The following is a 114977-nucleotide window of genomic DNA, read 5'->3' as shown; positions in this document are numbered from 1 at the left end:
CCGAGATTCCGATGCTGCACGAGGCTGGCCTCGTCGAAACGGTGGCCACCGAAGCAGGTGCGCCGAGCATCCGTCTAACGCCGGAAGGCAATGCCGTTTTGCGCGGCCTGGGCATCCGGTAAGAGCTAGCTTCTGTTTCACCGCTTCTGTTTCACCGCTTCTGTTTCATCGCATCTGTTTCACCGCCTCGACGTCTCTAGGCCTGCCATACGGCGTAACCCGCCTCGCGCAGTCCAATTGCCAGTTCGACTTCCATGTCGCGCGCGCCGTCGTAGGGCATTGGATTGAACACCTCATACAGTTCCGGCATGAGGCGCAGGCCGTAATCGCGCACGAAACGATTCGCCTGAATATCCGCCTTGTGGCGGTCAAAGCGCAGATCCGGATCCAACCCCGTCATACCGACATACACGCATGGCCGCTCGAACCGGTAGTCCGGGTTCGAACGGCGAAACCGCGCCTCGTTCCAGACCGTGTCCGACAAGGCGACGACATAGACGTAATAGTGGTGACTCGGTCGACGGCGGGGCATGCGATGCGGGCGGCAAATCAACGTTGAACCGGCTATATATCAGCTTTCCCCACGCCGTGGAGCAGTTACGCATTGCTTCATGCGTCAGCTATGCGCGGTCCCGTGCAACAGCATGCGGTATTCGGTGGGCGTGATGCCGACGGTCGCCTTGAACTGCCGCGTGAAAGCACTGTGATCGGTATAGCCGCACAAAGCGGCGACATCCGTGACCTTGTCGTGCGACACCAGCAGCGCGGTCGCCGCATCCAGCCGCGTTTTCAGCAGCACCTGACGCGGCGTGAGATGAAACACCTTGTGGAAATAGCGCTCGAGCTGCGCCACCGACATGTCCGCCATCGCCGCCAGCTGCTTCAGGTTGAGCGGCTGCACGTAATTGTCCTGAATGTACTGCACGACCGCAGCGAGCCGGCTGTACGCGGGATGGCTGCCCTCGTCCGCTTTCAGATCGCGCGAAATGCCCGCCAGCCCCACCACCCGCCCTGCCGGATCGCGCAGCGGCTGCTTGCACGTGAGACACCAGCCCGGTTGCCGCCCGGGGTACAGATGCAGCTCCAGTTGATCGACCATCTGGTTGCCGACATTGATGATCGCAATGTCCTGCGCCGTGTAGATGCGCCCGAAGCGGCGCGGGAATACATCCTCGGCGGTCTTGCCGAGCAGCGCCGTCTTGTCCTTGTAGCCGCAGCGCGAGGCCAACGTGCGGTTGACCAGCGCGTAGCGCGCCTCGGCGTCCTTGACGAAAAACACGACGTCAGGCATCGCGTCGAAGACCGGCTCCAGCAGCGTGAAATGCGAGAGCATGCCACTGAGGGTGGCGTCGGCTGCGTCGAGCGGGTGAGCCAGCGTGTTCATCTTGCGTGTCCCGTGCATCCGGTGCGGTAGTCTTGTGCGCTCGATTATAGGGCTGCGGCGTGCGGGGAAAAAATCCGGGGTTTGTGACGGGACCGGAAGCGCAGGCATGCAACTCAAGCCACAGCGGTCCGCGTTACGTCCTTCAACGCCTGGCTGGCAAGCCAACGCTGCCTCACTCCGTCGATGCCGGTTCGTGCTCACACGCAGCCATCAGCGTGCCGATCTGCGCCGGATGAAACGGCGGACGCGGCTGCGCGGTCTGCCAGCCGAAATACGTGCTGGCCGCCGTGCCGCAGATGCGTCCCTGGCACACGCCCATCCCACAGCGGGTGTGCAGCTTGGCGTCGCGCCATTCACGATAAACACGCACCTCGCCGATCGTCACGTCTTCGCAGCGGCATAGCAAGGCGTCGTCAGGCGGGAGCGCGCGGGCCGCGTCGCCTGGCGCGAACGTATCCTCCAGGCGCTGTGCGAAACGTTGCCAGCGCGAGCGTTGCGCGCGCAGTGCGCCCAGATCTGGCGTGGCGTCGCTCGCTACGTAACCCGCAATCTCGCCTTCGACGCGCGCCAGCTCCATCCCGCCGATGCCCGTGCACTCGCCCGCGGCAAGCACGCTCTTCACGGAGGTGCGCTGCATGTCGTCGACGCGCACCGCGCCGCGCTCATCGAGCGCACAGCCCAGCGCCTGCGCGAGCGTGACATTGGGCACGAGACCGTAGCCACACGCAATGCGATCGCAGGCGAGCGTGATCTCGCGCTTGCCGCGCAGGATCGTCACCTGTTCCACCCGACCCGCGCCACGCGCCTCGCGCACTACACTGCCAGTCAGGTAGCGCAGCCCTGCGAACCCGCGCGTCAACTGCGCGGCCTGCAGCAACTTCGAAGGCGTCGCCACCAGCGAAGCGGCGAATCTCGCCACCGCGGACGCCGAGGCTTGCTCGACCACCGCCACCACCTGGGCACCTGCGGCGCGAGCGGTCGCGAGCGAAGCAAGCAGCAACGGGCCGCTGCCCGCGATTACGACGCGCTCGCCGCGCACTGGCGTACCGCCTTTGATCAACGCCTGCAGCCCGCCGGCGCCGGTCACGCCGGGCAGCGTCCAGCCGGCGAACGGCAGCAAACGCTCGCGGGCGCCATTAGCCAGGATCAGTCGGCTATAGCTGATACACATGCCGCCCTGCTCAGCCGTTTCCAGCAACAACGCGCGTGGCGCCAAGGGCGCAACCACTCGCACCGAGGAGAAGACCGTCACATTCGGATGCCCCTCCAAGGCCGCCTGAACCTCACGCAGCGGCGCTTGTGGCGCGTGCCTGGGACCCTGCCGCCACACCTGTCCGCCGACCCGCGGGTTGTCGTCGAACACGGCAACCCGCGCGCCCGCCTGCGCCGCTGCGCGCGCCGCGTTCAACCCGGCTGGACCCGCGCCTACCACCACGACTTCATAGTGCTGATTCACGCTGGCCCCGTCGTCTGGATGATCTGGCCATCGCGACAGACCGTCTGACATGCGAGCGCATGCGGCCGGCCGTCTATGGTGACGCGGCATTCCTGGCAGATGCCCATCCCGCACAAGGCCGACCGCGGTTGACCGCCCACCGAGGTACGCGTGCCGCGCAGGCCCGCTATCGCGAGTGCAGCCACGACCAGCGTGCCGGCCTCGACCTCCACCGTGCGTGCGTCGATCGTCACGCGAACCCGCTCGCTGGTGTGACTAGGCATGACAGACTCCCTGCGCGAAACGTTGCGGCAAATATGGCTCCGCGGGAATCGCCGACGCATCTCCGGTGATCTGTGAAGCGAGCAGTTTCGCCGTCGCCAGAGAAGTGGTGACGCCGAGCCCTTCGTGACCCACTGCGAGCCACACGCCTGGCGTGGCCTCGCCCATGCGGCCGATCAACGGCAAGCCATCCGGCGTTGCCGCCCGAAAGCCGGTCCATGCGCGAATGCCGTTGAGCGTCGGCAAGGCCGGCAGATAGCGCGCAGCACGCTGCAGCATCTGCGCGAGCACGGGCATCTCGACGGCGGGATCGGTGGTATCGAACTGGCGCGATGAGCCGATCAGCAACTGACCAGTCGGCCTCGGCTGCGCATTAAAAGCCACAGAGGTACCCACCGCGTGATGGGCGCTTTTGATGTATCCGAGTTCGAGCAGTTGATGCTGAATCAGGCCCGGATAGCGGTCCGTGATCAGCAGATGACCCTTCTTCGGCTGGAGCGGCAGCGAAGGCACCAGCTTCTGCGCGCCGATCCCGTTCGCCACGATCACACGGGCGGCATGCCTGCGCTCGCCATTGGCGAGCGTCACGTAGTGGGCGGCGATGGCGGCGACTTCCGTTTCGAGCCGCAGATGGATATTCGCGGCGCCGGACGATTGCGTGAGCAACCATTCGGCGGCCGTCGGCGCGTACACGATGTTGTCGTGTTCGATCTGCAGACCGCCCGCCATGTCAGGTGCAAGCGCCGGTTCGCAGGCGCGCAACGCGGCGCTATCGAGCAACTGCGCGGCAATGCCTCGCGCCGCAAACGTATCGTGCATCGCGCGCGCGGCTTGCCACTCCTCGTCGTCGGCGGCCACCCATAGCGTGCCGCAGCGCGAGAACGCGTCGCGCTTGCGCAATTGCGGTGCAAGTTCGAGCCACAAATCGCGCGAATAAGCGCTCAGCGCAAACTCCGCGGGCGAGTCGTTCATCACGACGATGTGCCCCATGCCCGCGGCCGTCGCGCCACCGCCGATACCGTGGCTATCGAGCACCTCGACCTGCATGCCGCGCGCGGCCAGTTCCGCCGCGCAGGCCGCGCCGACAATCCCCGCGCCGACGATCACTGCATCTGCCGTCATGCCGCGCGCATTCCCCATGCAAACGGATCGCGCTCGTCGAAACACAGACGCCCTTCCGCCATGATGTGCGCGTGGCCGGTGATAGTCGGCACCACCGACATGCCATCGCCGCTCTTCTGGTAGGTCGCCTGGAACACGCTGCCGATAATGCTTTCCTGCCGCCACACCGCCCCTTCAGCGAGCTTGCCGTCGGCGGCGAGACACGCCACCTTCGCGCTGGTACCGGTGCCGCACGGCGAGCGGTCGTAGGCGTTGCCTGGACACAGCACGAAGCTGCGGCTGTCGATCCCTTCGCGCGAGCCGGGTGCAAAGAGTTCGATATGGTCGATCAGCGCGCCGTCCGCGCCAGTGATGTGCTGTGCGATCAGCGCATCGCGAATCGCCGAACTGAAGGTGGTCAACTCAGGAATATGACGCGCTTCGAGCGCGCGGCCATGCTCGGCAACGAGGAAAAACCAGTTACCGCCCCACGCGATATCGCCGGTCAACATGCCATAACCGGGCACCTCGACGCTCACGGCCTCGCGGTAACGGTAGGCCGGCACATTGCGCACGGCGACGCTACCGTCCGGATTGAGCGTGGCCTCGACGATGCCAACCGGCGTTTCGATCCGGTGCTGACCGGGCCCGATGCGCCCCATATGCGCCAGCGACACCACGAGTCCGATTGTGCCGTGTCCGCACATGCCGAGGTAGCCGACGTTGTTGAAGAAGATCACGCCGGCTGCACAATCGGCGGCGTCCGGCTCGCACAGCAGCGCGCCCACCACGACGTCCGAGCCGCGCGGCTCCGTGACGATGCCGGCGCGCCAGTCGTCAAAGCGGCTGCGAAATACGTCGAGCCGTTCGGCCAGCGTCCCGCTGCCGAGATCAGGGCCACCGGACACAACCAGGCGGGTCGGTTCACCGCCGGTGTGCGAATCAATCACGTTCAAGGTTTTCATGCCGCCATGTTAGAAACGGGCGCGCATCCCGTCTTGGCGTCATTATGCGTGGATTATGACGATTTCAGCATAGTCTCGGATGCCGCGAGCAAGGTGTCCATGGCGACCACGCCAGACTGCTGCGCGGCATGCGGCAAATCGCGTCCGCGCCTGTGTCCATATGCTGGGAAGCCGCTTCCTCCACGCTGCACTGCCACATGCGTCAGTGCATCCAAGGCAGCGTATTCCCTTGGCATTCGCGAACTCTGCAGCGCGATTCGCGCACACCGTCTATGCTGAAATCGTCATCCGACACGCGCGAATCACGCAAGACGGAAGCTTTTTCCCTGCTTACACTGCGGTCAACTCATCACACTCAGGAGAGAAGCCGTGGCACATATCTGGGAAGGCGTATTGCCCGCAGTCACCACCAAGTTCAACGCGGATTTCAGCATAGACCGTGCGTGGACGAAGAAGAACATCGAAGCGCAGATCGAGGCCGGTGTAGATGGAATTATCGTGTGCGGCTCGCTCGGCGAAGCCTCGACGCTTTCGCTCGACGAAAAGCTCGAGGTGCTCGATATCGCGGTGGACGCCGCGAGCGGCCGGGTGCCGGTGCTCCTGACGATCGCGGAAAACAGCACGCTCGATGGATGCCGCCAGGCCGAAGCGGGCGCGAAGCGCGGCGCGGCAGGCTATATGGTGTTGCCGGGGCTGCGCTATCTGTCGGACCGGCGCGAGACGCTGCATCATTTCCGTAGCGTCGCGAACGCCAGCGCGTTGCCGCTGATGGTCTACAACAACCCGCTCGCGTATGGCGTCGACATGACGCCGGAGATGTTTGCTGAGATTGCCGACGAGAAAAAGATTGTCGCGATCAAGGAGTCGTGTGGCGATGTGCGCCGGGTCACGGATCTGATCAACGCGGTGGGCGACCGCTACGCCATCCTGTGCGGCGTGGACAACCTCGCGATGGAAGCAATCCTGATGGGCGCACACGGCTGGGTGGCCGGTCTCGTATGCGCGTTTCCGCGTGAGACGGTGGCGATCTACAAGCTGATCAAGGCCGGACGCGTAGAAGAAGCGCGGGCGATTTACCGCTGGTTTGCGCCGCTGCTTGCGCTCGACGTGTCGCCGAAGCTGGTGCAGAACATCAAGCTCGCAGAAGCGATGGTCGGACTCGGCACGGAGCCGGTGCGGCCGCCGCGTCTGCCGCTGGTTGGCGACGAACGCAAGGCGGTGGAAGCCTTGATTCGTCACTCGCTCGAAACACGACCCGCTTTGCCGACGCTCTGAGCCACACCGGCTGCGCCGACTGCACCAACAGCACCGCCGAATCAGGCCGCCGCTTTCTCGATCTCCGCGTCGGCCTGGTGCAGACTCAGCAACCGGTAGCCACTCTTGTAGACCGGTTGCAGACGAAAGCCGTTTTCCTGATCGATTTCGAGCAGGAGACGCAGACGCGACACGTGGCTGTCGATGGTACGGGTGAACTCGCGGAATTCGCGCCCCCAGACCATCGCGAAGATGTGATCGCGCGACATCACGCGGCCAATGTTGGCAAAGAACAGCGACGCCAGACGATATTGCGTGCCCGACAACTGCACCGGCTCGCCACGCAACGTGACGAGCTGGCGATGCGCGTCGAAGTGATACGGCCCGGCGTCGAAGCTCGCCACACTGTGGCGGTCCGGGTAAGCACGCCGCAGCAGTGCGGCGACGCGCTCGCGGAACTCGGCCGGCCGTACCGGCAACGACACATAGTCGTCCGCACCGGCGGCGAAAGCGCGCACCGCGGCCTCCTCCGAGTTGTCGGTTGACGCGAATACGACCGGCATCCGGTCGCCGCCGACGGCCCGCACGGATTTCAGCACGTCGACGCCGGACAGGCGCACGCCGTGCCAGTCCAGCACAAGCATATCGACGGTGGAACGGGCGAGGGCCTTCGACATGGACAGGCCGTCGTCAAAAGTCACGCAGGTGTGGCTCGCCTGCACCAGAATCTTTTCGATGGTCTGGCGCTGCAAAGGGTCGCGCTGGAGGATGGCAATACGCATGGGGTGACTCTCAACTGATAGATCGGACGCGATTCTGTGAGTCGCAATGCCACCCGCCCATAGGAGCAGTCCTAATTTAGCCGCCGATCGGCGACGTCCGACAGACCAGTCTCGAGTTCCGACGTATGTGTTCTGCATTACGCGCGAGCGTCAGGCTGAGGGCTCTCACGAGGACGCCAGACGTCCCCCAGAACCGCTCCGCGCAAACCAACTTGTTCAATCTAATTAAGCACTTCCAGCGGCTTATGCCTTTCATCCTGTAAAATCGCCGGCTGGCCAAAGTTGTCATCGCGCCTGTCGTATCCCGGCAGGCGCGCGCGTGTCCCGTGCTCTACCCAGCGCCCCCACACTTCTCGCCCGACGAACGCCGCATTCCACGCACCCCGCGTGGCTTTCCATTAAAGAAACGACCGAGCAATGCAAGCAACAAATCTGGGTGGAGCACAACAGGCTGTCACCCCACGCACCCTTGGCCCGAGCGACTACAAAACGCTGGGCCTCGCCGCTCTAGGCGGCGCGCTGGAGTTCTACGACTTCATCATCTTCGTGTTCTTCGCCCCGGCGATCGGACAACTGTTCTTCCCCCACGCCATCCCTGACTGGCTGCGCCAGTTGCAGACCTTCGGCATCTTCGCCGCAGGCTACCTGGCCCGTCCGCTCGGCGGCATCATCATGGCGCACTTCGGCGACCTGCTCGGCCGCAAGCGCATGTTCACGCTGAGCGTGCTGCTGATGTCGGTGCCGACGCTGCTGATGGGTCTTTTGCCCACCTACGCCAGCATCGGCCTGCTAGCGCCTGTGCTGCTGCTGGTGCTGCGCGTGCTGCAAGGCGCCGCGGTGGGCGGCGAAGTGCCGGGTGCATGGGTGTTCGTGTCGGAACACGTGCCGCAGCAGCATGTGGGCTATGCCTGTGGCACGCTGACTGCAGGTTTGACAGCAGGCATTCTGCTCGGCTCGCTGGTCGCCTCAGGCGTGAACCGGCACTTTGCAGCAGCGGAGATCGCGGACTACGCATGGCGTATCCCGTTCCTGCTGGGCGGCGTGTTCGGCCTGTTCTCGGTGTACCTGCGCCGCTGGCTGCATGAGACGCCGGTGTTCGCCGAACTGAAGCAGCGCAAGTCGCTTGCCGCGGAAATCCCGCTGAAGGCGGTGCTGCGCGACCATGGTCGCGCGGTGATCGTGTCGATGCTGCTGACGTGGATGCTGTCGGCCGCGATCGTCGTCGTGATCCTGATGACGCCCACGCTGCTGCAAAAGCAGTTTCACATCGCGCCGGCCACCGCCCTGCTGGCCAACGGCGTGGCAACGCTGTCCCTGACGCTCGGCTGCGTGGTGGCGGGGTCGATTGCCGGGCGAATCGGCGCGGGACGCACGCTGTTTATCGGCGGCCTCGCGCTGGCGGCGTCGTACTACGTGATGTTCGCGCAGCTCGCTGTCGATCCGTCCAAACTGCTGCCGCTCTACGCTCTGACGGGGTTCCTCGTCGGCACGATTGGCGCCGTGCCGTTCGTGATGGTCAAGGCGTTTCCGGCCGCCGTGCGTTTCTCGGGCATCTCGTTCTCGTATAACGTCGCGTATGCGGTGTTCGGCGGCCTCACGCCGATCGTTGTCTCGCTGATGATGAAATCGAATCCGATGGCGCCGGCGCTTTATGTGGCTGCCGTGTGCATGCTCGGTGCGGTGACCACGTTCTTCATCAAGGATGCGCCTCAGGCCGCATCGTCGAGCCGCTAAGCCAGGCTCAGCGCGGCGCACTTCCCGGTGCGCCGTGCTACATCGACACTTCACACCACACCGAAACGTCGCGTGCCGCTGGGCGTTACGATGTATCTCATGAATACCACCACCGCCCCCTTCACCCGCGCTATCGGCCTGATTGTCGGTACGGTCAGCGTCGGGTTCGTCGTCACGCAGCTCGACGTGACTATCGTCAATATCGCGCTCGCGAAAATCAGCACCGACCTGCACGCGAGCGTCGCAGGCCTGCAGTGGATCGTCGACGCTTACGCGCTGGCTTTCTCGGTCCTGATGCTGTCGGCCGGCGTACTCGGCGACCGGCTCGGCGCGCGCCGCATGTATGCTGCCGGCATCGTGATCTTTGCGCTTGCGTCGCTCGCCTGCGGACTCGCGCTCAACGACGTCACTCTGGTCGCCGCACGTGCGACGCAGGGCATTGGCGCGGCCGCGATGCTGCCCAACTCGCTTGCGCTGCTGAATCAGGCCTGCGGGCACGATCCGAAGCTGCGCGCGCGAGCGGTCGGACTATGGACGGCCGCCGGCGCCGTCTCGATCGCGGCGGGCCCGGTGGTGGGCGGCCTCCTGATTGCAGCATTCGGCTGGCGCAGCATCTTTCTCGTCAACCTGCCGCTGTGCGCGGCGGGCCTTTTCGCGACCTTTGCATGGGTTCCGAAGCCGAACGCCAAGCCGGCGCAATCGTCGGCGCGGGCCTCCCAACCGGCGGCGGCGCCGCGCAGCATCGACCTGCCCGGCCAGCTGCTGGCAATCATCACGCTGACTGCCTTCACCGGCGCGGTCATCGAATTGCGTCCGCTCGGCCTCACCCATCCGCTCGTCGCCGGCGGCTTTATCCTGGCACTCATCGCGGGGATCGCATTCGTGACCATCGAATCGCGCCTTGCCGCACCCATGCTGCCGCTCTCGCTGTTCCGCAAGCGCAGCTTCACGGCTCCCGTCCTGTTCGGCATCTGCGTGAACCTGACCTACTACGGCATGGTGTTCGTTCTGAGCCTGTATCTGCAGCGTGTTCGTGGCTACACGCCGCTGCAGGCGGGGCTCGCGTTCCTGCCGCTGACCGGTGGCTTTCTGGTGTCGAATGTGGCCAGCGGCTGGGTGGTCGGCCATTACGGCGTGCGGGTACCGATGATCTGCGGCGCGCTGATCGCGGCGCTGGGGTATGCGTCGCTGCATTTCGTCGGGGCAACGACGCCGCTCATCGGGCTGCTGCTGCCGTTCCTACTGATTCCGTCCGGCATGGGCCTCGCGGTACCGGCCATGACCACCGCCATCCTCGCGTCGGTTGAGAAGCAGCGCGCCGGCACTGCTTCGGCGGTTCTGAATACCGCACGGCAAGCGGGCGGCGCAGTGGGTGTCGCGGCGTTCGGTGCACTGGTGAGTGGTGCAGGCGCCGCGCACATCGTATTCGGCATGCAGGTGGCCACCGCGATTTCTGCGGGTCTGCTGATCGCGGCGCTGGTGCTGGGGTGCCTAGTCCATCCGGAACCGCACGCGCAGGAACCGGATGACAAGAAGAAATCGCCCCTGCGCGCGGTACGCGGCGCTGGGCGCGGTTAGGCCGCCGGTCGTATCGCCTTCCCATAAGCGCACTCCGCCCACACCGCCTGCGTAGCGTGGGCGTTATGCTTCGTTCGCGCGGTAAGCGGGCTATCTGCCCACGGTCTACGTTATAGCGAAGCTTCCTGAATCTCCCCGGTCTCGATCGCGCGCGCAATCAGCCCTTCGCTCTCCACCTTGATGACCGCATCGGCAATCAGCTTCTCCGGTTCTTCAATTTCGGCCTTGATTGTGCTGATAAAGCCAGATGCGTCGAGAATTACCAGCGTTTTCGCCGAATCGGCCAGGCTGATGATCACGCGATGCGGCGTCGGCCCTTCGCCGAGGCTCGCGCAGAACTGCATGACTTTGCCGCCGATCGTTTGCTCAAAACTTTGAATCATTGTTAGCTCCTTGCAGACAAACTGATTCGAAGAGACTTGCCGGCCCACGCCATACCTACGCAATTCTGATGCCACGGTAGCCACTGCAGAGGCGCCAACCGCCCGCCCGCTCCACCACCAATCCACTCCGTGGCTCGGCCGGCGGCCCTTTAGTGGTTAGATCCGCCCCAAGCCGCCCCGCGGCGCGCGCGCACCATCGATACTGATGCGGCCCGCGCCCGTCACGAACAGCAGCAGGAAACCACCCGCAATGCCGATGTTCTTCCAGAAGTCGATAACCATGTCGTGCTGGATAGCCGCATCTGTGACATTCCAGAAATCGTGTCCAAGAATAGCAGTTGCCACCGTGTAGACCGCCAGGATGAGCGCAAGCGGACGAATCTTGAAGCCGACCACCAGCAACAGGCCGCCAAGCGACTCTACCGCCGTGGCGAGCGGAGCCGCGACCTGCACGAATGGCACCCCTTTAGAGTGAAGATAACCGACGAAGCCTGCATATCCCAGCAGTTTCATCACGCCGCCCCACAAGAACAAAACGGCCAGCGCTATACGAGCGATGAAGATTACGCCGGAATCGACGGGACGCGTCATGAGAGAGGGCTCCTGTGAATGAATAAGCAGAAGACCGGGCAGTAGGTTGTCAGTTCCCGGAAGTTGACTGTCAGAATATGTCCATTGACGCGCTTTTCCAAGCAAAAACGCGCCACGGCGGCCCCTTGCAAGGAGAATTCTTCCCTACCCGGAGCGCGCGATTGTGCTTTCAATTGCTCGCCGCGGCCGGCCGCTCTTGTTATAATTCTTTCACGATTTCGAACGAAATATAACGCACCCTTTGCGTCACGGGCCCGGGACTTCCATGCTGAAAACTGATCGCCTTCGCGCGCTCGCTGACGCGCTGGCCAGACAAAACGTGATGCGCCTGCGCGACGCGGCCGCGTTGCTCGGGGTGTCGGAAATGACGGTGCGCCGCGACGTGGCCGCGAGTCCCGGGCAGTTCACCTATCTCGGCGGCTACATCGTCAGCGCGACGGATGTGCCGAACACTGCCGGCTATTCGCTGGAGCAGGAGAAGGATCACTTCGCGCAAGCCAAGGCCGAGGCCTCGGCGTTCGCGGCCAAGCTCATCTCCGACAACGAAACGCTCTTCATCGATTGCGGCACCACGCTCACCACGCTGGCCCGGCTGATTCCGGCCGAGCGGCATGTCACCGTGGTCTGCTATTCGCTGAACGTCGCGGAAATCCTGCGACGCAAACCCAACGTGCGAATGATCTTGCTCGGCGGGGTCTACGTGCCGTCATCGGATTCGTTCGCCGGGGAAGAAAGCATCGAGATGCTGCGCCGGATGGGGATCAACAAGGCCTTCATTTCCGCGGGCGGCGTGGACCAGGCGCGTGGCGTCACGTGCTGGAATTTTCATGAAGTCGCGCTCAAGCAGGCGGCCATGGCGAGTGCCGTCGAACGGCACCTCGTGGTCGACACCAGCAAGTTCGGCGCAGTCAAAGCAGTCCGTTTCTCGCAGGTCGACGACTTCGATTCGATCATCACCGAGAAAGGCCAGGAGTTGCGGCGGCGCAAGTGACGCCGCATTGGTGACCTGATTTGCCGCACCTCATTTGCCACATCAAGGATACGTGGCCACCTCAATCAGATTGCCATCCGGATCGCGGCAATACATTGACGTCATCGGACCACGAGCGCCGGATCGCGCGGCTGGGCCGGCCTCAATCGCGATACCTTGCGCGACCCAATGCGCCTTGACCGCGTCCGGACTCGCCTGGGTCACGAAGCAGAGATCTGCACTGCCCGGCACTGGCGCGACGCCGGTGAACCATGCCACCGTGTCCGCATCTTTCGGCCGCAGATTGATCTTGTGTGCGCCGAAATGAACGGCGACCCGCACGCCGGTGCGCGAATCGAAGTCGATACGCTGCATGCCCAGCACGCGGACATACCATTCGGCACTAGCTTCCACATCCGCTACGTTCAGAACGATGTGGTCGATGCTGTCTATCGAGAAGCTCATGATCGTCGAGAGTGTTGTGTAGATCGCGTTGGGGACAGGTAGGACGTTTGCAGGCGCGATGCGCCAGCAACGCCAACCGCCTACCACCAAGGCAAAATACCACGCTCGGGCTATCCGCGCTGGCTGGCTCGCACTCCCCTCATTCGCCAGGCACTTGCGCTACGCCGCGGATGTCTTGCTGACGGAAGATATCATCAGGCCTCCGAAGCAAGCGGTAGCGACCTCCGCCACGCACGCCTCACGGACCCGTTCGATCACTGCAGACCAGCTCTCGTCCGCAGCGCGCCTAAACAGCCGCACCGTCTGCGGATACCACGGCGAATCGGTCCGCGCGTGCATCCAGCGCCAGTCGAGGCCCTGTCCGGGCAGCATGACCCAGCAAGGCTTGCCCATTGACGCAGCCAGGTGGGCAACGGACGTGTCGACGCAAATCACCAGATCGAGCTGCGCGATGATCGCCGCGGTGTCCGACAGATCTGTCGTCTCCGAGCCGAGATGCATTAGCGGCTGGGCGGCCGGAGGCGACTGGCCCTCCTCTTCCCCCTGGCCTTTTTGCAGACTCACGAACTGCATATCCGGCACGCTCCACAGCGGCGCCAAAGCAGCGAGGGACGGCAGCGAACGATTTGCATCGTTATGGTGTCGTGGATTGCCCTTCCACACCAGCCCGATTCTGCGCCCTGCGGGCAGCGTCGCCAGACGCGAGCGCCAGTGTTCGACGACAGACTCCGCAGGTCTCAGAGGGTTAACGGGCGGAATCGTATCCAAGGTCGTGCGCAGATGCAGCGGTGCACTCAGCAAGCTCGTCCAGCAATCGAAGCTGGAGGCCCGCTCGAGGCCGCCCCGGTGATCGAGTACCGCATCCACCCCGTCTACCGCCGCCAGCAAGCGGTGCAGCGGCGCCAGGCAGACGACGGTAATATGCGCGGCGCCCTGCGCCTTGAGCAGCGGCAGATAGCGGCCAAACTGCAGCATGTCGCCGAGACCATCCTCTTGCCAGACCAGCAGCGACTTGCCCGCAAGCGCATCGCCGCGCCACTGCGGGCATGGCAGCATCGCAAGCGTCTTGTGATGGATAAAATCGGACTTCGTATAGCGGAAGTCGTAAAGCTGCCATCCTTCTTCGAACTCGCCGGTACTGATCAGCAGCGTTGCAAGGGCGAATTTTGCGTCGGCATAGTCCGCGCGGATGGCGATGGCTTTCCGGTAAGCCGCCTCGGCCTCAGGCAAGCGGTTGAGTTCCTTCAGCACGTTGCCAAGGTTGTAGAGCGCCTCGATGACATCGGGGCGCAGCGCTAGTGCCTGCTGATAAGAGGCGGCAGCTTCCTGCCAGCGCTCCTGGGCCTGCAGCACGCTGCCCAGGTTGTTGTGAGCTTCGACGCCGGCCGGGTTGATGCGCAGTGCCTCGCGATACGCAATCTCAGCCTCGGCCACCCGCTCGAGTTTGTGCAGCACGATGCCCAGGTTGTAGTACGCCTCCGCGTAGTCAGGGCGGATCGCCAGCGCCTGCCGGTAGGACGCCTCGGCTTCCGGTAGCCGCTCGAGGTCCGCCAGCACGCTGCCGAGGTTGTTGTGCGCCTCGGTGTAATTCGGACGAATCGTAACTGCGAGCCGACAAGCCAGCTCCGCTTCAGGGAACCGTTTGAAAATTTTCAGTACGCTGCCGAGGTTATTGAGGGCCTCGACATACTGAGGACGCACCGTCAGCGCCTGCCGGTATGCCTGCTCCGCCTCGGAAAGGCGGTCGAGTTCTCTGAGCACATTGCCCAGATTGTTATGCGCCTCGGCACAGTCTGGCCGCACCGCCAGTGATTGCCGATAAGCGCCCTCCGCCTCGTGCAGACGGCGATGATCGTAGAGCACGATGCCCAGGTTGTAGTGCGCATCGGCGTACTCGAAGCGGACGGCGATGGCCTGCCGGTAGGCCGCTTCTGCGTCATGCAAACGCTTGAGGCTATACAGCACCGCGCCGAGATTGTTGTAGGCCTGAGCCTGGTCGGGCCGGATAGCCGCTACGCTACGGAACATCGCCTCCGCTTCCAGCAACCGGTTAAGGCCCTTAAGCAGGATGCCGAGGTTGTTGTACGGGTCGACGAAATCGGGTTTGACTGCGATCGCCTGGCGCCAATAATTTTCCGCGTCCGCAAACTGGTTCAGCCCGAGCGCGGAGACCGCTGCGACATTCAGCGTTTCCGCCAGCAACTGTTCGGCGACGCCTTCTCGTGAATCGAGCACGGGCTTGAGCAATGCGAGGGCTTCGGCAAACTTCCCTGCCGCGCAGAGCGAATGCGCCAACTGATGAGATTCCGTTTTCGCAGGCGCGAGCGTTGATGCCGATGTCATGGATGGTGAACGCTGATGTCAGCGGTTGTAAGCTCGGGGAAAGTTGTTCCCTGTCGGGTCCGGTGCCGATGCGCGGTTGAGGCGCTGCCGATACAACGGGAGCGCCCCAACAAGCAGGTTACGGCAGCTGAGGGTGGCGCGATGGGACGAAATGAGCGTGTTGGGGCACGCTATTCAGGGGATAGGCTCCCGTTCGACGGCTACTCGAAACTTATATCCCCCGAACCGGACCGATGAACAATTTTCGTGGCCGGCTTGCCACTGATCTGAACGTCGCCCGAACCTGCCACATCGACGATTGCCGCGTTTGATGCGTAGGCATGCAGGTCGCCCGATCCGCGCACGCTCGCGTGCAACGCTTCCGCATGCACGGCACGGACGTCAACATCTCCCGAGCCATGGATGGCGACGTTCACAGCATTCACTTGGCCCGAAGCCACGATCGAGCCGGACCCGGAGACGTTGAGGTTCAAGGAATCGCCATTGATGCCCGACGCATTCATCGATCCCGAGCCCGCCAGATTGACGGCTTCCAGCGAGGGAGTCGTAATCGCGACTTTGAGCGCCCTGATGAGCGTCACATGCTCCTTGAGCTCGATGGTCAGCACGTTATCGTGGATAGACGTGAGCAGCAGCGGCACCACGTCCGCCGGACCGGACACCGTGATCGACGGGCTTGCGCCAATCGACACAACCACGTCCGCTGGAGCACGCAAATCGATTCCTGAAAATTTACCGGCTTGCCGTGTTTCGGTCTTGTCGGCGGCCGACGCGGCGCTGGAGTCCGTAGACACCCGGATCACGCTGCCGGGGCTACCCTGGGCCACAGCAACACTCGCGAGCACGCTAAAGGCCGCCGCTGCGGCAAATCGAACAATGGACGCTTTCATTATCTTTTCGACTCCTTAACCCGGCTCGCGGCCGCTCAGGTTGCGGATGATGCGCCTGACCGGCGAGAGGCGTCAAACGCGCCCGTAAATCGAGTCCTTGCGGGTCATCAGCGCAGGCCAGCGATAACCGAGCACCGATTCACGCGGATAAGCATTCTCACAGACCCGGCCAAGCTGGTTACCGCCTAACAGGTAAACCGATTCGCTATCGGCACGCAGAAAAAATCCAACATGGCCTTTCCAGCTATCCGGCTCGTCGCGGTACAACACGGCAATACATCCTAAAGCCGGTTGTGCGAGCGGTTCGCCCCAATCGAGCCAGGAGCGGGCCAGCGCCGAACCCGTGCCGGCTATATCAAGCTGAGCTAAACACCAGTTCACGAACGAGGAGCACCAGGAGGCTTTGTCGTCGTAACCGCGAATATTCGTGTGCTCGTGGTATTCGGTAATGCGCGAATTACTCTGCCCTGCCGGATATTGGGCGACGCCGGTTTCCATGCGGGCAATAGCGAGCCACGGTGGGGCATTGCGTGAATCGAGGTCGTATTGAGGTTCGATCATTGTGTGCAGATCAGCCTGGGTGGATGCGTAACTGCCCCTCAGCCACTCAGTGCAGATCAGCCCGCACCTGCATTTCATACACCTCTTCAAGGCTCGGTGCCGGCTTGACCAGACTGTCGACGAAGCATTGCGCGTCCGGATCGCTGATGAAGCTGGCGGCTGAGCCGGCCGTCAGGATCGCGGCGCACTCCTGCGGCTTCGCGATCACGAAACCTTGCACATAGTCCACGCCGATTTCCTTGAGCGCCCGCAGCGTATTCGCATCCTCGACCCACTCGGCAATGCTGCGCATACCGAGGTTCCGAGCAAGGGCGACGATCGCCTCGACGATCGCCGTGTCGGCCGGATGCTCGCACATCGTGCGAATGAACTCGCCGTCAATCTTCAAGGCGTCGGCCGACAAATCCTTCAGATACTTGAACGAGGTGTAACCCGCACCGAAGTCGTCGAGCGCGATCTTGCCGCCCATATCATGGACGCGCGCAACGAACCGCTGCGTGTTCTCCAGATCGTGCAGCGCAACGCTCTCGGTGATTTCGAGGCACAGGTAACGGATGATGGGACGGTAGCGCGCAAACAACGCGAAGATGTCTTCCATGAACTGCTCGTCGTTGAGCGAGCCGCCGCTCAGGTTGACGCACACAAAACGCGTCTTCGGCAAAGCATGCCGGTTCGTCTCGATCCATTCGAGTACTGTGGCGAGCACCCACCTGTCGATGCCGGCAATGTTGCCGGACTCCTCCGCCGCCACGATCACCTTGCCGGCCGGCAGTATCGAGCCGTCCGGGGCACGCCAGCGAAGCAACACTTCGAAGTCGAGCGAATCGGTCGGTGCGGCGAGCGACATGATTGGTTGCATCACGAGGAACAGCCCACCTGGCAAGCGGTTTTGACCCAGCGTCTCGACCAGCATGAGTTCCTTGGCCCGTTCCTCGAACGCCGCCGCACCCTTGTGATAAGTGACGAGATGCCCATGCGCCACGCCTTTTGCCTCACGGCACGCGCCATCCGCGTGGGACAGCGCGTCCTGCACCCGCACGCCGTGCGAGCACTCCACGAGGCCAATCGACGCCTTCACCTGAAACGCGCAATTTCCGACCTGATACGGGGCAGCGCTGAGCAAGGTGACGAGTTCGCGGCATTGCGCGATCGCGTCCTCGATCAGGGTGTTGCTCATCACGCAGATGAATTCGTCGCCACCGATGCGCCCCACCGCGTATTCGGGCCGGAACAGCGTTCGGGCACGCGCTGAGACCTGCTTGAGCACCTCGTCGCCTGCACGGTGACCGAACAGATCGTTGACGAGCTTGAAGCGGTCCAGGTCGATATACGCGAGCGCCCACGGCGTGTGCTCCTCGCTTTGCTCAGCGATGGCCCGCTCCACACCGCGACGATTCAGCGAGCCGGTCAGGGGATCATGGTCGACCAGAAAATGCAGGCGTTCGATCGCTTTCGCGCGTTCCGTCACGTCCTGCAGCGACCCTTCGATCCAGCCACCCGAGTGTGTCGCCTTGAGCGAGTAACGCCGCTCGGCCGTGCCGCATTCGAGCGAACCACCGAGTTCGAGTTCACCCTCGCTGCCCTTCTGTGCAAGCGCCTGCAATGAGCCCCAAGCACCCGGCTCGAAGTAATCTTTCCAGAGACGTAGCTTGTATTCGGCCTTGCGCAGATCGAGCATCGAACGCAACGCCGGGTTGGCGCGCACGAAATGACCGTTCTCATTCAGCGTGAAGAGACCGATCGGCGTGACGTCATAGGTATTACGCAGTTCCGTCTGCATCCGGCGACGGCGCTCGCGCTCGGCGCGCATCTGCTCGGCAATCGCAAACGCGGCCAACATGCTCGACGACAGCGCCGCGACCACGGGATTGACGCCGCCGAACAATAGCTTGATACCGAACGCAGCACCCAGCACTTCGGAGAAGGTCGCAAACAGCACCACCGCCATCGACGCCACGTACCACAGCACGGTGCGTGAATGCGTCATCCACACCAGCCTCGCAAGCAGGAAGATCAGCACGCCCATGCCGAAGCTGCTCAGTGCCCAGAGCACCGGGATGAACTGTGCGTAGCGCAGCGTGGCGGCAGCAGCGAGCAGCAGGAGCCCGTTGTACTGCACGATTCGCAGCATCCAGCGAAAGCCCGCCACCTTCAGTTCGCGGCGGAACAACTGGCCGAACAATGCAACGGTGAGCAGATAATAGACGGCAAACGTCGCCTGACGCAGCCACTGGATGTGATCCGGCGAAATGATGCGGCCGATCCATTCCATGTCCCAGCCCATCGCATTCGCGCAGAGCCGCAGATTGCCGACGAGCCACGCCGCGAAAATCACATACGTCCACTCACGGTTAATGAGCGCAGTCACGAACACGAACACGGCCAGCGTCAGCAGGCCGCCGGCAATCAAAGCCGAGTTTTCCTGGAAGTCGAGCGCGGACCGGTCGAGCGCATGCGCGTCCCACGCAAGCGCACTCATATACGCGGGGCCCGAGAACGTCCCGCGGCACAGGATGGTCCCCTGGGTCGCCACAGACGCGTCGACGGCCAGCTCGAACCCCGCCTTGATCGGGCTGATCTTGCCGCTGGTCCGCCGGCGGTCGCCTTGCCCGAGTAACGCCAGGTTCGACGTGTTCCAGCAGGCGAGCGTTTGTGCGTGACGCGAGGGAAATTCAATCAGCGTAGGCTGCCCGGGACTGACGACGGGTACATCGAGCAGAAACCAGAAGGGCGTTTCGGCGAGCCTGGTGCCATAACGCCTGGTGGCAGGAGCCTGCAGTTGCCCTCTCAGCGCTTGCAGCGCCTCGGCCGGGGTAAGCGAAGCGGTCTTGTCAGGAACGACATGCAGGTTGACGACGAGCGAACCCTTCGACTCGAATTGTCGCGGCGCCCACAGCAATGCGACGACCGTCGCAGCCGCGATGAGTCCCGGCACGAGATAAACCGAGAATGCGAACAGTAGCCAGTCGATGAACGACCCCGCGCGCATGTACCTCGACCGCGAAAAGAACGTCGCCAATTCCATCCTTTGGAATTCCCCTAGTGCGGCAGCGCTTGTACTTAGGCAATGGCAGAGCTTAATAGCACTGCCATTGCCACACGCCATTAGTTGGCCTGCCGATTGGCTGGACTATTTTGTCTTACCTGCCATGAACCATTTGCGGAGCCTCCAAGCATCCTACCGTTTCTCGTGCAAAAGATAAATCTACCCGGGATAAATCGATGTCCGGATGGTGGGTTTGAAACACGAACTTAAACAGCGGATGCCTGACCTCCGCCCACCGCTCACGCGCCACAGCCACCGGTTTGGCCATCACCCGGTGCGGCAACCCGCCTACATGCGACATGGGCAGGAATTCATTCTGGCCAAAAACGTCGCGGAAAAGCATGGCTTCATACTCGCGATCCAACGGCGAACGCGCCGTAATGACCATCCAGTCGATCTGCTGTTGCTGGCAGTATGAAAACAATGCCTTGCATAGGCCGATCTTGACCATCCGCCCAATCGTCCCTCCGGCCACGCCCAGCCGCGTCGCTTCCGCCATGCGCGCGCCCTGCAGCCAGTCGGGCAACTGCACTGACTGCTCGACTGCCAGGGGTGCAAACTCGTTCGTTTGAATCCGCATGGTGCCGAGCGGTCCGCCATCCAGCTTCGACTGGGCCAGCAGCACAACCGTTCCGGGCTCGTAATCCCCCTTTTCAACGGTCATCTTGCTGGCAAATTCAGGCAAATGCCGGCTGTAAGCCATTTGCCGCATCACGACAGCCTTATGAAGGGACTCATCATCGGTGACTATACGAATGGTAAACGGCAATCTTTCCGTTTTCCTGAGCGGAATCGTGTCCGCGTTCTCCGGGTTGGCGGCGTGTCCGTTATCGAATTCGGAGACTAATACTGAAGGATTTATGCGATCCATTTATGTAACCCCACTTAGCTGATAAGAGAAAAGGAAACGTCGCACCGGGAAACGCATTTCAATCCGCGCTTCAGTACGACGAATCAAGCCTCTCACGAACTCAAATTTACGGGTGAGTCCTATCTAATATTTCTGGAAAGTTCGCTTTAGTGAGGACGCCAATCAATCACACCCTGGCATCAGACGGCCGGGGCCCGGCGCATCCGCCGAGGCGCATTGCCGATGCGCAAGCCAGATCGTTGCGCTTGCACTAAACTTGCGCCCTTTAACCATGCCGCGCCTTGCTAAATCGCGCTTTGCGACCTCATGAACTCTCAACCCGCAGAAACGCCCGACGAGCCCCGACCTCAGGCCTCCGCTGCACCGGCCGACGAGACGCTCGCTGCCGTTGCACACCGCAGCCTGCCGCGCAGCAAGCCATTTCAGCGCTTCTGGTGTACCCGGGTACTCTCTTCGCTCTCCTTCCAGATGCTGGCGGTCGCAATGGGCTGGCACATCTACGGACTCACGCATAGCGCGTTTGCCCTCGGCCTTCTCGGCCTGGCGCAATTTCTACCGATGTTCACGCTGACGCTCGTCGTGGGCCACGTCGCCGACCGCTACGATCGCCGGCGCATTGCTGCCGTCTGTCAAAGCGCCGAAGCCGTCGCTGCGTTGGTGTTTGCATTGGGCACCTTCAGTGGCTGGCTGAGCGCCCCCGTCATCTATGGGTTGGCCGCTTGCGTTGGCGCTGCGCGCGCCTTCGAATCGCCAGCCGTGTCCTCGTTACTGCCCGGCGTGGTGCCGCGCGTCCAGTTGCCTCAGGCCACCGCGTGGGCGACCTCGGCCGGCCAGACGGCACAGATCGTCGGTCCCGCGCTGGGCGGCCTGCTCTATGGCGTGGGCGCGGGTCCGGCGTATCTCGTGTGCGCGCTAACGTTTGCTTGTGCCGCCGCGCTCGTTTGGGGTATTCCATTACAGGCCCGGCCGGCCACCCGCGCACCTGTGACATTGGCATCGGTCTTCTCGGGGATCGCCTTCATCCGCAGCCAGCCGGTCATTCTGGGCGCGCTTTCGCTCGATCTGTTCGCGGTCCTGTTCGGCGGCGCGACTGCCCTGCTGCCGGTATTTGCCCGCGACATTCTGCACGCGGGGCCGTTGGCACTCGGCCTGTTGCGCTCCGCATCGGCGGTCGGCGCGCTCTCCGGCACGATCTGGCTAGCGCACTTTCCGCTGCGCAAACGGCCTGGCTTGGCCATGTTCGGCGGGGTCATCGCATTCGGCGCCGCGACGATCGTGTTCGGGCTCTCGCATCAGATCGTGATTTCACTGCTGGCGCTCGCGGTGCTCGGCGCGTCGGATGTGATCAGCGTCGTGGTGCGCCTCTCGCTCGTGCAACTCCGCACGCCTGACGAGATGCTTGGACGCGTGAGCGCGGTGAACGCGCTGTTCATCGGTTCGTCGAATCAGCTTGGCGAATTCGAGTCGGGTCTGACTGCCGGCTGGTGGGGGGCTCAACCTGCCGTGCTGGTGGGCGGCGTGGCGACAATCGCCGTTGCGTTGCTGTGGATGAAACTGTTCCCCGCGCTTAGGCAGGTCCGCTCGTTGGGTCACGAAGACGAGCACGTCGCAGCAGGTTCATAGAGATCTGCCAGGTGAATGTACCAGGAGTGCGTGTTGCACTGAGGCGACACTGAAGCACTGCTGAGCATGGCGCGAGGCGACCTGTCTCGCGCGTCAAACTTACCGGCTGCGCCCACCCCTGCGGACAAAACGACCGGTAGTCAGGCTCGTTTACCAACGGCCCGCTGTCGAATCGCACCATCCTGCGAATTTCCAGTCAAACGAGTAGCATTGGTCCCAGACTGACGTGAAAACGGAGGAGACATGCAGACGGCTCATCAACCTCACCATTTCCACCTCGAGTTACGCCACGCGACGGTACCCACGTACGTGACGAGCTACCTGTTCCCGATTCTGCTGCTCGCCTATGAGGCGTGGAGGGTTGGGCGCTGGATTTTCGACTACGGCATGAACTTCGCGAACTTCAGGTACATGGGCTATGAATTCCTGCTCATGCTGACGTTCGTCGGCTTGCAGATTCTGGTGGAAATCGTGTTCCTCGCGGGCGCGGGCATCACCAAACATCCGGACTTCGAACATCGGGTCTCGAACGTTCTGGTGGGTATCGGCTGCTCGTTCGTGGTGATCGGTTTCGATCTGGCTTTGCAATACGCGCTGTAATTGGGTGCGGCGGTCGGGTGCTGCTGCGATTGCCCACCGCCGTTATCTGCGGTACTCCTATGCGCTGATCGCGCGCCGTCTTCGAGGCGCGCGCAGGCCTGTCACACCCCTACCCCTTGCGCTGCAAGGCGAACAGGGTCCCGGCGAGCAGAATGAACGCGCCGATAATGACCTTCTGCCACGTACTCGGCACGCCCACCAGGATCAGCACATTGTTGATCAGGGTGACGAGCACCACCCCCAACAGCGTACCGACCACTGTGCCGGTGCCGCCCGTAATGCGCGCGCCGCCAAGAATCACCGCCGCGATCACATCGAGTTCGGATCCAACGAGGTCGAACGGATTCGCGAGGCGGTTATTGGAGACGTGCAGAATCCCCGCGATCCCAGCCAGCATGCCCGTGTAGCCGAACACAAACAGATGGATCGAGCGTAGGTTATAGCCGAGGCGCTCTGCAATCGCCAGGCTGCCGCCCATGGCGTACACGCCGCGCCCCATCATCGTCCGGTTCAGCAGCCACCATGTCACTACCGCAGCCACCACCAGCGCCAGTACCGAGACCGGCAACACAGCGCGCAAGCCATCGGAAGTCTGATAGAAAAACAGCGGGATGCGGCCGAAGCGATCCATGCTGTGCGGGATGTTCATAAAGAACGTCGTGCCGATGAAGGTCAGCAGGATGCCGCGATACAGATATTGCGTGCCGATCGTCACGATCAGCGAAGGCGCTTTCAGCCGGTACACCAGCACGCCGTTGATCAGACCGAGCACAATGCCGCCGAGCGCCCCCGTGATCAGGATCAACGCGAACGGCTCGTCGGGCCACCACGCGAACACGGCCTTCGTGATCGCATACATGGTCAGCGCGCCGATTGCCGTAAACGACACGTCGATGCCGCCCGAGGCCAGCACGACCAGCGTGCCAAGCGCAAACAGCGACACGGTAGTGGCCGAATGCAGCATGTCGAACAACGTCGCAAGCTGAAAGAAGCGCGGATTGATCGCGCCGACAATCAGGCACATCACGATGATCAGCCCGAACGTAAACCATTCGGGTTGACGCGCGAGTTTTGCCCGCCAGCCGAGCGGCTTCACCTCTGGTGCGACGTCGATGACAGTTGGCGTGGTCATGGTCTGGTTGATGCGCGGGTTCATGCGTGTAACGTCCTTTCAGCTTACTCTATGCGGCTTCCGACAGCAGCGCGTGGTACAGGTCAGCTTCTTTCAACTGGTCGGCCTGATATTCGTTCGCGACGCGCCCCTTCTTCATCATCAGGATACGGTCGCAGTTCTGCAGCAGTTCGGGCAGGTCGTCGCTGATCAGGATGATGCCGATGCCTCGCTGCGACAAGCGCTGCATGATCCGGTAGATGATGTCCTTGGAGCCGACGTCCACCCCAACTGTCGGACCATGCAGAATCAGCACACGCGGATCGATGGCGAGCCAACGGCCAATCAGCACGCGTTGCTGGTTGCCGCCCGAAAGCGACTGCACAGGTTTGTCGACGTCAGGCGTTGCGATCTGCAACTCCTTGACGGTGTCCACGGCGAGAGTCTGCGCGCGGGTCCGGTCAATCTGGCCGAAGCGGTCGCGCAAGCTCGAGATCATCGCGGTGATCACGTTGTCGCGAATCGATTTGTCGAGGAACAGCCCTTCGTTCAGGCGGTCTTCCGGCACATAGCCAATGCGGTGATTCTTCGCGTCCGAAGGCGTGTGCAAGACAATGCGTTTGCCGTCCAGCACGATCTCGCCATGCTGCGCGGGCGCCACGCCCGCTAGCGCGCGTGCCAGCTCATTGCGCCCCGAGTCGAGCAGGCCGGTTACGCCGAGAATCTCGCCACGATGCAACGCAAACGACACATCGGCGAACTGGCCGGTGCGCGTGAGACCGCTCACATCGAGCACTACCTCGGCGCCGTAGCCGCCTTCGCGATAGCGCTCGCTCGACAGATGCCGGCCTGTCATCAGTTCGCTGATCTGGGCCTTGGTGTAGTTCGTGATCGGTCCTTGCGCCATGGTCTGGCCGTCGCGCAACACGATCACTTCGCCGCCGATTGCGTAGCATTCGTCGAGCTTGTGGCTCACGAACAGCACTGTCACACCTTGCGCACGCAGATTGGTTAGCACTGCAATCAGGTTGTCGACTTCTTTCTGTGTCAGCGACGTGGTGGGCTCGTCCATGATGACGAACTTTGCCTCGCTCGCAATGGCGCGTGCAATCGCCACGAGCTGGCGGGTCGCGAGCGGTAATAGTTCAACCAGGGTCGACTGAAAATCTGCGTCGCCGGGCAGACCGACAGCCGCGAGCGCACGCTCCGCGGTTTTCGCCAGTGCACGTCGGTCGAAGGTACGTGTCAGGCGGCCGTTGTGCTCGGCCAGCTCCGAAGTTAACGCGACGTTTTCGGCCACGCTCATGTTCGGCAGTAAGGAGAGATCCTGGTACACCGTCTCGATCCCCGCCGCTAGTGATTCCAGCGCCGAGAGGCGCGAATGCGACACGCCTTCGATAATGAGCTCGCCTTCGTCGGGCGGCTGCGCGCCGGAGATGATCTTTATCAGCGTGCTCTTGCCGCAGCCGTTCTCGCCGAGCAGGTGATAAATCTGTCCTCGCTGGAACGACAGGCTCACGCCACGCAGCGCGTGCACACCGGTAAAGCGTTTGTGCACACCTACGACCTGCAGGAACGGTACGGAAGCAGCGTCTGAATTCATAGTCCATGCAATCTAAAAAGTGCCCCTAACCTGTCGCTTCGCGCCAGGCCCCCCCGAGGGGGTCAGGAAAACTTGGGGCGGCCCGGCGTTTTCCTGAAAGTGCCCCCAAGGGGGCACACCGTTACACGCGAATCGACTTAGAACGAGTAGTTCTTGTAGTTCGACTTGTCGACGTCGACCCAGCCCTGGCCGCGCACGATGATGCCCTTGCCCGGACCCTTGGTCACGGTCACCTTCGTGTAACCCGGAATGCCAAGGTTGTCACCGTTATGCACGGTCTGGCCGTGGATCAGCATCAACGCGATCTTGTTCATCGCAATGCCAGCGAGCTTCGGATCCCAGAACGAAATGCCGTTGACCGCGCCGCTTTCGAGGAACTTGCCCGCCTCACCCGGCAGACCCGTGCCGTACACGCAAATCTTGCCCTGCAGGCCCGCTTCTTCAACCGCCCGGCCAATGCCGATCACGTCCAGCGACGACGAACCCTGGAAGCCCTTCAGGTCCGGATGCTTGCGCAGTACTTCCTTCGCGACTTCATAAGCGCGCTCGCCGTCGTTATTGGTTTCGAGCTTCGGCTCGACCAGATCCATCTTCGGATACTTGGCCTTCGCGTTGCCGATCCCGCCATCGGCCCATTGCACCTGCGAGCGGCTGCCGAGCGAGCCCACCAGCACGGCCCATTTGCCTTCGTCGTGCATGCACGAGGCGAGGTGTTCGTTCAGGTTGGCGCCGTAGGCGGTGTTGTCGAATGCTTCGATGTCGACGTCGGTGTTCTTTTCGTTGTCGGCCTCATGCGTGACGACCTTGATACCGCGGTCCATCGCCTTCTTCAATGCCGGTTCGAGCGTTGGCGGATCGTAGGGGACGACGGCCAGCGCATCGACCTTCTTGGCGATCAGGTCTTCGATGATCTTCAGTTGCTGCGCGGCGTCGGCTTGACCGGGACCGGTCTGGTACGCCGTGACACCTGCGTTATCCTTAGCGAATTCCTTGACGCCTTCGTCCATGCGGTTGAACCAGTTGATGCCGGTCACCTTCACTACTGTGACGATCGTCACATTGTTCGCTGCCTGCGCTGCAGCGACCACGCCTACCGTGAGAACGCCTGCTGCCAGTGCGGCGCCCAATCGAGTCAGTTTCATGCCACGTCTCCTTTTTTCTTTCGATGTCGCCCTGCTTCACTGTCGCGGATATCCAGGGCCCCGATGTCCGCCGCGTACTAAACCTTGCTTACGTGCCGACGCTTACGCTAACGCCGCGCGGCAGAATCGGAGCGCGTGAATCGCGTGAACCCGAAGATCGCGCTCACCCGCTCGCCACCCGCAAAAGCCAGCGACAGCAGCAACAGAAAACCCCACGCGCAGTCGCCGAAGAATTGCGACACGCCCAGCAGATTAAAGAGGCTCGCCAGGAACTGCAGCACCGTGGCGGCGAAGAACACCGAGATGATGCGGCCACGGCCACCGGCGGGATTCACCCCGCCCATCACGGCAATCAGGATCGAGATCAGCAGATACGAGTTACCGTAGTCCCATTTCGCGCTCGACGTATGGGTCGCGCTGATCAGGCCGGCCAGCGAAGCCAGCACGCCACACATCGTGTAGGTCACGATCAGCATCCGCGCGCGGGGAATCCCCGCATAGAACGCGGCTTTCGGATTGGTGCCCATCAGATACAGGCGCAGACCAAACGGACTGCGCCTGAGCAGCCAGCCCAGCACGATGATCGCGGCGATAAAGATGATGAAAGAGATCGGAATCTGGAATGCCGTGCCGTTGCCGATGTCCGAAAGCTGATCGACGTACTCGACAGGGACCGATGCGCCGTTGCTCAACACCACGGCGATGCCGGTAAACAGCAACTGCGTACCCAGCGTACAGAGAATTGGCGTGAGCCGCAGTTTCGCGATCACGATACCGTTCAGCAAGCCACCGAGCAGTCCCATGGCAACGGTGATTGCACAGAAGAGCGCCGTATAGGCGACGGGCGAGGCATCGCTGCTGATGAGCTTCGGCAAGGTCAATGCGGCAACCATGCCCGACAGATTGGCGAGGCCGACGCCAGAGAGGTCGATACCGCCGTTGCCGGAGATCATCGAGAGCATGATGCCGAGTGCGAGCAGCCCGAGTTCGGGCAACTGGCTGCCCATCGACTGCAGATTGTCGATACCGACAAACTGCCCGTGCGACAGCGCTGTCGCAACCAGTACCACCAACACGTTGACGGCGAGCAAGAAATTCAGTTGCCTGTCGGCAAACAGTTTTCCAACAGCGAACGAGGACTTCATGGTGAAGAGAGACTCCTTCAAACTGCATGAAACTTCAGCGGGCCGCTGAGGTACGGTCCATGAGACCTCAGCGAGCAGCGAGTGCGCCTTCAGTGCGTCTTTACTGCGCAGACACCGGCTGGCCCGACTGATTCAATAGCTGGTTCACTTCGCTTAGCGTCGGCATGGACGGCGCCGTGCCAGCACGTGTCACGGAGATACCCGCCAGCGCACAGCCGAAGCGCATCGCCTCCACGGGGTCTGCGCCGCGTGCCAGCGCTGCGGCAAAGCCCCCCGTGAACCCATCGCCCGCGCCGGCCGTTTCCACGACGCGGCCGTACTGGAATGCAGGCACCAACACCGACTGCGTGGCCGAGTGAAGCAGCGCGCCGGCTTCGCCGAGCGTCACGATCACAGTGCCTACTCCTTTGGCAAGCAACACGTCAGCAGCCCGCCGCGCGTCGTCGGCGTTCTGGATCGGCACGCCCGTCAAGGTCGTGGCCTCGGTTTCGTTCGGCGTGATGTAGTCGCACAGCGGGAAAATATCGTCGTCGAGCGGCAATGCGGGCGCGGGATTGAACACCGTGGTCACCCCATGCTTGCGCGCGACTTCGAGACCGCGCCGCGCTGCCGCGAGCGGTTGTTCCAGTTGCGTGACGAATACCTGTGCCGCGGCGATATCCGCTTCGATCGCGTCGACGTCGCCCGCGTTCATCGTGCCCGCTGCGCCTGAAGCGACGATGATCGCGTTCCTGCCGTCGGTGTCGTCGACGAAGATATGTGCGGCGCCGGTCGAGACGCCGTCCACGGTTGTTGCTCGTGCGGTGATGCCTTCCGCGGCCCATGTCGAGCGCGCGATCGCGCCAAACGCGTCGTTACCGAGACGCGTGCAGAAGACCACTTGTGCGCCGGCCCGGGCCGCGGCCACGGCCTGATTCGAGCCCTTGCCGCCCGGGCCCATCGCGAAAGCCGAACCGGCAATGGTTTCGCCGATCAGGGGCATACGTTCAGCGCGGAAGGTCAGATCGGTTACGTAGATGCCGAGAATGACGACTCGCCCGCTCGTTTTGGACTGCGTACTCATTTTTGCTGCTCCCCTGCGCTTGGAGCGTCCGGCGCCAGCAACACGCCCTTCGTGAACACAAAGCAGCCGTAGCCGCGCCGCTCGCCGGTGGCGATCACGCAATACGCTTTCTTCGCGCGTTCATAAAACGCGAAGCGCTCGATGGACGCAAACGGCAGATCGCGCCCTTCGGCGGCATTCACTTCGGCCTGCGCCTCGCGTTGCACAGCAGGAATGGTATTCGGCTCGCCGACCACTTCCATGCGAAACGCCGCATGTTCCACAAAGGTATCGAGCGGCAGCACGGAAAGCACCGCGCGAACCGCGCGGGCGGCATCCGCGCCGTCAAAACGCAGCAGCTTGCCCAGCACCGTTGCACGCGCAACGGAGTCGCCGGGGAAATTCGCATCGCAAATCACTATTTCGTCGCCATGGCCCATCGCGCGCAGCGCATGCAGCACATCGGCGTTCAACAGCGGGTCCAGATTCTTCAGCACGGTGTCTCCTCCATGTTCGATCGGCCTGCTACCCGTCCAGCCTCAGACGGTCAGTCTCCGTAAGGTATCCAGATATTCTTCACTTGCACAGCCTGACGCAGCCAGGCCGGTCCCTCAGTCGAGCGGTCGAACCAGTCGTACTGGCGCCCATGATCGACAAAGGTACGCTTCAGATTGCCGACTGACGCGCGCTCGACGAGCGCCGAATCCGCCGCGCTGCCGAAGCACCAGAGCGCGTCGACGTCATCGTGTTTCGCGAGCGCAGGCAGCAATGCGGCGCGCTCGCCCGTGACGATGTTCAACACGCCGCCGGGCACATCCGAGGTTTCGACTACCTGATACAGATCCGTCGCCGTCAGCGGGCATGCCTCGCTCGGAAGCACCACCACGCGATTGCCCATCGCCAGCGCTGGTCCCACCAGCGAGACGAAGGCCAACAGCGGCGCTTCATCCGGGCACGCAATCCCGATCACGCCGAGTGGCTCGTTCATGGCCAGCGCAACACCGCGCAACGGCGGGGTATGCACCGCGCCGTCGAACTTGTCCGCCCACGCTGCGTAGGTAAAGAGCCGCGTCACGGCGGCTTCGACTTCCGCGTGTGCGGCGGTTTCGCCAACGCCAGTGCGCACCATCAGTTGCCGCGCGAATTCGTCGGCCCGTACTGTGAGGTTTTCCGCGAGGTAGTACAGAACCTGGGCACGATTGTGCGTGCTGGCCTGCGACCACTTCCCTGCACCGCGTGCCGCCTCAACGGCATTGCGAATGTCCTTGCGGTTGCCCTCGCCCACCTCGCCGACGAGCCCACCGTCTGCACCATAGACGGGCAGCGAATAGCCGCCATCGGGGCGCACCTGCTTGCCGCCAATAAAGAGCTTCGCTGTGCGATCGATCGGCGTCACGTTCATGCCGGTCACGCTCGACGACGCCTCAAACGAACCGGTCGCCGCAGCCCGCGCAGGACGCTCCGCGAGCTTAAGCCAGGCGCGCGGCTTCAGATATTCGTAAATGCCCTCGCGACCACCTTCGCGGCCATAACCCGACTCGCGATAGCCGCCAAAGCCGACCGCGGCATCGAACAGATTGGTCGCATTGACCCAGACCACGCCACATGCGAGACGCGGGGCGATATCGAGCGCACGGCCAATCGTTTCGCTCCAGACGCTCGCGGCGAGGCCATAGCGGGTGTTATTCGCAAGTGCGACCGCTTCGTCCGGTGTGCGGAAGCTCATCGTCACCAGCACGGGGCCGAAAATCTCTTCCTGGGCGAGCGTCGATGCCGGCGCGACACCGGTCACTAGCGTCGGCGGGTAATAGCAACCTTGCGCAGGCACGGCAGCATCCGGTGACTGCCACACTGCGCAGCCTTCGCGGCGGCCGGCTTCCACCAGCGACTGAATCCGCTCGAGCTGTACCGGATCGACAATCGCCCCGATATCGATGCTCTTGTCGAGCGAGGAGCCGACACGCAGGGTTTCCATGCGCCGCTTCAGCTTGTCGATGAACCGCGCTTCAATACCCTCTTGCACGAGTAGGCGCGAACCGGCGCAGCAGACCTGCCCCTGGTTGAACCAGATGGCGTCGACCACGCCTTCGACCGCGCCGTCCAGGTCGGCGTCGTCGAACACGATAAACGGCGACTTGCCACCCAGTTCGAGCGTCAATGATTTGCCCGAGCCTGCCGTAACCGAGCGGATTTGCCGGCCGACTTCGGTCGAGCCCGTGAAGGCGAGCTTGTCCACCTCGGGATGCTCAACGAGCGCCGCACCGGTGCGGCCATCGCCCGTCACGACGTTCAGCACACCCGCAGGCAGACCGGCGCGATGCGCCAGCTCGGCGAACAGCAAGGCGGTGAGCGGCGTGTATTCCGCGGGCTTCAGCACCACGCAGTTACCGGCTGCAATAGCCGGCGCGATCTTCCACGCGAGCATCAGCAACGGGAAATTCCACGGCACGATCTGGCCGACGACGCCCAGCGGCGCGAACTCGGCGAACTCGCTGTCCTGCAACTGCGCCCAACCCGCGTGATGCAGGAAGTGGCGCGCTACCAGCGGCACGTCGATGTCGCGCGTCTCGCGAATCGGCTTGCCGTTATCGAGCGCTTCGAGCACCGCGAAGAGGCGGCTATGCCGCTGCACCATACGCGCCAACGCGTACAGATGACGCGCGCGCCCTGCACCGCCCAGCGCGAGCCAGCCAGGCTGCGCCGCGCGAGCTGCGGCGACCGCCGCATCGATATCAGCCGCATCACCCTGGGCGACATGCGCGAGCAACTCGCCGGTAGCGGGCTCACGCGATTCGAAGCGCTCACCCGAGGCTGGCGCGCGCCATCCACCGCCGATGAAATGGCCGAAGCTGGCATCGTGCTGCGCGAGCCAGGCACGCGCGGGCTGATCGTCCTCGGGTGCGGGACCGTACTCCATTGAAGAAAAATATTCGGCTACGCTCATGGGATCGGTCTGCTCAGGCAACGGGATGACGATTGAAGGAGGAGTAACGGCCGCTGACGTGATGTTCGAGCTGGCGTTCGATGTCGGCGAGAAGGCTCGATGCACCGATGCGGAACAGCTCCGGCTCGAGCCACGCGCGTCCCAGCTCCTCTTTCATCAGGATCTGATAAGTCAGCACGGATTTCGCGCTGGACACGCCGCCGGCCGGTTTGAAGCCAATCAAAATGCCGGTGCGCTCGTAATAATCGCGGATCATCCGCACCATCACCAGCGAAACGTCGAGCGTCGCATTGACGCCTTCCTTGCCGGTTGACGTCTTGATGAAGTCGGCGCCCGCCATCATGCAAACCATCGACGCACGCGCCACGTTCGACAACGTGCGGATATCGCCGGTGGCGAGAATCGCTTTTAGATGCGCCGGGCCGCAGGCCGCGCGGAAATCGCGCACTTCGTTGTACAGCGCCTGCCAGTTACCCGTCAGTACGTGTTCGCGCGTGACGACGATATCGATCTCTTGCGCGCCGTCGGCCACCGACGCCTCGATCTCTTTCAGCTTCAGCGGATGTGGAATCAGGCCAGCCGGGAAACCGGTGGAAACCGCCGCCACCGGAATGCCGCTGCCTTGCAGCGCATCGACCGCAGCGGCGACAAAGCGGTGATACACGCACACGGCGCCGGTGGTAATGGTCTGCGGCGCAATGCCGAGCGCGCTGAGGATGTCAGCCCGCACCGGCTGCCGCGCTTTTGCGCACAGGCGCCGCACGCGGCCTTCAGTGTCGTCCCCATTCAGGGTAGTCAGGTCGATACAGGTGACGGCCTTCAATAGCCACGCCGCCTGTGCATCTTTCTTGACGGTGCGCCGTGTGCCGAGCGTGGCCGTACGCCGCTCGACTGCCGACTGGTTGACCCGCAGGCCGTCGAGCCAGGCGGCGTCGAACGGTATGCCGGGATTGCGTTCCGGATGAACGGCCAGGCCGCGCCGCAGCGCGATGACCGACGAAGACGAAGAAGGAGCTTCAGGCATTTGACGTCCGTGATTTTGTGCAGTGCACAGTAACGGCTGATGGTTTATTCGCAACCATCGTACATCGAATGATAGGATCGTAACAAGTGGCGTTACGATCATTTCCTTATATCGGGTTTGGGGAACTGGTGCTGGTGACGCTCAAACGTACCTGATTTCAGGCGAACGAGCCTGATTTGAGCCTTTTTGACAGACAAATGTGTTCTTGATATGCGGACGCCCCGTTTGGGGCGTGGCAAGGATGAGAGAACTTCAATGACCGGGCCAGACCACGCCGCCGTCAATCGGGAACGCTGCGTTACCCTGTTTAAGTCCTGCCTTATTGCTTGATGCCTTCCGCCTGGATGTGCAGCACCGTTTGCATCTTGAAGCCGTAGGTCTTGCCCAGGTCCACCCCGAAGTCCGACCGGTCAAAAGTCCCCGTCGATTCCGTGCCGCACACTTCGCGCTTGAGCATCGGGTTCTGAAAGCACTTGAACGACTCGATCTTCAGGTTCAGCGGTTTCGTCACACCGTGCAGCGTCAACTCGCCGATCACTTCGACCGGCACATCGCCCTGAAACTTCATCGACGTACCCTTATAGACAGCGGTCGGGAATTGAGTGGCATCGAAGAATTTCGGGCTCTTCAACTCTGTGTCCAGCGTATCGTTACCGATATCCACCGACGTCATGTCGATAGTCGCTTCCAGCGTGCCGGTCCTGGCTTCACGATCGATCGTCACCGCGCCGCTGCTCTTGTTGAACTTGCCGCGCCAGATCGAGACGCCGCCGAAGTGATCAGCCTCAAAGCTGGGATACGTGTGCGAGGGGTCCAGTTGATACGTGGTCTCCGCCGCCATGGCGCCGAACGACGTGCCTGTTGCGAGAGCGGCGATCGCCGCCGTCAAAAGTTGCTTGTTCATTGCGATTCCTCCTGGATGGTCTGGGGGGCTTTTGCTGGTTATTTTTTGACTTCGACAATGTGAAACCTGATCATCACTTCATCGGCGACGACCGAGGTGTCTTTCCATTCGCCGGTACCGATGTCGAACTGGCTACGCTTGATCGGCAACGCGCCGTCGAAAGTTTGCGTCGCCCCCTGCTGCGCTACGGTGACCGGCAACGTGACGTTTTCGGACTTGCCCTTGATGGTCAGCTTGCCGCTGACCTTGAACTGGTCGCCGCCGGCCGGTGCAATGGCGCTTGAGACGAATGTGGCGTTGGGAAACTGCGCCGCGTCGAACCAGTCTTTGCCACGCACCTGCTGGTTGTAGCTTTCGTCGCCGAGGTCGTAGCTTGCGGTGTCGATAGTCAGTTGCGCACTACCCGCCGCCGGCCTGGATGGATCGAAGATGAGTTGCGCCGTGAACTTCCTGAACGTGCCGTCGACGGCCACGTTCATCTGCTTCGAGGTGGCGGTCACCTTGCTTTTCGACGCATCCACCTGCGCGTGCGCAACGCCCAGGAAGAGCGATGTGGTTGCCGTAGCGACCAATATCAGTTGACGGAATCGGGGTTTCATATGTGCTTTGAGCCTTTTATTAAATAAGGATTACGAAGTTAACTAAAGAAATAAAGGCTTCCACCAAGACCTGTCACGGTGGCTCACCACTGCACCACTGCTCAGCCTACGGCTGCCGAGCTAACCGCGAGCCATTTAGAACAGGTGGCGAATACCCACCATCGCACCGGTTTGATCCACCCCTGCCAAAGGCGTCGAAGTAGGCGGGATCACGCCACCGTCAATCGAAAAATTTGCGTTGCGCTGATTGAACACATGCCCTGCCGTGACGTACACCGCAGTGGACTTGGAGAAGAAGTACATAGCGCGCGCTGCGATCACAGAGCCTCCCGAGTCGTTGCTGCTCACGGTGATATGGCCGAACTGTGCGTCAAGAGCAATATCCGGACGGGGGAAATAGGATCCACCGAGCCACCAGTAGTTGCTGGTCGCATCGAAAACGGTCGGCGTCTGCTCTCCGTGATTGATCCGGTGTTGGAATCCCGCGCCGAAAGTCGCGGTGCCGAACTTCACGTAGCCATCGATCAGGGCACGCGTATCGGTTTGCGAGCTAAGTGGCAGCGGCGAGCCAGTGCCGCCTCCACCGTAGTTGCGATCGAAGGCCGCCGCCACGCCCCATTTCCCAGAGTCATATTTCAGCATTGCAGACATCGCCTTGCAGGCCCGCCAATCGGTGGGCGATTGGCCAGCGCACCCTCCGGCCGGCGCACTATCCACCGCGTCGCGTCCAAAAGAATATGTTGCAGCCGCGGTGAGTCCGGATGACGTGAAGGTATAGGTGATCGAATTATCAACTCGCGGCTGGGTCAAGTAGGGGTCCAGATCGGCAGCGGCATAGATATTCGGAGCCAGCGTGTCGCCCGTTAGTGCCGCCCAAAAGATTTGCGAATATTGGCGCCCAAGGGTGACCGTCCCCCACTGACTCGCAAGCCCGACATAGGCCTGTCTGCCAAACAGACGGCCGCCTTGATTCAGCGAGCCCTGTGCTGGAGCAAAGCCCGACTCCAATACAAAAACCGCGCTCAGACCACCGCCCAGATCCTCTTTGCCACGTAGGCCCCACAGTGACGGTAGTGAGGCCGTGAGAGACGGCATGTGCACCGAACTGGATTTATGAGGACCGACGTTCGTCACGTATTCAACGCCGGTATCGATGATCCCATAGAGGGTGACAGCGCTCTGCGCATGCGATACGTCCGACGCACATGCCGCAAGCGCTGAGAGCGTCCACCAAAATAGCCGGTGCCACGAATGGTCACCTCTGGCCCGATTCAACCGTGCACTCATTTATTCGTCTCCAATGTTGTCGAAATCTCAAGGCGACGGCACCCCTGCGCCGTCGCGCATCGAGCTTGCAGCGTGGGCCGACCGAATATCGATTCGATTCAGCCGGTTCGGTCAGCGGCTGCTGACCGAACCCGATGCGCGGTTTATGGTGCTATGTCCTGTCACCTTCGCGGCGAGATCATCGACGGCCTGCGGGAGCCGATCGCCGCGCCACACGACATGCATGTCGGGCCGCACGAGAACGAGGTCCCGCTCATAGACGGCGCGAAGCCCCGGATCTGCAACCACGAGCACATCGAGCGGCGCGCCGAGCGCTTCGAACGCGGCGAGAAGCGGGCGCGCATCATGCCCACCCGCGATGTCGATCAACGTGTAGCGCTCCGACCGTAGCCGGTCCTGGATGGCGCTTCCGTCGGCGAGCCACATATGGGGAAGGCGGGCACCGGGCCACGTAGTGGGAAGATAGGCACGCAGATCGTGTTGCGGCCCTCCCGGTACATTGTCAATAATGGGCGAATCCACGTATCGATAGCCCAGTTCTGCGCCGATCATCTCGTTCGACTTGCGTTGCTCGACGTTCGCCACTTCCGCAAGGTGGGCGCGAGCAGTCGACCCCGCGGGCGTATCGTCTCCGATCTCCGGGCGCACCTCGGCCAACCAGGTGCGGTATCCAAGCGACGCGTAGCGCGATGCGCCGACCACCCGCTCGCCAACCTGGCGCCGCTCAGCTTCATAGGAGGGGAGCAACGCCGGGCCCCCCCAACCTTGCAGCGTGGCGGCCAACTTCCAGGCAAGATCGGTGGCGTCGCCAACGCCGGTGTTCATGCCGAGACCGCCCGTAGGAATCACGAGGTGCACCGCGTCGCCTGCGAGATACACCCTTCCCTCTCGATAGCGTTCGGCCAGTAGAAGGTTCTGTCGCCATTCCGCGCAATACAGCATCTCGTAGGGCAGCGCGACACCGATGATCCGCTCGAACATCCGCCGCATCTCGTCATCGCTCTCGACGGCGGAATGGACCGTCCAGTGCCGCGTCGAGTCCTGCATGATCATGAGAGTAGGAGGTCCGCCCGCCACCAGATAGTGCCGCCCCCGGCTCGGCCCGTTGCTTATCGGCAGCCGCTCGTAGAGTTGCTCGCAATAGAACAGGCCCTGTCTCAGCCGCGCAATGTCGCCCTCGCCCTCCAGACGAATGCCCAGTTGCTTACGTACACGGCTCGCTCCCCCGTCGCAGCCCACGAGGTAAGCGGCCTGCAACGTTCTTCTCACACCGTCGGCGTCATTGACCGCCACCCGAACACCATCGTCGTGCTCAGTGAATTCCAGAAACGTCGTACTGCGCATCACCGTGACCGTCGGCGATTGCTCGGCCACCTCCAGCAGAAGCGGTTCGAGTGTGTACTGAGAGATGAGCTGATAGGGTTCGAGTGGGAGGCTGCCGTCAAGGCTCTCATGCGTGAGCGCGCGAGTCTCCGCCACCGATGGATAGGGCAAGCGCAGGATCGGCGGCTCCGTCATGGAACGGATGATCTGGATGTCCATAGGGACGTCCTCGGGCATGCCGGCGGCCCGGATACGGTCCGCAAGTCCAAGCCGCCGAAAGATCTCCATGGTCCGCGCGTTGCAACGCTCCATTTTCGGCAGAAACTGGGGCTCCGCCTTTTGCTCGACAAGCACGCACGCAATGCCGCGTTTGCCAAGGTCGATCGCAAGCGTCAGCCCTACCGGTCCGGCTCCAACAATGATGACTTGAGTTTCCAAATCTGATCTCCGTTTTCCATCTGCTGCCTACCGGCCGCAGCTTCGTGGCTGCATCACAACTTGATTCCCCTTCAGCTGACTATTCAGGACTCCAGATTCAATCTGACCGGACAAATCGCAATATGACCACCAGGTCTCGATCCGAATCTTTCATCCCTGGCGCGATTTATTATTGAATCAGTCCCGCACGGAATCCGTCACTACAGTCAGGTTTTTATTATGTATTACTAATTAAATCAGATGATTGCATTCCAGTTTTTCGTAGCCACTAACCCCTCGTTCAATCGAGCTCATTCCTCGCTAAAGCATCGCCGAGCAAAACGGGCATTAGACACGAGAATCTGCGGCTGATACGAAAGACGCCCCGCTCCTTCTGGAAGGGAGTTATCCGAGTTCGCCCGGCTAGCATTTATTTGATTTTTCAACTATTATGTAGCTGTAGTATAGTTGATTTTTCAAATATACGTACCCATGTAAACCCTCGGGCCACTGACACCCATGAAGACACCCAAGCGACCGCAAGAACTCGAACTGGCAATTCCTTTCCTGTTGACACGTGCCGGAGGCAGGATGGGAAACGCGTTCGCGAAGGCACTGAAACCGTTTGGGCTAAACCTCAGCGAGTGGCGAGTCTGTGCCTCGCTGCTGTACGTTCCACACCAGACCTTGTCTGAACTATCGGTGCATGCGACGTCGGATATTTCCGCGCTGTCCAGAATCATTGACCGTCTTGCGAGCCAGGACCTGGTCAAACGCGAGAAGAGCACGACGGATGGACGATCGATCAGGATTGCCCTGACAAACAAAGGGGTGGAATTGGCGCTGCGCATCGTCCCTGTCGCGCAGCAACACGAGTCGGTGATCCTCACCGGTTTGACGGCAAGTGACGTTCAGGCACTCCGCACCATGCTGCTCAAGTTGTATGAGAACGCTGGTGCGCTTGACGACCTTGTTTGACTCCACCCTGCGGCAAACGGGCAGCTATCCCAAAACTCGGATATAATTGAGCGCGTACTCACTCATATACAGTAAGGAGAACGGCATCATGTCAAGTCAGAAGTGGTTCATCACGGGCGCGTCCGGCGGTCTGGGGCTCGCGCTCACAGAAAAAGTACTGGCCCAAGGGCATCCTGTGGTTGCTGCAGTGCGCCGTATCGAGGCAATGCAGTCGCTGCAGCAAGCTTATCCGGACCTGCTCAAGGTGGAGTCAGTCGACCTGACCGATCGCGAACAGGTACAGGCCGCCGCAGCGCGCCATCCCGATGCCGACGTCGTGGTCAACAACGCGGGCGGCGCCGTGATCGGCGCGATCGAAGAAATGAGCGAGGCTGAAATCGAGCAGCAGATTGCGCTGAATCTGCTGGCGCCAATTCACGTCACGCGTGCCTTCCTCGGTGCATTACGCGCAAAGAAACGCGGCACGTTCATCCATGTCAGCAGCGTCGGTGGACGTGCCGCCTTCCCGGGAGGGTCGCTGTACCACGCCGCGAAGTTCGGACTTGAAGGCTTTGCCGAAGCGGTGAGCCAGGAGGTTGCGGCGTTCGGTATCAAGACCATCATCATCGAACCGGGCTCCATCAAGACGGGCTTCGTGGCCAATATTCGCTGGACCGAGGAACTCGAGGACTACAAGGACAGCGCGGTCGGCAAGCTGCGCCGCTGGATCGAGGAAAACGGCGACGCAAACGCTTCAGGCGATCCCGTGAAAATGGCCGACGCCATCTATACGATCAGCCAGATGCCGGAACCGCCGCTGCGCACCGTCCTCGGTGGAGATGCCTATGCGGTGCTCGAAGCCGGCTATAGCCGGAGTCTTGCCGCGCTGCAGGCGCAAAAAGACATCGCCGGGTCCGTGATGTTCGAAGGTAAGGCCGGCTTCATGCCTGAGTGAGCAGTGCAGCACGACGAGCCTGGTTGACATAGTAGTCAACCAGGTGACGTGTCTCTCGCACGCCGGTACGGGCCGCGCGACCCCGGAGAAGGCGGAGATGAGCCCGACCATGTCAGGCGGTCTTTTTGTCGCCCAAATCAAGAATCCGAATCATCTCCTCGCGCATTAAAAACTTCTGCACCTTGCCTGTGACGGTCATTGGCATTTCATCGACAAAGCGAACATATTTGGGCACTTTGTAATGAGCGATCTGCCCTCGGCAAAAATCGCGGATGTCTTGCTCGCTGGCATACTCGCCCTGCCGAAGCACAATCCACGCACACAGCTCCTCCCCAGTTTTTTCGTCTGGTACGCCGAACACCTGAGCATTCTGAATCTTAGGGTGCCTGAATAAGTACTCCTCTATCTCGCGAGGATAAATGTTCTCGCCACCGCGAATCACCATGTCCTTGAGTCTGCCGACAATATTGCAATAGCCGTCGGCGTCAATCGTTGCGAGGTCGCCCGTGTGCATCCATCCGTCGACGATGCTTTCACGTGTCTTTTCCTCATCTTCCCAGTACCCCAGCATCACGGAGTATCCTTTTGTGCATAGCTCTCCAGTTGCACCAACGGGCACTGTATCGCCAAGGGAATCGACGATCTTCACTTCGAGGTGAGGTTGAATCCGCCCGACGGTGGTCGTGCGCTTATCGAGTGGGTCGGTGGTTGCGCTCTGAAACGATACCGGGCTGGTCTCCGTCATTCCATACGCAATGGTGACCTCCTGCATATGCATTTTGGCCACCACCTGCTTCATGGTCTCGATGGGGCACGGCGAGCCAGCCATGATGCCAGTGCGCAGACTGCTTAGATCAAACGCAGCAAATTGCGGATGCTCCAGCTCTGCGATAAACATCGTCGGAACTCCGTGAAGTGCCGTACAGCGCTCTTCCGCGATTGACGCGAGGGTCGCGCCGGCGTCGAATCCTTCGCCTGGGAAGACCATCTGCGCTCCGACTGATACGCACGCCAGGACGGCTAGAACCATTCCGAAGCAGTGGTAGAGCGGCACGGGAATGCAGAGCGAGTCGGCTTCGGATAGCTTCATCGCCATTGCCACAAACCGCCCGTTATTGACGATGTTTCGATGCGTCAGCGTAGCGCCCTTCGGACTGCCAGTGGTACCGCTCGTGAACTGAATATTGATCGGGTCATGAGCCGACAGCACGATAGTTGTTGGTTCTTCGTCACGCCGGATCGCCTCGCCCTTCTCCATCACGGCGGAGAATGGCATCACGCCCCGTATGGCCGGATCACCGACGGATATCACGGTACGGAGTTCCGGCAACCGCGCGCAACGCAGATCGCCGGCTCGCTGCGACGTCAGTTCTGGGGCAATGTCGAGCAGCATGGAAATGTACTGCGACGTTTTGAATTGCTCCGCCGTCACGAGCGCTTTGCAGCGCACCTTGCGCAAGGCATACTCGAACTCTGAAACCCGGTAGGCAGGGTTGATGTTGACTAAAACCGCACCGATGCGTGCTGTAGCGAACTGCGCGAGCAACCATTCAGATCGATTGGGCGACCAGATTCCGACACGATCACCCTTTGCTATGCCCAGGGACAAGAGACCTGCGGCAAGTCGATCGACCCGTTCGTCAAACTCCTTCCATGTCCAGCGCACACCCTGTTCGCGGAACACCACAGCTTGCCGGTCGGGAAAACGTTGCGCAGTATCTTTCAGAAGCTCGCCGATCGTCGATTCGCTCAATGGAACATCCGTCGCACCGCGGACGTATGCAACACCATCGGCAGGTGCGCTAGATGCAAGGGATCCGGGTAAGGTTTGCATACGTTTCCCGCTACTTGCCGTAAAAGACAAGATCACCAGGCTCCTCATCGCGGTCGAACGCTTCGGCTGTGTGGGCAAAGCCCCGCGTGGCGTCTTCCGTGTGGTACAGGCCCATGCAAACATCCAGCATTGCAATATCGGCACCCGCCACGCCGCCACTTGACCACGTCTTGAGCAGGGTGCGCGTAGCCGCATACGAAAGCGTGGGACCGTCCGAAAGTCGTGTCACCAGTTCGCTGGCGACCCGTTCGAGCTCACCGGGTTCTGCCACGTGTGTGGCAATCCCGAGTTCGCCGGCAAGGCTCCCCAGAAACGGTTCACCCAGCATGGCGAAGCGCGACGCGCGACCACGCCCCACGCGCTCAGCCAGTCGCTGCAGCGCACCTGCGATGGGCAGCATCGCGGTCGTTACCTCGACGCATCGAAAGACGGTATCCGTCGCCGCCACGATAAAGTCGCAACTCAGGGCAAGTTCAAGCCCGCCACCGAATGCCAGGCCCTGCACCACGGCCACCGTCGGAACACGCAAGGCCTCGATCGCCCGATACGACGTGTTGACTTCCGCTACGAACGTGCGGAACCAGTTCAGGTCCTTACCGGGCCATTCGCGAACCTCGCCGCCGAGACTAAAATGCGGTCCCTCTGCGCGCACGACGAGCACCCGGATATCGCTTTCACTCGCCTCGCGAACCGCCTCGCGCAGACATTGGGCAAAGCGCAGATCAAGCCGGTTGTAGGGCGGATTCGCCAGTACGATATTCCCGACCTTCCCTTCGCGCTCAAAACGTATGCTTTTCATTGGAAAACCTCATGTTGTCGGTCAAATACACAGGGCGCCACCGACGCCCTTCAAGGATCCGATACTCAGGATGACGATGCATTCAACGGAATGATGGGAAGCAGCAAATGTGAAGGGTGGTCGGCGTCGCGGTAAATCTTGTGAGTGACCGTATTGCTACTGCATACGTGATAAGGGATGTACTCGACGTCGGTCATCGCGCCCGTTCCCGTAGGCACGTCAAGACTGCAGATTTCGACGCAAATTCGGTGGCCGGCCTTGAACTGGTTGGCCGTCGCCAGCACCTGGATCTCATACTTGACGATCTCGCCGGGCGTAACCGGTTCGATCGAAGCCTTCGTCAGTTTGTAGAAGGGTTCTGCGGGCCTGGATCGATCAGGATCCGTTGCCCGGTACGACGCCTTCAACCAACCACGGGTCAGTTCGCGTTCCGGCAACGTCTGCGGAACCGTCCGTTCACCGGCGCGTGCGGTAACGACCGAGACGTCCGGCCCCACGTCCTTCAGCACGACGATCCAGTTCGTGTCCGGCTGATCAATCTCTGCGTAGAGCGTGAGCGAGATCGGACCCGCCACCAGCACGTCGTGGGGGAGTGGCTCAGTCATATAACGCAACCGCTCGACCTTGGTGGTCTTCTTGAGCGGCATTTGCGTAAAGACATCCGGCTCCCGATGCGCATTGCCGACCTCCGCCGAGGGTCGGGGTACGTCCATGGAAAGCTGCTCCCAACCACCGAGGTAATACTTGACCCATTGCGTTTCGGGCAGGGGCCAGTCGCTACCCGTGCGCCATTCGTTGGCCCCCATGACCCAGTAACGAACCGGGGGTTCATCCATGATGCCGGTGTCAATACCCTTGAGCCAGTAGTCGTACCAACGGATGACCTCGTCGTGGTACTGATGGAAAGGCCGTTCCAGATGGGCCGGCCCGGTAAAGATCAACTTGCGCGATTGCTTGACGTTTCCGAAGTAGTGCTGAGCACCCAGCCAATGCAATTTGTATGTGTACGCATAAGCACCGGACCCCGTATAGAACGGGACCTTGATCGACTTGAAGATTTCCTCGGCCCGCTCGACGGTCCCGTCTGGCTCCCAAGGGTTCGTCATGATGTGGTACATCACCCAGGTGCGCTGACCCTTCTGCGTCAGAATGTTGTAGAGGTTGATGTACATCTTGTAGTCGGGATTTTGCATGGCCGAGCGCCACAGCGCTTCCTGCTCATCCGGGAGCGGCCCTGGGACGCCGCGCGACTCGTGCACCGTGCTGAAGACGTCAAGCAAGTAGGGAAACGTATGAATGACGCCGCCCGGATTAAAATCCCGAAACCCGAACATGCCTCCATATGCGCTACAAGCGTCGTAAGGGAAGATCGCCTTGAGCGCGGGATGTCCTTGCGTGGCCGCGCGCCATTGCTCCCCCGCAAAACCCGAAATACCAACCATCCCGACTTTGCCGTCCGACCACGGCTGTTGAGTGATCCACTCGATCATGTCGTAATGATCGGTGTTCTCTTCGCCATAGTGCCCTTCCGACTTGGCCGAGCCCCGCGGCTGCGCAATAACGTGCACATAGCCATTGGCAATAAAGCGGCGCGTGTCACCGGCTTCTATCGGGCCAAACCACAACGGCGCATGCGCGGGTTGCGAAGGCAACACGTCGGCAATGTCTGGGCCCTGAAGATCCTTGTTGTGCAGAGCCGATGCATAGAGCACCGGATACTTCCCCTTCCCCTCCGGTCGATAGACATCGACCGCGAGACGAGTGCCGTCCCGCATCGTGACGATGAGGTCGCGTTCTTCAATCATGTCCCCTCCAAATTCGGTTGCCGTTTGGCGTTGCCCTGCGCCCATGCAGGTGTTCTCGCCATCACACAAACCATCTACGTTAGTAATACTAAATTATTGGTCGAGCACGTCTTTCTGAATTTGCCGTCGTAATCCGCTAGCAATCGACGCAATCGATCCGAATTCGCCCCGCAGCGCGGCTGAGGAGAACAATCATCAGACACGACGCTAGTGCGGGTACTGCAGCCGCAACAAACAGCGCGGTATTCGACCACTGCAGCTTGATCAGTTGTCCGGCCACGACAGGACCGATTATTGAACCCGCCCGGCCAATACCCAGACTCCAGCCAACCCCGGTGGCCCGCAGCGAGGTTGGATAGAGCGTCGCGGTCAACGCATTGACCGCTGGTTGCCCACCCACAATGCAGATTCCGCTTATCAGCACGACGGCATAGCGCAATCCCGTTGATAGGTCAGGAAGACCGACGGACGATACTGAAAATGTCGCCACCAGAAAGCTGAGCGCCAGGACACGATAGAAGCCGAAGCGGTCGATCAACGGGCCCATCAGCAGCGCACCCACAGTACCGCCGATCTGCAATGAGGTGCCGATGAGCACAGCCGTCGACACTGCGTGTCCGACTCGCAAGGAAAGCATCGGAAGCCAGTTCGACAGAAAGAAGAGATCGAGCAGGTTCGCGAAGTTGATACCCCATAGCAATAGCGTGGTGGTGCTGCGGCCATGACGAAACAGCTCGCCAACGGAGGCCTTCGCTTGCGACTGCCCGTGAACGACAAAGCGGGTTCCTGGCCCGAGCTGGACGTTCGGCGCGATTCGCCCAAGCCACTGGGCGACCCTTTCCGGGCTGCGCTGTTTGACCACCAGCAGTTGGAGCGATTCTGGCAGATACCTGGCCATCGGGAGGGCAATGACCAGCGGCAAGATACCCCCAACGAGGAACACCGACCTCCAGCCCAGCGACGGGAGCAAGGTTGCACAGAGAAGCCCTCCGGCAATGGCCCCACCCGTGAAGCCACACGAGACCCATGTCATCAGCGACGCCCGATGTTTCTGCGGACTGTACTCGCTGACCAGTGCGATAGCGTTACCCATCACGCCGCCGATGCCAAAACCGGTCAGGAAACGAATGACAAGAAATTCCGGCACGCTCTGAACCAGGGTGGTACCGAGCATGCATACCCCATAGAAAATGGTCGCTCCGATCAACACCGGCCGGCGCCCCACTCGATCGGCCATAGCACCGAGAACGATGGAGCCCGCGAGCATCCCCAGCAAGCCGGCACCGAAAATGGGGCCGAGCTCGGCTGGGTTGATGCCCCACGCGCGGACAATCGCGGGCGCGACAAAACCCATTGTCTGCACGTCGAACCCATCCATCACCACCGAGCAACCGATCATCACCATGATCCATTTCTGGAAGGTGCTCAGTGGCTGGCTATCGATCAACGCGCCAATGTTGACGATCGAAGCATGCGTCTCTTCCGCTAGCTGCGCAGTACAGGGGGTCAATTTTGCACCTCGCTCCGTTTGAGCACGTCCACTAGAACGGATAAGCAGGAAGGCTTTCGCGGCTCGTCACCCACTGCCATTCCGTGAACTGGTCCGCGTTGGTCAGCGTGCTGTAGTTATGTCCGTTGCCGGACAAACCCAGACCGCCCATTGGCCCAAACACCTCGTGCATGATCGTCTGATCATTGATGTGGACAATGCCGGCATGCAGTTGGTCCGCAATCCGCTGGGCGCGGCGCAAATTGGAAGAAGCCACTGCCGCGACCAGGCCGAAACGGTTCTGATTAGCCAACGAAACCGCTTCGTCATCGTTCTTGAACACAGTCACTGCGGCAACGGGACCGAAGATCTCTTCCTCAAACGCAGGCATTCCTGGCGCGACGTCGACCATGACTGTCGGTTTGAAAAACAGCCCGTCGCGGGACCCACCGGCGAGAATCTTCGCGCCCTTGCTTGCAGAGTCGGCTACGATGCGATCGACGTTTGCTGCCTGCCGTTCATTGATGATGGGGCCGAGATGAACATCGCCCTTGAACGGATCGCCAACCGATAGCGCCTCGGCTTTCCGGACGAGGCATTCAATGTAGGCGTCAGCAATGCTTTCATGAACGAGATGCCGCCCCACGGCCATGCAGACCTGGCCCTGATGCAAAAACGCCCCCCATGCCCCCGCACTCGCCGCGGCTTCGGCATCGACATCATCCAGCACGATGTACGGATTCTTGCCGCCAAGCTCGAGGTTTGCCCGCTTGAGCAGGCCGCCCGCTACGGCGCCAATCGCTTGCCCGACCCGCGTGGATCCCGTGAAGCTGATCATGTTGACAAGTGGGTCCCGGACCAGTGCGTCACCGGTTTCCGCGCCACCGGGAAGGACATGGAACAGCCCCTCGGGCAACCCCGCAACCTCGAATAGCCGCGCATACAGGACGCCGCCGCTGACCGGCGTTTGAGGGTCGGGCTTGAGTATCACTGCGTTGCCGGTGGCAAGCGCCGGTGCGATGGCTCGCGCCGCCAGGATGAACGGGGAATTCCACGGAGTAATGACCCCGACCACGCCCATTGGAATTCTGCGCGCTACGCTATGCCGCCCCTTCACGTCGCTGGTCGTGATCACCCCGGTTGGCTGGCTGGCTAACGCCGCGCCTTCCAGAATCTCACGTATCGCCAGCTTTACCTCCAGTTGTCCCTTCGGCCGTATCGAGCCGCTCTCCCTGACGATCTGAAGGGCGATCTCGTCTTTATGGACCTCTAACAAACGAACGACCTCGCGCAAAACATCGCCTCGCTGAGGCCCTGGCGTCGCGGCCCAGGCGCGTTGCGCATCTGTTGCGATCGCGGCGGCGGCTGACACGTCAGCAGCCGACGCGCAACCAATCGCCCCAATTTCCGCACCGGTCGCCTTCTCGGTCACCGGGATCGTACCCGCGCCTCCGGTTTTCCACCCGCCGCTATAGATCTTGTTGCGCCACACGTCTGCTGGCGCCAGTTCAATCGTGGACATCCGACTTCTCCTTTTCCTTGTATCAATCGAGACGGAACAAGCGTCGTGCGTTTTCCCGTCCAATCTTCACGCGATCGGTTTCGCTGATTGAGCATGTGTCGAACCACTGAGACGCCTCGTCATGCGTTTCAAACGGATAGTCGACCGAATACATGATTCGGTCACTGCCCATCTCCAGCATCGAGGACAGAAGCGTCTGCGTTCTGAAATTCCCACTGGTAGTGACGTAGACGTTCTCCCTGAGGTAGTCGCCCACGCTGCGCTTGCAGGGCAGTCCTCGTGGCGCTTTCTGGAGAATGTGGTCGACACGCCAAACGTTGAACGGAATCCCCTCGCCGAGGTGGCCGAGAATCATTTGCAACCCCGGATTGCGGTCGAAGAGACCTGACGTCATCAGTCTCAGTGCATGAATACTCGTCTCAACGGCGAACGCCCAGGTCGCCGCGGTCAGCCATGGAAAGCCGTCGTAGATCGGTTCACGAGACGGCAATGGATCCCGCGGATGCATATAGAAAGGCTTGCCGAGCGCCGCCGCGTTCGCCCAGAAATCGGTGTACTGCGGGGCGTCGTAGTACACGACATTTTCCACATCGCCCAGCTGGGAAAAGCCATTCACCATAAAGCCATGGAACCCGAGATCCTTCACGCTGCGCTCGAGTTCACGCGCCGCAGCTTCGGGGTCCTGCATCGGCAACGCGGCAAATCCACCCAAACGCAACGGATGGCGGGCAACATGTTCTGCGAGGACATCATTGGCCCGTCTCGCGACATCAATTGCCTGTTTGATGTCAGGGATACCCTGGATGCCGGGCGAGTTGAGCGACAAGATTGAGTACTCGGTTCCGCCCTGCTCCATCCGCTCGAGTCTCTGCTGCTCAATGTCCATCAGATTGGACTTCAGCATTTCCCAAACGGCGGCAGGCGCATAAATTTTGGACTGCTCGATAGTCAGGTCGATCGCAAAGTGTTCTTCAAGCGCAATCTTGTTTCTCATTGATCTGCTCCAGTTCAAGGCGTCGCAACCTCATCTGCGAAAGGAAGACGAGGGGCATCACATGGGTTCATTGTGGACAGCCGATATTTGATTTTTCAAATATATGTGACTGACTATACTTGATTTTTCAAGTAAACGTGCTCCACGTAAACCCTCACCCCCTCGACCAAAGCGCAGAGGAATCAAGCTGTGGCAGGATAGGCGTCGCGCCGGACGCGTCCGTTGCCCGAACCTTCTCTATCTCTTGCGGAGTCGCAGCACCATGATCGACGAAGCTCACGTCGTGAGCACCCTCGCAGCCCGCGCGATCGTGCCGGACGCCAGCCAGCGCCATGCGATTGCCGCGCTACTGGACCTGCTCGGCACAACGGCGCAGCGCAAACCGCCCGGCGCCGCGCGAGCGGCACAGGGTGTCTACTGCTACGGTTTGCCGGGACGCGGCAAGAGCCTCGTGGTCGATACCGTCTTCGAACTGGCCGAGTGCGCGAAGCGACGCATCCATTTCCACGAGTTCCTGCGCGAGATGAACGGGCGCCTCGTCAACGAACCGCGCGGCGACGACAGGCTCGGCTCGGTGTCGCGGCAATGGCTCGACGGCATCGCGTTGCTGTGCTTCGACGAATTCCATGTCCACGATATTGCCGATGCGTTTCTGATCGGCCGCTTCCTCGATGTCGCGCTGGAACTCGGCACGCGCATCGCGCTCACATCGAACTACGCGCCGCGAGGCTTGCTGCCGAATCAGGAATATCACGAGCGTTTCGAGCCGACGATCGAGCGGATCGAGCAGCATCTCACGGTGGTTCATTTCGACGGCGCGCGCGACTATCGTTTTAGCGCCGAACCGGCGCAACGTCCCCACTTTTTCGCGCCGCTCGACGCGGTGACGCACGAGCAACTGCTGCGCATCTTCCTGTTATATGAAGGCGAAGACGCGTTATATCCGCAGACGCTGTCTGCGGCCGGACGGCCGCTCAACGCGCAGGCCGCAGGCGCGTCACTGCTGTGGGCGAGTTTCGAGGAGCTGTGCGTCGCAAGCCGCTCGCACCTCGACTATCTGGACCTCGCCGAGCGCTGGCAGGGATTGGTCATCGACCAGTTGGACACGCACTGGCTCGCAAAGCCGCATACGCTGCAGCGCTTCGTGTGGCTGGTCGACATTTTCTATGACCGTAAGCGGGCGTTGTTCATTTGCTCCGATAAGCCCATCGCCGCGGCGCTCAACGGTCTCGAAGGCGCCCACGATCTGTCGCGCACGCTGAGCCGGCTGGCCGAAATGCAATCGCGTGCGTATCCGAATCCGCTCGACCGCGTAGTGGACTCGTCTGAGGCAACGGAATGCCCACCGTAACATCGAAATACGCGCGCCACACTGCGCAAACTCTTTTGCGCCCCAATTGCGCCCTTTTCCCGGGCCTCATGGAACCGGCCCCACGGTATCGAAACATCAGCAATTTCGACCGATTCGCCAATCGAATGCGGCAAAATCTTTGCAGCATTCGGGCGTCGTGCTAGTCTGAGGTTGACAGCCCGACCGGAGCGCAGAATGCAGACCTGCAAATCATGTTCGGACCTTCATGGCCGCCCTGCTTCAACCCAGTTGTGTGAAATGGCGCTGCTCGGCGTAGGCGAACTGTGCGGTGTTCCCGCAGTTGAGCATTACCGTTGCGTCGCCTGCGGCTCGTCGTTTTCGCGCGTTCTGATCGGCGCGAGTTGCGATTGCATCTGGCGATTTCTGGATTGCCGGGGTGCAAGCGAAAACCGTTCTGATTCGTCGGCGACCCCGGCATAGGGGTTCCAGCCGCAGGAAGCGGGCGGAGCCGTCTGGAAAAATTCGCCCTTCACCAGGCAAGCACCGCGGTACTTCGTCCAGCTCGCCCCATTCTCTACGGGGCTGATTTGCGTCGGACTCCTCATAAAGTTCCGTACACCCTGCACGCCCGCCTTAAACAGCTGCCAACCCGCTTGTGATCGAGTACGGGCGGTATGGTAAGTTACGTCGATTTCATCCTTCCGCAGTCACGGCATTTCTCGCCTAAACGGCAACTGTAAGCTCATGACCAGATTGAACTTCGATACCGTCGTGCTCGGCGCGGGCATTGTAGGCGTGTGCGTTGCCGTGCATCTGCAAAAGCGCGGACGCCAGGTCGCGCTAGTGGACCGCAAGCTGCCCGGCAACGAGACTTCGTTCGGCAATGCCGGACTGATCCAGCGCGAAGGCGTTTATCCCTATGCGTTGCCACGCGACCTCGGCACCCTGCTTCGCTACGCGCGCAACCGGTCGCCGGAAGTTCGCTACCATGCCAATGCGATGCTCGAGGCAGCACCGTTCCTGTGGCAATACTGGCGCAATTCTCATCCGGCAAAACACGCGGCAATTGCGAAGTCGTACTCGACACTGATCGAACTGTGCATCAGCGAGCACCGCACGCTCGCTGCGAATGCTGGCGCGAGCGCGCTGCTGCGGCCGATCGGCTGGATCAAGGTGTTTCGCACCGACGCGGCACGCGACGCGGAAATCCGGCTCGCTGAACTGTGGCACCGCGAATATGGCGTCGCGTTCGAATCGCTCGACACCGCCGGCCTGCACCGCGCGGAACCCAGTCTCGCCAAAACCTTGTCCGGCGGCTTGCACTATCCGCAATCCGACTCCGTGAGCGATCCGAACGCGCTCGTCACCGCCTACGCAAAGTATTTCGAAGCGCTGGGTGGTCGGTTTTTCATCGGCGATGCGGACTCGCTTCGCGAGGGTTGGGAAGTCGATACGCAGGCCGGAACAACGATCACGGCTGCATCGGCGGTGGTTGCGTTGGGACCGTGGTCGAGCCGCGTGAGTTCGCGGCTCGGTTACCGTCTGCCGCTCGCCGTCAAACGCGGGTACCACATGCACTATGCATCCCACGCGGCGGCCCGCCTGAATCATCCGATCCTGGACGCCGAGAAGGGCTATGTGCTGGCTCCCATGGCACGCGGCATCCGCCTGACGACGGGCGCGGAAATCGCCCATATCGGTGCACCCAGGACGCCCACGCAACTCGCTGCGGTCGAGCCGGTCGCGCGCACGCTGTTTCCGTTGGGAAATCGTCTCGACGAGCAAGCCTGGATGGGCGCGCGCCCCTGCACAGCCGACATGATGCCTATCATCGGGCCAGCGAAAAATCATTCGGGACTGTGGTTCGCGTTTGGCCATGCACATCACGGGTTGACGCTAGGCCCCGTAACCGGCCGCCTGATCGCCGAGATGATGACCGGTGAGGAGACCGTAGTGGACCCGCGGCCGTTCAGGGTTGAACGGTTCTGATAACACCTCCAGGTCATCGCGAAGCCGTCAGCGGCCCAGCGCCGAAAGGGCTTTGCTTCACGCTTCAGGCAGAGTCGATCTGATCGTGCACTGCTCCGTGTGGCACGGTCTGCGCGAGCGGGTCTCCGAACTGCAGAGCAGCAAGCTGCGCGTAAAGCGGCGAACTCAGAAGGAGCTCGGCGTGACGCCCCTGCGCGACGATGCGCCCTTGCTCCAGCACGACAATGCGGTCGGCTTGCTGCACGGTCGCGAGGCGGTGCGCAATCACCAGCGTGGTGCGGTTCTGTGCGGCATTGTCGAGCGCCGTTTGGACCAGCCGTTCGCTGGCGGCATCGAGCGCGCTGGTGGCCTCGTCGAGCAGCAGGATGGGCGGATTCTTCAGGATCGCGCGGGCGATGGCGATGCGCTGACGCTGTCCGCCGGACAGCCGCACGCCGCGCTCGCCGAGAAACGTGTCATAACCTTGCGGCAAGGCTTCGATAAAGCCCGCCGCAGCTGCCATTGCCGCAGCCTGCTGAACTTGCGCGAACGTCGCGTCGGGCGCGCCATAGCGGATATTGTCGAACACGCTGCCCGAAAAGATCACCGACTCCTGCAGCACGACGCCGATCTTCCGGCGCAAGTCGACGAGCGACACGTCCCGCGTGGGGACGCCGTTAATCAGAATGCTGCCGTCCTGTGGGTCGTAAAAGCGCAGCAGCAATTGGAACAACGTGGTCTTGCCCGCGCCGGAGGGTCCCACCAACGCGACATGCTCGCCCGCCCGAACATGCAGCGAGAGACCGGCAAGCGCGGCGATGCCGGGGCGGGACGGGTACGAGAAACTCACGTCGTCGAAGCGGATGCCGTCTCCGCGCGCCGGCAGCGCGACCGTGGTGCCGGCCTGCACGACTGGCGAGCGCGCCGCCAGCAGTTGCAGCAAACGCTCGGTCGCACCGGCGGCCCGCTGCAGATCGCCCCACACCTCAGCAACCGCGCCCACGGCGCCGGCGGTGAACACCGCGTAGAGAATGAACTGGGACAATTGGCCAGCCGTCATGCGCCCGGCCAGCACCGCCTGCGCTCCAAGCCACAGCACGAACACCACAGCCGAGAAGACCAGCACGATCACCACTGCGGTCAGCCACGCGCGCGCCCGGATACGCGTGAGCGCGGTCTCGAAGGCAGATTCCACCGCGCCGGCAAAGCGCCGCGCCTCGAAAGGCTCCTGCGTGAACGACTGTACGGTCGGCATGGCATTGAGCACCTCGCCCGCCAGCGCGCTCGCGTTCGCCACCTTGTCCTGGCTGGCGCGCGAGAGGCGCCGCACGCGCCGTCCGAAGATGACGATGGGCAGCACCACCACAACCAGCGTAGCAATGATGTAGCCGGATAGCACAGGGCTCGTCACCACCAGCATCGCCACGCCGCCGGTCAGCAGGAAGAAGTTGCGCAACCCCATGGACAGGCTGGTGCCCACCACCGCCTGGATCAAGGTGGTGTCGGTCGTCAGGCGCGACAGGACCTCTCCGGTCTGGGTGGTCTCGAAGAATTGCGGGCTCATCTCCAGCACGCGGTCGTAGACCGCGCGCCGCAAGTCGGCCGTGACCCGCTCGCCGAGCCACGATACCAGGTAGAAGCGCAGCGCCGTGGCGGCGGCCAGTACCAGAGAAACGGCGAAAAGCGCGAGGAAATAGCGATCGATGTGTGTCCGGTCGCCGCTGGCAAAGCCGCGGTCGATCAGGTATTTGAACGCGACCGGCAACACCAGCGTGGCACCCGCCGACGTCGTCAGCGCGAGGAACGCGAGCGCCCAGCGGCCGGCATACGGGCGCAGGAAGGGAAACAGCCCAAACAGAGGCGCGATACGCGGCGCAGGTGAAGCGGGGTCTGGCATTGGGATTCCCGGGCGGCTCGAAGATTACCCCGATTGTGCCAGTCTTGCGGATTCGCAGGCGCCCCGTACGAAAGCTTGGGCATGCTTGCCGCGACTGCGCATCTGGATCAAGATCAGGTCGACTCATCTGGAATCCACCATTCCCATGACAGATCATCCCGACCCGGATCCCGACGCCGATCCCGACAAACTGAAAGGACCCGGCGGCATGACGTTGCGCCAGATCCACGAACAGGTGCAGAAAAGCGTCCAGCGCGATCGCGCTGAGCTGGCAGCCCACCATGCGTCCGCTCCGCCGCAGGGCCGGTGGCAGCGTTGGGTGCGCTATGTGTGGGGCCGCAGCGGCCGTCGTTAGCGGAACGGTCCGCTCGCGCTTGAGGCACGCGCTTGGGGCTCGCGGATTAACGTCTCTGCCAGCTCAGTCGGCCGCAGCCGCTTGAACGAGCGCCACGACGCCATCAAGGGCTTTCATCAGGTCAGCAGGCGCCCCATGCCGCGCCTGCAGGTAGCTCGTCGCGGTGTACGAGAACCAGACGTGGCCGTCGTCGTCCTGCCACACCAGCACCTTGAGCGGCAGATCGAGCGCCGCAGTCGGCACGGCTTGCATCAGCGGCGTCCCGGCGCGCGGATTGCCGAACACGAGCAACTGCGACGGATTCATCGCAAGGCCCGCACTCTGCGCGTCCGCCGCGAAATTGATGCGGGCGAACAGGAGAATGTGCTTCGCCTCGATCAGCGATGCGAGTCTGTCGGCGGCTTCGTCTACCGAGCGATGCGTGGGCAAGGTGACGATGCCGTTATCGGCTGCTTGAGTGGACATGGCTCCTCCTGATCCTGAGATAGGTGCACCGCAGGCGAGTATGAACGCGGCAGACAGGGTTTGCTAGTGCGCTTGCAGGTACCGCTCGGCATCATCGCATGCTTGAGCTTTTGCGGTTCGATCTGCGCTGCGTCCATGCCGCTCAGTTGCTCCCGCCGAAGCTCCGTCAATAAAACGGGCGCACTTCGACCGGCGCCCTGCAGGCGACGGCGGCCTTGCGCCCCCATGTCAGCGCCTCGTCCAGGTCAGCGGCTTCCAGCACCCAGAAACCACCCACGTGCTCCTTGGTCTCCAGATACGGCCCGTCGGTGATGCGCACCTCACCATCGGGCTGCGCCCGCAGCGACCTCGCGCTGCTTGCCGGGCGCAGGCCGCCAACGAAAATCCTGACACCAGCAGCTTTCATCTCGTCGTTGAGTGCATCGATATCACGGGACATCGCATCGTCCTCTGCGACGGCTGGGTCGTAGTCGTCAGGATGGTGAATAGCAACCAAATACTGAGTCATAAGTTCTCCTGCAATGGTTTTCTAGCGGGCCGATTGCCTGCCTTCTCTATGTCGACGAACGGCCCGACTGGAATTCGACCAATCGTCCAAAAAAAATTTTCCGGCCGCTGCTGCGCCCGCTTATCGGCTGGCTGCATTTCCAGACGATTTATGATCAGTTAGTGGCACAGCAGCCGGACATGTTCGAGTAAGGCCGGGGCATATCGCTGCGCGATACGCCTTTCTGCAGGAGAGTTTATCCAGCTTGCCCACACAACGCTGGCTCGCGTAGAGCCGGTCACACGTCGGCCGGCATGACTGCAGGTCACCGATCCGAAGTCAGCCAAGCGTCTGAACAATCCCACCGCAAGCGAATGTTGCATAAATCCAACCATTTCATCTACGACGCCCACATAAGGCTACAAACAGAAAAAGTGAAGGACTATCCTTCCAGCCATAGTCGCAGAGATCCAGTGTGGAATGGAATGAGCCGCTTACATAATTAGTCATCCAAAGGAGACTCACCAGATGAAGGGAATCCTGATTTCCAGTGCAGCAGGTGCACTCTTCGCTGGTGCAGCGTCGTCGACATTCGCACAAAGCTCGGTAACGCTGTATGGCCTCGTTGATACGGCAATCCGGTATCAGACGAATGCTGCTCCAGATGGCAAAGACCTGATCGGCATGACGGTTGGCCCGGAAACCAACAGCCGTTGGGGTTTGAAGGGCAGCGAAGACCTGGGTGGCGGCCTGTCCGCGGTCTTCCACCTTGAAAACCAGTTCACGGCCTTCGACGGAAAATTGAGTTCGCCAAACGAGTTGTTCGGTCGACAGGCGTATGTTGGTCTATCGAGCAACAAGTTCGGCACGCTCACTTTCGGTCGCCAATACGCGCCGCTCTACGACACCATGGGTGATGTGTTTGACCCGTTGACGGTGGGAGACTACTGGCAAGACAGTTGGGTATGGAACGGCATAGGCCCGTATCTTGAAGTCAACAACTCGGTCAAGTACACCATAACGTTTAATGGTCTGACCATCGATGCACTCTACGGCTTTGGCAACCAGGCTGGCGCAATGGGCCTCGGCAGCACGTATGGCGTGGAACTAACGTATGTGCTCGGCCCCGCATCGCTCGATGCAGGCTTCCAGCAAACCTCTGTGTCTACCGCGGACGGCAGCCTGGTCAACGGCGCAAAGATCAATATGGTGCACGTGAGCGGTGCATACCAGATAACGCCTGCGATACGCCTGTTGGCCGGCTGGTTGCACGCGCAAGATCAGACTGGCACGACCGACGTTGACATGCAGCAAGCTGGCGCACCGACACTGCCGGGCAGCAGCCCGAACCGCATTGACGATACGCTTTACATTGGCGCCAACTGGCAGGCAACACGCCCCCTGCTGTTCACGTTCGCCGGCTACTATGGTCACACCCGCAATGCCGAAATGCTCGACGGCACGCTCGGCAACGGTATTAACTACTCCGCTACCGTTCTGGCCGAATACTCGTTCACAAAGCGCACGGAGGTGTACTGCACCGTGGACTTCGCGCGCGGCAACGGCGCGTTTGCCGCCGACTACCCGGGTACAACCAACCCGGCGACCGGCGCTGTTGACAACATTGGCCGGACCAACAACGTTGGTGCTGCAATCGGCTTGCGCAAAACCTTCTGATCCTCCCGATGTCGAGTTCACGCTGCTCGCAGCGCCGGGCACATCGGCCCGCGCCCGCGTCGCCGACGAACTGGGCAACACAATCGCGCTGGCATTCGTGCATAGAGGATGACGCCGAGCGAACAAACGCGACTCGACAATTCATCAGCACGCCGTAATATGCCCTCGCAGACTGCAGCGCATTCGGCCTCTTCAGGTTAGCAGCAATACCGCCTTGACCAGTGCCCACAATCGCTTTCCGACCGCGAGCTGTAACTGATCGTGTGAATAACGCGTTACGCGAGCCAGGAGCGGAATACCGTCCATATCAAGGCGCACCAGAACGTGCGCCGGATTCGGGGCGGCGGCGATTTCTCTAACCGTCGCCGCCAATACGTTGAGAACGCTGCTTTGCTGCTCGTTGCCGAGGACAAGGCTGACGTCGCGTGCCCTGACGACGATGCGCATCGGCTTGCCCGCCAGGAGCGCCGGGTGCGTCACCCGGAGGGACGACCGGCTTCCACGCAGATTGAGCTGCAAAAGCCCGTAGTCGGGATCATGGCCCGCGACCGTACCTTCGATCACGACCGATGCGTCGTCGGCCATCGCGAGTGGCAAGTCGAGTCTTGCCAGCGTATCGGCAATAGGTCCGCTAGCGCGCGCCTGGCCGTTTTCCAGCAGCACCAGATGATCGGCCAGGCGCGCGACCTCCTCGAGCGCGTGACTGACATACAGAACGGGGATGTCGAGTTCATCGTGAAGGCGCTCAAGATAAGGCAGGATCTCCAGCTTGCGTTTCTGGTCGAGCGACGCGAGAGGCTCGTCGAGGATGAGCAGGCGCGGACTCGTAAGCAACGCGCGTGCAATGGCCACACGCTGTCGCTCGCCACCGGGAAGCGCCGCTGGCATGCGCTGCAACAAATGAGTATTGCCGAGCAGCTCTGCGACTTGCGCGAGGTCGACTCTGCGCGCGCCAGGCGCGATGCGTTTCAACCCATAGCGCAGATTGCCCGTGACTCTCAGGTGCGGGAACAGACTGGCTTCCTGAAAGACATAGCCCAGCGGCCTCTTGTGAGTCCAAACGAGCGAAGCTTCACAGACCCTCCGGGATTCAGATTGAGAAAACAATCATTCGCGCGTCTCAACCGGTGCCGACATTTTTGCCGGCACCAAGCCATCTGCACTGGCTCGCGTAGATCGTCGCACAGGTGGCATGGTTTTGATAGCGAGAGACTGATCGACAGAGCGCCGCGATCGGACGATGCGGCGCTCCCCGGCGCTTAGAACTTGTGACGCAGACCAATGCGGGTGGCGAACTGGTTGGTCGCGCCCGTACCGGAATTGCCGATAAAGCTGGAACTCGAACCGATCTCCGCCTGCACCGGCACGTTGCGCCCAGCGATTGTGTTGCTGCCCAATGCCTTTTGATAGATCGCGAGCACGTAGACGTCAGTGCGCTTCGACAGCGCATAATCGACCATGCCATTGACCTGGTGCCACTTGCCCTCGAAGTTGTCGTCTAGCTTGGAGAACGTGTAGCCAAGGCCCGCGCTCCAAGCCGGCGTGAACTGATACTTGCCGCCGATTTCATAGTTGTTCAGCTTCGACGTCGCGCCGGTGATGGGTTCGAACTCCGTGTGCGTCCAGTTCGCCCAGACGAGGCCAGCGGCAATCGTGTATCGCGCACCGACGCCAAACGTTTCGAGGTCGCGCAATCCGCCCGTATTCACGTTCGCCATACTGACGCTGAACGCCGGCGTCGCACCATTTGGGAAGCGGATATTAGTGTACGCAGCGCCGATACCGACCGGACCTTGCGCGTAGTTTGCGCCAAAACTGTACGTGCTCGACGAGCCCTGCGTCGTGACGCCGCCCGTGGTCGTAGTCGGCGATCCGGCGAACGCACCCGCCTGATTCGAAAAGGCGTACATGCCACCGAACGTAAGGCCGGCAAAATTGGCGCTACTGAACTTCACCGCGTTGTTGATGCGACTCGACGTCAATTGATCCACATCGTTGATGTGAAAGGCGTAGTTGCCCGCTGCGGTCTGGCTACCCATCGTGTAGTTGCCACCGATATAGTCGGTCGAGAACGAATACTGCCGACCGAACGTCACCGAACCGACACCGTCTTGCGCGAGGCCAACGTAAGCTTGACGGCCGAACAGCGCGCCACCCTGGCCGAGCGTACCGTCGCCGCTGCTAAAACCGCTTTCCAGCACGAAGATTGCCTTCAGGCCACCACCGAGGTCCTCGGAACCGCGCATGCCCCATCGGCTGCCTTGCGTGACGCCGTCTCCGTATTTCACGAGATGATCATGTCCGGAGGGCGTCGCAGCATTCGTTACGTAGGTGATACCCGCGTCAATCAGGCCGTACAGCGTAACGCTGCTTTGCGCGTGCGCCGTTGCGCCAAAGCTGCCGAGCACCGCAGCCGCGAGAATCGTCTTTTTCATTAGTCATCCTGATTTTATGTGACCATCTTTGTCGCACCAGATAGAGGCGACGAGGCCTAGTTGAAATTTGCGCAAGAGATGCAGACATGGCTCCGCCCGGTGCTGAATCACACCTCGATTTCGAGCGGCGTCACGTTGTTGTCCAGCGAAGGGTCGTCTGCGCAGACAAATCTGCGAAGTTGAACCGTAAAACTGATAATGCATAGATCCGGCGACTCACGCACAGCGTAGTGTTCGTGAGACCAGCCGAGGTTTCAGCTCCGATGCCGGAGCGACGAAATTCCCCCGACTTTCGTGGCATTGCTTGATGCATGAAATCGTGACCAGAGAGGCGAGCGATCGCGGCCTCGTCGTATCGAGCGAAACATATCGACTTGTAACGGGTTAGTAAACTACATTTCTGGATGCTGTCGTGTTTTTGACACAGAGAAAGCGGTATGCGCTCCGTGCAGCCCTTACTCTGCCGCCGCCGCACGTTCTATCGCGGCAATATCGATCTTCTTCATGGTCATCATCGACTCCATCGCACGCCTTCCGGCATCACGATCCGACCCGCCGACGAGTTCGAGCAACCGCCTGGGCGTGATCTGCCACGAAAAGCCCCAGCGGTCCTTGCACCAGCCGCATGGTGCTTCAGCTCCGCCATTGCCGGTAATGGCTCCCCAATATCGGTCGGTCTCTTCCTGGCTATCAGTCAGGACCATGAAACTTACTGCCTCATTCGCCTTGAAGTTGGGGCCGCCGTTCAGTCCTACGAAGGGCCGGCCTAGCACAGTGAACTCAAGCGTCAATTCCGGGTCATGCCCGACCCCTGGCTTAGGGGAAGGATGGCCTGTACCCACATGGCTATCGGGAAAGGTAGCGGCGTAAAATTCCGCCGCCTCACGCGCTCTGCCTTCATCGAACCACAGGCATGTTACAAGCTCGGTCATTGCAATCTCCTTTGAGAAACACGCACCTTCAACTGGCTTCAAGAGAAGCATCCGGACATTCACCATCGTGCCAGGTGACACTGGTGCTGACCACATTCTGCCCGTCGAGTTCCAGATGCGCAAAGGTACGAATCCCGCGCGTCGAACAAATCTGCCTCTCCGTACGCCAATCTGGCTAGGCGCCCACTGTAGTTTCGCAGAACGTAACACTGAGGCGGCTACGTTCGAACATGAACCGACAATTGCTGCAATCGATGGATTTTGTGTGGCGGGAGGCCTGGAGTTGGCGCTAGCCTGTGACATCCGTATCGCAACGCGCGCCGCGCGCTTCGCCTTACCAGAAGTAAGGTGGGGAATTCTGCCAGGGGGTGGGGGCACGCAGCGACTCGGCAAAATCGTAGGCCTTGGTGTTGCGATGAGAATGATCATGACCGGAGATGAGATAGGTGCCGATTTCGCTTTGAGATGCGGGCTGATCACAGATCTGGTCGAAAAGCAGGAGCTCGAATACATTGCGCTCATAATCGCAAACCGGATTGTCAAGACTGGTCCCCTGGCAGTAGTCGCAGCCCGGCAAGCGCTTCTTGCCAGTTTCGAACTCCCCATGTCACAAGGTCTGGCCAAAGAGGCGGAACTGCAACGCAATTTACTCCTTACCGACGATGCGGCCGAAGGGGTCGCCGCTTTTTCTGCAAGGCGTCAGCCAGAATATAGCGGCCGTTAATCACGGCTCCCTTTCAAGCGGCACGCCCCCAAACGCCTGGCGCTGCGCAAGCGAAACAAAGGTCTGGGCATCGCGGGCGGCTTGAACCACCGCCGCCATGCCGAAGAACTCATGCGTCGCCCCTTGATAATTACGGTGCTCGACGGCGACACCGGCATGGTGCAATTTCTCGGCGAGCTTTTCGCCCTCAGAGCGTAACGGATCGATGCCTGCGGTGACCACCACCGTAGGCGGCAATCTCGAGAGATTCGCGCTGACCACGTCGATCAACCGGTTGCTCAGATCGCCCTCGTCATTGATCACGTTCTGGACGAACCACAGCATCATTTTCTTGTTCAAGGGCCTTGCGTTGCGATTCTCTTCATAGGAGATCGAGACGATGTTGTTACTCGCGACGGGATAGATCAGCGCCTGATGCAGTGGCGCCTGCAGCCCGGCATCGCGCGCATGGATCGCCACGTTGATGGCGAGGTTTGCGCCGGCGCTCTCGCCCATCACCGCAATCCTGCGCGGGTCGCCGCCGAGGCTCGCGGCAAATTCGACAATCCAGCGCCAGGCCGCGAAGGCATCCTCGTGGGCTGCGGGTATCTTGTGTTCAGGCGCTTGCCGATAATGAGCAGACACCACAATCGCATTGCTCTGCGCCGCCATCGAGCGCGGCGTTGCATCGTAGACGTCCAGATCGGCAATCACCCAGCCGCCACCATGAAAATATAGGATCAGCGGAAACGGCCCCTCGCCGGCAGGCCTGTAGACGCGTGCCGGATTGCTGCCGGCTGCGCCCGGCATCTGGATGTCCTCGCTCTGCACCACCTCCACTTCCAGCGGCAGGCGGGCAGCATGGCCGGCCTGCGTCATCAGCGCCTTGACGGCGTCAGCCGGCGTCGGCTGCTGGCGCGCTTCGGCAACGGTGCATTCTTCGATGGGCTTCGGGTTCAGGCTCTTGAGCGTGTCCAGCACCGCCTTCATGTCGGCGTCGGCGTGCGCGGTCGGATCGAGTCCAATCATGCCTTTGAGAGTATCGGCGATGGTCATGCCACAGCTCCGGGTAAAACATGAATCAGGAATCGGGACCCATACGGGCCCCGTTGAAACGCCGGGATTAATGACCCTTCGTATCGCTGCTGGCGTCGGCGCCCGGCGTGTTGGTCGTATCGTTCATCGGCTTGGTCGTGGACTTGTGGGTATGCTTTTTCATGGTGTGCGTCTTCGTACTCGACGACGTACCGCTGGCGGCGCTCATCGCCGCATCGTTGCCGCCGGCTGCCGCCCCCGGCGCTGATCCCCCGCCGCCGCTCCCACCCGCGCCGCCCCCGCCCGCGCCGCCCCCAGCCGCACCCGCCCCGGCGCCACCGGCGCCTGCACCGCCAGCGCCACCCGCACCGCCCGCCGCTAATGCGATGCTCGAGCCCAACAACAACGCCGAAATCACAACCGCCTTTTGCATTTTCATGACTGACTCCTTAGTGAAACTCAGGTCTTGAGCGGCTGCGCGTCGAAATGCGCGCAGACCTGACGAGATTCAGCAAGCGCCGTGCCGTTGGCAAAGCGCTGATCGAAGCAGAGAACATGCACGCCGCATGTCGTGCAGGGCTATGCGTAAAAACTGCTACGCATTCACGGTGTCCTTCACAGCGTGTTGCCACGAAAGCGTCATAAGGTGAGGACGAGAATCGTGAGTACGCATCGAACCACTTGTGCCGATGACGAGCGGTGCGGAGGTCGACTTCAGGTCCCAGCCTCAAGCGGCCTGCGCTGCGCGGCGACTGACGCGATGCGATGCGATGCGACCACTGTGAGGCAAGGCAGCGCGCACGTCTCGCCCGCGTCGCCGGAGCCGTTCCTCTCGCGCGTCGCTCGCCAAAAGGAACAGGCACGCCGCTTGCTGAAATCCATCGGTTTTGACTTGTGTCCACCGCTCCCACTCACGCGCCACCGCCGACCTTTCTTCAACTATGCCGACGCCGCTCAACGTTTTACTGGTCGCCTCAGAGGCGGCCCCTCTCGCCAAAACTGGCGGACTGGCTGACATGGTCAGCGCATACGGAGCCGCCCTATGCGACGCCGGTGTAGCCGCCTCGATTTTGATGCCCGCGTATCCCGCGGCCCTCGAACGCGTACTCGGGGCAACCCGCGTGGCAAGACTCTCGGGACTGCCAGGCGGTGACGGCGTGATCATCCGGGCTCGCATGCCCGACACGGGGCTCTCCATCCTGCTCTTGCAGATGGATCATCTGTACGCTCGCGAAGGGATCTACCAGGACCGGCACGGCCGTGACTACGTGGACAATCTCGTGCGCTTTGCGTCGCTGGCCGCCGCGGCGGCGCGGATTGCACGCGGTGTGCGCGGCATCAGGCGGCCGGACATCGTTCACGCGCACGACTGGCACGCGGGGCTCACGCCGCTCTATATGAAGCTTGGCGGCGTGCAGGCACGCAGCGTCTTCACCATCCACAATCTGGCGTTTCAGGGTAACTATCCGCTCGCTGCCGGCGCCTGGATCGGCGTGCCACCGGAGTTGCTGGCGCCGGCGCTCAGCGACGAGCGCAGCATTGAGTTCTACGATTCGCTCAGCCTGATCAAGGCCGGGATCGTGCACGCCGAACGCGTGACGACCGTGAGCGAACGTTACGCAAAGGAAATTCTCACGCCTCGCTTCGGCCATCGCATGGAAGGGGTTTTGAACGCAGAGGAGCACAAGCTCTGCGGCATCACCAACGGCATCGACATGCAAAGGTGGGACCCGTCCACCGATCCGCTAATCGCCATTAATTACTCGGCGGACAACGTAACCGGAAAATATGCCTGCAAACGGGCGCTACAACAGGCGTTTGGCCTGGCGCGCGAACCGTTCGTGCCGCTCGTCGCCATCGGTAGCCGGCTGACCGAACAGAAACTCGCGGAAGTGGTGGCCGAGGCTATCCCGGCCATGCTGGCGAGGCACGAGCGGCTTCAGTTCGCCATCCTGGGCCAAGGTAACGCGCGAATCGAAGCCCGCATGCGAGAACTGGCGGCAAGGTGGCCCGGGCGTGTAGGTACCTGCATCGGTTACGACGAAACGCTCGCTCACATGCTGCACGCCGGGGCGGACATGCTGCTGCATGCTAGCCGCTTTGAGCCCTGCGGGCTCACGCAGCTGTATGCGATGCGCTTCGGTACGATTCCTGTTGCGTCGCGCGTGGGCGGCCTCGCCGACACGATCTGCGACTACGCGCTCGAACTCGGCAAGTCGGGCGCGGCGACCGGTTTCCTGTTTGAAGGCGAGACGGTCGAGGACGTGGCCGGCGGCGTCGCCCGTGCGGTCGAGGCGTTCAGGAATCCGTCGTTGTGGCGCGTACTGCAACGCAATGCAATGACCCGCGATTCGGGCTGGGGCGCGGCCGTCGAACGCTACGTCGATCTGTATTGCGAATTGACGGATGGCCGCCCCGTGGCACCGCGCCAGCAACCGGCCACGATTCCGGCCATCGCTGCTCGCCTTGGCTCACCAAGGCCCGCGAGCGCCGACGGTTCGCAGGCGGTCGCCCAGTAGCGCGGAGCCTAGGGAGTCGCGTCGGAAGGCGGCGCGGGCAGGATCTCGTCCTGCAACTCCGGTCGTACGGTGAAGATCGGCTCGACCATCCATTCGTTGAGCCACTCGCGCATTTCGCTCCAATGCGCCTCGAGGCTGAACTCGTTGGCGATCTGGCCGCTCTCGTCGTCCCGCAGGTAGGCGAACACCACCCGCTGACCATTCCAATAGGCGACAGCGCGGTCCGTGAGGTCGGCGGTTGTCCCGAAGGCGATGTCCCGCAAAATCATAGCTAGTCGGGTTTCGAACTGTTCGCGGGTCATGATGATTGTCTCCATGGGATAACCACCCGCAGCATGGACGGTGCCTGAGAATCTTCTTTGGCTCCGACCTGGCGATATTTTTTCGTCGACTCGCTTTTGTTGAAGTTGCTTTGATTTATCAGCTATCTATCTTCGACATGACGGCCGTAGCCGGATCATACCGGTAGCCCTTCTGGGCAAGTTGCAGGCTCATCGTCGCGCCAATCAGTTTTTGCTGCGCATCCCGGGATATCAATTCGTGGTCCGGCTTAAGCCGTTCGAGCTCCGATGCGAGCCTGCGGACAAGCGCTACTTCTCCGGTGCTGCGTGCATCGATGAACAATAGCCGCTCGCCTGCCTGGCCAAGTCGTTGTTTAAGGTCCCTGGCATGCGCGACCCACTGTTCGGCATTGGTGCGCAGATCATTGAGGACCTTTTCGTGGGCTTTGGCCTGAGCCGATAGCTGGCGCTGCAACGCGGCCACTTCCTCTGCACTCTCCGGCTCGTTCGCGCGAGCGCCTGGATGCTGGCCGCGCTGAGCTTCCTGTGCGGCCGCATCGGCCACCTCTGCAAGACGCTGCGCCAACTGGGCTGCATATCGTTCCGCCGTATCGGCCCGCTCCTTCGCAGCGAAAGCGTCCTGCGACACCTGGGCCAGTTCGGCGCTCGCGGCCGCTTTCGCCTCGGTGAGGGTGCCGACCTGCTCGAGGGTTGCCTCAAGCTCCTTCGTGATGCGTTGCAGTTCGTTGAACTGTGCGGATCCTTCGTCGAGCCGCGTCGCGGCTGTCTGGCGCTCTGCCGCCAGTGCCGTGCGGGCTTCGTCCAGTTCGGCCTCCAAGGCGGCAAGCCGCGTGAGGCTGTCGTTTGCCTGGGTCTCGGCGGCTTGCGCGCGCGAGTTGGCCGCGCTCGCTTCCTGCGACCACTTTTCGACTTCTGCCGACTTTGCCTGGGAGGTGTCGCTCAACGCAGCGATCTGCTGCCGCGAGTCATCGCGCTCCTGGGTGAGTCGCGCGATCTCATCGTTCTTGCTTGAGAGAGTCGTGGCTAACGCTTCCCGCTCCCTGCGCTCTTCTTCAAGCGATGTCTTCGTGGTTTCCAGATTGGCGTTTTCCACCGAAGCGCGCTGCAGGAGTTCCTCTATACGCGCCTCGGCCGCTTGCGCGCGCGAGGTGGCTGCGCTCGACTCCTGCGACCATCTTTCCGCCTCTTCCGATTTCGCCCGGCCGGCGTCGCTCAGCGCTGCGATCTGCTGCAGCCCTTCGTCACGCTCCTGGGTGAGACGCGTTATCTCATCGGACATGCCTGAGACAGCCACCGCCAACGCTTCACGCGCGCTGCGCTCTTCCCCAAGCGACGCCTTCGTGGCTTCCAGATTGGCATCTGCCGTCGACGCACGCTGCAGCAGTTCCTCGACCCGTGCCTCGGCTGCTTGCGCGCGCGATGTGACCGCGCTCGCCTCCTGCGACCACTTGTCGACTTCTTCCGACTTGGCCTGGGAGGCGGCGCTTAAAGTCGCGACTTCCTGCTGTGCGCCATCGAGATCCTGAGCGAGCCGTGCTATCTCGTCATTTTTACTCGCGACAACCGAGGTCAATTCGTCACGCGCCCTGCGCTCTTCTTCGAGCGACGCCTTCGTGGCTTCCAGATTGGCATCTGCTGTCGACACACGCTGCAGCAGTTCCTCTACACGTGCCTCGGCCGCCTGCGCACGCGATGCGGCCGCGTTTGATTCCTGCGACCACTTTTCGACTTCTTCCGACTTCGCCTGACACGCAGCGCTCAGACTTGCGACCTCTTGCCGTGCGCCATCGAGATCCTGGCTAAGCCGCGCGATCTCGTCGTTTTTGCTCGCGACAACCGTGGTCAATTCGTCACGCGCCCTGCGTTCTTCTTGGAGCGACGCCTGCGCAGCGGCGCTCGAAGTCGCCATCTCTTGCCGCGCGCCATCAAGGTCCTGGCTGACTCGCGCTATCTCGTCGTTCTTGCCCGATACAACCGCTACCAACTCTTCGCGCGCCTTGCGTTCGTCTTCAAGCCACGCCGTTGTAGCTTCCAGACTGGCGTCCGTCTCCGCCGCCCGCTGCACCAGCTCTTCTACACGCGCCTCGGCTACTTCGGCGCGCAGGGTGACTTCGCCTGCCTCCAGCGACCACTTTTCGACTTCCTCCGACTTCACCTGGCACGCGGCGCTCAAGGTTGCGGCTTCCTGCCGCGAGTCATCGCGCTCCTGGGTCAGCCGCGCGATCTCATCGCTCTTACCGGAGACAACCGCGACCAACTCGTCACGCGCTCTGCGTTCTTCGGCAAGCGATGCCTGCGTGGCCTCCAGATCGGCATCTGCCACCGATACCCGCTGTACGAGCTCCTCTACGCGTGTTTCGGCCACGTCCGCGCGACCGGTCGCCGTCGCGAGTTCGGTTCCGAGGCGCGTGGCAGCATTTTCCGAGGCGTTTAGCGCATCCGTCAGGGCAGCGAGTCGCTGGCGCCCCGCTTCGATTTCGTCGGTGAACCGTTGAAACTCGGCAAGCGCCTCGTCCCGTTCCGCAAGCGTGGCTTCGGCATGCTGGCTCATCGCCGCGAGGCGCTGACTGAACGCCTTCTCGGCTTCGTCCTGGGAGCTTGTCCAGATCCGGCCCGCGGCGCTCATGATTGTTTCGGCAAGACCCTCCGGCAACCCGGCCGGGACCTGCAAGTCCGGCGTTCTGGGCTGGCGCGCCTCGCGCCAGCGTTCCAGCGCCGCCACAATCGCCACCAGCGAACCGCCGCGAGCCTCGGACCAGATCGTCACGGGGGAAACGCGTTTGCCTTCTTCGACCATGCGATCGGCGATGGCGGCGACCAGCTCGTCGGTGATTAACTCTGCGTCTTTGGACATAAGCGCCTCAAAAATCAGTGTGGCCTGGCGGAAGATAAAGTCCCCGATACCTTACTACGTCCAGCGAAGTCCCCGTTGAAAGGAAAATGATGGGTGCCGCCACGTGGACGTTATGTGGACCGCCGGACTAGTCGTCTGCTTCCCCGCTTCGCTCAGAACGTCTGCCAATTATCCCCTTCGCCCGCGGCCACGGAAATCGATTCGCTCGAGCTTTTGATGCCTCGCACGATGCTCGTCAACTGCTCTTTCATGGCGGCAAGCGCATACATAAGGCTGGCATTATCGCCGGCCTTTAATGGCACCGTGACACGTAAATTGCCGGCGGCGATCGCGCTTGCCATGGCTGCGGCTTCGCGCGGCTCGCCGCCTAGCTGCCTCGCAAACCCACGGGCGATGAACAACGCCACGGCCAGCGCGACGACCGCTGCCGCAACGATCAAGCCGACCACCAGCGCAATCGCAGCGTGATAGTCCTCGTCGGCCACCTTCCCTTCTTGCGCCGCGCCTTGCTCATTGATGGCGACGATCTTGTCGATGTCTTTCGCGACGGCATCCCGGATCGTCCCGGACTGACCCGTCAGGATGCTCATGGCTTGCTGCGGATTGCCCGCCTTCGCCGCTGCCCGGACCTGCTGATCAAGATCCATGTACTGAGGCATCAGGACCTGGATGTCCGCAAAAGCCGTCTTCTCCTCCGGCTCGGAGACGAGCTTTTCGTATTCCGCACTTGCGCTTTGGAATGCCTCGATGCGCGGCCCCATTCTCGCATCCACCGCCTGTGCCTCGGCGACCTTGTCGGTGGAGGCCATCCGGAATTCGGAGAGGCGGATCTGGTTCAGCGCGTTTTGCATCCGAAGGCTGCTGCTGAGGCTGGCCGACCACTTATCGCGGAGCGCTGCTACATGAGCGTTTTCGGCGCTGACCTCGTAGAGCGAAAACACACCCAGGCCAACCAGCAGGAGAATGACGACCGCAAAGCCTGAAACCAGCTGGGTCACCACTCTCATGTTCTTAAGAAACGGCACGATGATTTCCTTGTTTGCTGTGACGGACTGAAACGGCTGCCGGCCCGGCCAGCCCGTGCTTGCCGCTGACCGCCGCCAGGTGCGCGTTCGGGCGCAACGACAACGCAGCATCGGCGCGGTAGCCGGCGAGCCAGTTCCAGCGTCACCATGGAATTAGATAATCTACCTAGGTGTTTACGACTGTTTTAAGGAAATATTTAGATTGGCTGGTTTGCTCGACGCTCCGCGTCAGCAAACATCTCGCGCAACCGTTGCCGCTCGTCTCCGGTCAGATGCGAAACCGCGACCGGCATCGCGAGCACCAGTTGCAGCGTCAGGTCGCCGTGCAAGCCCTTGCGGTCCGCGAGTCCATGTCCGCGCAGACGGATCGTACTGCCCGGTTGCGCGTTAGCCGGAATCGCTATCTGCAACGCGCGGCCCAGGATCTGCGCTTCGAAGCCGCCGCCAAGCGTTGCCGTCACGAAATCAACCTGAATTTCACAAGCGAGATTCAACCCGTGGCGGCGAAAATCCGAGCCGCACACAATCGCGACCGAGAAGATCGCGTCACCCGCCGGACCACCATTCAACCCGGGATGGCCGCCGCCTTCGACGACCAGGCGCTGTCCGTCCCACGCACTCGCAGGGACCTTCACGGTCTCTGATATCCGGTAGGTCCCGACACCTGTGCCGAGGCACGTTGGGCATCCGTCACCGGCCAGCGGGCGCCCCGTTCCCGCGCAGGCATTGCAGCGCTCGCCAGAGACCGACTGGCCGCTGCCATAGCAGCGCGCGCACTCCGAAGCTCTTGCCTGACATTGGCGACACGGCCCGTTCACTGCGTAGCACGCTTCGACCTCGCCGCCATGAATGGCGGCTTCCAGCGGCACGAAAAGTTCGACCAGGCAGTTCGCGCCACGCATCGGCAGCCCATTGCGGTGCTCGCGCGAAGGGGCCTCCTTGTCGCGGTCCTCGGTCCATGCCGTCGCCGGGCTGGACACCGGCGCTTTACGCTTGCCGGTCAGAATCTCGAACGCTTCCTGAATGCGCTTGAACACTGGCTCGACGGTTTTTTCGCGCCCCCTGTTGCGGTCCGGGTGGTACTTCGCCCGCAACCGTCGGTATGCGCGTTTGACGTCTGCCGGAGACGCAGTGCCCGGCAATTCCAGTCGTTTGTAGTATTCGTCGAGGCTCACCCGTTTCCCCGTTTTATTTCCGAGGCCGCAAGTCTATCAAGAAGGCGGCGAATGGACTTTCGCCGCGCGTTTCCATAAAGCCCAATTATTGAGTTTTAAAGATTTTTTATTTTCTGTCGATATACCGCCTGATAGACCGGTCGTCCCGCAGATGACCACAAGACATCCACCGAAAATAACAAAGCACCGCGCCATGACCACCATTTCGTCATTGAATGCAGGCCTTATTTCAACGCTGACGCCGTCGTCGAGTACAGCAAACAACCTTGCTTCGACCGTCGCCTCATCGGCAGATGCAGGCATTGGGTCGACCATTGTCACGATTCCTTCGCCGATCGCCGAATCGCCCATCGTGTACACGCCGGAAGGAATACTGGCAGGCGCGGAACCGACCATCACCTGGGCTCAAAGCAATACCGATGCAGTTTCCAAGGTAATGGCGGGCAATTACATGTCCGGTACGATGTCCGGGCAGTTCTACGACTTGGGAAGCGTCCTGCTCGATCGCTTCAAAACCACCGGCAGCAATTTCTCGCAGTCCGTAACGGCTGCGACGGCAAGCGGAGCCGCCGCGACCGGACTGGGGGCTGAAGGTGCACAAGGTGATATCAAACTCACCGTTCAGACCGCGAGCGGCGTGAAGGTGGATATTGAACTGGACAGCAATGATGGCACGCTGGCCGTCAGCGTGAACAGCAGCGGCGCCCTGAGCGATACCGAGCGCACTGCGCTGGCCAAGCTGGCGGACGGATTTCAGCAAGCCATCAACGGCCTGAGTGCTTCTCCGCCCGAACTCGACTTGAGCGGTCTTACGCAGTACGACACATCGGTGCTGTCGTCCGTGAATCTGCAGTTCAATGTGACCGGTGATGGATCAAATAACGTATCAGCCAACATCGCACTGAATAGTTCAACGAGGAGCGTGAAGTTCACAGACTCGGACGGCACGATCAACCTCAGCGTCGATACGAGCGATTCCGCCATCCTGGGCTCGGGCGCGCAACAGAACCAGGCTATCGCAAGCTATCTGGCACAGTTCGACCACGCGAACTCGGAAGGCCACGGAAACAGCGCGCTGATGTCCATGTTCAAAGACGCGTTCACGCAGATGAACAGCAACAATGGGACGTCGTCGCAACAGCTTCCCGGCACGGCCTACATGCCATGGCTCGCGCAGGCAGACCACGCTATGTTGACGGGTCTGGACGATTTCACCGCCTCGATTACCGATAACACGGTGTCATCCAATCCATTGCTGCCGGACCAAACGGATAGTTTTTCCTATCAGGTTTCTCAAAGCACCCAAACCGAAGGCAATTCGCTGGAAGGCTCGATTAGGCAAACCCAGCAATCGCTTTTGAAAGCGACTTATCACCAGTCGCTATCCGGCGGCCCCGTGACACTCACCCCGTCGTTAGCATCCCAGAACTACGACTACGTGCAGGTGAGCGACGCCGAAAACAGCACAGTCAACCTCGAAACGGACCACGGCAAATTACTTCAGGCGACGCTGGGCCAGTCGTCGAGCGAATCCACTGAGGTATCCGAATACGTGAAGGGCGTCTTGGTATCGGATGTCACGACGCCAGACAATACGTCCCAATCGAAAGATCTGCTTTCGTTGCTAAAACCCTTGATTGACGATCAACAGGCCAAACAGGACAGCATCACCTGGCAACAGGCGCTTTCGAGCGTTCACGGGATGATCTTGCCAGGATAGGCCACCACAACGGCATATGCCTTAATAAGCACCTACCGCAGTCCGCAGCACGGAAAACGTCGCCCAAAATACCGCCGTGGCGTTTTCGCCACATTCGTAGTTATCCAAACAAAATTGCTCCGGTCGAAGCCGCTCTGCGTATGCCTCCGCAGAGCGGCAATGGGATTGCGGCATTCGACGCGGGTGTCTATACGTTGACCCCGGCTACCGGTAACCAGCACGTCGTCGTGGCGGTCGGCCTCAAGCACCGCTTCTGGTACTGGGTTGCACTGCAGGGCTAGATACGGTGCCTGCGCCGTCGACGCACATCCCGTCTGGCGCCGTGCGGATTCCTGTGCCAATTTGCGGCGTAATGAGGCATAATGCGGTTCTCTCAGGTTCTGGCGCGACCCTCGGAAAAGCAGCCAGAATCTTCAGCCGACCCTAACCGGTCGGCTTTTTTTTGCATAGAGCGCGAATCATCCGCGGATATAAGCGTTGAAGAATGGTCGCTCTTCTATCAGCGATTTGCAGCGCGCCGATCCTCGACAGGCTTTCGGCCATTTTGGGCAATTAATCGTGAATGGCCCAAAGCGGACGCGTCCGTCCCAACGTCGTAATTGCCGTCAGCCTGGACGTTGTCGAAATCATGCAGAGCAGTAGTCTTCCACGGTGCTGACGGAGCAAACGGATTTCACGAGTGTTAGCGTGAAGCGCGTAACAGCAACGTGCATCGCCGATTACAAATTCCATTCATAGCGGCGCATATCAAGGTACTTGTCGGCAGAGTCATGCGGCCAATGGCTGTTTAAATCTGGCGTACGGGGCCATCGCGCCGACTGATGGTTTCTTCACGCGGGTTTGGTTCGATGACGCACAGATCACACCATGGCAAACCAATAACGTTGAGATTCAGGCGCAGCGCAGCATGCCACGTTTTACTTAAATAACACGACATCAGCCGATCTGTTGGATTTGAAAACATTGAGGCCTGCTTATAAAGGCATCAAACATTTCTGGTTCGCATTCACATATGGACCGGTTTGATCGTCTTATATTTTAACAGCCTATTAAAGGTGATCAAATGAAAGCCGAGTTGCGCCGCGTTCTTTCCGAAGCCGCGTCCCTTGACGTGCCGGTCGAAACCTTGAGCGACACGGACGACCTTTACGCCGCTGGATTGTCTTCCCTAGGCACGGTCCGTGTGATGCTGGCCATTGAAGACGCTTTGGACATCGAAGTACCTGGCGAGTTGATCACGTTTGAACTGTTTCAATCTATCGATTCGCTCGCGAGCGCGCTTGCACCGCTCGTATCGGAGACGTCGGTGGTTCGCCGGGAGTACGTGGCTGCGCGGCGATAACCATGACACGCAATCCAACAATCAGGCCAGTCACCTTTGGGTGCTGTTATGGGTGGCTGCACCTGCCGGCAGGCCGCAACGCCACGACGGGCGTCGTGCTGTGCAGCCCGTTCGGCTACGACGCGCTATGCGCCCATCGCGGCTGGCGCGACTTTGCCATTGCGTTGACGGCGTTCTGCGGGATTCCGGCTCTTCGCTTCGACTATCCGGGTGCCGGAGATTCGGCCGGCAATGAGGAAGACCCGCAGCGCTTTCGCGCATGGATCGATAGTGTCAAGGCTGCGGCGCAGTATCTGCGTGCTACGACCGGCGTGACACGCCTGATTTTGTGCGGGCTGCGTTTAGGCGCAACGTTGGCAGTCCTCGCGGCCGAAGAACTGGACGGCGTCGATACTCTGGTTTTGATGGTGCCCGTAATCAATGGCAAGCGTTATATACGCGAACTGAGCATGCAGCATCAAAGCTGGCTCAAGTCCCCACTCGGTAGCGAAAGCGCCGAACCGTACGACTACGAGCGCGCCGTGGGCGTGTTCGGATTTCAGCTGTACGCCGACACGCTCGAGCAACTCGCTGCGGTCGACCTCGCCCACCACGCGCGGGCCTCCGCGCCCCGTGTGTTAGTGCATGACATTTGCGACAGCGTATCCCTGAGCCGGCTGGTCGAGCGTTACCGCGGTCACGGTGCGAGAGCAGACGTTCAAATTTTTCCTGAGTACGACAAGTTCCTGGCCGAACCTCGGCTTAGCGTCCCCCCCCCGGCGAGCATTCGAGAGTGTGCTCGAATGGCTCGGCTTCCAGTCCGGCACGGTGGCGACACCGGCTGTTGAGATACTTGCTCCGGCCGCCGACGCACGGATCGATTTTGCGGTGGGTCGTGAAACGCCTGTTGTCTTCGGAGCCGGGCGCTATGTCGGCATATTTTGCCAGCCGCGCTGCGCGCTCGAGTCCGCTCCCGCTGTGCTGCTCGTCAATGCGGGGGCCGTTCATCGCATCGGCGACGGACGGCTGGCCGTACTGATGGCGCGACGTCTTGCGGGGCAAGGAATCGCCTCGTTACGCATGGATCTTGGCGGCCTCGGCGATAGTCTTCATCACGAAGACGCGCCGACGCTCGAAGCCGTGTACGCCCTACATTCGGTCACCGACGCGACAGCGGGAGTGGAATGGCTGTTGGCGGCCGGACACCAGCAGGTCGTCATGTTCGGCGTATGCACGGGCGCGTACGTCAGCCTTCACACAGCGTTAGCGCATCCTCGCGTGGTGGGCTGCATGTCGGTTAACTTGCCGTTTTTCTTATGGGGCGCTCCGCAAACGAAGCCCGGCACTCTCCACTTCGAATCGAACCGGGCGTACTGGCGGGCGATCCGCAGCCCCGATAAATGGCTCCGGTTGCTGACCGGGCGCGCGGATGGGCTAGCGAAAGCCACGGAGCTTGCACGCCGCTGGAACGTGCGCCTGACTTCGCTCGCCATGAGTCCGTTCGAAGGCCGGTTCGGCCTCAATACTTCGACTGGTGAGAGCCGCCATCTCATCATGGACCTCGAACGCAAGGGCGTGCAAACGTCGCTGGTGTACGGTTCGCTCGATGCGGGGCGCGACGAACTGGAAATCCATTTTGGGCCGAGCGGTCGCCAACTCGAAAGACTGACGAACCTTACGGTAGAGATCCTCAAGGGAGTGGATCACGCGTTGTTCTCGCACACAGCGCGTAACGCCGTGATGGCTCATTTCGAAGAATTTCTGCGCGAGAGGGTTCTCGATGCCGGCACGCCGGTAGCCAGGCCAGTGGCGTGGACTGAAGCTGATGAATGTTCGCCGTAAGGGGTTGTAATCCGAAGCAAGATCGGCGGTTCACGATCGGCCGTATGGGGGCTTCCTGCTCAGAAGCAATCTTGGATCCATATTAATCGGTAACCTAAAAATGATCGACACTACTGAGGTGTGCTTAGCACAAGGGACGACGGCGGGCGCGCTCCTGGAAATAGAGCAGTCGATATGCCCATCCACCGAAATTGACTCGATTTCGGACGCTGCTCTTCGCGCGACTTTCGGAGCCGGACTCGCATGGATCAAAACGTTCATCATGCAACCGCATCCTGATTTGGGGCGCAAGGGGCCGGTTTGCCCGTTTGCGCAGCCCGCCCACGAAGCAAGGGCAATGTACTTCTGCGCATTGGATGCCGGCGAGATGAGCTTCGATGTATTCATCGACGTCATGATGCGCGTGACGTCCTCCTTTAACAGGGTTGCCCGGAACATGTCGGGGCGCTCAGATCTGCTATCGCTATGCATCTTTCCAAGAAATCTTCGGGCGGAGTTGTACTACAAGTACATAGACTGCGCGCACTCGATGTTGAAGCCGTTCTATATGAACGCTGGATTGATGCTTGGCGAATTCCATCCGCTAAGCGCCGTTCGCGGTGCTCACTCGGAAACCATTTGCCCTATGCGATCAGACGTGCCGATTTTTGTCATTCGGTCGATCGCGTTGCACGACATTTTGTTCATTGACCGTCCATCAGGCGCGCTTGGCATGCGCATCCACGAACTCGAATGCTATATGCGCGCCGTGGGCAATCTGTTGCCGCTTGGCGAGGCGACTCGCATAAAGGATCGCATCGAAGAACTCAAGTCCCAATTGCTTGGGAATGAAGATTTCGCTGCGCGGCAAGCGTCCTCGGCGAGGGCTCTAGGGCTGTCAATTGCTCCTTCCGCAGGCGCCACGTCGTAAGTGTTCAAAAATCACGGCGTTGCGCCGCACGCAAGTGACGTGCAACCGCGGAGCGGTGCCTACGCTAAAAATGGTCAAAGCTTGTGTGCTACGGAGTCGGTCAGATGTTGCAATCCTACTTCTTCGATTCTGCTACGAATCAGCCGGACAGCCCTGCGTTATGGGTCGATGACCGTCTTTACAGCTACAGCGAAATAGAAACTCGGGCACGTCGCGTGTCTGCGGGACTGGCAGCGGTCGCACGGAGTGGCGACGCGGCCCGATGTTTGCTATTTGGACATCGCAGCGTCGCCGCCTATGTTGGTGTGCTGGGAATTCTCGACGCCGGTATGGCCTATGTGCCACTCAGCCCAAAGATGCCGGCTACGCGGATTGCATCCATCATCGAGCGGTCCGGTGCGCCGTTGATGCTGGTCGATCGGCGTTGCGCCGGGTCGCTCGATGAAGTGCTTTCCTTGCTCGACGAACGCCCGCAAATTTTCCTGCTCGACGAGGACGCGGACGAATCGCATCTGCCCTCCGCTGCCCCCGCTCTTTCGCCGCTGCCAGGCGCGCCGTATGTGCAGCATCAGGGCGCCGTGCACGACGTCGCTTACATACTCTTTACGTCGGGCTCGACGGGAGCGCCGAAGGGTGTGCCGATCACGCATGCGAATGCCGATGCGTATGTGAAGGGCCAATTGCAACTGGTCGATAAAGTGCGCGATGCACGTTATGTGCAGCTATGCGAGCTGAGCTTCGATCCGTCCGTGCACGACATGTTTGTCTGCTGGGGGAACGGCGGCTGTCTGTACGTGCCTGAAACCGTCGATCCCGTCTATAACGCGAGCTTCATCCAGACGCACCAGATTACACATTGGAATAGCGTGCCTTCAGTAGCTGGCTTCATGCAGCAAATGCGCAAGCTCACACCGGGTGCATTCCCAAGTGTTCGACTGTCGTTGTTCGGCGGCGAGCCGTTGCCTCGCTCGCTGGCGCTGACGTGGATGCGGGCCACGCCGAACGGCCGGCTGCTGCACATGTACGGGCCGACTGAAGCTACCATCGCCAGCACGTGCTTCGAGGTCACCACCGAATTCCTCGACGACCCGCAGCACACGGTCATCCCTCTGGGCCAGGCGCTCCCAGGGGTGGAACTGCTGATCGTGGATGCCGAGCTCGAACCGGTCGCCACGGAGCAGACGGGCGAGTTGCTGATTGGTGGCCCACAGCTTGCCGACGGCTATCTGTCGACTGACGAACCCGGCAATAGAAGGTTCATTGCGAAGACTTATCCGGGTCTGAGTGCGCATCGCTGGTATCGATCCAGCGACGCCGCGCGCGCAACGACGCGACACGGAATCGTGTTTCAGGGACGTCTCGATACGCAGGTAAAGATTCGCGGCAACCGGCTCGAGCTAGAAGAAGTCGAACATGTCGTGCTAGCGGCCAGCCATGCTGCGCTGTGCGCGGTTGTCCCATGGCCGCTCGACGAAGTCGGGCGAGCCACCGGCCTCGTCGCCTTCGTGACAAACCCCCAGGTTGAGATCGCGTTTGTTTTGCGGGCGTGCCGGCAGCGCTTGCCGGTCTACGCGGTGCCGCAAAGGATCGTGGTCATCGATGCATTCCCGCTTACAGTGAATGGCAAAATCGACAGAAAGGCACTCGCCGGACAGTGTGCACGCGGCGATGTCGCCGCATGAGGTTATGCACTGGACTCAGTCGGATGATGACCGGCTATAGGAGGCCATGTTGGTGAAGACAGCGAGGTCGCCGAGCGCCTCGAACTATACCGGGAGATTTGGCGAGATCGCGGACTGGGCCACGCCTGGTTGGCCGGCGCTACGTGCGTTCGAGCCACACCCGTCGTGGCGGCCGACGCAGCTCTAATTGCCTTGCGCGTAAGCCGAACCCTAAGCGCGCGATCCTGAAAACAGCGGCTGCTCAGTGCCCGGTGTCCTTGCGCTTCGCCGACGCCGAGGTGGCCGGCTTCCTTCCCGGCCGGGCACGCGGACTCTGTCCTGACGCGTTGAACTGGCTTGGACTGCATCCGAAACGCGATCTGAACCAACGCGTGAACGCGCTCGGCTCCGAGAATCCGAGCAAGCCCGAGATTTCCGCAAATGGCCGTTCGCGCCGCTCCAGATAGCGCAGCACCAGTTCGCCGCGCACCGCATCCAGTATCGAGGAGAACGTCGTGTCCTCTTCGGCGAGATGTCGATGCATCGTGCGACGGCTCATGCCCATCTGCCGCGAAATCGTGTCAATCGAACTACGGCCTGAAGGCAGGAGCAGAAAGACCAGCTTGTGCACCTCGTCGGCCAGCGGGAGATCGCCAGCATTAACCACGTCGCCCAGATAGCGGTGCACATATCGCACCATGACCGGGTCTGCCGACGGCAGCGGTAGCTCGAGATCTTTGACGTCGCAGACGATACCCGTGAACGCTTGGCCGAACCCGACGTTCGGTCCGAATACGCGCGTATGGACCGTGCGTTCGGCGGGCGCCCCGTGCGTGAAGCAAACCGCTTTCGGATGCCACTCGTCGCCGAGAAAAAAGCGCAGCAAGCGGAACATGACCGCGAGCGCGAGCTCCGCGCCCTGGCGCACAGGCACGCCCTCGCCTGCCAGCAGTTCCTCGCGAATGATCGCAACATTCGCCTCTTCCTCGATGCTGATGAACAGCGCCTCGTTCTGCAGATGGCTGTAGCGCGCCGCGGCGTTCAGCGCGTGGCGCAGTGTCGGCTCGTCGCGCACCGCCAGGGCGAGCGGACCCAGATTCGATGCCCGGCGTGTCTCGGCCATGCGCAATCCGAATGCCTCAACTCCGCTCCTCTGAGCCGACAGTTCGAGCAGCCGCGCCACTTTTTCGGCCGGAATCCTGAGGTCGACCTCGCTCAGGCTGTCCGCCGGCAGCCCGACTTCCGCAAGCATGCGATAGGGGTCGAGCCCCGACGCGCGCGCAATGTCCGCGTAATGGGTCAGGCTTGCGCTGCGAACGAGTTTTGGCATCAGGGTCTTCCCGCGTTGTCCCCATATGGTAAGAACCTGACCCGCAAAGTCAAGCGTCGATCAGGACCGGCACCTGGAATCGGTTCAACACCTGCACGACTGTTGCACAGCAGCGCGATGCAGGCCTCCCCATTAAATGCGAAGGATTTTCTTCTTATGAACACGAACGGCACCACGGCCACCCCGATCTGCGATGCGCTGCGCGCGAGCGGCAACTGGAACCCGAACTGGGATCCGTTCGCGAAACTCGATCCCGCCTGGACGGAGCAATTCATGGCAGTGGGAATGGGAATGGCGCCGATGATCTCAGGCGTGCTCGACGCGAAGACGATCGAGTTCATCGCAATCGCCGTCGACGCGTCGTGCACACATCTGTACGCGCCCGGCGTGCGGCGGCACATCGGCAAGGCGCTCGAGTTGGGCGCGACGAAGGAAGAAATCACCGCCGTTCTGCAGTGCGTATCCGTGCTCGGGATACATACGATGAGCCTTGCGGCCCCGATCCTGATCGAAGAGGCGGCAGCGTACGAAAGCCGGGTAGAAGCCACTCCAACGATATCGCGGTGAGCATGGACGCGCAGATCCAGAAGGCCGTCGACTGCTACAACGCCGGCGCCACTGTGCTCCACGTACATGTGCGCGAGGAAGATGGTAAGGGCGCGAAGCGCCTGTCGAAGTTCAATGAAACGTTGGCCCGGTTGCGCGAAGCGGTGCCCGACATGGTGCTGCAAGTGGGCGGCTCGATCTCGTTTGCGCCGGAGAGCGAAGGCGAAGCGGCCGAGTGGCTCAATGACGACACGCGGCACATGCTGGCCGGTCTCACGCCCGCGCCTGACCAGGTGACCATCGCCATCAACACCAACCAGATGAACGTCACCGAGCTGCTCACGCCCGAGGACTGCGGCAATACCTCGATGGGCCACCCCGCTTACTTCCAGGCCTACAAGGAAATGTGGATCCCCTCGGGGCCGGCCTTCGTCGAAGAGCACCTCAAACGGCTGCAGGCCGCCGGCATCCAGCCTCACTTCATGCTCGGCGACGTCGGCCAGCTCGAGAGCGTAGAAAGACTGATCCGGCGCGGCCAATACACCGGTCCGCTGGTGCTGAACTGGGTCGCCATCGGGGGCGGGGCCGACGGCCCCAATCCGCGCAACCTGATGGAGTTCATCAATCGCTGCCCGCAAAACGCGGTGCTGACCGTCGAAAGCCTGATGCGCCACGTGCTGCCGCTCAACACGATGGCCATCGCGATGGGCCTGCATGTGCGGGTCGGTATCGAGGACAACCTGTGGGGTAGACCCGGCGAGCGCATGACATCTGTGCAGCAGGTCGAACAGGTGGTTCGCATTGCTCGCGAACTGCACCGGGACGTCGCGAGCGGCGAGGATGCGCGCCGCATCTACAGGATCGGCGAGCGCTACGGCAGCGCCGACGAGACCTTGAGCGCACTGGGCTACGCGCCGAACCGCAGGCCCGGCCAACGCGGCTTCCGGATCGCGGCCTGAATACGCGGGGCTGCAGACGCACCCGCCTCGCAGCCCCGATCCACAACCGTCGTGGAAGAGCACGACAAAACATTACTCGAGCGGAGCGGATCCATGGCGACATGCATGGTCTGGAAGAAGTACCCCGGCGCGATATTGGCGACGCTGCTGCTTACCCATATCCTCGCGCACATCGACCGCAACATCCCGCTCGGCTTCTCGTCGAGCCTGATCGCCGACCTCGGGCTTTCCAACACCCAGTACGGGCTTTTGGTGGGGGCCGTCTGGGTCCTCAGCTATGCGGTGATGGCCGTTGTCACCGGCACGTTCGCGGACCGTTTCAGCCGTACTCGGGTCATCGCGGCAGGATTGCTCGTCTGGAGCGTCTGCACGGCCGCGTCCGGCTCCGCCCACAGCTTCGGGCAACTGGTCGCCGCCCGCTTCCTCGTGGCGACCGGCGAAGCAGCGCTGGTCCCGGCAGCGGTCGGGATCCTCGCCGAGGTCTTTTCGGCGCGTCGCCGCGGCACGGCGCTCGGACTGTTCTTCATCGGCATTCCGCTCGGAGTCGGCTTCAGCTTCCTGCTGGCCGGAACCTTAGGCGCGGCCTACGGCCGGCGCACGACGTTCCATTCGCTCGGGGCAATCGGCGCCGTCATGGCGGTGTGCCTCGCGCTCCTCAAGGACGACCGCACGCAAGATGCCGCCGCTGCGCGCGGCGCGCCCTTCACCGAGCAACTGCGCGAAGTCCTGCGCGTGGTGCGCGGCAACCCTGCTCTGCAGTTGGCGATCGCCGGGTTCGTCCTCGCGCATCTGGTATTTGTCGGCCTCTCGTTCGCCCAGCTTTGGCTCGCGCGCGAACGCGGACTCGATCCGGCCGGAATCACGCGCGTCATCGGCGGTGTGCAGATCGTCTTCGGCACGCTCGGTGCCCTCCTCGGCGCGGCCGGCGACGGCCCGGGAGTTTCTCGACCGGATGCGATCTGTCGCATCACCGGCGTGTCTGATTCTTGATGTGCGGTTGCCGGATATCGATGGGCTAGAGTTACAAGACGCACTGAAAGCGGCGTTGCCTATCGTTTTCCTCACCGGTAACGGCAACATTGCTATGACAGCCCGTGCGATGAAGGCGGGTGCTACCGATTTTCTAACCAAGCCGGTGAGCGATATCGATCTGCTTCATGCGGTTTGCGCCGCGCTGGAGCGCGCCACGCAAACACACGCCGTCCGCTGCGAGCTTGACGCGATCCACCTCTGTGTCGAAAGACTAACCCCGCGTGAGCGCGAAGTCATGATGCTCGTTGTGAGGGGGCTTTTAAACAAGCAGGTGGCCGAAGAACTAGGCACGGCCGAAAAGACTATCAAGGCCCATCGCGCGAGAGTAATGGCGAAGATGGAGGTTACGTCGCTGGCACAGCTAGTTCGACTTGCGGACAGGGCCGGATTCGGTGGTGCCGCTGAACTATATGCTTCGCGCTGAGGCTTTACGTCCAATTGTTAAACCGTCCGAAACAGCGGATCGCTTATGCGCCTCGGGGGCCGCACGTCAGGACGAAGGAAAAGGTCCCGACATCATCGCCCATTGCCCGTCGTCCACTACCGGCCCGCAAGCGGCCGCTCGAAAGGATTGGTTGGTGGATGAAAACGGCCGGACAGTGTCTCTTACCGTCCGGCGGAACCGCGGCTCAAACTCCGGTCTGTTCTGCCATCTCGAGCGCGTCGTAGACTTCGATGCCGAGGTATCGGACTGTGCTCTCAAGTTTGGTCTGGCCAAGCAGCAGCTGTACGGCCCTGAGGTTTTCTGTCCGGCGATAAATCAGCGATGCTTTGGTCCGACGCATCGTGTGCGTGCAGTACGCCGTGTCGTCGAGTCCAATTGACCGTATCCAGCGATGCACGAGCCGCGCATACTGACGCGTCGATAGATGGGGCGACGCGTGAATCCGGACCGGAAACAGGAAGTCTGAGGGTGAGAGCCCCGCTGCCTTGATCCAAACCTCCACGCTTTCGCGGGTTTGCTCGGTGATCTCGAACTGCACCGGCCGCTGCGTCTTCTGCTGCATGTCAGTCGCCCGCGGCGCCACGCTGGACCCAAGGCAGACGTCGCGCACCCTCGTCAGACCGCATGCCCTTAGCTTGCTGTAGATCGCCAGATTAAACATCGCAAGATCACGCGTTCTCGCTCCGAGCTGCAGGCGGATCCGGATTGCCCAGATTTCCCCGAGCTTCAGCGGCGGCTTCTGCCCGGTCAACTTGTCCCTGTTCCACGGTACGCGCGGCACGCCGGTGGTAATAGTCGTTTCCATGACGATCTCCTTTCAAGGGAAGGGAGACTCAGTCTGCGCCAACCGCAGGGGGCGATACCCGGACCCACAACGGCCCGTCGCCTCACCGGACAGCGGACATTCGCACGGGCGTTTTTTGCCAGCTAGCTCGTTAAAGAGCAGTGGTATCGAACTTCCGTCAGCGAAACACCGCCAACGGAGATGACCTTGCTTGAATCATCGTGAGCGAACCCTATTCGATCATAGAACGCTCTGGCATGATGATTCTCTGACAGCACCCAAAGCGCGACAAACGAGTACCCGGCACTACGCAGCAATTGACCTGCTGAATTGCTTAAGCGCTTGCCAATGCCTCTGCCCCAGAACTCAGGCAATACGTAGAGCGCTTCAATTTCGGCCCATGCACTTTCTTTATCCGCATCCCTACAGGCACCGAAGGCAATCCAGCCCGCAATCGCTTCGTTCGCGTATGCCACCAACACTCGGGGCTTGCCCGCGCGAAGTGATTTCTGCCACATGCTCGAACGCCCCTCGACGGAAAGTTCGCTCAGGAACTTTTCCGGCACGATTCCTTTATAGGCCGATTGCCAGGAGATCACATGGACTGTTGCGATCGCCTCGGCATCTTCGACAGTAGCTTCACGTATTTCTACGGGCATCACCCCAGCTCCAGTTCATTGTTTGAATGCAACGATGTTATCGAAAAATGTCGCCTGACGCCCGGCCTGGGCGTCCTCAGCAAAGGTCCATAACTGGCCGCGTGCTGCCCGATGCGGTCGGCATACGTCGGTCGCATTATTCCTTGACCACCGTCGGCGGCCGTGCGTCAACGGCCACATCTCAAGAGCGAAGTGACGACTTTATTTCGCGTTCGGCAAACCCATACTGAGTATGGCTCGCCCCACTATCGGGGCGCACGGAGTCCCGAGTTGACGACTTATAGTCGCAACGTTGATATCTTTAATGCGTTCTACGCTGGTCGCCTTTCAGCCCTATCGTGGGTATCGGCCAGCGAATAGAACGAGTCGTTAGACACCTGAGCCCGCATCGGCTATTCCGCGCGCGGGCTCAGAAGCGTGGGCGCGCTGGCCACACTGCGTACCCCCAGATGACTTCCGCCCCGGCGACGAATACGAAAGCGGCCAACGCTACAAAGAAAATCATCGCACACCAAAACGCGACCGGATGCTCTCGTCGACGAAATACTACGATGGGGGCCGTCCTACCGATAGGAACTTCGCCCACACGCCACGCGTGTATGCAAGCAAAAAATAGGAGTCCACACATGCTGAGCAAAATGACGATCCCGTTCAACATTTGAACGCGAATTGCCGCGCGCTTAAGGGCAACCGCCAGGGCGAATGCACCAAAACAGATAATCGAGAGCGCTATGCCGCAGCATCGAAACGTCCTGCTTTCAGTCCTTGCGGGAGTCGGTCTCATGGCGGACATTTTTATTCTTGCAAGTAGAGGGGGTCGACGGCAAGGGGGCCTACCGGTGTCGATTGTTGCCGATCTTGCCCGTGCGGTCGGATGTCTCTGTCTGGCCGACTTCTGTCGGTCCCGATTCCCTTCGTAGGGCGCGGGTATCCTATTCGACAACCGTAACTCGGGGCCAGCGGTCGAGGTATCTTTTCTGCTCGAGCCGCCTACGGTATGTATCGATGCTGACGCGCGTCGGGTTACGTCGCACGACCATCGAAAAAAGGTCGTCGAGCCCATAAGGTGCGTAGATATCAATTGTCCCGTCGTCGAGAAGAGTTAATCCTACCGCCGTCGCGTACTCCGGCCATGATGCGATCGCATCGACCAATGAGGTCAAGGACGGCACCGAGTAGCCGAATACATTCTCAAACCAGAGATGAACAGCGGCCTGATTGGTGACTTCCCATGGAATCCCGGGACATCTTGCAGCAAGCCGCCTTTGAATTTCCGCGTCGCGAGTCGAAGACAGATCAGACGCGTCGAAATAGGCAACATCGACGTCAGGTAGGTACGTTGGAATCTCGTATCCGTGGAGTGAGTCCCAGACCAGATTACGGATCGCTCCTGCGCCGATACACCATGATTCCAGCCGCATTTCGCGTACCGCCGACAATGCAGACATACACCAGGATGAGCGCCTTGCTATTTCGATCAGGCTTTTGTGGAAATTCATCGTGGGTTTCCTGCCCGAAACTCACTGCTGGGGCGACTGAGGAAACTGAGGAATTGCTTGATCAAAGCAAACCCATCGTTGCGCACTAACGGTATATATGTCTAGCATTGGTTTAAAGTCAGAGGTGTCGTCTAGCGAGGGAAATCGGATAGAAGTGACTTGTGGATAAGCTGAGCTTTGCGTGAACAAGGGGGTTCCACAGTCAGGGCAAAAACTACGGGTTGTGAGGCCACCGCTGCTTGCAGGAACTGCATATGTTTTCGGCTCACCACTGATCTCAAGGTCGGCAGTCTTGACAACGATGCCTGACGCGAAAGGAGCGCCACTTGAGATCTGACAGTCTCTGCAATGGCAGTTGATCATGGCTACGGGCTCCCGCACACATGCATAGCGAACCGATCCGCATGCGCACCCGCCTGAAAAAGGAATATTCATATTGCGCTCGTCAATCGATAGCTAGATTAACCGCGAGTCTACAACATACGCGATGACTGACCGCCCTGACGTAACGAATTGCCTACGCTTGATCATTGCAGCCCCGAAGTTGATCGAATGTTGCTTTTTGGCCAAGCGCCCCCTGATTCGATATGCATCCGCGTCCCCTTATCGGACGTAAAGACCAAATAGACAAAACTGGTTTCGACGCACCAACAGCGACGATTGATTGATATCGGGAAGCACTCGCAGCGCGAGGTCTGGTACGTCCGAATCCTAATCGGTGTCAACGATTCGCGCTGCGTTGTCGAACGTCCATTCATGGCGGCACTCGCCCAACCCAAGCGGAGGCCTCTGGCAATTGGCGGTTTACGTCGGTGTCGCCGAAGCCGCGAAGCTGCTGCAGCCACGGGCCGAGCGACTCAGCGGATTGAAGCTGCCAGCAGCACCTCGCGACAAGCCGCGATCTTACGTGCCCAGTCGTCAATCATTGCAGCGAAGCGCTCGCCTTCGAAATCTTCGAGCACCTGCTCGCCCGCAGCGTTCAGCGCGGTGAGCTCGTAGCTCACCCATACTTCGGTGCGCGCCTCGTCGAGTGCGACACAACGCACCTCGACAAGACTGGTGCGCGAGGCTGGCGTGCAACGCAAATAGCGCGATCGGTGTGCCTTGCGGTCAAAGTCAACCAGGGTCCAGATGGTCAGCTCATCACCCTGACCGGTGGTGAACACCATACCGGATTCTGTGCGGCCGTCGCGGGGGTAGACATAGGCTGGCTTCCAGCTGTCAACCCACAGCTCCTCGCCGGCAGGCGTGAAGAACATGAAGGCCTGGTCGAGCGCGGCGTCGACCATGATCCGGTGGCTGGCGTGCAGTCGGCGCGGCATGGGTGAATCCTCCGTTGGTCATATGATGAGGTGGCCAAGCTGCCATAGCCCGAGTCCAGCCAGCAGCGCGGCCGAGCACAGGTTGACGGCGCGTTGCCAACGTTCGTCGAAACGGTCGCGCAACCAGCCCACACCGGTAGACAGGATCAACCACCACAGCGCCGAGCCCACCAATACGCCGACCACCATCACCCAGGGTGACGCCGAAGGGGCGCGGCCTGCCAGCGCACCGAACACCGCCATGAACGACAGAATGGTCGTCGGGTTCGACATCGTCAGCACGAAGGTGCCGGCCACGAAGCGCAGTAGCGTACTGGCCGGCGGGGCGCGATCCGCGCTGCGCACCGCCGGCTTTGTGGCGATGCGCCAGGCCAGCCATAGCAGGAAGCCGCCGCCGAACAAGCCCAGCCACAGCCTCAGGCTCAGCAACCACGCGATCAGTCCGCTGACGCCAAACGCACCGATGGCGCCGTAAACTGCGTCGGCGAATGCCGCCCCCAGTCCAGTGGCTAGCCCCGCCGGGCGGCCATGGTCCAGCGTGCGCTGGATGGCCAGCAATCCAATCTGCCCGACAGGCGCAGCGATCGACAGCCCGATCAGTAGCGATTGGCCGAACAGCACGGGTATGGGTGATGGCAAGATGGAATCCATGCCGAGAATTATCCAACGGCGTAGAAGGGTTGCACAGAATGAAACACCAAGCGAAAATCGATTTGATCTTCGATTTTTCAGGTGAAAGCCCGTCATGACCGAAGCACTGCAACTTGACGCCAAAGCCTGGGCGTTGCTCATGGCGCTGCAGGAGGATGGCCGCGCGCAGCTGAAGACCCTGGCCCTTGCCGCCGGGTTGTCGGTGCCTGCCACGGTGGAACGGCTCAAGCGCCTGAAGGACTCCGGCGTGGTGCGCTCTATGGGCGCCGAACTAGATCCGGTGCAGGCCGGCTACCCCGTGCGCGCCATTGTCGGGATCACCGTGCAGCAGCCCGGCAAAAATGCCTTTCTCGACAAGCTGCGCCGCGCACCTGAGGTGCTGGAATGCCATCACGTGGCCGGCGCCGATTCCTACATCGTGACCGTGGTGTCCCCCAGCCTCGAACAACTGGAGCGTTTTCTCGCCTCCATTAACAGCTACGGCGAGACGCGCACCTCGATCGTCTTCTCCACCCCCATTCCGCGTCGCGGCATGGTGGCGCCGGGCTCGTCACGCTGAGCATCCACCTGTCTTTCGACCCTTGCGAGCCGCCATCGAGGTGCGCGCAACGCGAATGGGTCAACCAGCACTGCGGATCGGATAGCCGAATTGCAACGCTGTCGGTGGCGGATAGGGTGCCCCATGGCTGCACGTCACCAACGGCAGCATCTGACCGGCTTGGGAAGTCCGCCGCCTCGCGGTGGACGCCAAGCGGACCCGTTACGGCCCTTCAGGTCTGCGGAGAGCGGACGCTCAGCAGTCGAAAACCACAGCTTCATTTTAGGGGGACCGCCGGCTATCTTCATGGCCTCGAACTTTTTTGGCATCAGTCAGTGACTTCCCGCGCTACGACCTCGATCAATTCAAAATGCAGAGTGACCAGTTTGAAACGATTATGCAGGTCTTCATGCGGCATGCAGCGAATATGGACCTCCCGGAACTCCTCTGCACTGGAGAACGTCTCACCGCGCCAGACCTCCTCCGGAATGTCGCCGAATTCGATTGTATAGACCTTGGTCGCTTTGATGATGCAGCGAAGCCTCTGCTTTAAATCGTAGACCTCGATGATGTCACCCGGTGCGTAACTGCCGTCGCCGTATTCGCCGTACGGTTTGTAATACTCCGCGACCGTATCGGCGGTGACGGTCTTTCGACCATCCATGACGGCGCGCGGCAAACTGTCGTCGTTTTCGTCAGCGCCCCAAAAGGTCAATCTCTTTCTTCTGTTCATCCGCATCCTTGCTTCTCAAATCGTTCTGCATGGACTCAGCGCGCAGTCGCATTACGCGGTTCGTGACACAAGCTGGCGACGCGCCCTTGCCGCTGGAAACCCATTGCCTCATATATTTCCCCGGCGTGGTAGCTCTCATCTGCAACGATGACAAGCTGGTCCGAACGTCCGGCGGTCCGCCTGATAATCTCGCTCACCAAGGTCTTGCAGACATTTCGGTTTCGATGCTGTGGCCCGGTGATAACTGACTGGAAGCGCCCAATGCCGTCAAGGAAGAACAAACCGAGGCTTCCGACCTGCTCGTCATTGATAAAAGCTCCCCACCAGTTTCCCAGACCGCGTTCGATTAGACGCTTGTAAGCCGTCTGTTGATGCGCCATGTAGCGCTGTGAGGTGATGTCCGTCGGATCGGCCATGTCGGCGAGATGCATTCGAGACCAATCGTCCCAATCCTGCTGCACGACAAACGGACGCACGTTGACCAATGAGTTTGTCGCAACCGGACGAATATCATCAGGATTGGCAGCCAACACCCGACACACAGTCGCGTCATAGCCTCGTTCGATGAATGCGTCGACGGTTACGACGCTGTCGGCACTCTCTGGCCACGTAAACGTGCGGTGCGCGATGAGCGGCGGTGTCCCGACGAGTTGCGTAAAGTCATGCTCCAGCCGCTCCCGATCACTTTCCGCGGGTCGCCGCTGCAGGACGAGCATGTTACCGAAAAAGTATTCGGGTGCGTCGGGTGTGCGGACAACGATATAGTCGCCCCACGACTCGACCATGCCGGTTTCTTTGTGCAGCAGTAAATCAGTAGCGAGACCGAGGTTATCGGGAAAATGGCACATTTCAGTATGGCTAACAATGAGCGGAAGTCGGTCTTTTGCTTTTACGCGTGCTGCCGCGCAACGGCAGATGAGGATCGGCGAACGGTGCGACCAGCAGGCCAGCAGCCTCGAAGGCCCGCAAGGCATTAAGCGGGGCAACACCTGTTCCATCCGAAAGAGTTTATCTAACGCGATTTCGCAATTTATCTGGTTTGATGGACCGCTACAAGATAGATATCCTGCTATTTGCATCGCTGATTCAATCTCCCGCTCACTTTCCGGCCCGCAACCTGCATGCTCGGTTATACCGGCGGCACCTACAAGTTAATCGGCGAGAATCCGCCGTAACCGGCCGGACGACTTCATGCGAAGGAGGGCTCCATGCTTAAACATATTGCAACTGACCTGCTTGACATCGCCTATGACGAACAGGGCGATGCCGACGGATGGCCGGTGGTCCTGCTACACGGTTTCCCTTACGACATCCACGCATACGAGGAAGTGGCGCCACGCCTGACATCGCAGGGCGCCCGCGTCATCACCCCCTATCTTCGGGGATACGGGCCAACGCGCTTCCTTGCGCCCACGACAGTTCGCTCGGGCCAGCAGGCGGCGCTTGCGGCGGACCTGTTAGCGCTGCTCGATGTACTTCAGATTGGCCAGGCCACGCTCGGCGGATACGACTGGGGCGGCCGGGCGGCATGCATCGTGGCAGCGCTCTACCCGTCGAGAGCGCGGGGACTGGTTTCGGTCAACGGCTACAACATCCAGAATATAGCCACCGCCTTGCAGCCAGCCGACCCCGAAAAAGAATACCGAATGTGGTACCAGTACTACCTTCACGGCGAGCGCGGCCGGGCTGGACTAACTGAAAACCGGCGCGAGTTCTGTCGTCTCTTATGGTCGCTGTGGTCGCCGACCTGGCGCGTCGACGACGACATCTACGCGCGCTCGGCAGTGGCGTTCGACAATCCCGATTTCGTCGACGTGGTCGTCCATTCTTACCGGCACCGTTTCGGACTGGTCGACGGCGATCCCCGGTTTGACGATATCGAGCGCCGCTTGTCCGCCATGCCGTCGATCACGGTGCCCACGATCACGCTCGAAGGGGACGCCGATGGCGTCTCGCCACCCGGGGGAAGACAGGCAAACTCACAGCGCTTCACCGGACGCCATCAGAACCGCGTCGTGCCGAACGCCGGCCATAATCTTCCGCAGGAGGCACCCGAAGCGTTCGCTGACGCGGTCCTCGACATCAACGCGTGGGCCGCTTGACGCTCTTGCGCATAAGGCGATTGACACGACTCCGTTATTCGGCCCAGCTAAGACGCATTCCGATAAAAGTCGTCACAGCGCAGACACCACACGTGGAGGATCACTAAATGAATACTGCTCCGCAGGCCCCGTTGATTCTGATAACGGGTGGAGCCCGTAGCGTAGGCGCGGCGACTGCGCGGCTTGCTGCCGCACAAGGTTACGATGTAGCGATAAGCTTCGTCTCCAACGAGTCTGCCGCCCTTGCGGTGGCGGCTGATGTGGAAGCTGTCGGGCGCCGGGCTTTACCCGTGCGCGCAGACAGCGCAGATCCAAAGCAGGTCGCTCAGCTATTCGCCGCGATCGACCGGGAGTTCGGCCGGATCGATGTGCTGGTGAATAACGCCGCGATAATTGCGCAGCAGTCTCGGCTAGAGGATCTCGAATTCGAACGGATGCAGCGTATTTTCGCGGTCAACTCGATCGGCCCTATCCTCTGTGCACAGCAGGCAGTGAAGCGCATGTCGCGTCGTTACAATGGTCGAGGCGGCGCCGTGATCAACATCTCATCGGCATCAGCCCGGCTCGGCAGTCCAAACGAATATGTCGACTATGCTGCCTCGAAAGGTGCCGTTGAGACATTCACTACCGGCTTCGCCAAGGAAGTCGCGCGGGATGGGATACGCGTCAACTGCATTCGCCCTGGGCACATCTACACCGACATGCATGCCAGCGGCGGAGAGCCTGGACGGGTGGATCGCGTCAAAGATTCGATCCCAATGGGAAGAGGCGGTCAACCTGAAGAGGTTGCGCGGGCGATCCTATGGCTAGCAAGCGCCGAGGCTTCCTTCATCACAGGCACGTTCCTCGATGTCACTGGCGGCAAGTGAGCAACAGGGGGAGGCGACGGAGGCGGTGCTCCGCGGGCGAAGATTCAGAAAATCAACGGGCAAGCTATCCGAAAACCCGAGTCCACGCCGCCCGAATGCGACGCGCGCGGTTTTCGAAGAGATATGAGGCAATCAGCGTCAGGAGACCTGAAACAGCACCCGTCACGATGTGTTCGACATAAGGAATGCGGTAGTGACTCGCGTGCGCATAGGCGTCGCCTACCGTCGTCAGGAAGCCGACGACAAGCGCATTGCCGTATCGATTCGAGTAGAGTTTAGCCGCAGGCGTGAAGGTCAAAAGTACGGCGAGGAGTCCGGTGAGCAGGCCGGTATGGAATGCAATCGTCCAGTGGGCAAGGCTCATGACATTGCCCCAGCTCCCCGGCATGCAGGTCATGCACGCGCTGGTCGGCTGCCAGAAACGCTGGATAAACAGCTTGGCGCGACGTTTTCCACTCGGTTGACATGATGTATTCCCATCAATGGCGTTGTCACGGCCGACGCCACCATACGCTTCGTTGAAGCGTTTCCACGCACTTTAGCCAGATTGTCGTCCCGGTCATGGATGCGTCAAATTTGCACGCCGTTGAGGCCGGGCAAGCACGCTTACATGGTCGAATACTACACCGCGATTGGACGGCCGCCGTTTTGACGGTCACTCAGTCGAGCGTGAAATACTGATAATTGGGTTGCCGCAATGCTTTCACGTCATCGGCAGTGACTTTCCCGTCGAAATTATTTCCGAAGTGCGTCTGGACGTAATTGACCACTTCGGCAACCTGCGCATCGTCCAGAAAGCCACCAAATCCGGGCATGTCTTTTTGTCCATAAAGCACCATAGAAATCGGGTAGGCTGCGCCGGCCAGTCGTGGATCGTTTGCCAGCGGTGGGTAAGTACCGGCACCGGTTGCGCCCTTCGCGCTCGACATGTGACAGCCTTGGCAGATGGACATGTAGAGGTGTTGGCCATCGCGCTCAGGAAACGAATTGGCGCCGACCAGGTCAGCCGGGTCAGCGAGTGCGGCATTGCTGACGAGTAGCGTCAGCAGTACAACCGCGAACGTTTGATGGATTCGACTCATGGCTCAAATCCCTCCTCAGTCAAGAACAGGCGAACGTTCATCTCAGCTGCCGGCGATTACGCGTTGGTGCAGCCGTCCTATCGCGCTCAGCGACGACAGGATCGCTCCCTCCTGCCAGGCATTCACGAACGAACAGTGTTCGCCCGCCAGGACCGTACGGCCGTCGATCGCACAAAGATCCTTGTAGTACTGTTGGCGCGTATCGTCTTTCCACATCCCATAGCAGCCAAGCGTCCATGGGACGCGGTGCCAGGCTACCGAAATGCCATTGTCGAATTCCGTGCTCATTTGCGGGTGCAACTGCGTACCATATTCGAGCACGCGCTGCAGCCGCTCGGACGGTGAAAGCGAGGTGAACTCAACAGCGCTGATACCGAACATGTACGCGCCAAGTATCACGCCTTTGCCTGGTTTCTGATAGTCGGTACTCGGATAGGATACCTGACCGATTGGTAAATCCGTGTAGCTGATGCCTCCGTAGATTGCCTCGTCTTCCTCCCAGAAGCGGCGCTTGAACTGCAACCCTGCCTTGATTGCCGGAGCATACGGAACCGCGTTGATTGCAGCTTGCAGGGTGCTCGAAAAATTGTTCCTGATCTGGCTCAGAATCGACAGCGGAACCGTACATACGCACCAGTCGGCGTTAGCCTGACGGGCTTCGCCACCGTGTTGGGCATCCACGTACGTGACCGTGACGCCCGAATCGTTCTGCGCAATATCCGTGACCTTGGCGTTGAACTGGATCAATGACCCTACCTCGCGAGCGAAGCCTTGCGCAATCATGTCCATGCCCCCGACCGGCTGAAAGAGCGTCGGCGCAAATTCGTAGGTCAACGGGAAGCTCAGGTGCTGCCAGAGCCCGGACTTCAAAATGTCGGCCCGCGAGATGGGTGTGGACGGGGTCGGCGCACCATCGGGGCCGCCGCCGCGGTCCTTGTCGTAGCCGCGCATCCCACTGGCGGTGGCGGACGTATAGGCGTATTTGTCATCAAGCGCCCCCCATCTCCTCAGCGCCTCAAGCAGGATATCCCGCTCGTCCTTTGCCACCTCCTGGTCGAGCTTGCCTTGGTCTGTGGCCTTCGCGAGCAACTCGGAGACATAGCCGTTGAAATCGGACATGATGTAGCGGAATCGCTGCGGCTTGCCCCCGAAGGCCTTGCTGTTGTGGAGATACGCATTGGCATTCATTTCAACGAAAGCTTCAAGCTTGACGCCAAGCAGCTTGCAATAGTGAAGCAGCGCGCGATGATGGTACGGAATTCGCCATGGCCCCGGGTTGATGTACAACCCTTTTTCAAAGTCACAATGCTGCGTCAAGCCACCAAGCTCCGTGTAGGTATCGCCGCCCCTTAACGACCACGAACGGCCACCGGCACGATCCCGGTACTCGAGCACCTGGACCTTGTAACCGGCTTTGCGTAACTCAAGGGCCGCTGTCATGCCTGCCAGGCCCGCGCCAAGAATAAGCACTGAGGTACCCTTTGGCGCGCCTTCAAGGTTGACCGGACCCTGAAAGTCGGACTCAGCGGCATAACCGAGACTGCTCATCGCCTGATACATGACAGCAGCGCTGGTTGTCCTGCCGATCATCGCCAGTAGCTCGCGGCGACTGATGGAACTGGAACGGATGTCACCCATATTTGATTCCTCGCGACTTACCGACACCTTCCTGGCTTCGATTGCGCCGTGGAACCCGTCGTGAACGGGCACAGTGCTATACAACATAGTCCAATTTATCGCCGTTCCGAAATCGAGCCAGCTTTTTTCTGTGTTCGACTATGCCTTGCGTGGGGAGGCCCCAGCGCGCGGGTGTATTCTGCGGTCGTATGCTCGCCAATTCGCCAATTCGCCGACGTCGGCGCTCATTGTCTGGAGAAGCTATGAACATTAGCGCACACAAGCCTGACACCTCCACCTGCCAACTGGTGCAAGCTGGCCCACAGTTCGAGGGGAAGCAAGGGCTGACCTATGCTGTAGGGATCTCAGCTGAAAGTGTGGGATCGAAGTTTGTGCATCTTCAGCTTGCAACAATTCCGCCGGGTGCCCGTGCCAAAGCGCATCTCCATGCGGAACATGAGACGGCCATCTATCAGCTGAGCGGCGTATCTGGGTGCTGGTATGGCCAACGATTGGAGCACCATGCCGTGGTTCGGGCCGGAGATTTCTTCTACATCCCCGCCGGGGTGCCGCATATTCCGTACAACGCGAGCGCGGATGAGCCTTGCGTCGCGGTGATCGCGCGAACGGATCCCAACGAACAGGAAAGCGTCACGATGCGGCCGGATCTTGATGCCTTACCTGACTGGTCGAGCGTTATGCCTTCACCGCTCTAATTGCGCTGAGTGCAACGGAGCCGTTGCACCATGACGCGTCGCCGTATCATCGCTGAGCAGAGCAGGCGAGCATCTGGAACCGCACGTGTCGCTATCAGCTCACGATCAGATTGCCGATTGCAGCTTCTCTCCGAGAAACACTCCGATGCCCTCAAGAGCCTCTCCCGAGGCCTTCAACGTTCCGATCCTGCCAGCGAATCCGTGTGGCATCCCCATCCAGACATCTACCCGTGCATCGACACCTGCAGCGATGGCGCGCCGGACATATTCACGCGAATCATCCAGTAGCACTTCATCGTCTCCCACGTGAACGCGAACGGGAGGCAAACCGGTCAACGGTGCATGGAGCGGCGAAGCGTGGGGATGTTTGGGATCGGCGCCACGCAAATAGAAATGCACAAGCTCAGACACTTGCGCGCGCGTGAAAAGCGGATCGGCGTCCGCGCGTGTCTCGTATGTCGCGCTCGAGAGCGTCAGGTCGGTAACGGGCGACAATGCAACCACTCCGACGAGAGTCGCCTGCGCAGAGACGTCCTTGCCAGTGATGCGCGATGCGAGAACCAGGGCGAGGTTACCGCCGGCCGAGTCCCCGGTTATAACAATCCGGGCAATGTTCCTTTCATCGAGTCCGAGATAGCAGGCCAGCACATCATCAACGGCTGCAGGGAACGGATGCTCGGGAGCCAGCCGATAGTCCGGAACAAACGCCCTCATTCCGCTTCTCGCCGCGATATGCGCGACCAGGTGGCGGAATGCGTTGGCGGAGCCGAAGTTAAACCATCCTCCATGCAGATGGATGATCGCCTCGTCCGGCCGACCGTGTGCAGGAATCACCCAGATCCCTGGGATGCCGCCCACTGTGTCGTGTTCGAACGTCACATTGTCATGCGGCAAAACGCCTTCCATCATGGCATCGAAAGCCCCGCGCGCTTCGATCCCTAACTTCATACCTTTGGTGGAACTGGCGCCGGCTCGCATCATCTCGATGATCTTCCCATCTTCAGGATCGAGTGGATGCGTCACGACAAAAGCGTTCGATACGCCGTTAGGCGGTGAATTTTCCATTGTTAGCTCCTTTATCGTGACTGCAGAGGCGAGACACCGGCGGGCACCAAATGTCCCACGACCGAACCCAGCCACGGATAATAGATTGGCAGCGAGGGTGCGCATATGTCCTGAATTGCAAAGCAACTTTGCGCGTTGTAGAACGCCGACCATTCAACAAGAGCCTGGTCCCTATGCTTGTAAGCGGTCTCTGCATCCGCGATGCATGGAACATCTGCCGCCCACTACCTGCCGCGACGCGGTGACGCATCTATGCGCTATGCCAATACGCTAAGTTAGACAATCAGCATCTTCTGGCAAGGAGCACTGTATATATGAAGTATGAAGGCGCGATGCAAATGCGCATCAGGAAGCGGCTCGAGCAAGTGATAGAGATGGCCGAGCTGCTCGGCTTGCTGGTCATCGGCATCGGAACCGCGCTGGCAATGGGACATCTGATCTGGACGATGGCCGAGTCCGACGGGGTCACATTAACCGACCTGCTACTTATGTTTCTGTACCTGGAAGTGTTTGCTATGGTCGGACAATACCTGAAGGCGGGGCAATTACCGGTGCGCTTTCCCCTTTACATTGCGATCGTCTCGATCGCGCGGGACGTGATCCTGCGCGCCGGTGCGAATACCGAACTGCATCTTGTCGCGTCGGCCGGCGCCATCGTGCTAATAGCGGTAGGCGTGCTGCTGATTCGCTACGGACAGTCCAGATATCCGGACGGTCCTGAAGTACGGCGTGACGAGGGTGCAGGTTGAGCGTCTGGAGCTGGAAGGGTTAGGCCTCGGGTTGATGGCAAACCACTTCGATGTTGTGCCCGTCCGGATCAATGACAAAGGCTGCATAGTAGTTCGCGTGGTAGTGCGGGCGCGGACCAGGCGCACCATTGTCTTTACCACCCGCCTCCAGAGCCGCGCGATAGAAAGCATCGACTTGCTGGCGATTCTCGGCCGTGAACGCCAGGTGGAGATGCGCCGGCTTCTCCCCGGTTTGATACAGGCACAATGAAGCCTTACCCGGGGGGCTAAGCTCGACACCGTACGTCGGCGACCCCTCTGCGACAACCGCTACGCCGATCGGTTCGAGTGCCTTGAGGAAGAATGCTTTGCTCGCTGCATAGTCGCTGACACCGAATTTGACGTGGTCGAACATGAGTTCTCCTGAAGTGTGTGGGCCTGCACGTGGCCCAACGTGAGTTAGAGATCACCGCGATGTTGCCACACGTCGCCACAAGTAGCCATCGGTGACAGTCGGGGTATGACATCCGTGCAGAGCAAGCGTTGCTCGGGCACGCAGACGTGGCCATCACCACGATCTATTCACGTCGCCAACCGCGTGAAGCCATCCAGACTCCATGCTTCGGAACTCACGCCTTGATGGACGAAGAACAGGCCATCGGGGTCGTACCGCTGCTTGACCGATCTGAGGCGGTCGTAATGCTTCCCCCAGTACGCATGTTGCCAATCGGATTGGGAAAAGCTGCTTTCGGCCAGGTAAGCACCGGCATCCGGCACCATGCCTCTTAAGACGTCAGCCGCTTGCCGAATCTTCAGCGAAGCCTGCCGGGCATGCTCGAGATCGGGGCCGTTCCCAGGCATGCCCATGAAGGCGGGAGCGCCCTCGCCTGCGATAATCGCGAGCGCAAAGGCGTCAAGCACGGCCGGGTTCATCGCCGTGTCCGCTGCCCGCTGACGTGCGTCAACTGATCCTCCTGCAAGTCCTTTGTTGAAGTGCAAACTGACCGACCAGTGACGCGTGGCTTCGAAAAGCGTATCCGCGAGTCGCGCTTGCGCGGGCTGAGTCAGCAGCGACACAGGCAACCACGCGGATTCGTAGCCATAGAGAAATTGGCCCGCCTCTCCTTGATTAGCAGACCAGAACACATCATTGGCACTGGCACCGGGCCTGTTGTCGACCATCATCGCGCCGGGCACGTGCTGCATCATAAAGGCGGGATCCCACAACCGCTGCGCCGGAGCCGCCAGGATCTGCGGCGCGGCCGACAATGAACATCCTGAGGAGGGACTGGCTACCCAGTCGAAGAATGGCTGCCACACGCCCGCAGCCTGATCGCGGCTCAGGCCCTGAAACAGCATCGAGATTCGCAAGGTCCCATCGGGGCGCAGCGACACCGTTTCACCCCAATGTTCGTTCAGCAGACTCTCTGCGTAGAACGCAATGAATCTTGCGATCAGCTGCCGGAACGCTTCCGGCGAATGCGCGTTGACGTTCGCCATGACCGCACCGAAGTATTCCGGCAAGGGATGGGTTTCGAGCGTCACGCTCGTGACCGCACCAAAGCTTCCACCGCCCCCACCTTTAAGTGCCCAGAACAGGTCCGGTTCGCGGTAAGCATTGACGACCCGAACGGCGCCATCGGCCGTCACCACTTCCGCCTGCAGCAGCGATCCTGCGGCGTTCCCGTATCGTTTCGAGAAGCTTCCAAAGCCACCGCCCAGGACGAGTCCGGCGACGCCGACCGTCGCGCAGCCGCCGCCCTGGACGTACCGGCCGGCGCGCGTGGTCACCGCATCGTAGACATGCATCCAGATCGCACCTGCACCGACGGTGACTGCCGGCCGAGCCGATTGCCGGTCTTCGCCGCTCTGCGGAATGAATCCATCATGCATTTCGATCCCATGCATGCGCCTCGTCCAGATCAACAACGAGTCCGGGGCGTTGGACGTTCCCTGGTAGCTATGTCCCCCGCCTTTGATCACGAGTCGCAGATTACGCTCGCGAGCGAAATTGACCGCCTCCGAAATATCCCGTGAATCGATGGCCGCGACCGCATATACGCTCGGCATGGACATCCAGGCGTCTAGCCAGCCCGATGTCTGCGTTAGCGCCGCTTCATCTCCCAGGTAATACGGGTTCTTGAGTTCGCGAAGCACGGCTTGGCAAGCCGTGCTGTCGGGCGTCGGTCGGCAGACTGAGAGCGGCGCGGACAATCGGCTCAGCCGGCCGCCAACCCGATCATTGAGCGCCGCCCAGTCGCTCTCCGTCGGCCAGTCCGAATCCGACGGGCGGCGGCGCCGCATCGTCCTACCCCCAGCCGGGGAACTGTTCGTCGCGCACGACGACAGTGCGGGAATGACTGCGCTCGCCGCGGCACTCGCCGCAAACTTCAGTAGATCCCTTCGACTGAATGCACTCATGGGGGCTTGTCTCCACGACACAGTCATTCGAGGCGCTTCCGACCGCATGAGGCTGACGCACACATGCGGCCGGTCCCGGCCTCACCTCTCGCCCTGGTGTTATGCCGCCGGTACGGCCGCCCCCACCTGCTGGTACACCGCCGTCTCGAAGCCAATTAGCGTCTCGACGACAGGCATGTCGAAGAAAGGCAGGATTTGCGTCATCAGCACCGCGCCGACGCCCCTGGAACGATCGAGCCAGTAGAACGAATTGAAGATGCCGGCCCAGTCGGCAGTGCCGCTGCTGCGCATGCCCGGCAGGTCGGCGAGCGTGAGGCAGAAGCCCAGCCCCCAGCTCTGCGGTGCCGGTGATGGGGGCACCAGGTTCGACAGTTCGGGCACCGTGGGCGTCATCGCCTCGGGAAGCTTGATCGGCGCGAGGTGGTCCTGCAGCGCCATCCGCACGGTGGCCGGTTCGAGGATGCCGGCTCCATCGTTGAGCCATGCCTGCAGGAAGCGGCCGTAGTCCTGCACCGTGCCGTAGGACCCGTGGCCGGCAGCGTCCCACTCGGAGGTCGGCGGTAAATCGATCCCCGAAGGCGTGAGCGTGCCGTCAGCCTGGCGCTGCATCACGCGCAACAGCCGGCCACGCTGCTCGGCACTGGGCACGAAGGTCGAGTCGTTCATTCCGAGCGGCCCGTACACATGCTGCTTTAGGTAGCTGCCCAAACTCTGAACCGATAGTTTCTCGACAATGAGCCCGAGCCAGTCGGTGTTGGTGCCGTACTCCCAGGCCGTGCCGGGATCATTGACGAGTGGTATCGAGAGACTGCGCTTCAGTCCGGTGAGAGGATGCGGCTCACCCGTGAGCTCGTGGTAGCGTTTTAAGTTCTCGTTGAGGAAGAAGTAGCCGAGGCCGGCCGAGTGCGTCATCAGTTGGCGCACCGTGGCCTTGCTGGCAGGAGGGCGTAGGCGTGGCTTGTCGCCGTCGAAGCCGTCCAGCACTTGCAACTGACCGAACTCCGGCAAAATCGATTCGACCGTGGCATCGAGGCTCAACACCCCTTTCTCCACGAACTGCAGTGCCGCCGTAGTGGCAATGGCCTTCGTCATTGAGGCGTTGCGGAACATCGCGTGTTGGCCGGCTTCGCCGGCGGCGTGATGGAACAGCTGGCCGCTACGGTCAACGACCACGGCCGCAATGCCGTGAATGGCGCCCTTCGAAACTGCATCGTCCAGCAGTGCCTTGATGGCCGAACCGTCAAAACTCATGCTTGCCTCCTGCGTTCGTAATTGGAAGTCCGTACGCGGCATTGCCCGTGGTACGGGTCGTGCCATTTTGCCCCAATCCGCGAAACGCTGTGCGCTCGGACGCGGCATCGTCACAAGACGTGTTAAGGCACGGCGTTTGTTGCGCTGTAGAATCCGAGTCAATACTCGCTTTTTATCAGGTCGCATCGTGACGACGAACAGGCGTCAATCATTAAAGCCGCGCAAGATTCCCCAGCAGTCCCGCGCCGAACAGACCGTGGCTACAATTCTGGAGGCAGCGGCGCGTGTGCTCGAAAGCAAAGGACTGGACGGCCTGAATACCAATCTCGTCGCGCAGCGCGCGGGTGTCAGCGTTGGCACCCTGTATCAGTACTTCCCCGGCAAGGATGCGATCATCGTTGCCCTCAGCAAGCGTGAGCATGCCGTGTTCCTCGTAGAGGCTAAAGGTGCGCTCGGCCAGCCAACCGGTCAGCGGGCATTGAATTACCTGATTGCCGTCTCAGTCCACCAGCAACTGCGCCGTCCCGTGCTTGCGCGCGCGCTCGACTTCGAGGAAAACCGCCCCGCTATCGCCAAGGAGCTGGCGAAAGACAACGCCGCGTTTGGCGAATTGATCCGGCAAATTCTGGACCATGACGATATTCCGCAGCAGCCGAGCACTGAGGTAGCCACCGACGACCTCCTCGCCATTCTGCGTGCCATGGTCGACGCGGCGGGAGAGCGCGGCGAAGTGGACCGCGCAGCGTTGGAATCCCGTGTCGGCCGTGCGCTACTCGGATACCTGGGGATCGTGGATCGTCAGCCCGAAAAGTCACGGGTCAGGAAATAGGCGACGCTCCGAGCCGCGTCACGCCCGCTTCGCGGGTCGTCCGGTCGTTACCGCGCATCCTGACGCCAGGATATCGGGCACCGTTCTGCGCGGCCTCATAAATGCGAGCAATTGTTCATATCGGTGTCGCCGCAGACCCGCGAAAGCCCCGTCTGTGCTGGCCCTCACGCTCCAGGCAAAGTCCCTGTCCAATGCGAGTTTAAAAATCGAGCAATTACTCGCAAAATAATCTCTGTGGGAGGTCACTCGGGCCGTACAGCCACACAGGGCGCGGATCAGTGACCGCTCTCACTACAGCACATTCCAACCTCTCTGCGAGATCGATCATGAACCTTCATAAAGAAGCGAAGCTGAACCACCTGAGCTTCCCCACTACCAAGGTAGCCGAGACGGCTGCATTTTTCGAAAAATACCTCGGCTGCGAGATCGTCGCCGTAGGGCAGAGCTGTCTGCTCAAACGGAACGGTTTTGACATCGTTCTGGACCACGTCGCTGAGGAAGTGCCGGTTTGGCCCACAAACTTCCACTTCGGCCTGGAGGTAGACAGCCTCGATGACGTCCATACCCTCTACAAGGAATTCCTGGAAGGTGGCGTCCGCATGGAAACGGAGGTCTTCAACAACTCGCGTGGATCGCGGTTCTTTTGCCGCTCGCCGGGTGGCGTGATGATTGAGGTCAACACTCGCGCGGATATGCAGAAGCAGGATCAATGGCAAAAGCTGTTCTAAAAGAGTTTTCTCTCATGAATGATCAGGAGACGCCTCGGCAACGATCCGGTTGAACCCGGAAAGCCAAGGTATCCAGGCCAAAACGCAGTTCTTGTGGAGCTGCCGTAAGCGTTAACGTTAACCAACGCGCCAATGAGCGCCGCCTGCAAGCGCAAGGCCAGCGGCTTAACTTCGCGCCCGCTTGATAGCGCTGGTAGCCAGCTCCCTCGCGAGGTCCGAATACAACTCGGCCCACTTGCCGAGCAGAGTGGCGTCATCAGTCAGGAAAAGCGGGTGTGTCGCCCATGTGCTGACGTTCGGGCCTTCCCAGGCCACCTCGAAGATGCGCAAATCCTCATCTTCGCTGACGCCGCTATCGATCAGCTCGCGGAACGAGGCGAGGTTGTAGAGACATACATTGTCGGGCGCGATGCCATGGATCGCAGCCAGCGCGTCCGTCGCTTCCTTGCGCGCGGCGTCGCGGTTGGCGGCCATGAGAAACACAATACTTTTGTCCTGCGCGTGGCCGGACATCAGTCGATACAGCGAGGTCTTGCAGCGATGGCTCAGTTGCGTGCCCATAGTTACCCCCTCTTCTGAAGACGCGTTGTCGTCACGCTGGATAGCCTGCACACCGCTTGTCGGCGTGTTTGATCGCCGCTTTCGGTCGCGCCAGCAATCGCTACACCAGCCCGCGTCTATTGCTACGATCAATCTATCTCGCTTTCGGACACTTTTCTACCCCGGGCTGCCCCTTACAGGAGGATCGTCACATGCGGAAGTTGCTATCACGCTCTTCGGATGTATGCCGGATTTCCTCAACCTTTGCACTGGTCCGAACCCACCCCAAGTCTGATTAACCACTCACGGACGGTGTTCCCGATAACATCAGGATGATCTTCCTGCAGATAATGAATGCCGGCGCCTAACTCTACAACTTCGCAATCCTGAATGTTCTTCACAAAAATTTCGGCGACGGATGGGGAGACCAGAGCGCCCGGATTCGCTGTGAAAAGCAGCTTCGGATACGACGACTGTGCCAGCTCACGATGCGCTTCCTGCAGGATCGAGTACACATCCGCCGGTTCTCCGGCTATCGGCAATTCATTCGGGAAACGCCAGGTGGGTCGACGCGACTCCGGAGTCGGAAAAGGTGCTCTGTACACCGACATTTCTTCCTCGGTCAGTTTTCGCACGGTTGCCGCGGGAAGAACCTGCTCCACGAATGCATTGTCTTCAAGTATCAGCTTTTCACCCACTCCGGGCGTCCTGAACTTCTGGAAGATTTCGCGGGCATCCACGTGAAAATCATTCCAGGTTGGCATCGGCCACGTGAACTCCATAAACGCAAGCCCGCGGATAAACTCGGGCCTGCGCGCCGCGAGGTGAAAGGCCAACGCCGTTCCCCAGTCCTGCGCGACGACGAACGCCGACGAGATTCCAGCGTTAGCAAGAAACGCATCGAGGTATCGCACATGATCGGCGAACCGATACTCGATATCCGGTTTTCCCGATTGGCCGAAGCCAATCAGATCCGGTGCGATGCAATGCGCCACGGGCGCAACCAGCGGGATAATGTTCCGCCATATGTACGACGAAGTTGGGTTGCCGTGCAGAAAAAGCACGACCGGTGCCTCGGGATCGCCCGCTTCCCGATAGGCCATCGTCGAACCCAGCACATTCACATGAGCCAATTCGACATCAAAAAGCGCAGTCATCTTTGCTCCTTGAAGATAGTTTGGAAAACGATGTTCTTGAAGCGGTCCAGTGCGGCCGGCCCGCGTTCAACCTTCATCCGAAGAATGGCGCCTTCCCATGAGGCGAGGAGGAATTCGGCGAGATCCAGCGGATCGAACGCCGAATCCATTTCGCCGGCGTTTTGAGCCTCGGCGATGCATGCGGCGAAGGGAGCGCGCCACTCCTGGAATATGGCCTCGAGCCGCTCGCGCAAGAGATCGCTTTGCGAGGCGGTCTCGAGACTGAAGTCGCCGATCAGACAACCGCGATTCCACTTGTCGTCGGCCAGGACGCCGCTAATGATGTCCAGATACCGCTTCAATCGCTGCCGGGGCGTCAGCGACGTATCGTCCAGAGCCTCTTTGACCAAGCCCTTGGTGTGAGCAAAATAACGGTCGAGCACCTCTTCCGCAAACGCCTCCTTGGAGCGGAAGTGATTGGTGAAGGAGCCGTGCGGAGCGCCTGCGGCCGCGCAGATGTCGCGCACACTCGCCCCCTCGTACCCCGTCTGGAGCATGACCTTGAGGCCGGCGTTAAGGATGTCTTCGCGAAACGATGGTTTGCTCATGGCGGGAATACACTCGTGCGTATCTGTCTAAAATACAGTCGTGCGTATTCCGCTGTCAAGCGCTATTTTGAAGGGCCGTGATGAGCCGCCGGATGTGCAGCAACAGCCAAAACGTAGCTTTGACCGTTGCTGAATCAGAGGCCCGCGTAGCGGCTGCGCTGCATACCTTCTGCGAGGGAATCAAGAGGCCCGTTTCGCTGCCCTCTGCCGATCCGGTTAGAGGCGAACCACGTCGATGATGGCGTCGGCAAATGCCTTCGGCGCTTCCTGTGGCAAGTTGTGTCCAATGCCGCCGTCGATGTTGCGGTGCTGATACTTGCCGGTGAACTTCTTCGCGTAGGCTGCCGGCTCCGGGTGCGGTGCGCCGTTGGAATCGCCCTCCATCGTGATGGCCGGCACGGAGATAGCCGGCGCTGTCGCCAGACGCGCTTCAAGCGAGTCGTATTGCGGCTCGCCCTGGGCCAGCCCAAGTCGCCAGCGGTAGTTGTGAATCACCACCGCGACATGATCAGGATTGTTGAACGACTCGGCCGAGCGGTCGTAGGTCGCATCGTCGAAATTCCACTTGGGCGACGCGAGACGCCAGATCAGCTTGTTGAAGTCGTGGCGGTTCGCTTGATAACCCTCGTAGCCACGCTCCGTTGCGAAATAGAATTGATACCACCACTGCAGTTCAGCCTTCGGCGGCAGCGGTGCCTTGCCGGCTGCCTGACTTCCGATCAGATAGCCGCTCACCGACACAATCGCCTTGACCCGTTGCGGCCACAGCGCCGCAACGATATCGACCGTGCGCGCGCCCCAATCGAAGCCGCCAAGGATCGCCTGGTCGATCTTCAATGCATCCATCAATGCAATGACGTCGACTGCGACAACAGACTGCTGCCCGTTGCGAGGCGTATCTGCGGACAGAAAACGCGTCGACCCATAGCCGCGCAGATACGGGACGATGACCCGGTAGCCGGCGGCTGTCAGGATCGGCGTCACTTCAGCAAAGCTATAGATATCGTATGGCCAGCCGTGCAGCAGGATGACCACGGGTCCGTTCTGCGGGCCCGCTTCCGCGTAACCGATATTGAGCGTCCCGGCATTGATCTGGCGAATGTTGTCGAACGAAGCAACGCGCGTTGCACCCTTCGTGCCGCCCGTCGCGTCATTCGACTGCGCGTTGGCGAGTCCGCTTAGGCTCAACTCCAGCAAACTGATGCCCGCTACTGTCGTGCCCAGCAGACGACGACGTCGCGTATTGATCTCTTCCGTCATTGCAGATTCTCCTCAAAGATTAGCTACAGCTTGCGCAGCGCCCGATTTACACAGGCTCTTGATGAATGTCGACCGGCCTCACGGCTTGGCGTAAATCGGGCCGAGACCGATCACTTTCGACCCGGCGTCGTGCGTGCCCGAACCCGAGCCCGAAGTACCGGTGACCGACGGCCCATACGATGACGCCACAAGCGCATGTTGCGCGTTAATGCGTGCCTCTGCTGCTTGAATGTTCTGCGGATATTGCGTTTGATCGCCGTTCGGGTTGTAGCCGGCTTTTTCCAGTTCGACCAGTTGCGCACGTACATCGGCGCGGGTAAGCGGCTGATTCGATTGTGCAAACGAAAGCGCGGGAAGAGCAACCACAGCAGCGATCAACAGCGATTGAATGACTTTCATTATTTCCACCTTGAAAAAAGAGTTTTTCCAGCAAGCGTCCCTTGGAATGTCTGGCTTGCGAAGCCAGAACATCTGGCCTGAAAGTATTAGAACCCGTGGACGTATCTGGTTTGTGTCTGCGAGACGGCGCCAGTGCAACGTTATGTAATCACCGTCGATGTAGATACATTGCGATACAAAGAGCCTCACCGCCTCATGCATCTTCCACGACGGACAGGCTGGCACCATTGGCCACGCTGGCCTCCAGCGAATACGGATCGACGCCTTCCAGGCAACCGATGTTGACGCGCCAGAGCTGCGGATCCTTACGTGTCTGGTGGAACGGATAAATGCCGCAATGCTTGCAGAAGTAGTGCTTCGCCGTGCGCGTATTGAACTGGTACAGCGTCAGCGAATCCTCACCACTCAGTATCTTCAGTTCGCCTGCAGCGAACGTCGGCGTCATTAACGCGCCCTTGCGCCGGCACAGGCTGCAATTGCAGCGCGTAGCGGGGACGACGGCAGTAAGGACTTCAAATTTCACGGTCCCGCAATGACAGGATCCGTGCAGCAATTCGGTGCTCATAGGTGCTCTCCGCAGTAGGAATGGCTGCTTTATAGCCTGCTACACGCGGCGCTTTGTATCGCAATGTATCTGGGCGCTTCCCTGACACAAAACATTGCACCCGGGCCCCTTGACGACACATGCCAGATACGAACGGACGTTCAAATGCAGTCATCGCTCATCACTGGAATGCCCGCCCGGTTCCCCCTTTAAAGGACTCTGACATGTTCTCCCGACTCAAAACCGCCGCGACCATCGCCCTCGCCGTTGCAGCCGTGGCAAGCAGCGCCACGGCCATCGCAAGTTTCGTTGGAAGCCCCGCGGCCGATAGTGCCTCCGGTTCCGTCGTAAATCAGGTAGCGCCCGAATTCACCGGCATCAATCACTGGCTCAATAGCGATCCCCTGACCATGCAGCAGTTGCGCGGCAAGGTTGTGCTGGTCGATTTCTGGACCTACACCTGCATCAACTGCATCCACGTACTGCCCTACGTCAAAACCTGGAACGACAAATATAAGGACCAAGGCCTGGTGGTGGTCGGCGTCCACACGCCCGAGTATTCGTTCGAGCGCGACACGGACAACGTCCAGAAGGCCATCAAGCGCCTCGGCATTACGTACCCGGTAGCACAGGACAACCACTATGCAACGTGGAGCGCTTACGACAATCAGTATTGGCCGGCGTTTTATCTGGTCGACAAGAAAGGACGCGTGGTCTACACACACTTCGGCGAAGGTGACTACGACCAGACCGAGGCGAAGATCAAGGCCTTGCTGGCCGAGAATTCGTGATTCGTATCGCAATGCATCCGGGCTACGAGGCGATACGCAACATTGCAATCGCCCCGCTTTCTATTGGATCGCTATCGGGTTGCTTGCTGACTACAATACGATAAGCAATCCTTCTTATGCTGGTTCAGAAACTGGTTGAAAAGACCGTATCACTGATCGGAAAACCTTATGCCAGACAACACCCCTCTCCAGGTGCCATCGCGCCGCCGTTTCATTGGCGTAGCCGCGGCAGCCGTAGCGGCGGGCTCATTGAGCCAACTCGCTTTCGCCGAAACGAATCAAGCTATCACCGACGCAGCGCCGCCGACGAGCGGCGACAAGACCGCTATTCGTCCACTTCGCGTGCATGTGCCTGAAGCGCAACTGATCGATTTGCGCCGACGCATCAAAGCGACCCGGTGGCCTGAGCGGGAGACGGTCACCGATGACTCGCAAGGCGTGCCCCTCGCGATGATTCAGGAGTTCGCGCGCCACTGGTCGACCGATTACGATTGGCGCAAGTGCGAAGCAAAGCTGAACTCGTTGCCGAATTTCGTCACTGAGATCGACGGACTGGACATTCACTTCATCCACGTTCGTTCGAAACATGAAAACGCGATGCCACTCATCGTCACACACGGCTGGCCCGGCTCGATCATCGAGCAGTTCAAGATTATCGATCCGCTTACCAAGCCCACGGCATATGGCGCGAGCGCGTCGGATGCGTTTCATCTGGTCATTCCGTCTTTGCCCGGTTATGGATTTTCTGGCAAACCGACTACGACCGGCTGGGATCCTGAGCGCACCGCGCGTGCCTGGGTCGTGCTAATGAAGCGTCTTGGTTACGAGAAATTTGCCGCGCAAGGCGGCGATCTGGGCGGCGTTGTCTGCAACGTGATGGCCAAACAGGCTCCGCCGGAATTGCTGGGCATCCACGTCAACTTCCCCGCGACTGTTCCGCCCGAGATTGTGAAAGCGCTTCAAGCCGGTGATCCCCCGCCGGCCGCCCTTTCGGACGACGAAAAGCACGCTTACGAGCAACTGAGCAGCGCCGCCAAGAAGCGGCGCGCTTACGCCTTGGAACAGGGCACGCGGCCACAGACGCTCTACGGACTGTCGGACTCGCCCGTTGCGCTGGCAAGCTGGCTTCTCGATCACGGCGACGGCTATGTTCAGCCGGCGGCGGCGCTGACCTCAGCCGTGTTTGGGCACCCCGTCAATGGAGAATCCGCAGGCGCGCTGACACGAGACGACCTGCTCGACGACATCACGCTCTACTGGTTGACGAACACGGGAATTTCCGCGGCGCGCTTCTATTGGGAATCGCACTTCAACTTCACGGCCGCCGCCGATATATCTGTCCCGGCTGCCATAAGCGTCTTTCCTCGCGAGAACTACCAGGCTCCGCGAAGCTGGACAGAGCGGGCATATCACAACCTCATCTATTACAACAGGGTCGATAAAGGCGGACACTTTGCGGCATGGGAACAGCCGCAATTATTTGCCGAAGAAGTCCGTGCGGGTTTGAGACCGCTGCGGACCTAACTGGGCGGCGCTGGCGCGGCGGCAGGCTGGGTGCGCCGCGCGGCCTATTGGCTTAACGCGCGGGCAATTTCCAGCCCGGCCGGATGAAGTGACACGTGTATCCGTCAGGAAGGCGTTCGAGATAGTCCTGATGTTCCGGCTCGGCCTCCCAGAACGGGCCCGCGGGAGCGATCTCGGTGACGACCTTGCCGGGCCAGAGGCCGGATGCATCGACGTCCGCCACGGTGTTCAGCGCCACCTGTTTCTGCTCATCGCTTAGATAGAAGATGGCCGAGCGGTAGCTCATCCCAACGTCGTTGCCCTGGCGGTTTTTGGTTGTCGGGTCGTGAATCTGGAAGAAAAATTCAAGGATCTGACGATAGCTGATCTTGCTCGGGTCGAATACGATCTCGATACCCTCTGCGTGGGTGCCATGGTTACGGTACGTGGCGTCAGGCACGTCACCGCCCGTGTAGCCGACCCGCGTGGATAGCACGCCGGGGTAGCGCCGCAGCAGGTCCTGCATGCCCCAGAAACACCCGCCGGCCAGGAGGGCGGTTTCGGTTTGCGTCGTCATTTCATTCATCTCCATCAGTGGCGTGACTCTACCGAGTACACAAATCACAAGTTAGTTTGCCTGCCGGGCGGTTCCTCGACCGATTTGCCGGCGGCGGCACCCCGGCAGCATGCCAGAGTTCAACCATCTTTGCCGACGGGGCGAGCGACGCCGCTAGCCGACCTCCTGCCCCTTGTCGATACCCGGTTCGGCGAAGGTCTCTTCAAGATGTGGAATCCGGTCCGCCCGTTCCGGCTTTCCAAGCAGGAAGCCTTGGGCGTGAGTGCATCCGCAGGCACGTACGAATTCCAGGTGCTCCGGCGTCTCGATGCCTTCCGCAGTGGTGGGCATGCCCATTTCCCGCGCTAAAGCCACAATCCCCCGCACCACTGCGGCGGATTCGCGGCGATGAACCGCGTCCATGACGAAGGAACTGTCGATCTTGAGCTTGTCGAATGAGAAACGCACGAGCGTCGACATCGTCGAAAATCCGGTTCCAAAGTCATCGAGCGAAAGCGCAATGCCCAGCGAGCGAAGTTGCGCGACGTTACGCCGGGTCGCGCTATCGTCGCTCAGCAGCACGGATTCTGTGACCTCGATGTTCAGGCGCTCCGGCGATAAGTTCGTTTTCCGAAGAATCGACGCAACCGTCGCGGCAAAAGATTCCTCGCGCAATTGCACGGGCGACACGTTGACTGCGACAGCAACCGGTTCGCGCCATGCCGCGGCTTCCGTGCAGGATTGCAGCAACGCCCACTCTCCCAACGCGAGTACCAGACCGGTGCGCTCGGCGGTCGGAATGAAGGAAATCGGAGACAGTTCGCCGCGGGTCGGATGCGTCCAGCGAAGCAAGGCCTCGCGGGCCGAGATGGTGCCGTCGCTCAGATCGAAGATCGGCTGGTACTCCATCCGCAAACCGCTGAAAGACTGCATGGCGCCTTCCAGATCGCTGCGCAGAAGACTCAAACTCTCGTCGGAAGCATGCTTGTCCGCATCGAATACAGCAAACGCACTCTTGCCGTTGCGCTTGACCGCGTACAGCGCGCGATCCGCGCAGATCAGCAATTGCGGTCCGGTCTTGCCGTGCTGCGGATAGAGCGCAACGCCAACGCTCGCACCAATATGCACGCGTGCTTCGGTCAGCACGAACGGGCGCGCCAGGGTCTTGACGATACGGCCTGCCAACGCATGGACGTCGTTGGAATGCGCAGCACCATCGGAGATGGCCACGAACTCATCGCCAGCGAGACGTCCGACCAGGCCGCCCGCCGGCAGTATTTCACGCAAGCGCACCGCCGCTTCCTGAAGGATCTCATCGCCGGCCGCATGACCCAGGCTGTCATTGATGGCCTTGAAACCGTCGAGATCGATCAGTAACACCGCGAACGATTGTTCCGGTTTCACATAACCGGCCTCGGTGCGCTCCAGCAGCAGTTCGCTGATGCGTGCGCGATTGGGCAAGCCAGTGAGGCTGTCGTGACGCGCGAGGCGATGGCTGCTTTCGCGCGCCATCAGCAGCGCAACGGTGTCGCGATTGCTGCGCAGGGCGACCGTAAAAAAGCCAGCCGCACAGAACGGTGCCTGGAACAACAGGACGAGCTTGCCCGAGCCAGGGGACAGCGCCGCCCCCAACCCTAATAGTCCAAGAATGAGGGTGATCTGAATCAGCACGAGGCGGGGCGTGCCGGCATTGCGCCCTGCCAGCCCGCCAATCACCCCCACAGCGCAGACGTTGCCGAGCAGAAAAAGTGTGTGGTCGCCGCTGATATTGCATAGCAGACTGCCGAAGCCGAACACCGCGCTCCACAGCATGCTGGCGAACAGAAACGCCGACGTGGGCGTAGGCAGGCCCCGCGCGCTCTGTCTGGAACACACATAAATCAAGCTCAGACGCGCGATTAGCAGCGCGACGACTACGCTGCCCCAAAAGGCATAAAGGTGACGGTCAGGATAGAGGTAGAACGCAGTCGCGCAGACACTGATTTCGCAGATCGACGCAAACACGATGGACGCGGTTCGCGTGAATAGATTGGCAAGTAATATTTGCCGATTTTCCACGCTCAGGTGTTGAGCGGAAGAGACGACCCATTTGAAAAACGGAGACCTTGGTTCGCTGAAAGCCATGACCTACGCATTTTGGGGTTAATGGATCGATGCAGACATCTATCGCAATTATTACGTAAACGCCAATCATCAGGTTAATTTGGCGTGCTGAAGACTCCACCGGCTCTCGCCAGGAAGGCCATGCCCGCCAGGCATGCACCTTGACCCACAAAGTCTTTTCGCTTCGCGCAAGCACCGTCTAGATTACGCATCAGGCAGCGACGCATTACCAACCCGCACCCAGCGCGCTCCATACATGACAGATATGTCAAATAACTTTGACGTTAGATTGATTCCAGATTAACCCACTCCGGAGAAACAGCCGTGACCAGCCATAGCCATCAAACCGCTCCGACCCAATATGTGGAAGCCAACGGCATTCGCTTTGCATACCGGCGCTTCGGCAAGACACGGGGCGTGCCGCTTGTGTTCAACATTCACTTCACCGGCACGATGGATCATTGGGATCCGGCTGTCACCGACGGTATTGCACAGGGCCGCGAGGTCATCCTGTTCAACAACGCCGGCATCTCCAGCACCTCCGGCGAGGTGCCCGAATCGATCGAAGAAATGGCCGCCAACGCTGCGGCGTTCATCAGGGCACTCGGTCTCACGCAGGTCGACGTATTGGGCTTTTCCATGGGCGGTCTGATTGCACAGACCCTGGCGCTAGCGGAACCGAAACTCGTCCGCCGCCTGATCCTGGTCGGCACTGGTCCGCGCAGCGGCGACAGTATGGAGTCGCTCACGCCCGAAGCTCAGGAGATCTTTGGCGCGAGCTACGCAGAGCCGGATCACCTGTGGCTTCGCGTGCATTTCTCGCCGTCGGAGGCGAGCCAGGCCGCGGGCCGCAAGTTCCTGCAGCGCTTCCGTTTGCGCAACGAGAACCGCGATCCGGAAGCCAACGAGAAGGTCGCGCCGGCGCAACTCGCCGCGCTCGCAAAATGGGGCGCACCGCGCGAAAACCCGTATGACTATCTGCATGCGCTGACTCAGCCGACGCTCGTGGTCAACGGCGACAACGACGTGATCATCTATTCGATCAACTCGTGGATCCTGCAGCAGAACATTCCAAACGCGCAATTGATCATCTACCCGGATGCGAACCACGGCTCGCTTTATCAGTATCCAGAGCGTTTCGTCACGCATGTCGCGCAGTTTTTGTCTGAAAGCGACGAAGAAGCGTGAGCGAGGTTGGCGCGGGCGGGTGCTAAGGAGCGCGATGTTTTATGAACGCCGCGCGCCACGCGCCCTGCCCTTTGAAGACGGACGCGCCCGCTGCGCGTCTGCATATTCACGAATCGTCTCGATCAGCGCGCGCAATGCGGCCGGCACGTGGTCGCGGCCGGGATAGTATAGACAGAGGCCGTCGAGCGGCGGGGTCCAGTCTTCGAGTACCCGCACCAGCGTGCCGGCCCGCAGATCGGCGGCGACATTCCACTCGCTCAGATAACCAACGCCAAGCCCCGCGCGCACGGCTTGCATCATCAGACCCGGCTCGTCCAGCGTCAGCGCCCCTTTTGCGTCAATACGCATGGCTTCGCCGTGCCGCTCGAACTCCCACTGATAGATCGAGCCACTCGGCATCCGCACGCGGATGCAGCGGTGCGCCTGCAAATCGACCGGCGTGCGTGGCGGCTTGTGCTGCGCGAAGTATGCGGGGCTGGCCACGACGGCGAAACGCAGCTTTTCGGCGAACGGTACCGCGATCATGTCGCGCGGCACCGTTTCGGCAAGACGGATACCCGCATCGAATCCCTCGACGACGATGTCAATCAAACGCCCCTCGGTGACGATATCGAGTTTGACATCCGGATACCGCTGCAGGAACGCGATAAAGAGCGGCATCGCCTGCGTGGCTGCGCCTGCCGACGTATTGATGCGCAGCGTGCCCGACACCGTGTCGCGAAAGCTGCCCGCTCGTTCGATTGCGCCGCGGATGGTCGAAAGCGCAGGCGCCACGCTGTCGACGAACTGCGTGCCCGCCTCCGACAACGACACGCTACGCGTCGTGCGATTGAAGAGGCGCACGCCAATACGCGACTCCAGCGCGGCCACCGCATGACTGAGTGCAGACGTCGAAACGCCCAGTTCAGTCGCAGCCGCACGAAAGCTGCGATGACGCGCAACGGCCAATACCGCTTCCAGTTCGCCTAGGCCCGAAGTGTTCATTATCCTAAATCGCTCAACGTTTCATGCCTGATTGTACGGCTAGTCAACGCAATCGTACCGATCTATCGTGTGTGTTTCAGAACCTTTTCAGGGAAGCAGTCATGCAGATGATCGACAAGATTTATATTGACGGCGCCTTCGTCACGCCGCACGGTGACGAACTCTTCGACCTCTTCAATCCCGCAACCGAGCAGGTGATTGGCCACGTGCGCCTCGCCGATGCGCAAGACGCCCGCGACGCAATTGCTGCCGCGAAGCGCGCCTTTCCAGCGTTTTCTCGCACTGGCAAGCGCGAGCGAATCAATATGCTGAAGCGGATGCACGAGGCCGTCCTGGCGAAAGAAGACGAGCTATACCAAGCCATCACCGAAGAATATGGCGCGCCGGTGTCGCGTGGCCGATGGATGGCTCAGCACGCGAGCAGCGTGTTACTCGAAGCGGCAAAAGTGTTGGAGGACTACGCATTCACGCGCCGCGCGGGCACCGCCGAGGTGGTCATGCAACCTCTCGGCGTCGCCGGATTGATTACCCCGTGGAATAGCAATGCGGGCTTTATCTGCGGGAAGCTGGCTGGCGCGTTGGCCGCGGGTTGCACCGCTGTCATCAAGCCGAGCGAGATGAGCGCCATCCAGACCCGCATCGTCACCGAAGCACTGCATGAAGCCGGCTTGCCAGCGGGCGTGTTCAACATCGTCACAGGACGGGGAGAGACAGTGGGTGCGCAGATCAGCACGCATCCTGATGTCGCGAAGCTCTCATTCACGGGCTCCACGGCCGTGGGCAAGACGATTCTGCGCGCTGGCGCCGAGACTTTAAAGCGCGTCACGCTCGAACTGGGCGGCAAGTCGCCGGTCGTCGTGCTCGACGATGCGAACTTCGACGAGGTGGTACCGCTTGCGATTCAGGCCGGCTTCATGAACAGCGGCCAGGCCTGTATCGCAGGCACGCGCATTCTCGTCCCGCAACACCGGTTGGCAGAGTTCGAAGCGCGCGTGCTGGAAGAAGTGGCGCATACGCAAGCAGGCGATCCACGCGATCCGCAGACCACCGTTGGCCCGATGGTCAGTCAGAAGCAGTGGGAACGCGTGCAACGCTATATCCGCATCGGCACGGACGAAGGCGCACGGCTGATCGCGGGCGGTCCAGGGCGGCCGGACGGGGTCGACGCAGGATGGTTCGTACGCCCGACAGTCTTCAGTGACGTAACGAACGACATGACGATTGCCCGTGAAGAAATCTTCGGACCGGTGCTGTCGATTCTCACGTACCGCGATATTGAAGAAGCGATCTCCATCGCCAACAACACTCACTATGGTTTGCAGGCCTATGTGTTTTCAGCGGATGTGAAGCGTGCGCGCGAAGTCGCGTCGCGGCTCGAAGCCGGCCGGGTGCTCATCAACACGCTTGCGCACGAACCGGCCGCACCGTTCGGCGGCTTCAAGCAATCGGGGATCGGCCGCGAGTACGGCACCTACGGTCTGGAAGCGTTTCTTGAACCGAAGTCCGTTCTTGGCGTGTTGTGACGGCGTCAGTCAGGCGTAGCGCGCCAGAAACATATCAGCGGCAGATTCAGCGATCTGCTTTTGTTCAGCCTTGCTGAGGGGCGGCTGTCCCATGGTCACCTGCGGCCAGAAAGCGAAGCCTTTCACGAGGCCTTGCAACTGCAGCGACGCAAACACCGGGTCCGCTGTCTTGAGGCGGCCATCGGCAGCGGCAGCACGGATCCACACGGTCAGGTCTTCTTCGCGCTCGCCCATGCGCGCCACCATGTCGCGAGCACGTTCCGGCGAATGAATGCCCGCCGCGATCGCCACGCGAGCGAGTGACAAGAAAGCCTCGTTATTCAAAAGACTCAGCTTTTTCAACAACAGTTCGAGCAACTGCCCGCGCAACGGCTGGGACGAGGAATAAGCGGTGGCCTCGCCCGCGTCACTCGAGTCCCACAACTGCCGCAGAATCGCCGCGAACAGCGCCTCCTTGCTTGGAAAATGGTTGTAGACCGTCCGCTTGGAGACGCTCGCGCGGGCGGCGACGCGATCCATGCTGGTGGCGTCGAAGCCGGCCGCGAGAAATTCTTCGATGGCCGCGTTGATGATGGCGGCGCGCTTGCGGTCGGTTAGACGAAGACGGGTATCGATGGCATCCATAGTTAAAATTTTACACCATGCAGTTTACTTTTTTTCAGGATAAACTACACTGAACAGTCTACTTTGTGTATTGGAACGCCATACATGACCTCGTTCACCGAATCCATCCGTCAAGTGCTGGGCCTGACAGTGGCTCAACGCGGGCGCGAATCGTTTGGCTCGTCGGCCCAGCATGACAGCGAGCGCTTTCGTAATGTCAAACCGCGTCCCGTCGAAGGATTCGGCAAGACTTTGAGCATCGCGTGGACTGTGCTCTTCAAAAAGCCGGACGGCACGGCGCCGGCGAGCCCCCTGCCGGTCGATACGCTGACGCGTGCCCAACTCGATGCGGCGCCTGACCGCAGCCTGTTTCGCCTTGGACATTCGACCATGCTGCTCAAGCTACGTGGTCAGTTCTGGCTCACCGATCCGGTTTTCGCCGAACGTGCGTCGCCGTTCCGGCGTTTCGGTCCCAAACGCTTTCATGCGCCACCCATTGCCCTCGCCGACCTGCCGCCGCTGCGCGGCGTGATTCTGTCGCACGACCACTATGACCATCTGGATCACGAGACAGTGCTTGCGCTCGCCGCCAAAACGGGCGTGTTTCTGACGCCGCTGGGTGTCGGCGACCGGCTTATCGAATGGGGTATCGACGCGTCGAAGGTGCGCCAGTTCGACTGGTGGCAAGGTACTGAGGTCGACGGCCTGGCGTTCACGGCGACGCCGGCCCAGCATTTCTCCGGCCGCAGTCTGTTCGATGGCAACAGTACCTTGTGGGCCTCGTGGGTTATCGTCGATAACGACGTGCGGGTTTTCTTCAGCGGCGACACAGGCTACTTCGACGGCTTCAAGGAAATCGGCGAGCGGTTGGGCCCGTTCGACGTGACGTTCCTCGAAACCGGCGCCTACGACGCGCAATGGCCGTACGTCCACATGCAGCCGGAAGAAACCGTGCAGGCGCACGTCGATCTGCGCGGCCGCTGG

The 114977-nt window shown here is 60.8% G+C and carries 107 protein-coding genes and 2 pseudogenes (2 of these 109 cut by a window edge); 38 read left to right on the top strand and 71 right to left on the bottom strand.

The window, feature by feature from the left end:
* Nucleotides 1–122, top strand: the end of a protein-coding gene (locus P3T40_RS18470) for a hypothetical protein (protein ID WP_429269170.1). The gene continues 139 nt to the left of window position 1, outside the view; only the last 122 of its 261 coding nucleotides appear in the window; its start codon lies off the left edge, out of view; its stop codon occupies nt 120–122.
* 74 nt (nt 123–196) lie between these two features.
* On the opposite strand, the gene P3T40_RS18465 is transcribed toward P3T40_RS18470, so the two are convergent.
* The 6 genes from P3T40_RS18465 to P3T40_RS18440 all read right to left on the bottom strand — a co-directional run bounded on the left by P3T40_RS18465 (nt 197) and on the right by P3T40_RS18440 (nt 5167).
* Entirely contained in the window at nt 197–532 is a 336-nt protein-coding gene (locus P3T40_RS18465; RefSeq protein WP_429269169.1) for a hypothetical protein, read from the bottom strand.
* A gap of 84 nt (nt 533–616) precedes the next feature.
* Complete coding sequence (locus P3T40_RS18460) at nt 617–1384, bottom strand: helix-turn-helix domain-containing protein (protein WP_429269168.1); 768 nt, start codon at nt 1382–1384, stop codon at nt 617–619.
* 172 nt (nt 1385–1556) lie between these two features.
* Nucleotides 1557–2840, bottom strand: a complete 1284-nt coding sequence (locus P3T40_RS18455) for an FAD-dependent oxidoreductase (protein WP_429269167.1) — start codon at nt 2838–2840, stop codon at nt 1557–1559.
* Nucleotides 2837–3103: a (2Fe-2S)-binding protein gene (locus tag P3T40_RS18450; RefSeq protein WP_429269166.1), complete on the bottom strand. Its 267-nt coding sequence runs from the start codon at nt 3101–3103 to the stop codon at nt 2837–2839. The genes P3T40_RS18455 and P3T40_RS18450 overlap by 4 nt, the downstream gene beginning before the upstream one ends.
* A complete protein-coding gene (locus P3T40_RS18445) occupies nt 3096–4223 on the bottom strand; it encodes an NAD(P)/FAD-dependent oxidoreductase (RefSeq protein ID WP_429269165.1) in 1128 nt (375 codons plus the stop codon). The genes P3T40_RS18450 and P3T40_RS18445 overlap by 8 nt, the downstream gene beginning before the upstream one ends.
* Complete coding sequence (locus P3T40_RS18440) at nt 4220–5167, bottom strand: 4-hydroxyproline epimerase (RefSeq protein WP_429269164.1); 948 nt, start codon at nt 5165–5167, stop codon at nt 4220–4222. The genes P3T40_RS18445 and P3T40_RS18440 overlap by 4 nt, the downstream gene beginning before the upstream one ends.
* A gap of 369 nt (nt 5168–5536) precedes the next feature.
* Here P3T40_RS18440 and P3T40_RS18435 point away from each other — a divergent pair, with 369 nt between their 5' ends.
* A complete protein-coding gene (locus tag P3T40_RS18435) occupies nt 5537–6442 on the top strand; it encodes a dihydrodipicolinate synthase family protein (RefSeq protein WP_429269163.1) in 906 nt (301 codons plus the stop codon).
* A 41-nt stretch (nt 6443–6483) separates the two neighbouring features.
* Here the strand turns inward: P3T40_RS18435 and P3T40_RS18430 are convergent, their stop codons facing one another.
* Entirely contained in the window at nt 6484–7203 is a 720-nt protein-coding gene (locus P3T40_RS18430) for a response regulator transcription factor (RefSeq protein WP_429269162.1), read from the bottom strand.
* Between the two features lie 417 nt (nt 7204–7620).
* Here P3T40_RS18430 and P3T40_RS18425 point away from each other — a divergent pair, with 417 nt between their 5' ends.
* Both P3T40_RS18425 and P3T40_RS18420 read left to right on the top strand, forming a co-directional pair.
* Nucleotides 7621–8937 carry an MFS transporter gene (locus P3T40_RS18425; protein WP_429269161.1) on the top strand — a complete coding sequence of 439 codons (1317 nt, stop codon included), beginning with the start codon at nt 7621–7623 and terminating at the stop codon, nt 8935–8937.
* Nucleotides 8938–9036: 99 nt separating this feature from the next.
* The gene (locus tag P3T40_RS18420; RefSeq protein ID WP_429269160.1) at nt 9037–10515 is read left to right on the top strand and encodes an MFS transporter; all 1479 of its coding nucleotides are present in this window, start codon (nt 9037–9039) and stop codon (nt 10513–10515) included.
* A 110-nt stretch (nt 10516–10625) separates the two neighbouring features.
* Here P3T40_RS18420 and P3T40_RS18415 read toward each other — a convergent pair whose 3' ends face one another.
* Together P3T40_RS18415 and P3T40_RS18410 are read right to left on the bottom strand one after the other, a co-directional pair.
* A complete protein-coding gene (locus tag P3T40_RS18415; RefSeq protein ID WP_429269159.1) occupies nt 10626–10898 on the bottom strand; it encodes a hypothetical protein in 273 nt (90 codons plus the stop codon).
* A gap of 156 nt (nt 10899–11054) precedes the next feature.
* On the bottom strand, nt 11055–11489 hold the full coding sequence (locus P3T40_RS18410; RefSeq protein ID WP_429269158.1) for a DoxX family protein: 435 nt from the start codon (nt 11487–11489) through the stop codon (nt 11055–11057).
* Between the two features lie 265 nt (nt 11490–11754).
* Between P3T40_RS18410 and P3T40_RS18405 the strand changes: the two genes are divergently transcribed.
* On the top strand, nt 11755–12480 hold the full coding sequence (locus P3T40_RS18405; RefSeq protein ID WP_429269157.1) for a DeoR/GlpR family DNA-binding transcription regulator: 726 nt from the start codon (nt 11755–11757) through the stop codon (nt 12478–12480).
* Nucleotides 12481–12522: 42 nt separating this feature from the next.
* Here the strand turns inward: P3T40_RS18405 and P3T40_RS18400 are convergent, their stop codons facing one another.
* The 6 genes from P3T40_RS18400 to P3T40_RS18375 all read right to left on the bottom strand — a co-directional run bounded on the left by P3T40_RS18400 (nt 12523) and on the right by P3T40_RS18375 (nt 20635).
* Nucleotides 12523–12924 (bottom strand): VOC family protein, encoded by a 402-nt coding sequence (locus tag P3T40_RS18400; RefSeq protein ID WP_429269156.1) that lies wholly within the window; start codon nt 12922–12924, stop codon nt 12523–12525.
* A gap of 159 nt (nt 12925–13083) precedes the next feature.
* Nucleotides 13084–15267, bottom strand: a complete 2184-nt coding sequence (locus P3T40_RS18395) for a tetratricopeptide repeat protein (RefSeq protein ID WP_429269155.1) — start codon at nt 15265–15267, stop codon at nt 13084–13086.
* A gap of 200 nt (nt 15268–15467) precedes the next feature.
* Entirely contained in the window at nt 15468–16157 is a 690-nt protein-coding gene (locus tag P3T40_RS18390; RefSeq protein ID WP_429269154.1) for a head GIN domain-containing protein, read from the bottom strand.
* A 72-nt stretch (nt 16158–16229) separates the two neighbouring features.
* The gene (locus tag P3T40_RS18385; protein ID WP_429269153.1) at nt 16230–16718 is read right to left on the bottom strand and encodes a TIGR02594 family protein; all 489 of its coding nucleotides are present in this window, start codon (nt 16716–16718) and stop codon (nt 16230–16232) included.
* A 46-nt stretch (nt 16719–16764) separates the two neighbouring features.
* Nucleotides 16765–19707, bottom strand: coding sequence for a putative bifunctional diguanylate cyclase/phosphodiesterase (locus P3T40_RS18380; protein WP_429269152.1), 2943 nt, complete (start codon nt 19705–19707; stop codon nt 16765–16767).
* Between the two features lie 151 nt (nt 19708–19858).
* The gene (locus tag P3T40_RS18375; protein WP_429269151.1) at nt 19859–20635 is read right to left on the bottom strand and encodes an N-acyl amino acid synthase FeeM domain-containing protein; all 777 of its coding nucleotides are present in this window, start codon (nt 20633–20635) and stop codon (nt 19859–19861) included.
* 306 nt (nt 20636–20941) lie between these two features.
* On the opposite strand from P3T40_RS18375, the gene P3T40_RS18370 reads away from it, so the two are divergent.
* A complete protein-coding gene (locus P3T40_RS18370) occupies nt 20942–22258 on the top strand; it encodes an MFS transporter (protein ID WP_429269150.1) in 1317 nt (438 codons plus the stop codon).
* 243 nt (nt 22259–22501) lie between these two features.
* Nucleotides 22502–22858, top strand: a complete 357-nt coding sequence (locus tag P3T40_RS18365; protein ID WP_429269149.1) for a hypothetical protein — start codon at nt 22502–22504, stop codon at nt 22856–22858.
* A gap of 109 nt (nt 22859–22967) precedes the next feature.
* Here the strand turns inward: P3T40_RS18365 and P3T40_RS18360 are convergent, their stop codons facing one another.
* The 12 genes from P3T40_RS18360 to P3T40_RS18305 form a co-directional block, all read right to left on the bottom strand.
* Complete coding sequence (locus P3T40_RS18360) at nt 22968–24014, bottom strand: ABC transporter permease (protein WP_429269148.1); 1047 nt, start codon at nt 24012–24014, stop codon at nt 22968–22970.
* A 25-nt stretch (nt 24015–24039) separates the two neighbouring features.
* A complete protein-coding gene (locus tag P3T40_RS18355) occupies nt 24040–25572 on the bottom strand; it encodes a sugar ABC transporter ATP-binding protein (RefSeq protein WP_429269147.1) in 1533 nt (510 codons plus the stop codon).
* 137 nt (nt 25573–25709) lie between these two features.
* Nucleotides 25710–26714 (bottom strand): substrate-binding domain-containing protein, encoded by a 1005-nt coding sequence (locus P3T40_RS18350; protein ID WP_429269146.1) that lies wholly within the window; start codon nt 26712–26714, stop codon nt 25710–25712.
* Nucleotides 26715–26821: 107 nt separating this feature from the next.
* Complete coding sequence (locus tag P3T40_RS18345; protein ID WP_429269145.1) at nt 26822–27859, bottom strand: ABC transporter permease; 1038 nt, start codon at nt 27857–27859, stop codon at nt 26822–26824.
* A gap of 100 nt (nt 27860–27959) precedes the next feature.
* Nucleotides 27960–28922, bottom strand: a complete 963-nt coding sequence (gene rbsK / locus P3T40_RS18340) for a ribokinase (protein ID WP_429269144.1) — start codon at nt 28920–28922, stop codon at nt 27960–27962.
* Nucleotides 28919–29398 carry an RbsD/FucU family protein gene (locus P3T40_RS18335; protein ID WP_429269143.1) on the bottom strand — a complete coding sequence of 160 codons (480 nt, stop codon included), beginning with the start codon at nt 29396–29398 and terminating at the stop codon, nt 28919–28921. The genes rbsK and P3T40_RS18335 overlap by 4 nt, the downstream gene beginning before the upstream one ends.
* Before the next feature lie 50 nt (nt 29399–29448).
* Nucleotides 29449–31845, bottom strand: a complete 2397-nt coding sequence (locus P3T40_RS18330) for an aldehyde dehydrogenase family protein (protein ID WP_429269142.1) — start codon at nt 31843–31845, stop codon at nt 29449–29451.
* A 13-nt stretch (nt 31846–31858) separates the two neighbouring features.
* On the bottom strand, nt 31859–32869 hold the full coding sequence (deoC, locus tag P3T40_RS18325; protein ID WP_429269141.1) for a deoxyribose-phosphate aldolase: 1011 nt from the start codon (nt 32867–32869) through the stop codon (nt 31859–31861).
* Nucleotides 32870–33188: 319 nt separating this feature from the next.
* On the bottom strand, nt 33189–33773 hold the full coding sequence (locus tag P3T40_RS18320) for a YceI family protein (RefSeq protein WP_429269140.1): 585 nt from the start codon (nt 33771–33773) through the stop codon (nt 33189–33191).
* A gap of 38 nt (nt 33774–33811) precedes the next feature.
* Nucleotides 33812–34372 carry a YceI family protein gene (locus tag P3T40_RS18315; protein ID WP_429269139.1) on the bottom strand — a complete coding sequence of 187 codons (561 nt, stop codon included), beginning with the start codon at nt 34370–34372 and terminating at the stop codon, nt 33812–33814.
* A gap of 135 nt (nt 34373–34507) precedes the next feature.
* Nucleotides 34508–35659: a porin gene (locus P3T40_RS18310; RefSeq protein WP_429269138.1), complete on the bottom strand. Its 1152-nt coding sequence runs from the start codon at nt 35657–35659 to the stop codon at nt 34508–34510.
* A 111-nt stretch (nt 35660–35770) separates the two neighbouring features.
* On the bottom strand, nt 35771–37420 hold the full coding sequence (locus P3T40_RS18305) for an FAD-dependent monooxygenase (RefSeq protein WP_429269137.1): 1650 nt from the start codon (nt 37418–37420) through the stop codon (nt 35771–35773).
* A 570-nt stretch (nt 37421–37990) separates the two neighbouring features.
* Here P3T40_RS18305 and P3T40_RS18300 point away from each other — a divergent pair.
* Both P3T40_RS18300 and P3T40_RS18295 read left to right on the top strand, forming a co-directional pair.
* Nucleotides 37991–38377, top strand: coding sequence for a MarR family winged helix-turn-helix transcriptional regulator (locus tag P3T40_RS18300; RefSeq protein ID WP_429269136.1), 387 nt, complete (start codon nt 37991–37993; stop codon nt 38375–38377).
* An 88-nt stretch (nt 38378–38465) separates the two neighbouring features.
* A complete protein-coding gene (locus P3T40_RS18295; protein WP_429269135.1) occupies nt 38466–39311 on the top strand; it encodes an SDR family NAD(P)-dependent oxidoreductase in 846 nt (281 codons plus the stop codon).
* A gap of 112 nt (nt 39312–39423) precedes the next feature.
* On the opposite strand, the gene P3T40_RS18290 is transcribed toward P3T40_RS18295, so the two are convergent.
* The 6 genes from P3T40_RS18290 to P3T40_RS18265 all read right to left on the bottom strand — a co-directional run bounded on the left by P3T40_RS18290 (nt 39424) and on the right by P3T40_RS18265 (nt 47754).
* Complete coding sequence (locus P3T40_RS18290) at nt 39424–41145, bottom strand: AMP-binding protein (RefSeq protein ID WP_429269134.1); 1722 nt, start codon at nt 41143–41145, stop codon at nt 39424–39426.
* A 10-nt stretch (nt 41146–41155) separates the two neighbouring features.
* On the bottom strand, nt 41156–41944 hold the full coding sequence (locus tag P3T40_RS18285) for an enoyl-CoA hydratase/isomerase family protein (RefSeq protein ID WP_429269133.1): 789 nt from the start codon (nt 41942–41944) through the stop codon (nt 41156–41158).
* A gap of 65 nt (nt 41945–42009) precedes the next feature.
* The gene (locus P3T40_RS18280) at nt 42010–43749 is read right to left on the bottom strand and encodes a CocE/NonD family hydrolase (protein ID WP_429269132.1); all 1740 of its coding nucleotides are present in this window, start codon (nt 43747–43749) and stop codon (nt 42010–42012) included.
* Between the two features lie 136 nt (nt 43750–43885).
* A complete protein-coding gene (locus P3T40_RS18275; RefSeq protein WP_429269131.1) occupies nt 43886–45259 on the bottom strand; it encodes an MFS transporter in 1374 nt (457 codons plus the stop codon).
* Between the two features lie 31 nt (nt 45260–45290).
* Complete coding sequence (locus tag P3T40_RS18270; protein WP_429269130.1) at nt 45291–46760, bottom strand: aldehyde dehydrogenase family protein; 1470 nt, start codon at nt 46758–46760, stop codon at nt 45291–45293.
* A 22-nt stretch (nt 46761–46782) separates the two neighbouring features.
* Nucleotides 46783–47754, bottom strand: a complete 972-nt coding sequence (locus P3T40_RS18265) for an amidohydrolase family protein (RefSeq protein WP_429269129.1) — start codon at nt 47752–47754, stop codon at nt 46783–46785.
* Nucleotides 47755–48016: 262 nt separating this feature from the next.
* On the opposite strand from P3T40_RS18265, the gene zapE reads away from it, so the two are divergent.
* Complete coding sequence (gene zapE, locus P3T40_RS18260) at nt 48017–49105, top strand: cell division protein ZapE (protein ID WP_429269128.1); 1089 nt, start codon at nt 48017–48019, stop codon at nt 49103–49105.
* 714 nt (nt 49106–49819) lie between these two features.
* Complete coding sequence (locus P3T40_RS18255; protein ID WP_429269236.1) at nt 49820–51055, top strand: NAD(P)/FAD-dependent oxidoreductase; 1236 nt, start codon at nt 49820–49822, stop codon at nt 51053–51055.
* Between the two features lie 64 nt (nt 51056–51119).
* Here the strand turns inward: P3T40_RS18255 and P3T40_RS18250 are convergent, their stop codons facing one another.
* The gene (locus P3T40_RS18250) at nt 51120–52931 is read right to left on the bottom strand and encodes an ABC transporter transmembrane domain-containing protein (RefSeq protein ID WP_429269127.1); all 1812 of its coding nucleotides are present in this window, start codon (nt 52929–52931) and stop codon (nt 51120–51122) included.
* 145 nt (nt 52932–53076) lie between these two features.
* Between P3T40_RS18250 and P3T40_RS18245 the strand changes: the two genes are divergently transcribed.
* Nucleotides 53077–53286: a hypothetical protein gene (locus tag P3T40_RS18245; protein ID WP_429269126.1), complete on the top strand. Its 210-nt coding sequence runs from the start codon at nt 53077–53079 to the stop codon at nt 53284–53286.
* 63 nt (nt 53287–53349) lie between these two features.
* On the opposite strand, the gene P3T40_RS18240 is transcribed toward P3T40_RS18245, so the two are convergent.
* Nucleotides 53350–53751 (bottom strand): DUF302 domain-containing protein, encoded by a 402-nt coding sequence (locus tag P3T40_RS18240; RefSeq protein ID WP_429269125.1) that lies wholly within the window; start codon nt 53749–53751, stop codon nt 53350–53352.
* 166 nt (nt 53752–53917) lie between these two features.
* Nucleotides 53918–54259, bottom strand: coding sequence for a YciI family protein (locus P3T40_RS18235; protein ID WP_429269124.1), 342 nt, complete (start codon nt 54257–54259; stop codon nt 53918–53920).
* A gap of 507 nt (nt 54260–54766) precedes the next feature.
* Between P3T40_RS18235 and P3T40_RS18230 the strand changes: the two genes are divergently transcribed.
* A complete protein-coding gene (locus P3T40_RS18230; RefSeq protein ID WP_429269123.1) occupies nt 54767–55915 on the top strand; it encodes a porin in 1149 nt (382 codons plus the stop codon).
* A 192-nt stretch (nt 55916–56107) separates the two neighbouring features.
* Here P3T40_RS18230 and modC read toward each other — a convergent pair whose 3' ends face one another.
* From modC to P3T40_RS18215, 3 genes are all read right to left on the bottom strand, one after another.
* Nucleotides 56108–57022 (bottom strand): molybdenum ABC transporter ATP-binding protein, encoded by a 915-nt coding sequence (gene modC, locus P3T40_RS18225; RefSeq protein ID WP_429269122.1) that lies wholly within the window; start codon nt 57020–57022, stop codon nt 56108–56110.
* A 152-nt stretch (nt 57023–57174) separates the two neighbouring features.
* Nucleotides 57175–58350: a porin gene (locus P3T40_RS18220; protein ID WP_429269121.1), complete on the bottom strand. Its 1176-nt coding sequence runs from the start codon at nt 58348–58350 to the stop codon at nt 57175–57177.
* Nucleotides 58351–58805: 455 nt separating this feature from the next.
* Nucleotides 58806–59282: a VOC family protein gene (locus tag P3T40_RS18215; RefSeq protein ID WP_429269120.1), complete on the bottom strand. Its 477-nt coding sequence runs from the start codon at nt 59280–59282 to the stop codon at nt 58806–58808.
* Between the two features lie 115 nt (nt 59283–59397).
* Between P3T40_RS18215 and P3T40_RS18210 the strand changes: the two genes are divergently transcribed.
* Nucleotides 59398–60006, top strand: a complete 609-nt coding sequence (locus P3T40_RS18210; RefSeq protein ID WP_429269119.1) for an enoyl-CoA hydratase/isomerase family protein — start codon at nt 59398–59400, stop codon at nt 60004–60006.
* Here the strand turns inward: P3T40_RS18210 and P3T40_RS18205 are convergent, their stop codons facing one another.
* Both P3T40_RS18205 and P3T40_RS18200 read right to left on the bottom strand, forming a co-directional pair.
* Nucleotides 60007–61041, bottom strand: a complete 1035-nt coding sequence (locus P3T40_RS18205; RefSeq protein WP_429269118.1) for an alpha/beta hydrolase — start codon at nt 61039–61041, stop codon at nt 60007–60009. It lies immediately after the preceding gene.
* Between the two features lie 67 nt (nt 61042–61108).
* Entirely contained in the window at nt 61109–61459 is a 351-nt protein-coding gene (locus P3T40_RS18200) for a hypothetical protein (RefSeq protein WP_429269117.1), read from the bottom strand.
* A gap of 502 nt (nt 61460–61961) precedes the next feature.
* Between P3T40_RS18200 and glgA the strand changes: the two genes are divergently transcribed.
* Nucleotides 61962–63539 carry a glycogen synthase GlgA gene (gene glgA, locus P3T40_RS18195; RefSeq protein ID WP_429269116.1) on the top strand — a complete coding sequence of 526 codons (1578 nt, stop codon included), beginning with the start codon at nt 61962–61964 and terminating at the stop codon, nt 63537–63539.
* Between the two features lie 8 nt (nt 63540–63547).
* On the opposite strand, the gene P3T40_RS18190 is transcribed toward glgA, so the two are convergent.
* From P3T40_RS18190 to P3T40_RS18175, 4 genes are all read right to left on the bottom strand, one after another.
* Nucleotides 63548–63841: a hypothetical protein gene (locus tag P3T40_RS18190; RefSeq protein WP_429269115.1), complete on the bottom strand. Its 294-nt coding sequence runs from the start codon at nt 63839–63841 to the stop codon at nt 63548–63550.
* A gap of 118 nt (nt 63842–63959) precedes the next feature.
* Complete coding sequence (locus tag P3T40_RS18185) at nt 63960–66695, bottom strand: DNA-binding protein (protein WP_429269114.1); 2736 nt, start codon at nt 66693–66695, stop codon at nt 63960–63962.
* A gap of 152 nt (nt 66696–66847) precedes the next feature.
* The gene (locus tag P3T40_RS18180; RefSeq protein ID WP_429269113.1) at nt 66848–67720 is read right to left on the bottom strand and encodes an MCP four helix bundle domain-containing protein; all 873 of its coding nucleotides are present in this window, start codon (nt 67718–67720) and stop codon (nt 66848–66850) included.
* Between the two features lie 197 nt (nt 67721–67917).
* Nucleotides 67918–68895, bottom strand: coding sequence for a DnaJ C-terminal domain-containing protein (locus P3T40_RS18175; RefSeq protein WP_429269112.1), 978 nt, complete (start codon nt 68893–68895; stop codon nt 67918–67920).
* 193 nt (nt 68896–69088) lie between these two features.
* Here P3T40_RS18175 and P3T40_RS18170 point away from each other — a divergent pair, with 193 nt between their 5' ends.
* The 7 genes from P3T40_RS18170 (at nt 69089) to P3T40_RS18140 (ending at nt 76370) form a co-directional block, all read left to right on the top strand.
* Nucleotides 69089–70615, top strand: a complete 1527-nt coding sequence (locus P3T40_RS18170; RefSeq protein ID WP_429269111.1) for a hypothetical protein — start codon at nt 69089–69091, stop codon at nt 70613–70615.
* Nucleotides 70616–70755: 140 nt separating this feature from the next.
* On the top strand, nt 70756–70896 hold the full coding sequence (locus P3T40_RS18165) for a hypothetical protein (RefSeq protein ID WP_429269110.1): 141 nt from the start codon (nt 70756–70758) through the stop codon (nt 70894–70896).
* A gap of 782 nt (nt 70897–71678) precedes the next feature.
* Entirely contained in the window at nt 71679–71957 is a 279-nt protein-coding gene (locus tag P3T40_RS18160; protein ID WP_429269109.1) for an acyl carrier protein, read from the top strand.
* Nucleotides 71958–71959: 2 nt separating this feature from the next.
* Nucleotides 71960–72784 carry a serine aminopeptidase domain-containing protein gene (locus tag P3T40_RS18155; RefSeq protein ID WP_429269108.1) on the top strand — a complete coding sequence of 275 codons (825 nt, stop codon included), beginning with the start codon at nt 71960–71962 and terminating at the stop codon, nt 72782–72784.
* Nucleotides 72732–73778, top strand: a complete 1047-nt coding sequence (locus tag P3T40_RS18150) for an alpha/beta hydrolase family protein (protein WP_429269107.1) — start codon at nt 72732–72734, stop codon at nt 73776–73778. The genes P3T40_RS18155 and P3T40_RS18150 overlap by 53 nt, the downstream gene beginning before the upstream one ends.
* A 100-nt stretch (nt 73779–73878) precedes the next feature.
* On the top strand, nt 73879–74688 hold the full coding sequence (locus P3T40_RS18145; protein ID WP_429269106.1) for a DUF6875 domain-containing protein: 810 nt from the start codon (nt 73879–73881) through the stop codon (nt 74686–74688).
* Nucleotides 74689–74792: 104 nt separating this feature from the next.
* Entirely contained in the window at nt 74793–76370 is a 1578-nt protein-coding gene (locus P3T40_RS18140; protein WP_429269105.1) for an amino acid adenylation domain-containing protein, read from the top strand.
* A gap of 241 nt (nt 76371–76611) precedes the next feature.
* On the opposite strand, the gene P3T40_RS18135 is transcribed toward P3T40_RS18140, so the two are convergent.
* Complete coding sequence (locus P3T40_RS18135) at nt 76612–77679, bottom strand: AraC family transcriptional regulator (RefSeq protein ID WP_429269104.1); 1068 nt, start codon at nt 77677–77679, stop codon at nt 76612–76614.
* A gap of 156 nt (nt 77680–77835) precedes the next feature.
* Between P3T40_RS18135 and P3T40_RS18130 the strand changes: the two genes are divergently transcribed.
* From P3T40_RS18130 to P3T40_RS18115, 4 genes and pseudogenes are all read left to right on the top strand, one after another.
* Entirely contained in the window at nt 77836–78246 is a 411-nt protein-coding gene (locus tag P3T40_RS18130) for a carboxymuconolactone decarboxylase family protein (RefSeq protein ID WP_429269103.1), read from the top strand.
* Nucleotides 78234–79184: pseudogene (locus P3T40_RS18125) on the top strand (3-keto-5-aminohexanoate cleavage protein); the annotation flags it as partial. The gene P3T40_RS18130 and the pseudogene P3T40_RS18125, both read left to right, overlap by 13 nt.
* Before the next feature lie 105 nt (nt 79185–79289).
* The gene (locus P3T40_RS18120; RefSeq protein WP_429269102.1) at nt 79290–80174 is read left to right on the top strand and encodes an MFS transporter; all 885 of its coding nucleotides are present in this window, start codon (nt 79290–79292) and stop codon (nt 80172–80174) included.
* Nucleotides 80137–80640 carry a response regulator transcription factor gene (locus P3T40_RS18115; protein WP_429269101.1) on the top strand — a complete coding sequence of 168 codons (504 nt, stop codon included), beginning with the start codon at nt 80137–80139 and terminating at the stop codon, nt 80638–80640. Before P3T40_RS18120 ends, P3T40_RS18115 begins: the two co-directional genes overlap by 38 nt.
* A 205-nt stretch (nt 80641–80845) precedes the next feature.
* Here the strand turns inward: P3T40_RS18115 and P3T40_RS18110 are convergent, their stop codons facing one another.
* The 6 genes from P3T40_RS18110 to P3T40_RS18085 all read right to left on the bottom strand — a co-directional run bounded on the left by P3T40_RS18110 (nt 80846) and on the right by P3T40_RS18085 (nt 85576).
* Nucleotides 80846–81466 carry a tyrosine-type recombinase/integrase gene (locus tag P3T40_RS18110; protein ID WP_429269100.1) on the bottom strand — a complete coding sequence of 207 codons (621 nt, stop codon included), beginning with the start codon at nt 81464–81466 and terminating at the stop codon, nt 80846–80848.
* 122 nt (nt 81467–81588) lie between these two features.
* Entirely contained in the window at nt 81589–82104 is a 516-nt protein-coding gene (locus P3T40_RS18105) for an N-acetyltransferase family protein (protein WP_429269099.1), read from the bottom strand.
* A gap of 932 nt (nt 82105–83036) precedes the next feature.
* Nucleotides 83037–83603 (bottom strand): nucleotidyltransferase family protein, encoded by a 567-nt coding sequence (locus tag P3T40_RS18100; RefSeq protein ID WP_429269098.1) that lies wholly within the window; start codon nt 83601–83603, stop codon nt 83037–83039.
* A 21-nt stretch (nt 83604–83624) separates the two neighbouring features.
* Nucleotides 83625–83966 (bottom strand): GFA family protein, encoded by a 342-nt coding sequence (locus P3T40_RS18095; protein WP_429269235.1) that lies wholly within the window; start codon nt 83964–83966, stop codon nt 83625–83627.
* A gap of 494 nt (nt 83967–84460) precedes the next feature.
* Complete coding sequence (locus tag P3T40_RS18090) at nt 84461–84925, bottom strand: SRPBCC family protein (RefSeq protein WP_429269097.1); 465 nt, start codon at nt 84923–84925, stop codon at nt 84461–84463.
* Between the two features lie 18 nt (nt 84926–84943).
* A complete protein-coding gene (locus P3T40_RS18085) occupies nt 84944–85576 on the bottom strand; it encodes a LysE/ArgO family amino acid transporter (RefSeq protein ID WP_429269096.1) in 633 nt (210 codons plus the stop codon).
* A 94-nt stretch (nt 85577–85670) separates the two neighbouring features.
* Between P3T40_RS18085 and P3T40_RS18080 the strand changes: the two genes are divergently transcribed.
* Nucleotides 85671–86135 carry an Lrp/AsnC family transcriptional regulator gene (locus P3T40_RS18080; RefSeq protein WP_429269095.1) on the top strand — a complete coding sequence of 155 codons (465 nt, stop codon included), beginning with the start codon at nt 85671–85673 and terminating at the stop codon, nt 86133–86135.
* Between the two features lie 307 nt (nt 86136–86442).
* Here P3T40_RS18080 and P3T40_RS18075 read toward each other — a convergent pair whose 3' ends face one another.
* Complete coding sequence (locus P3T40_RS18075; protein ID WP_429269094.1) at nt 86443–86847, bottom strand: ASCH domain-containing protein; 405 nt, start codon at nt 86845–86847, stop codon at nt 86443–86445.
* A 35-nt stretch (nt 86848–86882) separates the two neighbouring features.
* Nucleotides 86883–87845 (bottom strand): GNAT family N-acetyltransferase, encoded by a 963-nt coding sequence (locus tag P3T40_RS18070; RefSeq protein ID WP_429269093.1) that lies wholly within the window; start codon nt 87843–87845, stop codon nt 86883–86885.
* A gap of 210 nt (nt 87846–88055) precedes the next feature.
* Between P3T40_RS18070 and P3T40_RS18065 the strand changes: the two genes are divergently transcribed.
* Entirely contained in the window at nt 88056–88949 is an 894-nt protein-coding gene (locus tag P3T40_RS18065; RefSeq protein WP_429269092.1) for an alpha/beta fold hydrolase, read from the top strand.
* A 107-nt stretch (nt 88950–89056) separates the two neighbouring features.
* The gene (locus P3T40_RS18060) at nt 89057–89818 is read left to right on the top strand and encodes an SDR family oxidoreductase (RefSeq protein WP_429269091.1); all 762 of its coding nucleotides are present in this window, start codon (nt 89057–89059) and stop codon (nt 89816–89818) included.
* Nucleotides 89819–89882: 64 nt separating this feature from the next.
* Here P3T40_RS18060 and P3T40_RS18055 read toward each other — a convergent pair.
* The 3 genes and pseudogenes from P3T40_RS18055 to P3T40_RS18045 all read right to left on the bottom strand — a co-directional run bounded on the left by P3T40_RS18055 (nt 89883) and on the right by P3T40_RS18045 (nt 92538).
* Nucleotides 89883–90285 (bottom strand): annotated as a pseudogene (locus tag P3T40_RS18055) (hypothetical protein).
* Nucleotides 90286–90477: 192 nt separating this feature from the next.
* A complete protein-coding gene (locus P3T40_RS18050; RefSeq protein WP_429269090.1) occupies nt 90478–90900 on the bottom strand; it encodes a c-type cytochrome in 423 nt (140 codons plus the stop codon).
* Nucleotides 90901–90942: 42 nt separating this feature from the next.
* Nucleotides 90943–92538, bottom strand: coding sequence for a flavin monoamine oxidase family protein (locus P3T40_RS18045; RefSeq protein ID WP_429269089.1), 1596 nt, complete (start codon nt 92536–92538; stop codon nt 90943–90945).
* Between the two features lie 242 nt (nt 92539–92780).
* Here P3T40_RS18045 and P3T40_RS18040 point away from each other — a divergent pair, with 242 nt between their 5' ends.
* A complete protein-coding gene (locus P3T40_RS18040; RefSeq protein WP_429269088.1) occupies nt 92781–93233 on the top strand; it encodes a cupin domain-containing protein in 453 nt (150 codons plus the stop codon).
* A gap of 105 nt (nt 93234–93338) precedes the next feature.
* Here P3T40_RS18040 and P3T40_RS18035 read toward each other — a convergent pair whose 3' ends face one another.
* Entirely contained in the window at nt 93339–94451 is a 1113-nt protein-coding gene (locus P3T40_RS18035) for an alpha/beta hydrolase (protein WP_429269087.1), read from the bottom strand.
* A 161-nt stretch (nt 94452–94612) separates the two neighbouring features.
* Here P3T40_RS18035 and P3T40_RS18030 point away from each other — a divergent pair, with 161 nt between their 5' ends.
* A complete protein-coding gene (locus P3T40_RS18030) occupies nt 94613–95047 on the top strand; it encodes a phosphate-starvation-inducible protein PsiE (protein WP_429269086.1) in 435 nt (144 codons plus the stop codon).
* A 19-nt stretch (nt 95048–95066) separates the two neighbouring features.
* Here the strand turns inward: P3T40_RS18030 and P3T40_RS18025 are convergent, their stop codons facing one another.
* The 3 genes from P3T40_RS18025 to P3T40_RS18015 form a co-directional block, all read right to left on the bottom strand.
* Nucleotides 95067–95441 carry a VOC family protein gene (locus tag P3T40_RS18025; RefSeq protein WP_429269085.1) on the bottom strand — a complete coding sequence of 125 codons (375 nt, stop codon included), beginning with the start codon at nt 95439–95441 and terminating at the stop codon, nt 95067–95069.
* 167 nt (nt 95442–95608) lie between these two features.
* Entirely contained in the window at nt 95609–97447 is a 1839-nt protein-coding gene (locus P3T40_RS18020; protein ID WP_429269084.1) for an FAD-dependent oxidoreductase, read from the bottom strand.
* A 99-nt stretch (nt 97448–97546) separates the two neighbouring features.
* Entirely contained in the window at nt 97547–98698 is a 1152-nt protein-coding gene (locus tag P3T40_RS18015; RefSeq protein ID WP_429269083.1) for a serine hydrolase domain-containing protein, read from the bottom strand.
* On the opposite strand from P3T40_RS18015, the gene P3T40_RS18010 reads away from it, so the two are divergent.
* Both P3T40_RS18010 and P3T40_RS18005 read left to right on the top strand, forming a co-directional pair.
* Nucleotides 98676–99527 carry a TetR/AcrR family transcriptional regulator gene (locus P3T40_RS18010; protein WP_429269082.1) on the top strand — a complete coding sequence of 284 codons (852 nt, stop codon included), beginning with the start codon at nt 98676–98678 and terminating at the stop codon, nt 99525–99527. The genes P3T40_RS18015 and P3T40_RS18010 overlap by 23 nt on opposite strands.
* Before the next feature lie 326 nt (nt 99528–99853).
* Entirely contained in the window at nt 99854–100255 is a 402-nt protein-coding gene (locus P3T40_RS18005; RefSeq protein WP_429269081.1) for a VOC family protein, read from the top strand.
* Nucleotides 100256–100420: 165 nt separating this feature from the next.
* Here the strand turns inward: P3T40_RS18005 and P3T40_RS18000 are convergent, their stop codons facing one another.
* From P3T40_RS18000 to P3T40_RS17975, 6 genes are all read right to left on the bottom strand, one after another.
* On the bottom strand, nt 100421–100816 hold the full coding sequence (locus P3T40_RS18000; RefSeq protein WP_429269080.1) for a hypothetical protein: 396 nt from the start codon (nt 100814–100816) through the stop codon (nt 100421–100423).
* A gap of 236 nt (nt 100817–101052) precedes the next feature.
* On the bottom strand, nt 101053–101952 hold the full coding sequence (locus P3T40_RS17995; RefSeq protein ID WP_429269079.1) for a haloalkane dehalogenase: 900 nt from the start codon (nt 101950–101952) through the stop codon (nt 101053–101055).
* Nucleotides 101949–102539: a TetR family transcriptional regulator C-terminal domain-containing protein gene (locus P3T40_RS17990; RefSeq protein WP_429269078.1), complete on the bottom strand. Its 591-nt coding sequence runs from the start codon at nt 102537–102539 to the stop codon at nt 101949–101951. The genes P3T40_RS17995 and P3T40_RS17990 overlap by 4 nt, the downstream gene beginning before the upstream one ends.
* Nucleotides 102540–102755: 216 nt before the next feature.
* Nucleotides 102756–103799 carry an alpha/beta fold hydrolase gene (locus P3T40_RS17985; RefSeq protein WP_429269077.1) on the bottom strand — a complete coding sequence of 348 codons (1044 nt, stop codon included), beginning with the start codon at nt 103797–103799 and terminating at the stop codon, nt 102756–102758.
* Between the two features lie 78 nt (nt 103800–103877).
* On the bottom strand, nt 103878–104198 hold the full coding sequence (locus P3T40_RS17980) for a DUF4148 domain-containing protein (RefSeq protein ID WP_429269076.1): 321 nt from the start codon (nt 104196–104198) through the stop codon (nt 103878–103880).
* Nucleotides 104199–104391: 193 nt separating this feature from the next.
* Nucleotides 104392–104763, bottom strand: a complete 372-nt coding sequence (locus tag P3T40_RS17975; RefSeq protein WP_429269075.1) for a GFA family protein — start codon at nt 104761–104763, stop codon at nt 104392–104394.
* 203 nt (nt 104764–104966) lie between these two features.
* On the opposite strand from P3T40_RS17975, the gene P3T40_RS17970 reads away from it, so the two are divergent.
* Nucleotides 104967–105533, top strand: a complete 567-nt coding sequence (locus P3T40_RS17970; protein WP_429269074.1) for a thioredoxin family protein — start codon at nt 104967–104969, stop codon at nt 105531–105533.
* A 168-nt stretch (nt 105534–105701) separates the two neighbouring features.
* A complete protein-coding gene (locus P3T40_RS17965) occupies nt 105702–107057 on the top strand; it encodes an epoxide hydrolase family protein (protein WP_429269073.1) in 1356 nt (451 codons plus the stop codon).
* Nucleotides 107058–107109: 52 nt separating this feature from the next.
* Here P3T40_RS17965 and msrA read toward each other — a convergent pair whose 3' ends face one another.
* Both msrA and P3T40_RS17955 read right to left on the bottom strand, forming a co-directional pair.
* On the bottom strand, nt 107110–107613 hold the full coding sequence (msrA, locus tag P3T40_RS17960; protein ID WP_429269072.1) for a peptide-methionine (S)-S-oxide reductase MsrA: 504 nt from the start codon (nt 107611–107613) through the stop codon (nt 107110–107112).
* Between the two features lie 153 nt (nt 107614–107766).
* The gene (locus P3T40_RS17955) at nt 107767–109716 is read right to left on the bottom strand and encodes a putative bifunctional diguanylate cyclase/phosphodiesterase (RefSeq protein WP_429269071.1); all 1950 of its coding nucleotides are present in this window, start codon (nt 109714–109716) and stop codon (nt 107767–107769) included.
* A gap of 303 nt (nt 109717–110019) precedes the next feature.
* Between P3T40_RS17955 and P3T40_RS17950 the strand changes: the two genes are divergently transcribed.
* The gene (locus P3T40_RS17950; RefSeq protein WP_429269070.1) at nt 110020–110883 is read left to right on the top strand and encodes an alpha/beta fold hydrolase; all 864 of its coding nucleotides are present in this window, start codon (nt 110020–110022) and stop codon (nt 110881–110883) included.
* Between the two features lie 39 nt (nt 110884–110922).
* Here the strand turns inward: P3T40_RS17950 and P3T40_RS17945 are convergent, their stop codons facing one another.
* A complete protein-coding gene (locus tag P3T40_RS17945; RefSeq protein ID WP_429269069.1) occupies nt 110923–111867 on the bottom strand; it encodes a LysR substrate-binding domain-containing protein in 945 nt (314 codons plus the stop codon).
* A 101-nt stretch (nt 111868–111968) separates the two neighbouring features.
* On the opposite strand from P3T40_RS17945, the gene P3T40_RS17940 reads away from it, so the two are divergent.
* The gene (locus tag P3T40_RS17940; RefSeq protein ID WP_429269068.1) at nt 111969–113390 is read left to right on the top strand and encodes an aldehyde dehydrogenase family protein; all 1422 of its coding nucleotides are present in this window, start codon (nt 111969–111971) and stop codon (nt 113388–113390) included.
* Nucleotides 113391–113399: 9 nt separating this feature from the next.
* On the opposite strand, the gene P3T40_RS17935 is transcribed toward P3T40_RS17940, so the two are convergent.
* Nucleotides 113400–114014 (bottom strand): TetR/AcrR family transcriptional regulator, encoded by a 615-nt coding sequence (locus P3T40_RS17935; RefSeq protein ID WP_429269067.1) that lies wholly within the window; start codon nt 114012–114014, stop codon nt 113400–113402.
* 84 nt (nt 114015–114098) lie between these two features.
* Between P3T40_RS17935 and P3T40_RS17930 the strand changes: the two genes are divergently transcribed.
* Nucleotides 114099–114977 carry the 5' portion of an MBL fold metallo-hydrolase gene (locus P3T40_RS17930; protein ID WP_429269066.1) on the top strand. It continues 216 nt past the right edge of the window, so 879 of the gene's 1095 nt are visible here — the first part of the coding sequence; its start codon is at nt 114099–114101; its stop codon lies off the right edge, out of view.

It is taken from the genome of Paraburkholderia sp. EB58, from assembly GCF_050436665.1.
Classification (GTDB): Bacteria; Pseudomonadota; Gammaproteobacteria; order Burkholderiales; family Burkholderiaceae; genus Paraburkholderia.
Note: the sequence above shows the minus strand (reverse complement) of the source record. Positions and strands in the feature narration are given on the sequence as shown.

Coding starts and splice junctions, on each gene's coding strand:
- P3T40_RS18445 (WP_429269165.1), bottom strand. CDS start 4,223: ATGACGGCAGATGCAGTGATCGTCGGCGCGGGGATTGTCGGCGCGGCC.
- P3T40_RS17970 (WP_429269074.1), top strand. CDS start 104,967: ATGTTCTCCCGACTCAAAACCGCCGCGACCATCGCCCTCGCCGTTGCA.
- P3T40_RS18400 (WP_429269156.1), bottom strand. CDS start 12,924: ATGAGCTTCTCGATAGACAGCATCGACCACATCGTTCTGAACGTAGCG.
- P3T40_RS17980 (WP_429269076.1), bottom strand. CDS start 104,198: ATGAAAGTCATTCAATCGCTGTTGATCGCTGCTGTGGTTGCTCTTCCC.
- P3T40_RS18160 (WP_429269109.1), top strand. CDS start 71,679: ATGAAAGCCGAGTTGCGCCGCGTTCTTTCCGAAGCCGCGTCCCTTGAC.
- P3T40_RS18045 (WP_429269089.1), bottom strand. CDS start 92,538: ATGGGTGACATCCGTTCCAGTTCCATCAGTCGCCGCGAGCTACTGGCG.
- P3T40_RS18070 (WP_429269093.1), bottom strand. CDS start 87,845: ATGGAACAGGTGTTGCCCCGCTTAATGCCTTGCGGGCCTTCGAGGCTG.
- P3T40_RS18285 (WP_429269133.1), bottom strand. CDS start 41,944: ATGAAAAGCATACGTTTTGAGCGCGAAGGGAAGGTCGGGAATATCGTA.
- P3T40_RS18230 (WP_429269123.1), top strand. CDS start 54,767: ATGAAGGGAATCCTGATTTCCAGTGCAGCAGGTGCACTCTTCGCTGGT.
- P3T40_RS18350 (WP_429269146.1), bottom strand. CDS start 26,714: ATGAAACTGACTCGATTGGGCGCCGCACTGGCAGCAGGCGTTCTCACG.
- P3T40_RS18105 (WP_429269099.1), bottom strand. CDS start 82,104: ATGCCCGTAGAAATACGTGAAGCTACTGTCGAAGATGCCGAGGCGATC.
- P3T40_RS17945 (WP_429269069.1), bottom strand. CDS start 111,867: ATGAACACTTCGGGCCTAGGCGAACTGGAAGCGGTATTGGCCGTTGCG.
- P3T40_RS18420 (WP_429269160.1), top strand. CDS start 9,037: ATGAATACCACCACCGCCCCCTTCACCCGCGCTATCGGCCTGATTGTC.
- P3T40_RS18385 (WP_429269153.1), bottom strand. CDS start 16,718: ATGATCGAACCTCAATACGACCTCGATTCACGCAATGCCCCACCGTGG.
- P3T40_RS18395 (WP_429269155.1), bottom strand. CDS start 15,267: ATGACATCGGCATCAACGCTCGCGCCTGCGAAAACGGAATCTCATCAG.
- P3T40_RS18005 (WP_429269081.1), top strand. CDS start 99,854: ATGAACCTTCATAAAGAAGCGAAGCTGAACCACCTGAGCTTCCCCACT.
- P3T40_RS18345 (WP_429269145.1), bottom strand. CDS start 27,859: ATGAAGTCCTCGTTCGCTGTTGGAAAACTGTTTGCCGACAGGCAACTG.
- P3T40_RS18300 (WP_429269136.1), top strand. CDS start 37,991: ATGGGAAACGCGTTCGCGAAGGCACTGAAACCGTTTGGGCTAAACCTC.
- P3T40_RS18370 (WP_429269150.1), top strand. CDS start 20,942: ATGAACTCTCAACCCGCAGAAACGCCCGACGAGCCCCGACCTCAGGCC.
- P3T40_RS18020 (WP_429269084.1), bottom strand. CDS start 97,447: ATGAGTGCATTCAGTCGAAGGGATCTACTGAAGTTTGCGGCGAGTGCC.
- P3T40_RS18145 (WP_429269106.1), top strand. CDS start 73,879: ATGATCGACACTACTGAGGTGTGCTTAGCACAAGGGACGACGGCGGGC.
- P3T40_RS18250 (WP_429269127.1), bottom strand. CDS start 52,931: ATGCCAGACCCCGCTTCACCTGCGCCGCGTATCGCGCCTCTGTTTGGG.
- P3T40_RS18000 (WP_429269080.1), bottom strand. CDS start 100,816: ATGGGCACGCAACTGAGCCATCGCTGCAAGACCTCGCTGTATCGACTG.
- P3T40_RS18060 (WP_429269091.1), top strand. CDS start 89,057: ATGAATACTGCTCCGCAGGCCCCGTTGATTCTGATAACGGGTGGAGCC.
- deoC (WP_429269141.1), bottom strand. CDS start 32,869: ATGCCTGAAGCTCCTTCTTCGTCTTCGTCGGTCATCGCGCTGCGGCGC.
- P3T40_RS18240 (WP_429269125.1), bottom strand. CDS start 53,751: ATGTCCACTCAAGCAGCCGATAACGGCATCGTCACCTTGCCCACGCAT.
- P3T40_RS18315 (WP_429269139.1), bottom strand. CDS start 34,372: ATGAAACCCCGATTCCGTCAACTGATATTGGTCGCTACGGCAACCACA.
- P3T40_RS18360 (WP_429269148.1), bottom strand. CDS start 24,014: ATGAACCCGCGCATCAACCAGACCATGACCACGCCAACTGTCATCGAC.
- P3T40_RS18235 (WP_429269124.1), bottom strand. CDS start 54,259: ATGACTCAGTATTTGGTTGCTATTCACCATCCTGACGACTACGACCCA.
- P3T40_RS18130 (WP_429269103.1), top strand. CDS start 77,836: ATGAACACGAACGGCACCACGGCCACCCCGATCTGCGATGCGCTGCGC.
- P3T40_RS18440 (WP_429269164.1), bottom strand. CDS start 5,167: ATGAAAACCTTGAACGTGATTGATTCGCACACCGGCGGTGAACCGACC.
- P3T40_RS18390 (WP_429269154.1), bottom strand. CDS start 16,157: ATGAAAGCGTCCATTGTTCGATTTGCCGCAGCGGCGGCCTTTAGCGTG.
- P3T40_RS18080 (WP_429269095.1), top strand. CDS start 85,671: ATGACCGAAGCACTGCAACTTGACGCCAAAGCCTGGGCGTTGCTCATG.
- P3T40_RS18205 (WP_429269118.1), bottom strand. CDS start 61,041: ATGACCATCGCCGATACTCTCAAAGGCATGATTGGACTCGATCCGACC.
- P3T40_RS18025 (WP_429269085.1), bottom strand. CDS start 95,441: ATGTTCGACCACGTCAAATTCGGTGTCAGCGACTATGCAGCGAGCAAA.
- P3T40_RS18270 (WP_429269130.1), bottom strand. CDS start 46,760: ATGTCCACGATTGAACTGGCGCCAGCAGACGTGTGGCGCAACAAGATC.
- glgA (WP_429269116.1), top strand. CDS start 61,962: ATGCCGACGCCGCTCAACGTTTTACTGGTCGCCTCAGAGGCGGCCCCT.
- P3T40_RS18040 (WP_429269088.1), top strand. CDS start 92,781: ATGAACATTAGCGCACACAAGCCTGACACCTCCACCTGCCAACTGGTG.
- P3T40_RS18215 (WP_429269120.1), bottom strand. CDS start 59,282: ATGACCGAGCTTGTAACATGCCTGTGGTTCGATGAAGGCAGAGCGCGT.
- P3T40_RS18095 (WP_429269235.1), bottom strand. CDS start 83,966: ATGATCAACTGCCATTGCAGAGACTGTCAGATCTCAAGTGGCGCTCCT.
- P3T40_RS18210 (WP_429269119.1), top strand. CDS start 59,398: ATGCGCAAAGGTACGAATCCCGCGCGTCGAACAAATCTGCCTCTCCGT.
- P3T40_RS18165 (WP_429269110.1), top strand. CDS start 70,756: ATGCCTCCGCAGAGCGGCAATGGGATTGCGGCATTCGACGCGGGTGTC.
- msrA (WP_429269072.1), bottom strand. CDS start 107,613: ATGACGACGCAAACCGAAACCGCCCTCCTGGCCGGCGGGTGTTTCTGG.
- P3T40_RS18190 (WP_429269115.1), bottom strand. CDS start 63,841: ATGACCCGCGAACAGTTCGAAACCCGACTAGCTATGATTTTGCGGGAC.
- P3T40_RS18015 (WP_429269083.1), bottom strand. CDS start 98,698: ATGAGTTTTGACGGTTCGGCCATCAAGGCACTGCTGGACGATGCAGTT.
- P3T40_RS17995 (WP_429269079.1), bottom strand. CDS start 101,952: ATGACTGCGCTTTTTGATGTCGAATTGGCTCATGTGAATGTGCTGGGT.
- P3T40_RS18355 (WP_429269147.1), bottom strand. CDS start 25,572: ATGAATTCAGACGCTGCTTCCGTACCGTTCCTGCAGGTCGTAGGTGTG.
- P3T40_RS18450 (WP_429269166.1), bottom strand. CDS start 3,103: ATGCCTAGTCACACCAGCGAGCGGGTTCGCGTGACGATCGACGCACGC.
- P3T40_RS18065 (WP_429269092.1), top strand. CDS start 88,056: ATGCTTAAACATATTGCAACTGACCTGCTTGACATCGCCTATGACGAA.
- P3T40_RS17940 (WP_429269068.1), top strand. CDS start 111,969: ATGCAGATGATCGACAAGATTTATATTGACGGCGCCTTCGTCACGCCG.
- P3T40_RS18415 (WP_429269159.1), bottom strand. CDS start 10,898: ATGATTCAAAGTTTTGAGCAAACGATCGGCGGCAAAGTCATGCAGTTC.
- P3T40_RS18430 (WP_429269162.1), bottom strand. CDS start 7,203: ATGCGTATTGCCATCCTCCAGCGCGACCCTTTGCAGCGCCAGACCATC.
- P3T40_RS18410 (WP_429269158.1), bottom strand. CDS start 11,489: ATGACGCGTCCCGTCGATTCCGGCGTAATCTTCATCGCTCGTATAGCG.
- P3T40_RS18030 (WP_429269086.1), top strand. CDS start 94,613: ATGAAGTATGAAGGCGCGATGCAAATGCGCATCAGGAAGCGGCTCGAG.
- P3T40_RS18010 (WP_429269082.1), top strand. CDS start 98,676: ATGGCCGAACCGTCAAAACTCATGCTTGCCTCCTGCGTTCGTAATTGG.
- P3T40_RS18310 (WP_429269138.1), bottom strand. CDS start 35,659: ATGAGTGCACGGTTGAATCGGGCCAGAGGTGACCATTCGTGGCACCGG.
- rbsK (WP_429269144.1), bottom strand. CDS start 28,922: ATGAGTACGCAGTCCAAAACGAGCGGGCGAGTCGTCATTCTCGGCATC.
- P3T40_RS18280 (WP_429269132.1), bottom strand. CDS start 43,749: ATGATTGAAGAACGCGACCTCATCGTCACGATGCGGGACGGCACTCGT.
- P3T40_RS18405 (WP_429269157.1), top strand. CDS start 11,755: ATGCTGAAAACTGATCGCCTTCGCGCGCTCGCTGACGCGCTGGCCAGA.
- P3T40_RS18075 (WP_429269094.1), bottom strand. CDS start 86,847: ATGAACAGAAGAAAGAGATTGACCTTTTGGGGCGCTGACGAAAACGAC.
- P3T40_RS18330 (WP_429269142.1), bottom strand. CDS start 31,845: ATGAGCGTAGCCGAATATTTTTCTTCAATGGAGTACGGTCCCGCACCC.
- P3T40_RS18110 (WP_429269100.1), bottom strand. CDS start 81,466: ATGGAAACGACTATTACCACCGGCGTGCCGCGCGTACCGTGGAACAGG.
- P3T40_RS17935 (WP_429269067.1), bottom strand. CDS start 114,014: ATGGATGCCATCGATACCCGTCTTCGTCTAACCGACCGCAAGCGCGCC.
- P3T40_RS17985 (WP_429269077.1), bottom strand. CDS start 103,799: ATGACGGAAGAGATCAATACGCGACGTCGTCGTCTGCTGGGCACGACA.
- P3T40_RS17965 (WP_429269073.1), top strand. CDS start 105,702: ATGCCAGACAACACCCCTCTCCAGGTGCCATCGCGCCGCCGTTTCATT.
- P3T40_RS18245 (WP_429269126.1), top strand. CDS start 53,077: ATGACAGATCATCCCGACCCGGATCCCGACGCCGATCCCGACAAACTG.
- P3T40_RS18185 (WP_429269114.1), bottom strand. CDS start 66,695: ATGTCCAAAGACGCAGAGTTAATCACCGACGAGCTGGTCGCCGCCATC.
- P3T40_RS18265 (WP_429269129.1), bottom strand. CDS start 47,754: ATGAGAAACAAGATTGCGCTTGAAGAACACTTTGCGATCGACCTGACT.
- P3T40_RS17990 (WP_429269078.1), bottom strand. CDS start 102,539: ATGAGCAAACCATCGTTTCGCGAAGACATCCTTAACGCCGGCCTCAAG.
- P3T40_RS18320 (WP_429269140.1), bottom strand. CDS start 33,773: ATGAACAAGCAACTTTTGACGGCGGCGATCGCCGCTCTCGCAACAGGC.
- P3T40_RS18465 (WP_429269169.1), bottom strand. CDS start 532: ATGCCCCGCCGTCGACCGAGTCACCACTATTACGTCTATGTCGTCGCC.
- P3T40_RS18135 (WP_429269104.1), bottom strand. CDS start 77,679: ATGCCAAAACTCGTTCGCAGCGCAAGCCTGACCCATTACGCGGACATT.
- P3T40_RS18155 (WP_429269108.1), top strand. CDS start 71,960: ATGACACGCAATCCAACAATCAGGCCAGTCACCTTTGGGTGCTGTTAT.
- P3T40_RS18120 (WP_429269102.1), top strand. CDS start 79,290: ATGGTCTGGAAGAAGTACCCCGGCGCGATATTGGCGACGCTGCTGCTT.
- P3T40_RS18380 (WP_429269152.1), bottom strand. CDS start 19,707: ATGCGCGCGGGGTCGTTCATCGACTGGCTACTGTTCGCATTCTCGGTT.
- P3T40_RS18140 (WP_429269105.1), top strand. CDS start 74,793: ATGTTGCAATCCTACTTCTTCGATTCTGCTACGAATCAGCCGGACAGC.
- P3T40_RS18220 (WP_429269121.1), bottom strand. CDS start 58,350: ATGAAAAAGACGATTCTCGCGGCTGCGGTGCTCGGCAGCTTTGGCGCA.
- P3T40_RS18085 (WP_429269096.1), bottom strand. CDS start 85,576: ATGGATTCCATCTTGCCATCACCCATACCCGTGCTGTTCGGCCAATCG.
- P3T40_RS18425 (WP_429269161.1), top strand. CDS start 7,621: ATGCAAGCAACAAATCTGGGTGGAGCACAACAGGCTGTCACCCCACGC.
- P3T40_RS18115 (WP_429269101.1), top strand. CDS start 80,137: ATGCGATCTGTCGCATCACCGGCGTGTCTGATTCTTGATGTGCGGTTG.
- P3T40_RS18200 (WP_429269117.1), bottom strand. CDS start 61,459: ATGAAAATGCAAAAGGCGGTTGTGATTTCGGCGTTGTTGTTGGGCTCG.
- zapE (WP_429269128.1), top strand. CDS start 48,017: ATGATCGACGAAGCTCACGTCGTGAGCACCCTCGCAGCCCGCGCGATC.
- P3T40_RS18460 (WP_429269168.1), bottom strand. CDS start 1,384: ATGAACACGCTGGCTCACCCGCTCGACGCAGCCGACGCCACCCTCAGT.
- P3T40_RS17955 (WP_429269071.1), bottom strand. CDS start 109,716: ATGGCTTTCAGCGAACCAAGGTCTCCGTTTTTCAAATGGGTCGTCTCT.
- P3T40_RS18035 (WP_429269087.1), bottom strand. CDS start 94,451: ATGGTCGGCGTTCTACAACGCGCAAAGTTGCTTTGCAATTCAGGACAT.
- P3T40_RS18170 (WP_429269111.1), top strand. CDS start 69,089: ATGACCACCATTTCGTCATTGAATGCAGGCCTTATTTCAACGCTGACG.
- P3T40_RS18295 (WP_429269135.1), top strand. CDS start 38,466: ATGTCAAGTCAGAAGTGGTTCATCACGGGCGCGTCCGGCGGTCTGGGG.
- P3T40_RS18100 (WP_429269098.1), bottom strand. CDS start 83,603: ATGAATTTCCACAAAAGCCTGATCGAAATAGCAAGGCGCTCATCCTGG.
- P3T40_RS17975 (WP_429269075.1), bottom strand. CDS start 104,763: ATGAGCACCGAATTGCTGCACGGATCCTGTCATTGCGGGACCGTGAAA.
- P3T40_RS18050 (WP_429269090.1), bottom strand. CDS start 90,900: ATGAGTCGAATCCATCAAACGTTCGCGGTTGTACTGCTGACGCTACTC.
- P3T40_RS18290 (WP_429269134.1), bottom strand. CDS start 41,145: ATGCAAACCTTACCCGGATCCCTTGCATCTAGCGCACCTGCCGATGGT.
- P3T40_RS18375 (WP_429269151.1), bottom strand. CDS start 20,635: ATGGATCGCATAAATCCTTCAGTATTAGTCTCCGAATTCGATAACGGA.
- P3T40_RS18365 (WP_429269149.1), top strand. CDS start 22,502: ATGCAGACGGCTCATCAACCTCACCATTTCCACCTCGAGTTACGCCAC.
- P3T40_RS18090 (WP_429269097.1), bottom strand. CDS start 84,925: ATGCCGCGCCGACTGCACGCCAGCCACCGGATCATGGTCGACGCCGCG.